The organism is Dactylosporangium maewongense, assembly GCF_039531485.1.
Classification (GTDB): domain Bacteria; phylum Actinomycetota; class Actinomycetes; order Mycobacteriales; family Micromonosporaceae; genus Dactylosporangium; species Dactylosporangium maewongense.
The window spans coordinates 1-115,343 of record NZ_BAAAQD010000022.1; the positions used below are offsets into that span (position 1 = coordinate 1).

The 115,343-nt window shown below is 72.7% G+C and carries 94 protein-coding genes (1 of these 94 running past the window's edge); 51 read left to right on the forward strand and 43 right to left on the reverse strand.

Features of this window, described 5'->3' with window-relative positions; genetic code table 11:
- Window positions 1–108 precede the first annotated feature (108 nt).
- On the reverse strand, window positions 109–1,068 hold the full coding sequence (locus tag ABD332_RS41880) for a hypothetical protein (protein ID WP_344509376.1): 960 nt from the start codon (window positions 1,066–1,068) through the stop codon (window positions 109–111).
- Window positions 1,069–1,429: 361 nt separating this feature from the next.
- Between ABD332_RS41880 and ABD332_RS41885 the strand changes: the two genes are divergently transcribed.
- Entirely contained in the window at window positions 1,430–1,993 is a 564-nt protein-coding gene (locus ABD332_RS41885; RefSeq protein ID WP_344509377.1) for a DUF4303 domain-containing protein, read from the forward strand.
- 40 nt (window positions 1,994–2,033) lie between these two features.
- Entirely contained in the window at window positions 2,034–2,738 is a 705-nt protein-coding gene (locus ABD332_RS41890) for a hypothetical protein (RefSeq protein WP_344509379.1), read from the forward strand.
- Window positions 2,739–2,784: 46 nt separating this feature from the next.
- On the opposite strand, the gene ABD332_RS41895 is transcribed toward ABD332_RS41890, so the two are convergent.
- The 4 genes from ABD332_RS41895 to ABD332_RS41910 all read right to left on the reverse strand — a co-directional run bounded on the left by ABD332_RS41895 (window position 2,785) and on the right by ABD332_RS41910 (window position 5,533).
- Window positions 2,785–3,249 carry a hypothetical protein gene (locus tag ABD332_RS41895; RefSeq protein ID WP_344509380.1) on the reverse strand — a complete coding sequence of 155 codons (465 nt, stop codon included), beginning with the start codon at window positions 3,247–3,249 and terminating at the stop codon, window positions 2,785–2,787.
- Window positions 3,246–3,716 (reverse strand): hypothetical protein, encoded by a 471-nt coding sequence (locus tag ABD332_RS41900; RefSeq protein WP_344509381.1) that lies wholly within the window; start codon window positions 3,714–3,716, stop codon window positions 3,246–3,248. Before ABD332_RS41900 ends, ABD332_RS41895 begins: the two co-directional genes overlap by 4 nt.
- Window positions 3,717–3,830: 114 nt before the next feature.
- On the reverse strand, window positions 3,831–4,829 hold the full coding sequence (locus ABD332_RS41905; RefSeq protein WP_344509382.1) for a glycerophosphodiester phosphodiesterase family protein: 999 nt from the start codon (window positions 4,827–4,829) through the stop codon (window positions 3,831–3,833).
- Window positions 4,830–4,900: 71 nt separating this feature from the next.
- Window positions 4,901–5,533 carry a response regulator gene (locus tag ABD332_RS41910; protein ID WP_344509383.1) on the reverse strand — a complete coding sequence of 211 codons (633 nt, stop codon included), beginning with the start codon at window positions 5,531–5,533 and terminating at the stop codon, window positions 4,901–4,903.
- Window positions 5,534–5,551: 18 nt separating this feature from the next.
- Here ABD332_RS41910 and ABD332_RS41915 point away from each other — a divergent pair, with 18 nt between their 5' ends.
- From ABD332_RS41915 to ABD332_RS41930, 4 genes are all read left to right on the forward strand, one after another.
- Entirely contained in the window at window positions 5,552–6,664 is a 1,113-nt protein-coding gene (locus ABD332_RS41915; protein WP_344509384.1) for a sensor histidine kinase, read from the forward strand.
- Window positions 6,665–6,686: 22 nt separating this feature from the next.
- The gene (locus ABD332_RS41920) at window positions 6,687–7,010 is read left to right on the forward strand and encodes a hypothetical protein (RefSeq protein ID WP_344509385.1); all 324 of its coding nucleotides are present in this window, start codon (window positions 6,687–6,689) and stop codon (window positions 7,008–7,010) included.
- Window positions 7,011–7,091: 81 nt separating this feature from the next.
- The gene (locus ABD332_RS41925; RefSeq protein WP_344509386.1) at window positions 7,092–7,724 is read left to right on the forward strand and encodes an acVLRF1 family peptidyl-tRNA hydrolase; all 633 of its coding nucleotides are present in this window, start codon (window positions 7,092–7,094) and stop codon (window positions 7,722–7,724) included.
- A gap of 54 nt (window positions 7,725–7,778) precedes the next feature.
- Window positions 7,779–9,017 (forward strand): condensation domain-containing protein, encoded by a 1,239-nt coding sequence (locus ABD332_RS41930; protein WP_344509387.1) that lies wholly within the window; start codon window positions 7,779–7,781, stop codon window positions 9,015–9,017.
- Here ABD332_RS41930 and ABD332_RS41935 read toward each other — a convergent pair whose 3' ends face one another.
- Both ABD332_RS41935 and ABD332_RS41940 read right to left on the reverse strand, forming a co-directional pair.
- On the reverse strand, window positions 9,018–9,380 hold the full coding sequence (locus ABD332_RS41935) for a hypothetical protein (RefSeq protein WP_344509389.1): 363 nt from the start codon (window positions 9,378–9,380) through the stop codon (window positions 9,018–9,020). It abuts the gene before it with no gap.
- The gene (locus ABD332_RS41940; protein ID WP_344509391.1) at window positions 9,377–9,898 is read right to left on the reverse strand and encodes a MarR family winged helix-turn-helix transcriptional regulator; all 522 of its coding nucleotides are present in this window, start codon (window positions 9,896–9,898) and stop codon (window positions 9,377–9,379) included. The genes ABD332_RS41935 and ABD332_RS41940 overlap by 4 nt, the downstream gene beginning before the upstream one ends.
- Before the next feature lie 141 nt (window positions 9,899–10,039).
- On the opposite strand from ABD332_RS41940, the gene ABD332_RS41945 reads away from it, so the two are divergent.
- Together ABD332_RS41945 and ABD332_RS41950 are read left to right on the forward strand one after the other, a co-directional pair.
- Window positions 10,040–11,185 carry a sensor histidine kinase gene (locus ABD332_RS41945; RefSeq protein WP_344509393.1) on the forward strand — a complete coding sequence of 382 codons (1,146 nt, stop codon included), beginning with the start codon at window positions 10,040–10,042 and terminating at the stop codon, window positions 11,183–11,185.
- A 79-nt stretch (window positions 11,186–11,264) separates the two neighbouring features.
- The gene (locus tag ABD332_RS41950) at window positions 11,265–11,930 is read left to right on the forward strand and encodes a response regulator transcription factor (RefSeq protein WP_344509395.1); all 666 of its coding nucleotides are present in this window, start codon (window positions 11,265–11,267) and stop codon (window positions 11,928–11,930) included.
- A gap of 5 nt (window positions 11,931–11,935) precedes the next feature.
- Here ABD332_RS41950 and ABD332_RS41955 read toward each other — a convergent pair whose 3' ends face one another.
- Both ABD332_RS41955 and ABD332_RS41960 read right to left on the reverse strand, forming a co-directional pair.
- A complete protein-coding gene (locus ABD332_RS41955) occupies window positions 11,936–12,658 on the reverse strand; it encodes an ABC transporter permease (RefSeq protein WP_344509397.1) in 723 nt (240 codons plus the stop codon).
- Window positions 12,655–13,383, reverse strand: a complete 729-nt coding sequence (locus tag ABD332_RS41960; protein ID WP_344509399.1) for an ABC transporter ATP-binding protein — start codon at window positions 13,381–13,383, stop codon at window positions 12,655–12,657. The genes ABD332_RS41955 and ABD332_RS41960 overlap by 4 nt, the downstream gene beginning before the upstream one ends.
- Before the next feature lie 202 nt (window positions 13,384–13,585).
- On the opposite strand from ABD332_RS41960, the gene ABD332_RS41965 reads away from it, so the two are divergent.
- The gene (locus ABD332_RS41965; protein WP_344509401.1) at window positions 13,586–14,272 is read left to right on the forward strand and encodes a hypothetical protein; all 687 of its coding nucleotides are present in this window, start codon (window positions 13,586–13,588) and stop codon (window positions 14,270–14,272) included.
- Window positions 14,273–14,870: 598 nt separating this feature from the next.
- Window positions 14,871–17,129, forward strand: a complete 2,259-nt coding sequence (locus ABD332_RS41970) for a DUF1593 domain-containing protein (RefSeq protein ID WP_344509402.1) — start codon at window positions 14,871–14,873, stop codon at window positions 17,127–17,129.
- 380 nt (window positions 17,130–17,509) lie between these two features.
- Here ABD332_RS41970 and ABD332_RS41975 read toward each other — a convergent pair whose 3' ends face one another.
- The 3 genes from ABD332_RS41975 to ABD332_RS41985 form a co-directional block, all read right to left on the reverse strand.
- Window positions 17,510–18,580 (reverse strand): hypothetical protein, encoded by a 1,071-nt coding sequence (locus tag ABD332_RS41975; protein WP_344509404.1) that lies wholly within the window; start codon window positions 18,578–18,580, stop codon window positions 17,510–17,512.
- A complete protein-coding gene (locus ABD332_RS41980; protein ID WP_344509406.1) occupies window positions 18,577–19,101 on the reverse strand; it encodes a SigE family RNA polymerase sigma factor in 525 nt (174 codons plus the stop codon). Before ABD332_RS41980 ends, ABD332_RS41975 begins: the two co-directional genes overlap by 4 nt.
- A 65-nt stretch (window positions 19,102–19,166) precedes the next feature.
- Complete coding sequence (locus ABD332_RS41985; protein ID WP_344509408.1) at window positions 19,167–20,345, reverse strand: MFS transporter; 1,179 nt, start codon at window positions 20,343–20,345, stop codon at window positions 19,167–19,169.
- 48 nt (window positions 20,346–20,393) lie between these two features.
- On the opposite strand from ABD332_RS41985, the gene ABD332_RS41990 reads away from it, so the two are divergent.
- Window positions 20,394–20,837 carry a GNAT family N-acetyltransferase gene (locus ABD332_RS41990; protein ID WP_344509410.1) on the forward strand — a complete coding sequence of 148 codons (444 nt, stop codon included), beginning with the start codon at window positions 20,394–20,396 and terminating at the stop codon, window positions 20,835–20,837.
- A 57-nt stretch (window positions 20,838–20,894) separates the two neighbouring features.
- Here ABD332_RS41990 and ABD332_RS41995 read toward each other — a convergent pair whose 3' ends face one another.
- Both ABD332_RS41995 and ABD332_RS42000 read right to left on the reverse strand, forming a co-directional pair.
- Window positions 20,895–21,326, reverse strand: a complete 432-nt coding sequence (locus tag ABD332_RS41995; RefSeq protein WP_344509748.1) for a Rieske (2Fe-2S) protein — start codon at window positions 21,324–21,326, stop codon at window positions 20,895–20,897.
- Window positions 21,327–21,479: 153 nt separating this feature from the next.
- Entirely contained in the window at window positions 21,480–25,025 is a 3,546-nt protein-coding gene (locus tag ABD332_RS42000) for a ThuA domain-containing protein (protein ID WP_344509412.1), read from the reverse strand.
- Between the two features lie 613 nt (window positions 25,026–25,638).
- Between ABD332_RS42000 and ABD332_RS42005 the strand changes: the two genes are divergently transcribed.
- Window positions 25,639–26,835 (forward strand): ABC transporter substrate-binding protein, encoded by a 1,197-nt coding sequence (locus ABD332_RS42005; RefSeq protein WP_344509413.1) that lies wholly within the window; start codon window positions 25,639–25,641, stop codon window positions 26,833–26,835.
- 19 nt (window positions 26,836–26,854) lie between these two features.
- Here ABD332_RS42005 and ABD332_RS42010 read toward each other — a convergent pair whose 3' ends face one another.
- Complete coding sequence (locus ABD332_RS42010; RefSeq protein ID WP_344509415.1) at window positions 26,855–28,519, reverse strand: sigma-70 family RNA polymerase sigma factor; 1,665 nt, start codon at window positions 28,517–28,519, stop codon at window positions 26,855–26,857.
- Between the two features lie 712 nt (window positions 28,520–29,231).
- On the opposite strand from ABD332_RS42010, the gene ABD332_RS42015 reads away from it, so the two are divergent.
- The 7 genes from ABD332_RS42015 to ABD332_RS42045 are packed head-to-tail and all read left to right on the forward strand — an operon-like array spanning window position 29,232 to window position 36,196.
- Window positions 29,232–30,743: a sugar ABC transporter ATP-binding protein gene (locus ABD332_RS42015; RefSeq protein ID WP_344509417.1), complete on the forward strand. Its 1,512-nt coding sequence runs from the start codon at window positions 29,232–29,234 to the stop codon at window positions 30,741–30,743.
- Window positions 30,740–31,765 (forward strand): ABC transporter permease, encoded by a 1,026-nt coding sequence (locus ABD332_RS42020; RefSeq protein ID WP_344509419.1) that lies wholly within the window; start codon window positions 30,740–30,742, stop codon window positions 31,763–31,765. The genes ABD332_RS42015 and ABD332_RS42020 overlap by 4 nt, the downstream gene beginning before the upstream one ends.
- Entirely contained in the window at window positions 31,762–32,733 is a 972-nt protein-coding gene (locus tag ABD332_RS42025; protein WP_344509421.1) for an ABC transporter permease, read from the forward strand. The genes ABD332_RS42020 and ABD332_RS42025 overlap by 4 nt, the downstream gene beginning before the upstream one ends.
- A gap of 35 nt (window positions 32,734–32,768) precedes the next feature.
- Window positions 32,769–33,965, forward strand: coding sequence for an ABC transporter substrate-binding protein (locus ABD332_RS42030; RefSeq protein ID WP_344509422.1), 1,197 nt, complete (start codon window positions 32,769–32,771; stop codon window positions 33,963–33,965).
- 12 nt (window positions 33,966–33,977) lie between these two features.
- A complete protein-coding gene (locus ABD332_RS42035) occupies window positions 33,978–34,835 on the forward strand; it encodes a sugar phosphate isomerase/epimerase family protein (protein ID WP_344509424.1) in 858 nt (285 codons plus the stop codon).
- Window positions 34,832–35,203, forward strand: a complete 372-nt coding sequence (locus ABD332_RS42040; RefSeq protein ID WP_344509426.1) for a MerR family transcriptional regulator — start codon at window positions 34,832–34,834, stop codon at window positions 35,201–35,203. The genes ABD332_RS42035 and ABD332_RS42040 overlap by 4 nt, the downstream gene beginning before the upstream one ends.
- An 18-nt stretch (window positions 35,204–35,221) precedes the next feature.
- A complete protein-coding gene (locus ABD332_RS42045) occupies window positions 35,222–36,196 on the forward strand; it encodes a zinc-binding dehydrogenase (protein ID WP_344509428.1) in 975 nt (324 codons plus the stop codon).
- Window positions 36,197–36,211: 15 nt separating this feature from the next.
- Here the strand turns inward: ABD332_RS42045 and ABD332_RS42050 are convergent, their stop codons facing one another.
- Both ABD332_RS42050 and ABD332_RS42055 read right to left on the reverse strand, forming a co-directional pair.
- Complete coding sequence (locus ABD332_RS42050) at window positions 36,212–36,778, reverse strand: hypothetical protein (RefSeq protein ID WP_344509430.1); 567 nt, start codon at window positions 36,776–36,778, stop codon at window positions 36,212–36,214.
- A 12-nt stretch (window positions 36,779–36,790) separates the two neighbouring features.
- Window positions 36,791–38,056: a hypothetical protein gene (locus tag ABD332_RS42055; protein ID WP_344509432.1), complete on the reverse strand. Its 1,266-nt coding sequence runs from the start codon at window positions 38,054–38,056 to the stop codon at window positions 36,791–36,793.
- A 135-nt stretch (window positions 38,057–38,191) separates the two neighbouring features.
- On the opposite strand from ABD332_RS42055, the gene ABD332_RS42060 reads away from it, so the two are divergent.
- Window positions 38,192–38,653, forward strand: a complete 462-nt coding sequence (locus tag ABD332_RS42060; RefSeq protein WP_344509434.1) for a peroxiredoxin — start codon at window positions 38,192–38,194, stop codon at window positions 38,651–38,653.
- Between the two features lie 9 nt (window positions 38,654–38,662).
- Here the strand turns inward: ABD332_RS42060 and ABD332_RS42065 are convergent, their stop codons facing one another.
- On the reverse strand, window positions 38,663–39,571 hold the full coding sequence (locus ABD332_RS42065; RefSeq protein ID WP_344509436.1) for an ankyrin repeat domain-containing protein: 909 nt from the start codon (window positions 39,569–39,571) through the stop codon (window positions 38,663–38,665).
- 195 nt (window positions 39,572–39,766) lie between these two features.
- Here ABD332_RS42065 and ABD332_RS42070 point away from each other — a divergent pair, with 195 nt between their 5' ends.
- Window positions 39,767–40,636, forward strand: coding sequence for a sigma-70 family RNA polymerase sigma factor (locus ABD332_RS42070; RefSeq protein WP_344509437.1), 870 nt, complete (start codon window positions 39,767–39,769; stop codon window positions 40,634–40,636).
- 138 nt (window positions 40,637–40,774) lie between these two features.
- Here the strand turns inward: ABD332_RS42070 and ABD332_RS42075 are convergent, their stop codons facing one another.
- The 3 genes from ABD332_RS42075 to ABD332_RS42085 all read right to left on the reverse strand — a co-directional run bounded on the left by ABD332_RS42075 (window position 40,775) and on the right by ABD332_RS42085 (window position 48,029).
- Entirely contained in the window at window positions 40,775–43,078 is a 2,304-nt protein-coding gene (locus ABD332_RS42075) for a transglutaminaseTgpA domain-containing protein (protein ID WP_344509439.1), read from the reverse strand.
- On the reverse strand, window positions 43,075–45,894 hold the full coding sequence (locus tag ABD332_RS42080) for an AfsR/SARP family transcriptional regulator (RefSeq protein WP_344509441.1): 2,820 nt from the start codon (window positions 45,892–45,894) through the stop codon (window positions 43,075–43,077). Before ABD332_RS42080 ends, ABD332_RS42075 begins: the two co-directional genes overlap by 4 nt.
- Window positions 45,895–46,217: 323 nt before the next feature.
- Window positions 46,218–48,029 carry an AfsR/SARP family transcriptional regulator gene (locus tag ABD332_RS42085; protein ID WP_344509443.1) on the reverse strand — a complete coding sequence of 604 codons (1,812 nt, stop codon included), beginning with the start codon at window positions 48,027–48,029 and terminating at the stop codon, window positions 46,218–46,220.
- A 243-nt stretch (window positions 48,030–48,272) separates the two neighbouring features.
- On the opposite strand from ABD332_RS42085, the gene chrA reads away from it, so the two are divergent.
- Genes chrA through ABD332_RS42100 form a run of 3 tightly spaced genes read left to right on the forward strand, consistent with a single transcriptional unit; the run spans window position 48,273 to window position 50,547 of the window.
- Complete coding sequence (gene chrA / locus ABD332_RS42090; protein WP_344509445.1) at window positions 48,273–49,400, forward strand: chromate efflux transporter; 1,128 nt, start codon at window positions 48,273–48,275, stop codon at window positions 49,398–49,400.
- Between the two features lie 14 nt (window positions 49,401–49,414).
- The gene (locus tag ABD332_RS42095; RefSeq protein WP_344509447.1) at window positions 49,415–50,158 is read left to right on the forward strand and encodes an arsenate reductase/protein-tyrosine-phosphatase family protein; all 744 of its coding nucleotides are present in this window, start codon (window positions 49,415–49,417) and stop codon (window positions 50,156–50,158) included.
- Window positions 50,158–50,547: a VOC family protein gene (locus ABD332_RS42100; protein ID WP_344509449.1), complete on the forward strand. Its 390-nt coding sequence runs from the start codon at window positions 50,158–50,160 to the stop codon at window positions 50,545–50,547. The genes ABD332_RS42095 and ABD332_RS42100 overlap by 1 nt, the downstream gene beginning before the upstream one ends.
- Before the next feature lie 126 nt (window positions 50,548–50,673).
- Here the strand turns inward: ABD332_RS42100 and ABD332_RS42105 are convergent, their stop codons facing one another.
- Entirely contained in the window at window positions 50,674–50,991 is a 318-nt protein-coding gene (locus ABD332_RS42105; RefSeq protein WP_344509451.1) for a TSCPD domain-containing protein, read from the reverse strand.
- Window positions 50,992–51,345: 354 nt separating this feature from the next.
- On the opposite strand from ABD332_RS42105, the gene rox reads away from it, so the two are divergent.
- Entirely contained in the window at window positions 51,346–52,812 is a 1,467-nt protein-coding gene (gene rox / locus ABD332_RS42110; RefSeq protein WP_344509453.1) for a rifampin monooxygenase, read from the forward strand.
- Window positions 52,813–52,898: 86 nt separating this feature from the next.
- Here rox and ABD332_RS42115 read toward each other — a convergent pair whose 3' ends face one another.
- The 3 genes from ABD332_RS42115 to ABD332_RS42125 are packed head-to-tail and all read right to left on the reverse strand — an operon-like array spanning window position 52,899 to window position 54,961.
- Complete coding sequence (locus ABD332_RS42115) at window positions 52,899–53,741, reverse strand: isocitrate lyase/PEP mutase family protein (RefSeq protein ID WP_344509455.1); 843 nt, start codon at window positions 53,739–53,741, stop codon at window positions 52,899–52,901.
- Window positions 53,742–53,761: 20 nt separating this feature from the next.
- Complete coding sequence (locus ABD332_RS42120; protein WP_344509457.1) at window positions 53,762–54,115, reverse strand: VOC family protein; 354 nt, start codon at window positions 54,113–54,115, stop codon at window positions 53,762–53,764.
- 27 nt (window positions 54,116–54,142) lie between these two features.
- Window positions 54,143–54,961, reverse strand: a complete 819-nt coding sequence (locus ABD332_RS42125; RefSeq protein ID WP_344509459.1) for a MerR family transcriptional regulator — start codon at window positions 54,959–54,961, stop codon at window positions 54,143–54,145.
- Window positions 54,962–55,045: 84 nt separating this feature from the next.
- On the opposite strand from ABD332_RS42125, the gene ABD332_RS42130 reads away from it, so the two are divergent.
- The 8 genes from ABD332_RS42130 to ABD332_RS42165 all read left to right on the forward strand — a co-directional run bounded on the left by ABD332_RS42130 (window position 55,046) and on the right by ABD332_RS42165 (window position 66,278).
- Complete coding sequence (locus ABD332_RS42130) at window positions 55,046–57,577, forward strand: winged helix-turn-helix domain-containing protein (RefSeq protein WP_344509461.1); 2,532 nt, start codon at window positions 55,046–55,048, stop codon at window positions 57,575–57,577.
- 74 nt (window positions 57,578–57,651) lie between these two features.
- Window positions 57,652–59,502, forward strand: a complete 1,851-nt coding sequence (locus ABD332_RS42135) for an ABC transporter ATP-binding protein (protein ID WP_344509750.1) — start codon at window positions 57,652–57,654, stop codon at window positions 59,500–59,502.
- Window positions 59,503–60,549: 1,047 nt separating this feature from the next.
- The gene (locus ABD332_RS42140; RefSeq protein WP_344509463.1) at window positions 60,550–61,527 is read left to right on the forward strand and encodes a glycoside hydrolase family 5 protein; all 978 of its coding nucleotides are present in this window, start codon (window positions 60,550–60,552) and stop codon (window positions 61,525–61,527) included.
- A gap of 63 nt (window positions 61,528–61,590) precedes the next feature.
- Window positions 61,591–62,871: an ABC transporter substrate-binding protein gene (locus tag ABD332_RS42145; RefSeq protein WP_344509752.1), complete on the forward strand. Its 1,281-nt coding sequence runs from the start codon at window positions 61,591–61,593 to the stop codon at window positions 62,869–62,871.
- A 62-nt stretch (window positions 62,872–62,933) separates the two neighbouring features.
- Window positions 62,934–63,797: a carbohydrate ABC transporter permease gene (locus ABD332_RS42150; RefSeq protein WP_344509465.1), complete on the forward strand. Its 864-nt coding sequence runs from the start codon at window positions 62,934–62,936 to the stop codon at window positions 63,795–63,797.
- The gene (locus ABD332_RS42155; protein ID WP_344509467.1) at window positions 63,794–64,609 is read left to right on the forward strand and encodes a carbohydrate ABC transporter permease; all 816 of its coding nucleotides are present in this window, start codon (window positions 63,794–63,796) and stop codon (window positions 64,607–64,609) included. Before ABD332_RS42150 ends, ABD332_RS42155 begins: the two co-directional genes overlap by 4 nt.
- Window positions 64,606–65,490, forward strand: a complete 885-nt coding sequence (locus ABD332_RS42160) for an ROK family protein (protein ID WP_344509469.1) — start codon at window positions 64,606–64,608, stop codon at window positions 65,488–65,490. The genes ABD332_RS42155 and ABD332_RS42160 overlap by 4 nt, the downstream gene beginning before the upstream one ends.
- Window positions 65,491–65,756: 266 nt before the next feature.
- Window positions 65,757–66,278 (forward strand): cellulase family glycosylhydrolase, encoded by a 522-nt coding sequence (locus ABD332_RS42165; RefSeq protein ID WP_344509471.1) that lies wholly within the window; start codon window positions 65,757–65,759, stop codon window positions 66,276–66,278.
- A gap of 32 nt (window positions 66,279–66,310) precedes the next feature.
- Here ABD332_RS42165 and ABD332_RS42170 read toward each other — a convergent pair whose 3' ends face one another.
- On the reverse strand, window positions 66,311–68,278 hold the full coding sequence (locus ABD332_RS42170) for a cellulase family glycosylhydrolase (protein WP_344509473.1): 1,968 nt from the start codon (window positions 68,276–68,278) through the stop codon (window positions 66,311–66,313).
- 110 nt (window positions 68,279–68,388) lie between these two features.
- Here ABD332_RS42170 and ABD332_RS42175 point away from each other — a divergent pair, with 110 nt between their 5' ends.
- The 5 genes from ABD332_RS42175 (at window position 68,389) to ABD332_RS42195 (ending at window position 74,654) form a co-directional block, all read left to right on the forward strand.
- Window positions 68,389–69,423 carry a LacI family DNA-binding transcriptional regulator gene (locus ABD332_RS42175; RefSeq protein ID WP_344509475.1) on the forward strand — a complete coding sequence of 345 codons (1,035 nt, stop codon included), beginning with the start codon at window positions 68,389–68,391 and terminating at the stop codon, window positions 69,421–69,423.
- A 58-nt stretch (window positions 69,424–69,481) separates the two neighbouring features.
- Window positions 69,482–70,423, forward strand: coding sequence for an NAD-dependent epimerase/dehydratase family protein (locus tag ABD332_RS42180; protein WP_344509477.1), 942 nt, complete (start codon window positions 69,482–69,484; stop codon window positions 70,421–70,423).
- Window positions 70,424–70,654: 231 nt separating this feature from the next.
- Window positions 70,655–71,821: a sensor histidine kinase gene (locus tag ABD332_RS42185; RefSeq protein WP_344509479.1), complete on the forward strand. Its 1,167-nt coding sequence runs from the start codon at window positions 70,655–70,657 to the stop codon at window positions 71,819–71,821.
- 1,526 nt (window positions 71,822–73,347) lie between these two features.
- Complete coding sequence (locus ABD332_RS42190; RefSeq protein ID WP_344509481.1) at window positions 73,348–74,019, forward strand: response regulator transcription factor; 672 nt, start codon at window positions 73,348–73,350, stop codon at window positions 74,017–74,019.
- Window positions 74,016–74,654: a hypothetical protein gene (locus ABD332_RS42195; protein ID WP_344509483.1), complete on the forward strand. Its 639-nt coding sequence runs from the start codon at window positions 74,016–74,018 to the stop codon at window positions 74,652–74,654. Before ABD332_RS42190 ends, ABD332_RS42195 begins: the two co-directional genes overlap by 4 nt.
- Here the strand turns inward: ABD332_RS42195 and ABD332_RS42200 are convergent.
- Window positions 74,634–76,109, reverse strand: coding sequence for a DUF4419 domain-containing protein (locus ABD332_RS42200; RefSeq protein ID WP_344509484.1), 1,476 nt, complete (start codon window positions 76,107–76,109; stop codon window positions 74,634–74,636). The two genes, ABD332_RS42195 and ABD332_RS42200, sit on opposite strands and share 21 nt — an antisense overlap.
- Window positions 76,110–76,154: 45 nt before the next feature.
- A complete protein-coding gene (locus tag ABD332_RS42205; protein ID WP_344509486.1) occupies window positions 76,155–76,520 on the reverse strand; it encodes a nuclear transport factor 2 family protein in 366 nt (121 codons plus the stop codon).
- A 57-nt stretch (window positions 76,521–76,577) separates the two neighbouring features.
- Here ABD332_RS42205 and ABD332_RS42210 point away from each other — a divergent pair, with 57 nt between their 5' ends.
- Window positions 76,578–77,243: a CGNR zinc finger domain-containing protein gene (locus ABD332_RS42210; protein WP_344509488.1), complete on the forward strand. Its 666-nt coding sequence runs from the start codon at window positions 76,578–76,580 to the stop codon at window positions 77,241–77,243.
- Here the strand turns inward: ABD332_RS42210 and ABD332_RS42215 are convergent.
- The 9 genes from ABD332_RS42215 to ABD332_RS42255 form a co-directional block, all read right to left on the reverse strand.
- Window positions 77,215–77,760 carry a CGNR zinc finger domain-containing protein gene (locus ABD332_RS42215; RefSeq protein WP_344509490.1) on the reverse strand — a complete coding sequence of 182 codons (546 nt, stop codon included), beginning with the start codon at window positions 77,758–77,760 and terminating at the stop codon, window positions 77,215–77,217. The genes ABD332_RS42210 and ABD332_RS42215 overlap by 29 nt on opposite strands.
- A 361-nt stretch (window positions 77,761–78,121) precedes the next feature.
- Window positions 78,122–81,661 carry an SDR family NAD(P)-dependent oxidoreductase gene (locus ABD332_RS42220; protein WP_344509492.1) on the reverse strand — a complete coding sequence of 1,180 codons (3,540 nt, stop codon included), beginning with the start codon at window positions 81,659–81,661 and terminating at the stop codon, window positions 78,122–78,124.
- Window positions 81,658–82,428 carry a thioesterase II family protein gene (locus ABD332_RS42225; protein ID WP_344509494.1) on the reverse strand — a complete coding sequence of 257 codons (771 nt, stop codon included), beginning with the start codon at window positions 82,426–82,428 and terminating at the stop codon, window positions 81,658–81,660. Before ABD332_RS42225 ends, ABD332_RS42220 begins: the two co-directional genes overlap by 4 nt.
- An 85-nt stretch (window positions 82,429–82,513) precedes the next feature.
- Entirely contained in the window at window positions 82,514–85,813 is a 3,300-nt protein-coding gene (locus tag ABD332_RS42230) for a non-ribosomal peptide synthetase (RefSeq protein ID WP_344509495.1), read from the reverse strand.
- A 134-nt stretch (window positions 85,814–85,947) separates the two neighbouring features.
- Window positions 85,948–86,685 carry a thioesterase II family protein gene (locus ABD332_RS42235; protein ID WP_344509497.1) on the reverse strand — a complete coding sequence of 246 codons (738 nt, stop codon included), beginning with the start codon at window positions 86,683–86,685 and terminating at the stop codon, window positions 85,948–85,950.
- On the reverse strand, window positions 86,685–87,704 hold the full coding sequence (locus tag ABD332_RS42240; protein ID WP_344509499.1) for a methyltransferase: 1,020 nt from the start codon (window positions 87,702–87,704) through the stop codon (window positions 86,685–86,687). The genes ABD332_RS42235 and ABD332_RS42240 overlap by 1 nt, the downstream gene beginning before the upstream one ends.
- Before the next feature lies 1 nt (window position 87,705).
- A complete protein-coding gene (locus ABD332_RS42245) occupies window positions 87,706–88,923 on the reverse strand; it encodes a cytochrome P450 (protein WP_344509501.1) in 1,218 nt (405 codons plus the stop codon).
- 117 nt (window positions 88,924–89,040) lie between these two features.
- On the reverse strand, window positions 89,041–90,966 hold the full coding sequence (locus ABD332_RS42250) for a non-ribosomal peptide synthetase (RefSeq protein WP_344509503.1): 1,926 nt from the start codon (window positions 90,964–90,966) through the stop codon (window positions 89,041–89,043).
- Between the two features lie 41 nt (window positions 90,967–91,007).
- Window positions 91,008–92,426, reverse strand: a complete 1,419-nt coding sequence (locus ABD332_RS42255; RefSeq protein ID WP_344509505.1) for an MFS transporter — start codon at window positions 92,424–92,426, stop codon at window positions 91,008–91,010.
- A gap of 214 nt (window positions 92,427–92,640) precedes the next feature.
- Between ABD332_RS42255 and ABD332_RS42260 the strand changes: the two genes are divergently transcribed.
- The 4 genes from ABD332_RS42260 to ABD332_RS42275 all read left to right on the forward strand — a co-directional run bounded on the left by ABD332_RS42260 (window position 92,641) and on the right by ABD332_RS42275 (window position 97,728).
- Complete coding sequence (locus tag ABD332_RS42260) at window positions 92,641–95,919, forward strand: condensation domain-containing protein (protein ID WP_344509507.1); 3,279 nt, start codon at window positions 92,641–92,643, stop codon at window positions 95,917–95,919.
- A 288-nt stretch (window positions 95,920–96,207) separates the two neighbouring features.
- Complete coding sequence (locus tag ABD332_RS42265) at window positions 96,208–96,630, forward strand: hypothetical protein (RefSeq protein ID WP_344509509.1); 423 nt, start codon at window positions 96,208–96,210, stop codon at window positions 96,628–96,630.
- Between the two features lie 44 nt (window positions 96,631–96,674).
- The gene (locus ABD332_RS42270; RefSeq protein ID WP_344509510.1) at window positions 96,675–97,079 is read left to right on the forward strand and encodes a PaaI family thioesterase; all 405 of its coding nucleotides are present in this window, start codon (window positions 96,675–96,677) and stop codon (window positions 97,077–97,079) included.
- A 121-nt stretch (window positions 97,080–97,200) separates the two neighbouring features.
- Window positions 97,201–97,728, forward strand: a complete 528-nt coding sequence (locus ABD332_RS42275; protein ID WP_344509511.1) for a DinB family protein — start codon at window positions 97,201–97,203, stop codon at window positions 97,726–97,728.
- Window positions 97,729–98,467: 739 nt separating this feature from the next.
- On the opposite strand, the gene ABD332_RS42280 is transcribed toward ABD332_RS42275, so the two are convergent.
- The 6 genes from ABD332_RS42280 to ABD332_RS42305 form a co-directional block, all read right to left on the reverse strand.
- A complete protein-coding gene (locus ABD332_RS42280; RefSeq protein ID WP_344509513.1) occupies window positions 98,468–99,583 on the reverse strand; it encodes a winged helix DNA-binding domain-containing protein in 1,116 nt (371 codons plus the stop codon).
- Window positions 99,584–99,688: 105 nt separating this feature from the next.
- On the reverse strand, window positions 99,689–100,957 hold the full coding sequence (locus tag ABD332_RS42285) for an acyltransferase family protein (RefSeq protein WP_344509515.1): 1,269 nt from the start codon (window positions 100,955–100,957) through the stop codon (window positions 99,689–99,691).
- Window positions 100,954–101,226, reverse strand: coding sequence for an acyl carrier protein (locus ABD332_RS42290; RefSeq protein ID WP_344509517.1), 273 nt, complete (start codon window positions 101,224–101,226; stop codon window positions 100,954–100,956). Before ABD332_RS42290 ends, ABD332_RS42285 begins: the two co-directional genes overlap by 4 nt.
- Window positions 101,227–101,231: 5 nt before the next feature.
- Complete coding sequence (locus ABD332_RS42295; protein ID WP_344509519.1) at window positions 101,232–102,224, reverse strand: transketolase family protein; 993 nt, start codon at window positions 102,222–102,224, stop codon at window positions 101,232–101,234.
- Entirely contained in the window at window positions 102,221–103,132 is a 912-nt protein-coding gene (locus ABD332_RS42300; RefSeq protein WP_344509521.1) for a transketolase, read from the reverse strand. The genes ABD332_RS42295 and ABD332_RS42300 overlap by 4 nt, the downstream gene beginning before the upstream one ends.
- A gap of 36 nt (window positions 103,133–103,168) precedes the next feature.
- Complete coding sequence (locus tag ABD332_RS42305) at window positions 103,169–104,509, reverse strand: DegT/DnrJ/EryC1/StrS family aminotransferase (protein WP_344509522.1); 1,341 nt, start codon at window positions 104,507–104,509, stop codon at window positions 103,169–103,171.
- A gap of 372 nt (window positions 104,510–104,881) precedes the next feature.
- Here ABD332_RS42305 and lysW point away from each other — a divergent pair, with 372 nt between their 5' ends.
- From lysW to ABD332_RS42345, 8 genes are all read left to right on the forward strand, one after another.
- On the forward strand, window positions 104,882–105,061 hold the full coding sequence (lysW, locus tag ABD332_RS42310; RefSeq protein ID WP_344509524.1) for a lysine biosynthesis protein LysW: 180 nt from the start codon (window positions 104,882–104,884) through the stop codon (window positions 105,059–105,061).
- Between the two features lie 98 nt (window positions 105,062–105,159).
- Window positions 105,160–106,140 carry an N-acetyl-gamma-glutamyl-phosphate reductase gene (gene argC / locus ABD332_RS42315; RefSeq protein ID WP_344509526.1) on the forward strand — a complete coding sequence of 327 codons (981 nt, stop codon included), beginning with the start codon at window positions 105,160–105,162 and terminating at the stop codon, window positions 106,138–106,140.
- A gap of 51 nt (window positions 106,141–106,191) precedes the next feature.
- Complete coding sequence (gene argB, locus ABD332_RS42320) at window positions 106,192–107,136, forward strand: acetylglutamate kinase (RefSeq protein WP_344509528.1); 945 nt, start codon at window positions 106,192–106,194, stop codon at window positions 107,134–107,136.
- The gene (locus ABD332_RS42325; RefSeq protein ID WP_344509530.1) at window positions 107,133–108,275 is read left to right on the forward strand and encodes a M20/M25/M40 family metallo-hydrolase; all 1,143 of its coding nucleotides are present in this window, start codon (window positions 107,133–107,135) and stop codon (window positions 108,273–108,275) included. The genes argB and ABD332_RS42325 overlap by 4 nt, the downstream gene beginning before the upstream one ends.
- Complete coding sequence (locus ABD332_RS42330) at window positions 108,272–109,096, forward strand: SDR family oxidoreductase (RefSeq protein WP_344509532.1); 825 nt, start codon at window positions 108,272–108,274, stop codon at window positions 109,094–109,096. The genes ABD332_RS42325 and ABD332_RS42330 overlap by 4 nt, the downstream gene beginning before the upstream one ends.
- Before the next feature lie 93 nt (window positions 109,097–109,189).
- On the forward strand, window positions 109,190–113,728 hold the full coding sequence (locus ABD332_RS42335) for a non-ribosomal peptide synthetase (protein WP_344509534.1): 4,539 nt from the start codon (window positions 109,190–109,192) through the stop codon (window positions 113,726–113,728).
- Window positions 113,729–113,832: 104 nt separating this feature from the next.
- Window positions 113,833–114,057, forward strand: a complete 225-nt coding sequence (locus ABD332_RS42340; RefSeq protein WP_344509536.1) for an MbtH family protein — start codon at window positions 113,833–113,835, stop codon at window positions 114,055–114,057.
- A 1-nt stretch (window position 114,058) separates the two neighbouring features.
- Window positions 114,059–115,343 carry the 5' portion of a type I polyketide synthase gene (locus ABD332_RS42345; protein ID WP_344509754.1) on the forward strand. Its footprint extends 4,151 nt past the window's final position, so only the first 1,285 of its 5,436 coding nucleotides appear in the window; it begins with the start codon at window positions 114,059–114,061; its stop codon lies off the right edge, out of view.

Below are 115,343 nucleotides of genomic sequence, written 5' to 3' on the forward strand. Positions count from 1 at the left end.
CGACCTCGGCTACCGCAGCCCCGACGAATACGAGACCGCCTGGCAGACCCACACCGGGCCAGACAACCTCACCCCTGCCCCGACCGGAGGCAGGTAACCACCGCTCCATCAAAGCGGGGGAAGCTCAAGCTTGATCACGGTTGGCTCAATTTCACCGTTCTCCACCGCGATCAGGTACGCGTTGTCGTGGCGGAAGCCGGGCGAGAAGAAGACTCCTTCAGCGAGACTTCTCGGTCTGGTGCAGTCCTGCGGCTGGCAGTACCAGAGGCCCGTCGTGTCGCCGTAACGGGCGCTGATCACCAGCGCGCCGTCGTCAGCGACTGCCAGGTCGTAAGGGCGGCGGAACGGGTGGGGCGATGCTGCGCTGTGCCCGGTGATCCGGTCGTGGACCACCACGAACCATTCGCGTTGCCACTCCTGTTCGGTGCCGGCGCATTGGTCGGGACACGGGTGCAGGAAAAAGGCGGTGTAGCGCTCGTTCGTGGACACGGCGGGAGCTCGGGCCAGGGTATGAGCAGTACAGTCGGTCGCGTCAGGCGGAGGCAGGGACGTCGTCAGCGGCACCGAGGTGGTCGGCAGGAGCACGGTCAGGTGCAGGGGGCGGATGACCCCGTCGGTGTCCACCTCTCCGACGCCAAGGCATCGGTCGTCGTTGCTGATGCGGTTGGTGCGGTACTGCACGACGCCGATGCCCGACCGTGGCAGCCAGACGCCGGAATCGATCCGCGGCGCAGTGGTCAACGGTGTGACCAGTCCCGTCGGCAAATCCAGGGCGACGAGCCGGAACTCCGGCGACTCGTGGCACCACACGGTGAGCCCGATGCGTTCGGCCGACATCGAGAAGATCGACAGGACCATGATCGGGCTGCAGTAGTCGAACGGCAGCGAGCGTGGGTCCTCACCTGGTTGCGCGGTCCAGAGACTGGCCGGCCGCTCATACCCTGCAGCTGCCACGAGGACCCGGCCGTCCGGCAGGTAACCGACAGCCGTCGTGCGGTCCTGTGACCCCATCGGGCCGCCGCAGGCGCTGCCAAGCGCGCACAGCACCATACAGACCAGCGCGATCAACGGGGTCCGGTTGGATGCTCGACCCCCACCCACTCGGTCGCCGACCGCTCCTGCCGTTGCGTGACCCACGACGTCAGCCTGCCAGCCCACGCCCAGATCACGCGACGGCCTGCCCAGTACCTTCACAAGGCCATCACCTGATCGAGCGCTGTCCACGCGCCTGGGGGCGAGCCGGGCTATCACCCGAAGCATTGGGCTCGTCCGGGTGACCGCTTCGATCGTGCCTGCCGCGAGCACGGCCGGATGGAGCGAGTTGTGGACCTGGTCGTCGTCGAGCTCACTGGGTCATACGCCGTTGTCGCCGGTGCCGGTGGTGATCAGCGATCGAAGCCCGGTGGTTGCGGCGCGGTAACGTGCGGTGGTGGTTTGGCAGGCTTTCGAGACGGCGTGGCACGACAGTGGATGCCAGGCCCTCGCCGGTCTGGCTGCGGCCTGTCCGGGCGAGCGGTTGTACGCCGCGGCGTTCCATCTCTTCTACGCCGACGGCACCGTGATCCTCCCGCCCGCGCTGGCCGCCAACACCGAGGCGGCGGTGCGCCACGACGACGGATACTCGACGCGGTTCACGCCGCCGGAGTGGCGGTGGGACGTCCTGGACGCCGCGAGTGATGCGATGCGGCCGTGGTATCAGCGCCTCACCGAGGAGTACCTGAACCCCGCCACCAACGATGCCGAACGTGACGCGGCGCTGGACTCGCTCTGGACGGCTCATGACGCCGCCATGGCCCGGGTCTGCAAGGCGATGACCACGACGGCGCGTCTGGGCGGCATCCACAGCTCGCTCCCGGCCACGTTCGTCGTCGTCATTCTTGAGGGCCAGCGGGGAGACGAGGAGGCGGACCTGATCCGCGCGAGCGTCGACCCCCTCGTGCTCACGACCGTTCCCGGACTCGCCGAGCACCTGCGAGCGACCGAAGAGGCGTGACCCTGCTGCCGGCTGGCGGTGGTGTGGCAGTGTCGCGGGGGTGAGCGACCGTATCCTCTTTCCGGGCAATCCCTGGCCGGCTGGGCATGCCGTCGAGGAGCTGGCGTGGCAGGGGCGGCTCGACCCTGCTGGCCGGCTCTGGTTCGACCTTCATGTCAAGAGCGCCGGGTATTACGCCGAGGACCCCACGTACTGGGACGACGACGGCGACAGTGGCTGCGACGACTGGAGCTCGAAGGTCGTGTGGGGTAACTACCACGCCTGCACTATCTCGTCGACGCGCTGGGGGCATCGGGGGTTCGTCGCGGCCACGGACGCCGAGCCGTTGGCATTGGACACCCTTGCGGGGCGGACGTTCCACGTCGACCGGGATCCGGACCGGCCGGACGGGGTGCCGGACGGCGTGGCCGACGAGGACATCGAAGACGAGGACGCCGCGTTCGGGATCTACCTGCTGGGGCATGACGCAGTGGGAGACCACCGGATCAGTTTCGGCGCGCGGCAGGGCCGCACGGTGTTCGCCCTCGACTGGCACGGGCGGATCGCCCTGCGCTATGCCAACAGCATGGCGCCGTTCCAGTACACCTTCCAGGCGACGATCGGCGCAGTCGCCCTGGACCACATCGCCGCGCCGTCCTCATTGGACGACGGTGCGGCCGAAGGCCTCCTGCGCCGCGTGCTCGTCGACGCCGCGATGTTCGAGCTGATCGGAGAAGGCGGCACCAGGCGGTTCGTGGCGCGCTGACACGCACGGCGGTGCGATGGACGGCGCGCCTCGATCCTGTGCGAATTCAGGGCAGGCGCTGGAACCAGTCGTGGGTGGTCGTCAGGATCAGGACGTGGTCGGGGGCGTCCGTCGGCGTCGCGGCGTTGAGGTGGACGTCGCCGCGCTGCTCGATCCGCGAGTTGTCGGCGTCGAGCAGTTCGTCGAAGTCGAGCACGGCGTCTCGGGACGTCTGCGGTGAGGACTGTGCCATGGTGCCGAGCCTCCAGTGGCCGTGGCCGTGGAACGGACCCAACCGGCCGCTGTCCTCGAAGAAGGTGCCCAGCTGGCTGACCGGCACACCGGTCGCCTCGAAGGTGCCGTCGGCGCGCAGGTCGTAGCGGGCGGAGCTCTCGTAGCCGGCCCACACACCCACCAGGTCGGCGGTGCTCACCTCGACCGGCTCCGTTGGGTAGTCGGCCAGCGCTTCACCGAGCCCGCAGGCCGCGGACAGCAGCAGCGCCGGCACGGCCAACACGAGGCGCCGCTTCACTTCTCGGTCATCCGGTCAGCGCCGAGCTCCAGCGTGAGCGGCTTCACCGGATCGTCCGGCGGGTCGCTGACCCACTGCGTCGCACTGAACGTGACGCTGCGCGGTTGCGCGTACGGCTGGCCGTCGCGCTCGTCGCGGATCGAGGTCACGTCGAGCACGAGCAGATGGCGGTCCTGTGCGATACGCCACGAGCCCTGGCAACGGTACGGCCCGATCGGTCCCCCGATGCGAAACGGCGTGTCATCGAAGGTCGCCGTCGGGACGCCGACCGCCTCGAACGTGCCGTCGGCAGCAAACGTATAGGTGGCGCCGCTGACGTGGCCGACCCAGACACCGACGACGATGTCGTCGGTGAGGTCGACACGCTGCTGCTCTGAGTAGCGCGAGCCCGGCGAGGGACTCCAGAAACATGCGGCACCGAGCATCACGACCGTGACCCACACCGCCGCCCGCAATCCCCGCCGCATGCGAGCAACATAGGCGCCCGTCGTCGTGCCCCGCCACACCCTGCGCCAAATCTTCACACGCGGCGAGCAGGGGGTTGCGGCGTGGGCGGGGGAGCCGAGGACGTTGCGAGACGGTCAGCGGGATGGCGTGACGAGTGGGGCGATGACGTCGGTGCGGTTGGTCCAGATGCCGCCGGACCAGTTGTCGGGGAGGTCGGTGAGGTCGGCCTGGGTGTCGAATCCGGCGGACCAGTCGCCCACCGAGCGGACCAGGACGACGCGCGTGTCGGCGGCGCGCATGCGGGCGACGAAGAGGTGGGGCCAGCCCCATAACCATTGGCCGTAGTGGGCGGGGAGGGGGAGCTCGCGGTGGTGGCAGCTGGACGGGACGCGGCCGGTCCAGCCGGTGGCGGCGTAGTCGAGCAGGCAGTCCTTGATGATGGCGCGGGAGGTGGCGCGCACCTGGGGCAGGCGGCGCACGACGGCGGCGACCGCGGTGTCGCCGCCGGTGACGGTGACCGTGGCGAGGCGGGCGGCGGGGAGCGTGGCCAGGAACGTGGCGAGCGCGTCGCCGTCGGCCGGGTCGTCGCGCTTCAGGTCGAGTTTGAACGCGCGGTCCGGCAGCGCGGCGAACACCTCGGGCACCGTGGGGAGCAGGCCGACTCCGGTGCCGCGTAGTGGGAACGTGGTGCCGTTGTCGGCGGTGTACCCGTACCCGACGTCCAACTTCCGGAGCTCGTCCTGCGTGTGCTCGCCGACGGGGCCGTGGCCGTCGGTGCGGCAGTCGAGGGTGGCGTCGTGGAACACCGCGAGCTGGCCGTCGCGCGTCACCTGCACGTCGATCTCGGCCTGGTCGGCGCCCGCCTCGAACGCGGCCCGCAGCGACGGCAGCGTGTTCTCCAGCAATGGCACCTGCGGCGGGTGGATGATCCGCGCCGTGCAGGTGTCGGCGGTGACGCCAGCGAGGTCGAAGGTCTGCGCGATCCCGCGGTGCGCGAGCAGGAACGGCCGCTCGCCCTTCGACGGGCCGGCGAGCGTCGAGCTGTTGCGCAGGTACAGGCCGCCGGTGACGACGAGCAGCACCGCGAGGGTGATGGTGATGCGGCGACGCCATCGGCGCGGAACGGTCAGCACCACTGCAGCCTCGCGCAGTCCGCCGCCGGCTGGAACGGGCAAAGGTACGTGGTCCGACCGCGACTTTGGTCCTACGACCCGCGCAGCCCCCGGGCCAGCAGCGCGGCCTGGGTGCGGCTCGCCACGTCGAGCTTCGCCAGGACGTTGCTGACGTGGGCCTTGACGGTCCGCTCGGCGAGGGAGAGGGCACCGGCGATCTCACGGTTGCCCAGGCCCTGGCCGAGCAGCTCCAGCACCTCCCGCTCGCGCGGTGTGAGCGAGCTGAGATCGGCGGCAGGAGACGAAGGGCGGGGCGGAGCGGCCCGAGGCCACAGCAGGTCGGCGGCCGACGCGCTCAACGGGCGCACCCCGGCGTGCGCGCCCCGCACCGCCGCGGCCAGCTCGGAGCCGGTGGCGTCCTTGAGCACGAACCCGTCGGCGCCGGCCGCCAGGGCACGCTGGATGTCCGCGGCGCTGCCGACGGTCGTCAGCATCAGCACCTTGACCGAGGGCCGCTCGGCCCGCAGCCGCAGCATCGTCGCGACCCCGTCGGCGCCCGGCAGGTACAGGTCCAGCAGGATGAGGTCGGCGGGGACGAAGTCGCGCAGCAGCGCCGCGCCGTCCGGGAACTCGGCGACCACCTCGATGCCGGGCTCCGCGCCGAGGATGAGGGCCAGCCCTTCGCGGACGAGCGCCTGGTCGTCGACGATGGCGAGCCGGATCACCCGGCCGATGATATGCCAGTGATCTGGAAGGGGGCGCCGATGAGCCGGCACTGGCGGATCGCGATCGACCTGACGCTGTACGCCACCCTCATCGTGCTCTACGCCCTGTCGGGCACGGTGGTCTCCGTGCCGCTCGCGGTGGCGCAGCTGGTGCCGCTCGTGTGGCGGAACCGGGCGCCCGGGACGGTGCTCGCGGTGATCAGCGTGGCGACGGCGGCGCACTCACTGCTCGGGATGGGGCGCGCCGTCGGGTACCTGCCGGTGTCCCTCGCCATGTACACGGCGGCGACGCAACGGTCACCGGTGGTCCGCTGGGGCGTCTGCGCCGCCGCAACAGTGCTCGTCACGGTCGCCGGCGCGGTCCGGCGCGGCCCGGTCGAGGGCGGCCTGCTCGCGGCCGTCGCGCTGACCGTCACCTGGCTGGCCGGCGTCGAGCGCGGCGAGCATCTACGGGAACGGGCCGAGCACCTACGCGAACGCGGCGAGCGGCGGCTCGCCGAGCAGGCGGCGGAGACGGCCCGCGCGCGGGAGCGGCTCGCCCGCCGGCTGCACGACAGCCTCGCCCACACGATGACGGTCATGCTGGTGCAGGGCGAGGCGCTGCGGGCGACCGCCGAGCTCGCACCCGCCGACCGGCGGCGCCTCGACACCGTGCTGCAGGCGGGCCGGGACGCCCTCGCCGAGGTGCGGCAGGCCCTGGCGGAGGAGGCTGGGGAGGCTGAGGGGGCGACGCTGACCGGGCGGCTCGACGCGCTGCGCGAGGCCGGCCTGTCGGTGCCGGGAGACCCGGCCGCCGGCCTGACCCGCCTGCCGGTCGCCGTCCGCGACGTGGCCGCCCGGCTGGTCGCGGAGGCCGCCACCAACGCGCTGCGCCACGACGGCCCGGGCACCACGCTGACCGTCACCGCCGACGAGGCGGCCGTGCGGGTCACGACCCGGCGCCCACCCGGAGCAGGTCCTTCCAGGGAAGCGGGCGGCGGTGGGTACGGCCTGCGCAGCCTCGACACCGACGTCCGCGCCGCCGGCGGGACGCTGACCTACGGCCCCACCGCGACCGGCTGGCGGGTGACGGCCGAGTTCACGCCGGCGGGTGAAGCACCTGCCCGCGTGGAGCGGCAGGACCTAGGCTGAGGACCGACACGAGGAGGTGGCGGTGCAGGGACGGTTGCGTGCCGTCGCGCAGCTCGCCGTCGCCGTGCTGGTCGCCGCGGTGACCGCCGTCGTCGTCAACCACATGCCGCCGCTGACTGGGGTCCGCCTGGCCGTCGTGGCGGTCGCGTCGCCGATCGCGCTGCTCGGCGGGCTCTGGCTGGAGATCTTCGCGGTCACCGGCGACGACCCCAGCCCACAGCCGCGCCGGGGCGGCCTGCGGCGGCGGATCCGGCGGTTCCTGCGCACCTGGCGCGGCGTGCTGTCCTCCGTCGCGATCGTCAGCGTCGTCGTGCTGGTCCCGCTGCTGTTCGTGCATGGCACCTGACAGCGCCGCCACCAGAGGCGCGGGACAGACCGGAGCGGCCCGCTGCTGTTCGTACATGCGACACAACGGCAAAATGGGAACATGGTGAAGGCAAGGCCCGCCGCCGGCGGGGGACGCTGGGTCGAGATCTCCCCCGAGCGGTTGAAGGGCTGGCTGGACGGGTTCTACGGCCGGCACGACGGTGCGACCGAGGACGCGCTCACCCTGACCGGCGCCAGCAACGGCGACACCGCGACGCTGCACCCGCCGCCGGGCCTGGACGGCGTCGCCGACATCGACGCGCTGCTGCAGGGGATCGCCCGGCCGCCGAGGATCGGGCTGCTGCTCGTGCGCAGGGGCGCCGCGGCCGTCGGGGTCGCCGAGGGCACGACCCTGGAGACGTCGAAGGTCGAGCGGTTCTACGTGCAGGGGCGCACCGCTGCCGGTGGGTGGTCGCAGCAGCGGTACGCCAGACGCCGCGGCAACCAGACGGACGCCGCCGTCGAGGAGACCGCGGACATCGCGGTGCGCGTCCTGTCCGGCGGTGAGGGCCTCGCCTCGGTCGTCTGCGGCGGCGACCGCGCGATGATCGACCACGTCCTGGAGGATCCGCGGCTGGCGCCCGTCGCCGCGCTGCGCCACCCCCACCTGCTGGAGGTCCCGGAGCCACGGCTCAACGTCCTGGAGGACGCGGTGGTCACCGCGAGAAAGATCCGCATCCATCTGGTGCCGTGAGCGCGGGGCGCTACGCTGTCTCTGGTCGCGAGCCGGACGAGAATGGATCCGTCGATGGTTGACGTGGTGGATCGGGTCGACGTCGCGTTCCGCGGCGAGGGCAGTGGCGTGGCCGAGCTGACCTGGGGCCAGCAGTCGATGCTGCTGACGATGGACCGCGAGCGGTCGTGGCTGCCGATGGGCGGGCACCAGCCGGTGGCGCCTGGCACGACCGTCGCGGACGTGCTCGACGAGCTGCGCTACTCGCTGGAGCGCTACCAGTCCTTCCGGACGCGGCTGCGCGCGGGCACCCTGCAGGAGGTGCACGCCGAGGGGATGCTGACCGTCGAGGTGTACGAGACGGTCGACCCCCTCGGGCTCGCCGCCGAGGTCGAGCACGGCTACCGGATCGCGGCGCCGGACCTGGCGGCGGACTGGCCGCTGCGCGCGGCGATCGTGTGCCGCGACGGTCGGCCGGAGCGGCTCGTCGCGATCATGCCGCACCTGGTGACCGACGCGATCGGCGCCGGGGTGATGGTGGCCGAGGCGAGCGCCCGCGTCGCCACGCCCGTCACCGGCCCGCAGCCGCTCGAACTGGCCGAGTGGCAGCGCTCGCCGTCCGGGGTCCGGCAGAGCGCCGCCGCGGTCCGCCACTGGGAGCGGCACCTGCCGTCGGTGACGGTGCTGCCGCCGGGACGGACGCCGGAGCCGGTGCGGTATCCGAAGGCGCGGTTCACCTCGCCGGCGATGGCGGGTGCGCTGCCGCTGGTCGCCGCGCGCACCGGGGTCGACCCGGCGACGATCCTGTCGACCGCGTTCATGATGGCCGTCGGCCGGGTCGCCGGCACCGACCAGGTCGCGGTGCGGCACCTGGTGGGCAACCGGTTCCGCTCGGGGCTGGCCGAGGTCGTCACGCCGCTGGCACAGCTGGGGCTGTGCGTCGCGGACGTGTCCGTGCCGTTCGACGAGGCCCTCGGCCGGGTCGCGCGGGCGTCGCTCGCCGCGCACAAGCACGCCTACTACGACCCGATGCGGCTCGCCGAGGTGCTCGCCGGCGCGGACACCGACGTCACCCGCACCGTCTGCTACAACGACCGCCGCATGCAGCGGGCCTCCACAGTGGAGGCGACGACCGCCGACGGTGTGCTGGAGTGGGTCGGCGCGTCGAGCGGGCCGACCGAGCCGCTGTTCCTGCACATCGACGACGAGCCGGGCGCGCTGGTGCTCACCGTCGACGTGGACACCGCGTTCCTGTCCCGCGCGGGCGCGGAGGCGATCGCCCGCACCATGGAGTCGGTCATCGTCGCGGGATGATCATCCCGCGACCGCCGCGTGCAGCGCCTGCCACGGGGTCGCGTCGAAGATCAGCCTGATCGACGTGATCCGGCCGCCGGTGAGGCGGAAGTGCTCGGCCGTGCGCTGCGTGCCGACCGGCGTCGCCGTGTGGACGTCGTAGACGAGGGTGGCCTCGTCCGCGCCGTACAGCTCGCTGAGCAGGTCGACACCGGTGACGATCCGCAGGAAGTCCGGAAGGCCGGCCAGGTGCGCCGCGGGGTCGTCGAACCGCAGCATCGGGCTCTCGAACCGGAACGGCGTGCCGGTCAGCGCCACGGCCGCCGGGACGTCCCCGCGGAACCGGGCCTCGTGATACGCCCGCACCACATCGACAGTGTTCATCGTGATCGCACCCTTCGAACGCCTTGGACGAGCCGGAGACACAGGTCGCGTAACTGATCGGCCTCGGCGGCGCTGAAGCCGGCGAACACGGCCTCCATCGCCATCCGCGTCGGCGCCCGGAACGTCGCCAGCCACGCCAGCCCGTCGTCGGTCGCGACGGCCCGCACCGAACGCCGGTCCGCCGGGTCCGGCACGCGCCGCAGCAGGCCCTTGTGCTCGAGGGTGTCGACGAGCCCGGTGACGTTGCGCGGGGTGACGCCGAGCGCCTGCGCCAGCTCGCCGAGCGGCAGGCCGGCCTCGCCGCTCAGGCTCAGCCGCACCAGCAGGTCGAACGCGCCGGCGCTGAGCCCGCGCCCCTCCGCGCCGGCCGAGCGGAGGTGCTCGATCGCTCCCGCCGCCGACCGCACCGCCGCGGCGGCCTCGAGCAGCGGCAGCGCCTCCTCGCCCGCGAACGCCGTGAGTGCGGCCCGGGTGCCCTCGTCGTACAGCAGGCCGTCGTCATCAGTTCCGTACTGCATAATGAAGTACTACACGAATCGGTCCTGGCATGCAATGCGACTTGAGTCGTAGCCGGGCGGCTTCTGGTACTCCTGGGGTCGTAGGTGACGAGCAGTCCCGAGGATGACGACCGGCACGGCGGGCGCCCCTAGCGTGGAGCTGTGGACGGGGGCGGGAGCAGCGCGGCGTGGGAGCGGTGGTGCCGGCGGCCGTGGATGCCCGTGCTGGTCGGGGCGCTGCAGATCGCCACGACCGTCGCGGCGGCACAACGGGTCACCGAGCGGCGGCCCGTCGACGCACTCGCGATCGCGCTGCTCGCGGTAGGGCCGGCGCTGCTGTGGCTGTGGCACCGCGCGCCGGTCCTCGTCCTCGCCGGCAACTTCGCGGCGACCGCCGCCTACTACACGCTCGGCTACCGCTTCGGGCCGGCCGCGCTGAGCCTCGCGGTCGCGATGGTCGTCGCCGTCGCGACCGGCCGGCGGCGCGCGGCGTGGGTGGTGACGGCGGCCGGGCTGCCCACATATCTGCTGGTGAGCGCCGCCGTCGGGCGGCAGGCGGCGCCGGGGCCGGTCGCGGTCGTGGCGATCGCCGCCGTGCTGGGGCTCGTGCTCGCCGTGGGCGAGGCAGTCCGGGTCGCGGGGGAGCGCCGCGCCGACGCCGAGCGGGCCAGGGTCGCCGAGCAGCGGCGGCGGGTCAGCGACGAGCGGCTGCGGGTGGCGCGGGACCTGCACGACGTCCTCGCCCACCACGTGTCGCTGGTCAACATGCAGGCCAACGTGGCGCTGCGGCTCTTCGACCGCGACCCCGAACAGGCGCGGGCGTCGGTCGCGGCGATCAAGGAGGTCAGCCGGGAGACCCTCGACGACCTGCGGGCCGCCCTCGCCGTCCTGCGCCGCGACACCGACGCGCCGCGGCGGCCGAGCGCCGGCCTCTCCCAGGTCGACGAGCTGCTGGCCCGCTCCGGCGAGGCGGGCCTGCGTGTCACGAAGACCGTCGAGGGCGAGCCGCGGCAGCTGGCGACGGCGGTGGACCTGGCGGCGTTCCGCATCGTTCAGGAGGCCGTGACCAACGTCCGCCGGCACAGCGCCGCCGGCGCCGCGACGCTGCGGATCGCGTTCACCGACGACGCCGTGATGGTCACCGTCCACGACCACGGCCCCGCCGCCACCCTGCCCAACCCCGACGGCGACGGCATCACCGGGATGCGCGAGCGCGCCGTGGGCCTCGCCGGCACGTTTGAGTCCGGCCCGACGCCTGGCGGTGGATTCCGCGTGTACGCCGAGCTGCCCTACCGGACACCGTCATGACCCGGGCCGGACGGCGAAGCGCTGTACATGGGCACGGCTCCCGTCCCGCCTTGAGAGGCCCGTCTGTTCGGGGGACCGCGTGATCAGACTGGTGCTCGCCGACGACCAGGCGTTGATGCGGGCCGGGCTCCGGGCGCTGCTGCAGGACGGCGGGGGCGTCGACGTCGTGGCGGAGGCCGGTGATGGCCGGGTCGCGGTCGAGAAGGCCACCGAGCTGGTGCCGCACGTCGTGCTCATGGACGTGCGCATGCCGGTGATGGACGGCATCGAGGCGACCCGCCGCATCGCCGCCGACCCCGGACTCGACGAGGTCAAGGTGCTCATCCTGACGACGTTCGAGCTGGACGAGTACGTGTTCGACGCGCTGCGGGCCGGGGCCAGCGGCTTCGTGCTCAAGGACAACGAGCCCGACGACCTGATCCGGGCGATCCAGGTCGTGGCCGCCGGCGACTCGATGCTCGCGCCGAGCGTCACCCGGCGGCTGGTGCGGGAGTTCGCGTCGCGGGCCAAGGAGGCCAGGCCCGCCGAGCGGCTCGCCGGGCTCACCGAACGCGAGCGGCAGGTGATGGTGCTGGCCGCGCAGGGCCTCACCAACGACGAGATCGCCGCGCGGTTGTTCGTCAGCCTGGCGACGGCGAAGACGCACATCAGCCGGGCGATGACCAAGCTGCACGTCAGGGATCGCGCGCAGCTGGTCATCATGGCGTACGAGACAGGCCTGATCCGACCCGGCTGGATGACGTGACCGGTTCAGGCGGTGACGTCCCGCCGGGCGAAGGTGATGAAGGCCGCGGTCAGCGCGAGCGCGCCGTACACCAGCACCCCGGCGAGACCGTGGCTGTAGGGGACGCTGCCCGGTGCGCCGGTGACCGCGCCCGCGAGGAGGCCGGGCAGCCAGTGGCCGGCGGCGGGGACCGTGTTGCGCGCGATGTTCTCCACCATGATGAACCAGAACAGCGCCACCCCGACCGCGATCGGCGTCGAGCGCAGCAGCACCCCGAGCGCCAGCCCGACGGTGCCGTACAGGATGGCGGCGAGCACCGTGTTCAGGTAGCCGGTCACGGCGTCCGCCGGCCACGGCTCGGTGGGCGTGCCGCGGATACCGGTGACGACCGCGGCCGCCGCGAGGCTCACCACCAGCGCGACGAGCAGCGCACCGGCCGTGCAGGCGGCGAGGGCGAGCAGCTTGCCGGCGAGGAGCCGGTCCCGCGACGGCTGGCGCAGCAGCAGCGTCCGCAGGGTGCCGAGGCCGTGCTCGGTGGTGACGCTGGTGAGGAACACGACGAGTACCACCACGCCGACGAGCCGCGACGCGTTCGTGAACCCCGCCGTCAGCCTGGCCGGCGGCACCGGCGCGGTCGCGAAGGTCAGCACCGTCACGAGGATCGTGAAGCCGAACAGGCCGCCGAGCGCCCCGTACAACACCCGCGGCCGACGCAGCTTCAGCAGCTCCGACCTGAACGCGCGCATCATGACGACCGCCCTTCCGTGGCAGTGAACGTGGCAGTGAACATGGACAGGTAGTGCTCCTCGAGGTCGCCGCCGCCGGCGAGCAGCTCGCTCGTCGGGCCCTGGAACAGCCGCCGGCCGTCGCCGATGACGATCAGCCAGTCGCAGACCTGCTGGACCTCGGACAGCAGGTGCGAGGAGACCAGCACCGTGCGCCCGTCGTCGTTGATGGACCGCACGATCCCGCGCATGTCCCGGATCCCGGCCGGGTCGAGGCCGTTGGCCGGCTCGTCGAGGATGACCAGCGCCGGGTCGCCGAGCAGCGCCGCCGCGATCCCGAGCCGCTGCTTCATGCCGAGCGAGTAGCGCTGGAACGGCTTGTCACCGGTCAGCCCCACCCGCGCGAGCAGCGCCGGGATCCCGGCCGGGTCGAGACCGCCGAGGGCCGCCTGGACGGCGAGGTTCCGCGCGCCCGACAGCCCCGGGTAGAACGCCGGGCCCTCGATCATCGCGCCGACCCACGGCAGGTACGCGGCCGGCCGGCCGAGCGGCGCGCCGTTCACGCTGCCGTCGCCGGCGTCCGGTCGTACCAGCCCCAGCAGCATCCGCAGCGTCGTGGTCTTGCCGGCGCCGTTGGGCCCGATGAGCCCCGCGACCACGCCCGCCGGGACGTCCAGATCGAGCCCGTCCACGACGGCCCGGCCGCCGTACCGTTTCGTCAGCCCGCGTGTCCTGATGGCATTCGTCATGCCCCGCATCGTGGCCCGCACGCCCCCGCGGGGTCGTCAGGCCTGGGGACCGTCCACCCGCTGCCACCACGGTCGCAGCCGCAACCAGCCGCGTCCACCGTGCGATTGAGTCGGCGGCGGCAGGTGTACGACCAGCGCACGACCGTCCGGTGTGGACCACGACACGACGCGCCCGACGGTCCCGGCCTCGAGCATGGGTCGCATGCATCGTCTCAACAACGGCCGCTGGGTCGGCCTGCTCGGCATCGGCTGGTTCGTCCTGTTCCTGCTCGGCGCCGCTGTCCTGCAGGGCGAGCCACCCCCGGCCGGCGCCCCGGTCGCCGAGGTCCGTGACTTCTTCCACGCCCACGGCACCCGCTACCTGGCTGGCGACTACGTCGCGGGCTGCGCCTTCATGCTGCTCCTCCTGCCCTTCGGCGCCCTCCTGCCCCGCGCCCTGCACCTGCCCGACCGTCCACTGTGCTCATACGTCACCACCGGCGCCGTCGCCGCCCTCGTGACGGTCGGCGGCACGGCCACCTCGTTCCTGGACGCGGTCGCGATGGCCCACGGCGACACCCGCCTCGACGACTCGACGGTCACCGCCCTCCTGTACGCCAACAGCGCCGGCATCGCCCTCATCGGCCTCGCCGCCGCGGTGTTCGCCGCCGCCGCCGCGACCCTCCTCCGCCACGCCCGCGCCCCGCTGGCCACCACCGCCCTCGGCTGGCTCGCCGCCGCCCTCCTGACCACCGGCGCCGCCTCCCCGCTCACCGGGAGCGCACATGGTCCACTGTGGACCGTCCGGTTCGTGAGCTTCCTGACCCTGGCCGCCTTCGTCCTGGCAACCTCGGCCCACCTCCTGACCCGCCAGCAGAACCGACAGCCGCACCGACTTCCAATCGATTAGCCGGGCGACAGCGATTGGTCGGCCACCGGCCGAGTGGGGTGGTCTCGCCGTCGCGTCGGGTCCGGCCCTGCTGTGGCGGTCATGGAGCACCGTCCACTGTGGAATTGTGACAAGCAGCGCGTCGAGGTCGTCGACCTCCGGCTAGACCTTGGTGTCGCGCGACGGACGCCGCCCTCGGGCGCCGGGTCGACACGTGGCAGGAGCCGGTTGGCAGCGGCAGCGGCGAGATGCGGACATGGGCTTTGTCGAAGCCGGCTGGGCGCCGGTTGGAGTTGACGGCGAGGCTGTGTCGTTCGTCGGCAGCGTCGACCCGGTCGACCGACAAGCGGGACGGCCGTCAGGTCGACAGTCTTGACTTTTGTGTCGTGCTGATTAACGCTATATATCAAGTCAGGCCTGAATAGATATTCAACCGTGCGTGGTGCGGAAGGCCGATGAGCGTCCCAGACAACCGCCCGGACCCCCCGGGCTGTCGAGGTGGCGGTTTCAAGCGTTCGACATCCGTCGCATCGACAACCATCGGCGTGTTCGAGGTGGTCACGCCGACACCTGCCTGTCGCCACGAGGAAGAAGAGAGGTCGGAGTGCCCAGAAGGCCGTTGAGGACGGGGCTGGCGCTGTTACTCGCGCTGGCAGTGCCTTTCGGTGCCGTGAGTGCCGATGCTTTCGGCGCCGTGAGTGCCAATGCAAACGCAAAACCGCGCCCGATCGACAAGCCGCGCGTGATCATCACGACGGACGGAGAAGGCGACGACATCGCCTCGATGCATCGCTTCCTGCTCTACGCGAACGACTTCGACGTCGAGGGCATCGTCACCTCGGCGTCTCGCTGGCACTGGGCCGGCGACCCCACCGCGACCCCGCCGATCACGGCCAACCGGTGGCATGGCACGAGCTGGATCCCCGCCATGATCGACGGTCTGTACCGCCAGGCCCACCCCAATCTCGTCAAGCACGACCCGCGCTATCCCACCCCGGAGCACCTGCTGAGCGTCGTCAAGGACGGCAACATCACAGCCGGTGGCGAGATGGCCAAGGACACGCCGGGGTCGGACCTGATCAAGAAGGTCCTCCTGGACAACGAGCCGGGCCCGGTCTACCTGCAAGCGTGGGGCGGAACCAACACCATCGCGGCCGCGCTTCGCTCGATCCGCGACGAGTACCAAGGAACCCGTCACTGGGACGAGATCTACCGGAAGGTCTCCGACAAGGCCTTCATCTACGTCATCCAGGACCAGGACCTCACCTACAAGGACTACATCGCCAAGGCGTGGCCCCAGGTCAGCATCCTGATGAACCGCGAGCAGTTCGAGGCGTTCGCCTACGGCTCCTGGCAGTACACGCCCCAGCCGCAGCTCAGCTACTTCCAGAAGGACTGGATCGCGGCGAACATTCAGAAGGGCCCGTACGCGGCGACGTACCCCGTGAACGGCGGCGTTGAAGGCAACAGCATCTGCCGTGGCGGCTGCGCGCCGGGCGATTGGTTCTCCGAGGGCGATTCGCCATCGTTCCTGCACACGATTCCGACCGGTTTGGGTCAGCTCGACGACCCGACCTACGGCGGTTGGGGCGGGCGTTTCGTCCACGTCAAGGATCGTGTGTGGGCGGATGACCCGGCGTACCTGGGCGGCACCCGCCCGAAGGCTACGGATCTGAGTCCATACCCCGTCCTGAACACAACGCTGGCCGCCGCCGCGCCGGCCGGGTCGACCAATGTGAAGGTCGCGCGGGTGAGGCAGCCAGGCGGTGGCATCCACAACCAGACGAACGACTTCCTCGCCGGGGACACCGTCACCATCGGCACCGGCTCAGACGCGGAGACGCGTACCGTGACGCTGGCCGGCGGCGGCGGCGCCGGCCCGACGACGCTCTTCGACGCCGCGCCAGCGGGTGCGACGAACATCAAGGTCACGACAGTTACCAACTACTTCACAGGCGATCCGCTGACGATCGGAACGGGCGACACGGCGCAGACGGTCACCGTCACCGACGTCGGAACCCAGCGCGTCGCCACGACGGCAGCCGCCGCGGCCGCACCGGGCGACACCGTCCTGAAGGTCGCCTCGACGGGCGCGTCCTGCAACGCCAACGCCGCCGCCTGCTTCACGGACCCGGTCATGCGGCCCGGCGACCAGCTCCGGATCGGAACCGGCACCAGCCAGTTCACGGTCACCATCAAGGCCGTCGGAACCCCGTTCGCCACCGGCAGCGGCGTGACGCTCCAGCAGCCGCTTCCCGCTGCGGTCTCAGCGGGCACGGCCGTGGCGGACCCGGGCTCGGGCATCACGTTCACGCCGGCGCTCAAGGCAGCACAGACCGCAGGGACGACCGCCTCCACGCTTGGCGGTGGCCTGACCCTGGACCGGCCGCTGACCCGTGACCACGTCCAAGGGGCAGCGGTTGCGGACTTCAACAGCCCGGGCTGGCCTCAGGCGCGCTGGACCGATGCGGTCCAGAACGACATGGCCGCGCGGATCGATTGGACATTCAAGGGCTTCGCGGACGCCAACCACCCGCCCGTCCCCACGGTGGCGTCGTGCGACCTGGTCGTGAAGCCGGGCCGGCCCGTTCAGCTCGTCGGCAAGGCGTCCGATCCGGACCGCGACAAGCTCACCTTCGCGTGGTACCAGTACGCCGAGGCTGGAACATACCCAGGCCGAATCGCACTCGAGGGCGCGTCGACGCGAACGCCATCGTTCGAAATGCCCGAAGACGCGCAGCCAGGACAAACCGTGCACGTGATCTTGGCGGTCACCGATTCAGGTGCAACGCCGCTCACGCGTTACCAGCGCGTGATCGTCACGGCCGCCGACAGCCGAGGCAAGTCCGCAGACACGTCGAAGCGTTCGGGGTGCTAGTTCGGGGTGCTAGAGCCGCGGTTTCATTGAGGCGATGAGCATCGCTCAACGCCGGAGGCCCTGCCGCCGTGCAACTGTCGCGCGTCGGCGGGGCCTCCACGTGCGGGAGTATCGTCGCTTCGATCCGGTAGCGAGCCGAACGGGGCAGAACTTCGGCAGCGAGTCGTCCGCTGACGCTCACTCCGCGAAGAACCGCCCCGTCTTGCATCCGGGCCGGAACCGCCCTCTTCTACTCCGAGCAGCCGACGCAGTTGCGCGACTGGGTCGAGGAGTTCGCCGGCTTCAATGAGTAGGCCGCCACCACGGGCGGCTACCGGGTCCATTGACGTCCGCCCCGTCCGCAACGGGCCGGCCCGCAGCGCGGGCCGGCCCTTCCGGCGTCAGAAACTGAGTTCGGCCGCCGCGCCGGTGAGGCCGGCCGACGGGCCGAGCTGCACGGCGGTCACGTCGGCGGAGCCGGGCAGGCGCACGCTGCGGCTGACCGTGCCGGTGGTGATGTCCAGCAGTTCGATGACGGCGTTGCGGTCCGCCCCGTGGCCGAGCACGGCGACGGTGGTCTCGTCGTACCAGCCGACGGGTGTCGAGCGGGGCGGCACGGTCGCGACGACCTTCCCGGACGTCGCGTCGTACACCGGCGACGCGTGGGGCTGCGCCGACATGATGGTCGAGGCGTCCGTCAGCACGTACCGGCGAGACGGCGAATAACACGTGGCGCCCTCGACCGACCCGCCTGTGCCGTCGAGGCGCGCGCCGGGGGTGCCGTCGGGCGACAGGTACTGCAGCGGGCCCGGCTCGACCGTGTTGTCGGTCTGCGTGCCGCGCACGAGGACCAGGTAGCGGCGCGAGTCGGCGGCCCAGCCGACCGTCGCGCCGAGGAGGTCCAGCGGGACCGGGGTGTTCGTGACGTGCCGGTCGGCCACGTCGACGCGGTGGGCGGTGAAGTGCACCGTGGGGTCCTTCTCGATCGAGGTCCACAGCACCGCGGTGCCGTCCGGCGACCACGAAGGGCCGTTGCCGGCGGGGACGTCGACCCATTCGACGGCATCGCGGCCGCGGTCCAGCAACGCGGCCCGGTCGGCGAGGCCCAGCCGGCCGTTGTCGTTCACCGCCGCGCGGGTCAGGTCGGGGGACAGGACCACGGTGAACGGCAGCTCGCGGTACTTGCCGAGGGCCGGGTCGAGGATGCTGGAGTGCTCCTCGCGGGTGTAGACGTGCGCCACCTGAGGGCCGCCGCCGGGCGCGGCGGGCGCGGGTGCGCCGGGGTCCATCGGCGTGCCCGGCCCGCGCAGCAGCAGCGCGGGGACCGCCAGGGCGGCGGTGACCGCGACGGCGGCCGCGATCGCCACGGTGCGGGTGCGTCGGCGCCGGCGGGCCGTGTGGAGGACGGTGTCCGCCAGGCCCGGCGGCGGCACGAGGTCGGCGGGGAACGGAACGTCTCGCAGGTGCATCATGGCGCGGTCCTCACCATCGGGGTGGTCGCGAGGTCGGGGTACGCGGCCCGCAGCTTCGCCAGGGCCTTGGACGCCTGGCTGCGCACGGTGCCGAGGGAGATGTCGAGCAGCTGGGCGACCTCGGCCTCGGAGCGGTCCTCGTAGTACCGCAGCACCACGACCGCCCGTTGCCGCGCCGGCAGCGTGCGCAGCGCGTCGAAGACGCCGTGCCGGACCACGGTCTCGGCGGCGTGGTCGTCGCCCGCGGCGCGGTCCGGCGTGGCCGGCACCAGCGTCTCGGGCCGCCGGGAGCGCAGCCGCCAGCGGTTGATCTGATGGCGGTACATCGCCGTGCGCACGTACGCCTCGGGATGCTCCCGCCGGCGGATCGCGGCCCACCGCCGGACGGTGCCCAGCAGGGCCGTCTGCAGCAGGTCTTGCGCGAGATGGGTGTCGCCGGTCAGCAGGTACGCCGTGCGCAGCAGCGCGGCCGACCGGGTGGCCACGAACTCGCGGAATTCCCGCTCGTCCTCCGGGCTCATCCAGGTTCCTCTCCGTCGTGGCGGTGCCTCACCCTTCCAGACACCGCGACGCCCGGGAGCAATGCCTACGCCGGCGGGCGCAGCGCCGCGACGGTGGCGGCGGCGGGCCGCAGCGCGGGCGCGGTGGCGGCGACGAACAGCGCCAGCAGCACCGGGATGGCGAGGGCGCCGGGTAGGCCGACGACGGTGCTGGCAGCGCCGATCAGCACCGGCCCCAGCAGGAAGCCCAGGTAGCCGAGCCCGACCACCCGGGCGAGGGCCCGCCCCGCCGCGTCCGGATTGCGGTCGCCTGCGGCGGAGTACACCTGTGGCGCGATGAGCGCCATCCCGGCGCCCAGGCAGGCGAAGCCGGCGACGCCCGCGACCGGCGCGCCGACGAGCAGGGCGGCACCGAGCCCGCCGGCGGCGAGCAGCCCGCTGGCGCGGACCACGACGACCGGCCCGAACCGGGTGGTGAGCCGGTCGCCGACGAGCCGGGTGATCGTCATGGCGACCGAGAACGCGGCGAACGCCGCCGCGGCGAACCCGGCCGAGCTGTCCAGCTCGTCGCGCAGGTAGACGGCGCTCCAGTCGGCGGCGGCGCCCTCACCGACGAGCGCGCAGCAGACGAGGACGCCGAGGAACAGCACGCCCCGGACCGGCCCGCGAGCCTCCGCCGGCGCCGTGCCGAGCGAGGGGCGGCCGGCGTCGGGCAGCGCCCACCACGCGGACCAGGCGGCGAGGGCCACCGTCACGCCCGCGACGGCGGTGAACGTCGTCCGCGGCCCGACGCCGGCGTGCGCGAAGAGCCCGCCGGCGCTCGCGCCGATGAAGCCGCCGATGCTGTACACGGCGTGGAACGAGGACATGATGGGTGCGCCCCAGGCCCGTTGCACGTCGATCGCGTTGGCGTTCATGGCGATGTTCAGGGTGCCGTGCACGGCCCCGAACACGAACAGTGCGGCGGCGAGCGTCACCAGCCCCGGCGCGTACGCGGGCGGGATGAGCACCAGGCCTTCGGCGAACGCGACCGGCAGCATCACCCGCCGGCTGCCGAACCGGTCGACCAGGCGCCCGGTGGCCTGCATGCCGGTGATCGCCCCGGCGGCGAACGCCAGCAACGCAACGGCGAGGGCACCGTCGTCCAGCGACAGATCCCGCTTGATCGCCGGGATGCGGGCGGTCCACACGCCGAGCGTGACGCCGAAGAGCAGGAACAGCAGCGCGGTCGCGACCCGCGCCCGCACGAGGACACCGGCTTGCACGCGCCGATTCTGCCGCATTACCGGCGGCGCGCTGAATACCATCGACTGATGGATTTCCGCGAAGCCGTCCACGACGACCTGCCCGCCATCGTCGCGCTGCTGGGCGACGACGTGTTGGGCAAGGACCGGGAGGCGGCGGTGGTCGACGAGGTGTACGAGCGGGCGTTCGCGGCCGTGGCCGAGGACCCGCGCAACGAGCTGGTCGTCGCCGACGATGGCGGCGAGATCGTGGCGGCGCTGCAGGTGACGTACATCCCGGGGCTGGGCAGGCACGGTGCTGAGCGGGCGCTCGTCGAGTCGGTCCGGGTCCGCGCCGACCGGCGGGGGCAGGGGCTCGGTGCGGAGCTCATGACGTGGGTCGTGACGCGGGCCGGCGAGCGTGGCTGCGCGCTGGTGCAGCTGACCACCGACAAGCGCCGCGCCGACGCGCGCCGGTTCTACGAGCGGCTCGGCTTCGTCGCCAGCCACGAGGGCATGAAGCGGGACCTGTAACTGCCGTGCTGGCCGGCGCCGACGACGACCAGAACGACATCACTGGGGTCCCGCCGGTCAGGCCTGGGTGATCCGGCCGGCGTCGACCTTGATGGCGATCTCCTTCAACCCCGTGGTCGCCGGCCCGCTCATCCGGGCTCCGTCGGCGATCGCGAACGTCGAGTTGTGCGCGGGGCAGGTGGCGACGCCGTCCTTCGGCGCCGTGACCTTCACGCCCTTGTGGGGGCAGGCCGCGTTGTACGCCTTGAACGTGCCGGCGACCGGCTGGACGATCAGGACGTCGCCGACGACCTCCCCGCCGCCGACCGGGATCTCGGCGGTGCTCGCCAGGCTGGCCGCGGGCGCGGGCGCCGTGCTCTCGGCGGGAGGGGCGGACGTCGCCGGGGCGGCCGCCGCCCCGGACGAAGCAGGCTCGGAGCCGCAGGCCGCGAGCAGGGCCGTGGCACCCGCCCCGGCGAGCAGCGCCCGGCGGCCCGCACACCATCGCATCGACACAGTTGAGCTCCTTCCGTGGGTTACCGATCCCGCACGGTACGCATCAACGGCATCGACCGCAATAAATTGCATGGTTCTTTCATGCCCCGTTAAGGCACGACGCCGGCCCCCGCGTCGTTACGGGGGCCGGCGCCGGGATCAGCGGGATCAGGCCAGGGTGAACCTCCACTGCTGGTTGGTGGCGCCGTGGCAGGTCCACTGGAGCAGGCGGGCGCCGTCGTCGACGGAGCTGCCGTTCACGTCAACACAGAGTCCACTTTGGACGTTCTTCACCGTGTACACGCCGGAGGTGCCGGTCGGGGTCACGATGAACTTCTGGTTGTTGCCGTTGTTGCAGGTGAACTGCTGCAGGAAGGCGCCCGCGGTGGTGGAGCCCCCGACCACGTCGAGGCACTTGCCGCTGTGCACCGCCTTGAGGTAGACGGCGCCGCCACCGGCGTCGACCGCCTGCCACTTCTGGTTGTTGCCGCCGGTCGGGGCCCACTGGATGATCTGGGCCTCGTCGGCGGTGGAGACGCCGTTGACGTCGACGTTCTTGCCGCTGTGCTGGGCCGTCATCGTCCACGTCTTCCCGGCCACGCCGCCGGTGCCGGGCGTGCCCACGCCGGCCCCGCCGAAGGTGAACGAGTCGAGGTCGAAGCCGTTGTTGGCGCTGTTCTTGAACACCATGTAGAGCGTGTGGGTGCCGGACAGCGCGGCGGTGTTGACCGTCGCGGTGTTCTGGTAGTTGTCCCACCCGGTGGTGTTCGGGATCGCCGTCGTCGCCAGGAGGGTGCCGGTCGGCGAGTCGGCGCGCAGCTCGATGGAGCCGCCGCCGGTCGGCGAGGAGACCCGGTAGGTGACGTTGGTGATGCCCTGCAGGCTCATCGGGTTGAACGAGATCCAGTCGTTGTTGGAAATGTCGCCGATGCGCTTCGTGCTCTCCGCGCCGGCCTGGTCGATGACCCGGATGCCGGACTGTGCGGTGAAGTACTCCGCCTGCTTGTGCTTCGGCTGCAGGATGGCCTGGCCGTAGCCGGTCAGCGGGGCCGCGCCGCCCGCGCCGCCGTTGTCGGTGTACTTGGCGATGAGGGCGTAGAAGAGGTTCGCGCCGTCGGGGTGCCCGCCGAGCAGGTCGGTGGAGATGGTCCCGGAGCAGCCGGGGTACTCCGTGGTCTCGTGCAGGTGGTCGTCGTGGCCCAGCGCCGGGTTGACGTACACCTTGGAGCAGTCGATCGCGGCGCCGCCGGGGTCGGTGACCGTGACGGTGTAGGCGACCTGGTCACCGAAGTTGAGCATGCCGCCGTTCACCGGGGTGCTGACCGTGACGGTCGGCGCGGTGTTGCCGACGGTGATCTGCACGTTGGCGAAGCCGGTCTTGCCGGTGTTGTCGGTGACCTTCAGCTGTGCGGTGAAGTTGCCGTTGCTGCTGTACGTCTTGGCGGGGTTCGCCGCCGTCGACGTGGTGCCGTCGCCGAACGTCCACAGGTAGCTGATCGTGTCGCCCGGGTCCGGGTCCATCGATCCAGCGCTGGAGAACTGCACGCTCAGCGGGGCGTTGCCGTTGGTCACGTTGGCCGAGGCCTTGGCGATCGGCGACCGTCCACCTTGGAGGTAGTCGATGCGGTAGAGGCCGGAGTCGTTGTTGCCGCCGCCGAAGTTGGAGCCCCATTCGAGCAGGTACAGCGAGCCGTCGGGGCCGAACTCCATGTCCATCGGCTTGTTGAAGTTGCCGCCGGGCAGGAACGTGTTGGTCCGGGTGACGGCGGTGTTGCCGTCGAAGTGGACCTCCTTGACGAAGTTGCGGGCCCACTCGTAGAAGAAGTGGACGCCGTCGTAGTACTGCGGGAACTTCGTCGAGGACGGGTTCGCCGCGTTGTACCGGTAGACCGGCCCGCCCATCGGCGCGGAGCCTCCGGCGCCGAGCTCCGGGAAGTTCGTCGAGGCCGGGTAGCCGTACCACATGTTCGGCGCGACGATCGGCTTCAGGTTGACCAGGCCGGTGTTGTTGGGGGAGTTGTTGACCGGCGCGGCGCAGTTGAACTTCGCGCCGACGACGCCGGTGTCGGGGTTGTACGGCGCGTAGGGCTGGTTGTCGCCGTGGCAGAAGGGCCAGCCGTAGTTGCCCGCCGTCTTGATGACGTTGAGCTCGACCAGGCCTTCCGGGCCGCGGTTGGTGGTCGGCGGGTTGCGGTCCGGGCCGTAGTCGGCCAGGTACACCCAGCCGTTGGCCGGGTCGATCGAGAAGCGGAACGGGTTACGGAAGCCCATCGCGTAGACCTCGGCCCGCGTCTGGGCGGTGCCCTGCGGGTACAGGTTGCCCGACGGGATCGTGTAGCCGCCGGAGGCTGCGGGCCGGATGCGCAGCAGCTTGCCGCGCAGGTCGTTGGTGTTGCCGGCGGTGCGGGCGGCGTCCAGGTTGGCCTTGCCGGACCGCCAGTCGAGGGGGGCGTAGCCCTGCCAGTTGGGGTCCAGGTTCGGTGGGGTGTCGTCGCCGGTACCGATGTACAGGTTGCCGTCCGGGCCGAAGGCGATGTAGCCACCGGTATGGCCGGGCTCGGGGAACGTGCGGTCGCGGTAGGCCGGGATGTCGATGATCGTGACGCCGCTGGACATGTTCAGCGTGTCGCCGCTCAGCGTGTACCGCGAGACCCGGTTGATGTCCGTCGTGCTGCTGGCCGGTGAGTGGTACAGGTACACGTAGCCGTTGCTGGCGAAGTTCGGGTCCAGCGCAAGGCCGGTGAGGCCGTCCTCGCCACCGGTGTAGACGCTCAGCGTCCCGGCGGTGACGGTGGAGTTGGTGCTCGGCTTGAAGATCTTCACCTGCCCGGCGCGCTGCACGTACAGGACGCGGCCGTCAGGCGCGACGGCGAGGGCCATCGGGTCGGCGGTGTTGTCGTCGAGGGTGCGCTTCTCGAAGTTGCCCCAGACGGTGCCGCCGCAGTCGCCCGCGAGGTTGCCCGCCGCCCACCGGATCCCGCCCAGGACGTGGTTGCGGAAGAACGTCTCGCTGTAGGACTCGATGGCGTGGCCCATGGCGGTGGTCCACACCCGGCCGCCGGAGGTGTTACGGCACCAGGAGATCGGGTGGTCGCTGCCCATCGCGCGGGAGCCGGGGTTGTACGTGCGCTCGTCGGCGGTCACGAGCACGTGCACGTCGCCGCGCGGGTTCTTGTCGAAGTTGTACCACTCCTCGCTGCGGTTCCACCGGTCCGGCAGGCCCACCGTGGACGGGTGGAACTTGTCGGCGACGATGGCCTGGCCGGCCAGGACGCCGGGGGAGTGCTCGGGCATGTGCGCGCCCGCGTTGACCGTCTGGTCCCACCACGGGTACTCGGTGTCGATGCCCATGTCGGTGGCGTTGTGGATGGCGACGATGCCCTTGCCGCTGGCCAGGTAGCCCTCGACGGCCGAGCGCTGGGCGGCGGTCGTGAACACCATGCCCGACGTCTGCAGCATGACGAGGACATCGTAGGTGGCGAGGTTGGCCGGCGTGAAGACGGCCGAGTCCTCGCTGAACACCGCCTCGAAGTTGTTGGCGGCGGCCTGCTGCTGGATCATCTGGATGCCGGCCGGGATCGAGTCGTGCCGATACCCGACGGTCTTGGTGAACACCAGCGCGCGGAAGGCGGGCGCCGCCTGCGCGGGCTGGACGAGCGCCATCGACAGCAACATGCCGACGATGGTGCCCAGGATCAACGTGCTTCTTCGCATGCCGTTTCCTCTCGGCGGGACAACGCGATGCGAGCCATGGGCGCACGACAGCACCCCCGTGGACAGGGTTGAGTGGCGCGTGAGTGATCCGGTCGATTCGACTGCCGTCCGCCGCGACGGACAGTGACATCGACTGGATGGAGACGCGCCAGCTGCCGTGACGAAGAGTCACATCGATGGGCTCTTCTGTCATGGCTCGCGGCGCCAAGCCTGCTCTGGCGAACCTTTTGAAGTCAATACGGACAACAAACAGGCAGCTCATAACGTTTTTTTGCAGCTCAGTTCTGCGCCTCGGAGAGCACGGTTTCGTAGCTGTTTCGTCTTGATCGGGTTACGTCATTGCCAGTCGACGCTCAGACCTTTAACGTAATGGACACGATCTTTTGTCTTATCCAGCAGAAGTACTGCACCGGTGACCGGAAGATCTAGCAACGTGAAGTTTGCTGCTTACGTTGAGTGCTGCATCGGGCTGTGAACGTCGACGCGGTCGCGCCGGAGGTGACACGGCGTTAGGGGAAACCGCCGTGGCATCGCATTCGTTGCTCACGCTCCGAAGTGTTTTCCAAGGTCATCCATGGCAAGAGCTCCTGACACCCCATCCATAGGAGAACACGTGAGACGATCCACGTCCGTCGCCGCGGCCATGACGGCCGCGTTGCTGATCCTGACCGGTTGTGCCACCGATGAGCCGACCACGACCGCTTCCGGTGCCGCGTCGTCGACCGCGGCGGCGGGGTCGGGGACTGGTGAGCAGTCGAAGTTCTTCGTGCAGGCCGATTACGACAACGAGTTGTCGTTGTTGCAGGCCACCGCGACCGGCCCGGCTGACAAGCCGTGGGAGCAGGTGCTCAACCCGAAGCTGGTGGATACGGCGAAGTTCAAGAAGGCCGGCCCGTACAAGGTGTGTTTCTCCAATGCCGCGTTGAACAATCCGTGGCGGCAGGTCGGGTTCAAGGTGATGCAGGCCGAGGTCGAGGCGCAGAAGTCGAAGATCAAGGAGTTTGTGCACGTTGACGCGGAGGGCAAGGACAGCAAGCAGATCGCTGATATCAACGACCTGCTGGGCAAGGGCTGTGACGCGCTCATCGTCTCCCCGAACACGACCGCGACGTTGACGCCCGCTGTGGAGGCGGCCTGCGCCAAGGGTTTGCCGGTCATCGTGTTCGACCGTGGCGTGGACACGAAGTGTCCGGTCACGTTCATCAACCCGATCGGCGGTTACGGGTTCGGGCACGTCGGTGCGTCGTTCTTGTCGGAGAAGGTCAAGTCCGGCGGTAAGGTCCTCGCGCTGCGGATCCTGCCCGGCGTCGACGTCCTGGAGACCCGCTGGTCGGCGGCGAAGGTTCAGTTCGACAAGGCGAAGGTCAACGTCGTCGGTGTCGAGTTCACCGATGGTGACCCGGCGAAGACGAAGAAGATCGTCAACGACTACATCCAGCGGTACGGCACGATCGACGGCATCTGGATGGACGCCGGTGCCACCGCTGTCGCCGCGGTCGAGGCGTTCCAGGACGCGGGCAAGCCGGTCCCGCCGATCAACGGCGAGGACCAGCTGGACTTCCTGAAGCTGTGGAAGGACAAGAAGCTCACCGCGATCGCGCCCACCTACCCGACCTACCAGTGGCGCACCCCGATCATCGCCGCCCTTCGCATTCTCAACGGCGAGCAGGTGTCCAGCCCGTGGAAGCTGCCCCAGCCGACGATCACCCAGGACAACCTCGACAAGTACGTCGACGCCAACATGCCGCCGCTGCACTACGCCATGTGCGGCTGCACCGACCTGCCCGGCTACCCCCAACGCTGGAAATAGGGTCGGGTCGGAATACCGGTCAGACCTGCGTGAATCGCCACTGCTGGTTGGTGGTGCCCTGGCAGGTCCATTGGACCAGCCGTGTGCCGTCGGTCGCCGCGTTGCCGAAGACGTCGACGCACAGTCCACTCAGGACGTTCCTGATGATGTAGACACCCGCGGTCGCCGTCGGGGTCGGTGCCGGCGTTGCGACAGGTACCGGTGTGATGGTGAACCTCTGGTTGTCGTCGTTGTTGCACCGGTACTGCTGCAGGTACGCCCCTGCGGTGGTGGAGCGGGCGTCGACGTCCAGGCACTTGCCGGAGTGGACGGCTTTGAGATTGACGGTGCCACCGCCGGCGTCGATGACCTGCCACCGCTGGTTGTCGGCGCCGGTCCCGGGCCATTGGACGACCGGGGCTCGATCGGTGCCGGACTGCGCCTCGACGTCCATGAGCTTGCCGCTGTGCTCCGCGGTCAGCGTCCACGTCCGCCCGGTGATCGGCGTGGTGCCCGAAGGGCTTGGTCCCGGTGTCGAAGATGCCGTTGGCCCGCGTGTGACCGGTGCCGGTCCGTTGGTTGTGGATCCGGCGGTGACCGGTGGTCGCGGCGGCGTCGGCGGTGGCGCCGCGACGCGGGTGGGCGCGGGTTCCGCCGGTGGCGTGGACACCGCGATCGGCGTGACGACGACACCGGCCACGATGACCGTGCCCGCGACGAGGGAGACGATGGGATGTGCCGCTACGGCAGCCGCGAGCTTGCTGGTCAGCGAGAAGTGCACGGTGCCGGTCGCCGCGGCGCCGGAGGCGGCGTGCGCGAACGAGCTCGCCGCGCCCGTGGCGGCCGCCGGAAGCAGGCCTTTGGCCATGAGGGCGGCGATGAGCGTGGCCGGGACGGGGAGCACGGCGAGGGCTGTGATGATCTTGTCGATCCTGATCAGGTCTGCCGTGGTCGCGGTGCAGACGGCGCAGTCGCGGATGTGCCGGGCGATCCGTTTGCGCCAGACGGTCGACGGCTGCCCGTCCCATTCGGACACGACGGTGTCCAGGCGGGCGCAGCGAGGCTCGGCGGACAGAGCGCTGACGATTCCCCGGCACCGCTCCAGCTGCTCGCGCATCCGCTGCAGACGGACACCGGCGTGCGCGACGTTCACCCCCATGGCTTCGGCCACCTCGGCGCGGCTCATGAGTTCCGCCGTTTCCTGCCACCACAACGACAGCAGTGTCCGGTCGTCCGGATCCAGCCATCGGCTCGCCTCGGCCAACCGGCGTCGCTGCTCGGCGAGCTGCATGTGCAGCACTGTCGTGCGCTCGATGTCCGCCGCGCTGTCCGCGACGTCGGCCGCCTCCTCGATCGCAGTGGTCCGCGCTGCCGCGGACTGCCAGCGGTCCCTGTGTCGGCCGATCTGATGCATCGCCACGGCGGCCAGCCACGGCCGGAAGCTCTCAGGACTGCGCAGGCCCGGCAGGTCTCGCAGCACCAGCAACAAGGTCTCCTGCACGACATCGTCCACGTCGGCGGGGCTGCTCACGGCCCGGCCGACGATGTTGTACAGCAGGGGCAGGCACGCCGAGATCAACTCGTCACGCGCGTCCCTGCTGCCGGCCTGCGCGGCGATGACCAGCGGCGCATAGTCACCCCGGAAGGTCAGGGGCGGAACAGATGGCGGCTTCCGCAGCCGGGGTGCCGGTCCGCCCTGGTTCACGGCGCGAGGAGTGGGCCAGCAGTCGGTTGCAACGCGGCGCACCCACCGTCTCGCTGTCTGTGCATATCAGGTCCCACAATCGCTGTCATGAATGCGCAGGTCGTGCATCGGCCCACCACAGTGGCGACGGAAGACGATGGTGTCAAGATCCCACCGAATGGCGGTCCATTGCGCGAATGGACATAACAATTTTTCCGGGAGCGATTCGGCGACGTCTCGAACGTTCCTCTCGGCGGGCCAACGGGATGCAGTCACGGGCGCACGACACATCGACCCTGCGGCTGCGCAGGGTTGCGCGAAGCATGAGATTCCGGCCCGATCGACTGTCGCTCGCCGCGACGGACAGTCACACTCAGGTTTCCCGGGCCGTGTCTGCGACGCCAAGCGTGCTAGAACCATCTCCAGAAGTCAATATATGAGCAGGTAGGCGGCGCTTTCCGGCCAGCTCGGCTGGTAGAGCGCTCTCACTGGCCTCGTCCGTTCGGCCGGTCGAACTCGGTCGATCAGTGGAGGTTGGGCAACGGCTTTGTTTCGGTGACGTTGCGCCGTTGCGGCCGAACATTGAAACATTTACTCTGCTCTTCGCGACCTTTAGTCGAAACTAGCAAAAGTTCCGGACTTCAACGGCGAAAGTCCCCACGCTACGTGCTCCACCGATGCTCGACCGCAATCATGGCCGTCTTCGATGGTTACGGTCAGTTAGGGGTTTGCAATGCCCGAAACTCCCCCGCTCCTCCGCCTGGGCGGGATCGGCAAGGCCTTCCTCGGCGTGCGCGTGCTGTCCGATGTGGACATCGACGTGCGCGCGGGCGAGGTGCACGCCGTCGTCGGCGAGAACGGCGCCGGCAAGTCGACCCTCATGAAGATCATCTCCGGGGTGTACACCCCCGACGGCGGCACGATCGAGCTCGACGGCCGCGCCGTGGGTTTCAAGGGGCCGCGCGACGCGCAGGCCGCCGGCATCGGGATCATCCACCAGGAGTTCAACCTCCTGCCCGAGCGCACCGTCGCCGAAAACGTGTTCCTCGGCCACGAGCCCGTCCGGCGCGGCCTGGTCGACCGCAAGGCCATGCACGCGCGGACCGCGGAGCTGCTCGCCGCCGCCGGCGAGACGTCCTTCGACCCGGGCGTGAAGGTCGGCCGGCTCGGCGTCGCCCAGCAGCAGGTCGTCGAGATCGTCAAGGCGCTCGCCCTCGACGCGCGCCTGCTCATCATGGACGAGCCGACCGCCGCGCTCGCCGACCACGAGGTCGAGCTGCTCTACGCCCTCGTCCGCCGGCTGCAGGAGCGCGGCATCGGGCTGCTCTACGTGTCGCACCGCCTCACCGAGGTCTTCGACCTGTCCGACCGGATCACCGTGCTCAAGGACGGCCGCCGGGTCACCACCCTCGCCACCCGCGACACGACCGGCGACCAGCTCGTCAAGCACATGGTCGGCCGGGACCTGGCCAGCTACTACCCGCCGCGGGCCGAGCCCGGCGACATCGGCGCGGTCCGCCTCGCCGTCCACAGTGGAGCGAACCACAAGCTGCGCGGCGTCGACGTCGAGCTGCGCGCGGGGGAGATCCTCGGCATCGGCGGGCTGCAGGGCTCCGGCCGGTCCGCGCTCGCCCGCGCGATCTTCGGCGCCGACCCGTTCACCGCCGGCACGGTCGAGCTCGACGGCACGCGGATCCAGCTGCGCTCGCCCCGCGCGGCGATCCGGGCCGGCATCGCGTACGTGACCGAGGACCGCAAGGGCGAAGGCATCGTCGCCGGCCAGTCGGTGCTCGACAACGCCCTGCTCGCCGGCCGCGCCGTCTTCCCCAGTTGGCGCGGCCGGACCGACCGCACCGTCAAGGTGCGCGACCTGCTCGCCGCCGTCGAGGTCCACGCCGCCGGCGAGGATCAGGAGATCCGCTTCCTGTCCGGCGGCAACCAGCAGAAGGTCGTCCTCGCCCGCTGGCTCGCGCTCGGCCCGAAGATCCTGCTCTTCGACGAGCCGACCCGGGGCATCGACGTCGGCGCCAAGTCCGCCATCCACGACCTCGTCCGCCAGCTCGCCCGCGACGGCGCCGCCGTGCTGATGATCTCCTCCGAGCTGCCCGAGCTGCTCGGCATGAGCGACCGGATCGTCGTCATGCGCGACGGGGCCATCGCCGGACAGCTGCCCGCCGGCGCCAGTGAAGAGGACGTCGTCGGGCTCGCCACCGGCGCGTTGACCGTTGAAGAGGTGACTGCGTGACCGTCGCTCCGCCGGTACCGGCGAAAGCCCCCACGATCAAACTCAAGGTGTCCGCCGCCGGGCCCGCCCGCGGCGTCTACATCGCCCTCGCGCTGACGCTCGTGATCGGCTGGATCGTCGTCGCGATCGACGGCGGGTCGCTGTTCAACCAGTCCACAGTGGTCAGTCTGCTGCACGTCGCGACCGGCCTCGGGCTCGTCGCCGTCGGCCAGACCATCGTCATCCTGGCCGGCTCGCTCGACCTGTCCGTCGCGTACGTGATCAGCATCAGCACCCTCGTCGCGGCCGAGACGATGGCGGGAAGCGACGGCAACATCCTGCCGGCGCTCGGCCTCGTGCTGCTCGTCGCCGCCGCCATCGGCCTGCTCAACGGGCTGCTGGTGACGAAGCTGCGGATCAACGCGTTCATCGCCACCGTCGGCGTCGGGCTGCTGCTCAAGGGGTACCTCGACAACGGCTACGACGGCCCGGCGGGCAAGACCGCGCCCGCGTTCGTGCAGAGCCTCGGCTACCAGCGGATCGGGCCCGTGCCGGTCGCGTTCCTGCTGCTGCTCGCCGTCGCCGCCGCGGCCTGGTTCGCGGTGCGCAACACCCGCTTCGGCCACCACCTCATCGCCGTCGGCGGCGACCCCGACGTGGCCCGGCTCTCCGGCGTCCGCAACGACCGCATCCTCATCGTCGCCCACGTGCTGTGCGCGCTGTGCTCCGGCCTCGCCGGGATCTACCTCGCCAGCCGGCTCGGCTCCGGCGCGCCCCGCGTCGGCGTCGAGGGCCTCTACGACCTGGAGTCGATCGCCGCCGTCGTGCTCGGCGGCACCGCCCTCGCCGGCGGCCGCGGCGGGGTCCTCGGCACCGTCGGCGGCGTGCTGCTGCTCGCCAGCATCGACAGCATCTTCAACCAGCTCGAGGTCGACGCGTTCTTCAAGCAGGTCATCCGCGGCGTGATCATCATCGCGGCGGTGGCCGTCTACGCCCGGCGGATGCACCGCCGCCGCACCACGTCCCGGAAGGCGGCAGCATGACGGCCACCGTGTTGGAGAAGCAGAAGGCCAACCTGCTGCGCCCCGGCGGGATCACGCCGATCATCGGGATCCTCACGATCCTGCTGGTGCTCGTCGCCATCCGGCAGCCCGACTTCTTCGCCCCGGCGTCGCTGCTGTCGTTCGTCGGCCGGTCCGCGCCCATCATCCTGCTCGCCGCCGGGCAGTACTTCGTCATCGTCTCCGGCGAGTTCGACCTGTCCGTCGGCTCGCTCGTCACCGCCCAGGTCGTCGTCGCGGCTCGGCTCATCGACAGCGACCCGTCCCGGACCTGGCCGGTGGTGCTCGTCGTGCTCGCCTTCGGCGTCGTGGTCGGGCTCGTCAACGGTCTCGTCACCACGCTGCTGAAGGTCCCGTCGTTCATCACGACCCTCGGCATGTACCTGATCCTCGTCGGCGCCGTCTACCTGTGGTCCGACGGCGCACCCAAGGGCGGCCTGTCCGAGGAGTTCCGCCGCTTCGGCCGGCGCGCGTTCGAGGACGTGCCGCTGCTCGGCCGGGTGCCCTACGCGCTGCTCATCCTCCTCGGCGTGGCCGCCGTCGCGGTCGCCGTCACCCGCTCCGACTTCGGCCGCACGCTCGTCGCCGTCGGCGGCAACCCGCGCACCGCCGAGCTCACCGGCGTCCGCGTGTGGCGCACCAAGACCATCGCGTTCGTGCTCAGCGGCGTCTTCGCCACCGTCGCCGCGATCCTGCTCGGCGGCTACAGCGGCGTGTCGTTCCAGGCAGGCGCCGGCCTCGAGTTCGGCGCGATCACCGCCGTCGTCCTCGGCGGGGTCGTCCTCGGCGGCGGCCGCGGGGCCGTCGCGGGCGCAATGCTCGGCGCCCTGACCCTCGAGACGCTCTTCGCCCTCCTCAACTTCTACGGCGTCTCCGGCGCCCTCAGGTCAACCGTCCAGGGCCTGATCATCCTCATCGCCGTCGCAGTCGGATCACTGCGCCGCCGCTGAGGCACACACCCCACACCCCATCCATAGGAGAACACGTGAGACGATCCACGTCCGTTGTCGCGGCGATGAGTGCTGCGTTGCTGATTCTGACCGGTTGTGCCACCGATGAGCCGACCACGACCGCCTCCGGTGCCGCGTCGTCGACCGCGGCGGCGGGGTCGGGGACTGGCGAGCAGTCGAAGTTCTTCGTGCAGGCCGATTACGACAATGAGCTGTCGTTGTTGCAGGCGACGGCGACTGGCCCGGCTGACAAGCCGTGGGAGCAGGTGCTCAACCCGAAGCTGGTGGATACGGCGAAGTTCAAGAAGGCCGGCCCGTACAAGGTGTGTTTCTCCAATGCCGCGTTGAACAATCCGTGGCGGCAGGTCGGGTTCAAGGTGATGCAGGCCGAGGTCGAGGCGCAGAAGTCGAAGATCAAGGAGTTTGTGCACGTTGACGCGGAGGGCAAGGACAGCAAGCAGATCGCTGATATCAACGACCTGCTGGGCAAGGGCTGTGACGCGCTCATCGTCTCCCCGAACACGACCGCGACGTTGACGCCCGCTGTGGAGGCGGCCTGCGCCAAGGGTTTGCCGGTCATCGTGTTCGACCGTGGCGTGGACACGAAGTGTCCGGTCACGTTCATCAACCCGATCGGCGGTTACGGGTTCGGGCACGTCGGTGCGTCGTTCTTGTCGGAGAAGGTCAAGTCCGGCGGTAAGGTCCTCGCGCTGCGGATCCTGCCCGGCGTCGACGTCCTGGAGACCCGCTGGTCGGCGGCGAAGGTTCAGTTCGACAAGGCGAAGGTCAACGTCGTCGGTGTCGAGTTCACCGATGGTGACCCGGCGAAGACGAAGAAGATCGTCAACGACTACATCCAGCGGTACGGCACGATCGACGGCATCTGGATGGACGCCGGTGCCACCGCTGTCGCCGCGGTCGAGGCGTTCCAGGACGCGGGCAAGCCGGTCCCGCCGATCAACGGCGAGGACCAGCTGGACTTCCTGAAGCTGTGGAAGGACAAGAAGCTCACCGCGATCGCGCCCACCTACCCGACCTACCAGTGGCGCACCCCGATCATCGCCGCCCTTCGCATTCTCAACGGCGAGCAGGTGTCCAGCCCGTGGAAGCTGCCCCAGCCGACGATCACCCAGGACAACCTCGACAAGTACGTCGACGCCAACATGCCGCCGCTGCACTACGCCATGTGCGGCTGCACCGACCTGCCCGGCTACCCCCAACGCTGGAAGTAGAAGGAGCCGCTCGTGCGCGCCATCGGTGCCAACCCCTGGATCTGGTCCTCGCCCGTCGACGACGCCGCCCTCGCTGCGCTCGTGCCACGCCTCGCCGAATGGGGCTTCGACGCGGTCGAGCTGCCGATCGAGCAGGTCGGTGACTGGGACCCGGCGCGCACGAGCGACCTTCTCGTCGCGCACGGCCTCCGCGCCGCCGGGGTCTGCGCGGTCACGCCGCCGGGCCGCGACCTGGTCTGCACCGACGACGCCACCGTCGCGTCGACCCGGGCCTATCTACGGGCCTGCGTCGACGCGGCGGCGGCCGTCGGCGCGCCCTGCGTCGGCGGGCCGGTCTACGCCGCCGTCGGCCGCACCTGGCGGATGACCCCGCCGGAGCGGCAGGCCTGCTACCGGGACTTCCGGGAAGGACTCGCGCCCGTCGCCGAGCACGCCGGGGAGCTCGGCGTCACCATCGGCGTCGAGGCCCTGAACCGCTACGAGACGAGCGTCGTCAACACGATGGAGCAGACCGTCGAGCTGATCGAAGGCCTGCCCGCCAACGTGGGGATCATGCTCGACACGTACCACATGAACATCGAAGAACGTGATCCCTATGCGGCCGTGGCGGTTGCCGGACCTTTCGTGAAGCACGTGCAGGTCAGCGGGACCGACCGCGGCGCACCGGGCAACGACCACCTGGACTGGCCCCGGTTCCTCGCGGCGCTGGACAAGGCCGGCTACACGGGCGCGCTGTGCATCGAGTCCTTCACGGCGGAGAACGAGACCATCGCCACCGCCGCGTCGATCTGGCGCCCGCTCGCCGAGACCCAGGACCGCCTCGCGCTGGACGGCCTCGCCTACCTGCGGAGCGTTATGTTCGAGGCATGAAGATCGGCGAGCTGTCGCGGCGGACGGGCGTCAGTGTCCGGGCGTTGCGGCACTACGAGGACGAGGGGCTGCTGCACCCCGGCCGGTGCAGCAACGGCTACCGGGACTTCGGTGAGGACGCCGTGGACGCGGTGGGGCAGATCCGGGCGCTGATCGACAGCGGCCTGCCGACCAGGATCATCCGCGACGTCCTGCCGTTCCTCGACGGCCCCTCGCAGGTGCTGCCCGCCACACCCTGCGCGTACTTCCTGGAGGAGGTCGCCCGGCAGGTGGAGCAGCTGCAGCGCCGCATCGCGTGCCTGACCCGCAACCGCGACGCCCTCGACGCCTACCTGCGGGCCGCGCGCTTGACCCTCACGCAACCGTGAAGGTTCTACGGTCGCGCCATGCGAGCGCTTCTCCAGACCTCCCTGCACGGCCCCGCCGGCCTCCGGCTCGTCACCGACGCCCCCGTGCCCGTCCCGGGCCCCGGCGAGGTCCTGATCCGCGTCGGCGCGGCGGGCGTCAACTACGCCGACGTCATGCGGTCCCACGGCACCTACGAGGGCGGCCCGGCGGCACCGTTCGTCGCCGGGCTCGAGGCGGCGGGTGAGGTCGTCGCGGCCGGACCGCACGTCACCGCCGTCCATGTCGGCGATCACGTCGCCGGTACGGGCGCCGGCGCCTTCGCCGAGTACATGCTGCTGAACGCGGCCGCGCTGACGCCCGTGCCGGCCGGCTGGACCGACGAACAGGCCCTCGGGCTCCTGCTCAACTGGGCCACCGCCCTCGCCGCGCTGCGCCCCCTCGGCCGCGTCACCGCGGGCGAGACCGTGCTGATCACGGCCGCCGCAGGCGCCGTCGGCCAGGCCGCGACGCGCCTCGCCGTCCACTACGGCGCGACGGTCATCGCCGCCGCCTCCGCCGGCAAGCACGACCTGGTGCGAGAGCTGGGCGCGGCGCACGTCCTCGACGCCCGGACCGCCGACGTCGCCGCCGGCACGCTGCGCCTCACCGCCGGCCGCGGCGCCGACCTGGTGCTGGAGTCGGCCGGCGGCGCGTCATTCCGCGCCGCCCTCGCCGCGGCCCGCCGGGTCACCGGCCGGGTCGTCGTCTACGGCGTGGCCGGCGGCGACGCCACGGTCAGCAACCGCGAGCTGAACTTCACCCACCCCGTCCACGTCATCGGCCTGCACCTCGGCATCCTCATCGACACCGCACCCGACCTTTACGCGGCGCTGCTCACCGAGCTCTCCGCACTCCGCGCGGCCGGCGTCCTGACCCCCGGCACCCCGGCCGTGCACCCGCTGGCCGACGGGCCGGAGGTCCTCGCCGCCCTCCAGTCCCGCACCACGACCGGCAAGCTCGCCCTGCGCCCCTGACAGGCCCCTGACCGACTACCCGGGCAGGTGGGCGACGACGAGCCGGGCGAGCTTCTCCGTGTCGGGCCGGCTTCTGCCGGCCTTCGGCGCGTCCTTGATGCCGGTGGAGATGACGAGCAGGGCGTCGCCGGCAGCCAGGACGAGGACCTGGCCGTTGGGGGTGTCCCAGTACGCGTCGCTGCCGACGCCCGCGACGGCGACGGCGTCGGCGGTGCGCTGCCGGGTGAACTGCGAGCGGTTGTCGGCGGCGCCGGCCGGCGTCAGGGCGCGACGGTAGCCGACGTTGGCGTAACGCTGGTCGTCGGCGGTCCAGTACACGCACGACGTGAACTTCGTGTCGGTCTTGCCGGGCTCGTTGTCGGTGAGCTTCGGCGCGGGCTTGAGCTCGGCGCCGAGCACGGCCTTCGCGTCGGCCGCCTGATAGAACTCGCAGCCGGCGACCGGTGACGCCGCCGCCGCTGCCGTCGCGCTGGAGGTGGCGGCGGCGGTCGTCCGCGGTGGGGCCGGTGCGGGGGTGGCGGTGCCTGAGCAGGCGGCGAGCGCGGTCACGGTGAGCAGGAGCGCGGGTGCGACGGATCGCATGGCGATGTCCCTTCAGTTCGCTGCGGCACGGACGGATGCGGTGGCGTCGGTGGACACGGTCTGCCAGGGGGTGCCGAACACCGACTGGGCGGCGGTGTCGACGGTGCGGCGCTTGCGGACGACCTCCGTGAAGAAGGCCAGCATCTTCGCCTCGCCGTAGCGCTGGGCGAGGTAGGTGACGGCGAGCAGGGCGATGCCGTAACGGGCGGCGGTCTCGTCGAACGTGGCGTCCGCCGGCGGGCGGGTGAGGACCAGCGAGCCGTCCCACTTGCCGGCCGCCAGGTGCCCGCGGACCGACGGCAGGTCGTTGCGCAGCTCACCGCCCTCGCCGTTGGCGATGTACGCGGCGACGCCCTCGGTCAGCCACCATGCGGGGCCGGGCGGGGCGATCCCGCCGAGGGTCACGACGTGGGCGAACTCGTGGGTGATCAGGGTGGGCAGCCACGAGTCGGTCATCGTCTTGTGGTCGACGACGACGTCGGCCGCGCCGGGCTGCAGCGGGATCGTGTAGGCACCGGCGTTGGCGGCGCCGCCCGCGTACCAGTCCTTCCACTGCTCCTCGCCCGCGACGTAGACGAAGTACCGCTTCGGCGGGCCGTCGAACGAGGCGGCGAAGCGGTCGTCGGTGACGGTGGCCGCCTCCGCCGCGCGCAGCACCCGGTCCAGCACCACCGGGTAACCCGCGGCGTCGCCGGCCGGTCCGGCCACGGTGACCCGGCTGCCCTCCTTGACTGCGAGGGTTGTCGCGTCCCAGGGGCGGTGGGTCTGCTCATACCCGGAGAGCCGCAGCCGGCCGTGCACCACCGACCACGTCGTGGCGACGCGCAGCCGCACGGGCGTGCAGTCGTCGTCGGCGAAGCAGTAGCCGACGTCGACCGGCACCCGCCACGTGTCGTCGTTGCGGGACGGCAGGTCGGCGGTCTCCATCGTCCAGCGCCGCACGCGCAGCGCCGTGAGCGAGTCGAACCGCCGGCCGGCCTGCTCCCGCAGCGGCGCGTCGTCGGCGGCGATCGCCTGCAGGTAGCCGTCGCGGTCGCCGCGCAGCAGCGCCGCCGACTGCTGGGCCAGGACCTCCTGGATCGCGAACAGCGGGTTCTCGTCGGGCCGGACGACCGGCCCGGTGAGGGCGATTCCGGCACCGTACGCAGTGGGCGCCGGCGGCACCAGTAACGTGATGAGCACAGCGAACGCGGTCACCGCGGCGACGGACAGGACGAACAGCGCGCCGTGGCGCGGGTCGGCCTGCCGTATCCGCTGCGTCCACTGGGATCGGGTCACGTCCGGACCGTAGCCGCGCGGCGCCCGCCCGCCGGCCCGCCGCCGCGGGTGTGGCACCTTTCCGGGAGCCGCCGGTTGCGCCCGCCCCGCGCGGCGAACAGGATGAGCGCGGATCTTGAATGAGGGGATGGTCGCATGAACGTCGGGGACGTCGTCGAGGACTTCGAGCTCGCGGACGAGCAGGGGGTGACCCGGTCACTCACCGGCCTGCTCGCGGACGGGCCGGTGGTCCTGTTCTTCTACCCGGCGGCGCTGACCGCCGGCTGCACCGCCGAGGCGTGCCACTTCCGCGACGTGTACACCGAGCTCAAGGCCGTCGGCGGGCATCCGGTCGGGATCAGCGGCGACGAGGTCGAGCGGCAGGCGGAGTTCGCGAAGAAGCACAGCCTCGGCTATCCGCTGCTGTCGGACCGCGACGGCGTCGTGCGGGCCCTGTTCGGCGTCGGGCGCGGCCCCCTCGGCCTCACCGCGACGAAGCGCATCACCTTCGTCATCGACACCGACCGCACGATCCTCGAGGTCATCAAGAGCGAGATCCGGATGGACGTGCACGCCGACAAGGCCGTCGCCGCGCTCCGCAAGCGGCAGGCCGCGTAAGGGCGACGCTCAGCCCGGGTCCTTCATGGAACGGTGCGGCACCGTGCCGCCGGACAGCTCACGGATGCGGGCGAGGAGCGCGACGACGAACCGGTCGGTCCCGAAGTCCCACGAGCCGCCGTCCCAGTAGTGCGACCGCTGCTGGAAGAACAGGCACGCGCGCAGCACGTCGAGGTCGCCGGGCAGGCCACCGGTGCGCTCCCATTCGCGGCGCGCCGGGGCGACGACCTCGGCCAGGCCTTCGGAGCCACCGTGCAGGTCATAGCCGTTGTACGTGTGGGCGAACGTCACCAGCTCCGCGAACCCGGCACCCTCCCCGGGCACCGCGACGAGCGGCGGGTCGGGCCGCTCCCGCACGCGCACCTCCCGCGCGGTGACCTCGTGCCGCTCGGCGAACACGTCGACGATCAACCTGGTGTCCGGCCCGGCCGGGTCGAGGCGGAGCTCGAACCGCCCGTGCATGCCCGGCACCTGGAACGACATCCGCGGCTCGGCCAGCTCCAGCAGCACCTCCAGCTCCGGCAGCCGCAGGGCGTGCTGGTCGACGAGGTGCTGCAAGCGGGCCCGGATCACCGCGTGGACGAACACCTGGATCCGGCGCAGCGTCCCGGCGGGCACGTCGAAGCGCCGCGGCGGCTCGAGCGCCGCGGCGAGGTGCGCGTGGTTCGCGCGCCGGGCGAGGTCGGCGGGGCGGTCCCCGGCGGCGGTCCGCAGCCCGCGCCAGGCGCCGAGCGCGACGAGCCGCTCCACGACCTCGACGGGCGCGCCGCCGTGCGCCGCCTGGTGCAGCGGCGCGAACCAGGACGCGCCGCCGGGGCGGGCCGAGTTCACCAGTCCGGGCTCTTCCGCCAGTACCGCGAAGACACCGGCCCAGTCGTAGCGCTTCGCGCAGTCGGCGAGCCGCTGCCGCCGCGCCATGTCAGCTTTGTTGGTGCCTGCTTTGGTTGTGCCGTCCCATGCCTGCTCGCCCACGGAGAGATCCTGCCGCACGTACCCCCGGTGCCGTCGTCGTGGTGGAAGAAGCTGTTATCCGGCGGGACCGGTTCCGGTCTGTTGTGCGCGAAGGGGCGTCCGCGGGCGCCCGCGGCATCATGCGACAGACCGGAGCAGGCAGTGGACACATTGGAGCGACTGGACGACGAACTCGCGGCGGCGGCCCGTGACGGGGACCGGGCGGCGATGCGGGAGCTGGCCGCGCGGTTTCTTCCGCTGGTGTACAGCGTGGTGGGCCGGGCCGCGGACCGGGACCTGGACGTCGACGACATCGTCCGGGACGCGATGACCGGCCTGGCGGCGGGGCCGGTGGTGGCGCGCGAGCCGGCCCGGCTGCGCGCCTGGGTGGTCACGGTCGCGCTGCGGCACCTGACCGACGCCCGCGCCGCCGCGCGCCGGCGCCGGCTGGCCCGCGAGAGCCGGTTCGGGGGCCTCGCCGAACGGCCCGACCCGGCGTCGGACTTCATCGGCCTCGTCATGCTGCGGCAGGCGCTGACCCACGAGCAGCGGGACGTCGCCGACGCGACGCGCTGGCTGGACCCGTCCTACCGGGACCTGCTGTCGCTGTGGTGGCTCGAGGTCGGCGGGCACCTGAGCCGGGCCGACGTGGCGGCGGCGGTGGCCCTGCCGGTCGCGCACGTGGCGGTGCGGGTGCAGCGCATGCGCGAACAGCTCGACACCGCCCGGCGGGTCGTGGCTGCGCTGCGCGCCCGGCCGGGGTGCCCGGCGCTGACCGACCTGACGGCGTCCTGGGACGGCCGCCCGGATCCGTTGTGGCGCAAGCGGATCGCCCGCCACCTGCCGCCGTGCGACGCGTGCGCGGCCCACGGCGGCGGCCGGCTGACCCCGCCCGAGCGCCTGCTGGCGCCGCTGCCGCTGCTCGTGCCGCCACCGCGCCTCACACCCGCTGCCGCGACGGCTCCGTCGGCCGGCGTCGCTGCCGGGGTGGTCATCGGTCGCGGGGCGTCGTCGGGTGTCCGTCGCCGGTGAGGGCCGGCAGCCTGCGTTCCGCGTGGCGCTTCGAGACCGCGCGGTTGAAGCAGCCACAGCTCCCTGGGCAGCGACCGCATCAGCGGTTGGTGCCGTTGCTGTCGCGGGCCGAGACGCGTGATCGACCGGGTGCGGCGGTCAGCGTGGCGGCGGACGACGGTGCGAGGTTGCGTGTGCTGGCGTCCGGGGCGACGACCGTGCGGTTGCGGCGCTGGTCGGGCGGCGGCGGAGCAGGGACGGTGGCAACAGGACCGCCCGCACCCGGATCGCGGCGGTGGCGTGCCCGGCCAGGTCGGCGCGGACCGCACCCAGCGCGGCCCGCAGCTCGGGGGTGGGCAGGGGGCGGCGGGCGTACCGGGCGTGCTCCTCGACCTCGTTGAGCAGCCGCACACCGTCGCGGGTCTCGACGCGGAGCCGGCCGTCGACGACGAGGCGGGCGACGGTGGCGCGCGGGGACTCGCCGTCGTGGACGGGCACCCGGTAGTCGAGCATCGTGTCGATCAGCTCGTCCCAGGCGTGGTGGGCGCGCGCCCTCGCGGCCTCCTCGCCCGGCGTCGCGGCCGACGCGCGGGCCAGCCGCGCCCGCCGGACCCGCCCGCGCAGCGCCGCCGGGACGAGCAGGAGCAGCACGGCGATCGCGCCGCCGAGCACCCACAGGACGACCGCCGTCGCCGGGCCGGAAGCCTTCGGGGCGGGCGCCGGCGGCTCCGCAGCGGCGGTCGGAGCGGGCGCCGCGGACGCGGACGGGCGTGCCACGGCGCCGCCCGGCCGCCCGTCGGTGGCAGCGGCGGTGGGGGCGGCGGTGGCGTCCGGGCCGGGCAGGTACGCGGTGGACGCCGAGCCGGCGATCGCCCCCGCCGGGGTCGCGTCGAACGGCAGCCAGCCGAAGCCGGGGAAGTACGCCTCGGTCCAGGCGTGCAGGTCGCGGTTGGTCATCGTGGTCGTGCCGCCGCTGCGGGTGCCGCGGGCGAAGCCGATCACGACCCGCGACGGGATCCCCGCGGCGCGCAGCAGCCAGCCGAACGCGGCGGCGTACTGGACGCAGAACCCGCGCCTGGTCCGCAGGAACCCGGCCAGGTCGAGGTCCGCGTCCACCTGCGTGTCGTAGGTGAACGGCGCGAAGAACGCGTGGATCGCGTCGAGCCGGTCGTACGGCGTCGCCCGGCCCTGGACCAGCCGCTCCACGATGGACCGGACGGCCGGGTCGTCGGGCACGGCGAGGGTGTCGTTGAACGCCGGGTCGCCGGGGTCGACCGGGGCGGCCCCGCGCAGGTCGCCGGGCGTGACGTCGGGCCGCACGTAGCCGACCGTGTACCGCAGCCCGGGGGCGGCCCGCCGCTCGGCGTGCACGACGCCGGTCCGCCCGTCGAAGCGCCAGCCGGCGCCCGCGCCGGTGATGCTCGTCGGCCAGGCGTACACCGGCAGCAGACCATCGCCGAGACCGCTGACGATCTCGATGTCGGCCCGGTAGGCGGTGCTGCGGACCGACGCGCCCCAGTCGGGTCCGGTGAGCCGGCCGGTGTCGCCGGGCGGGCGGGCGGTGAAGCCCTGACGGGTCAGCTGCTCCAGGACGCCGAGGCGCAGGTAGTACGGGTCGGGGTCGGTCGCGCCGGTCACCCGCACCATGTCGGATGTGGGGCCCTGCCGCAGCCGCGCGGCGAACGCGGCGACCATGCTGACCTCGTCGCCTCCGGGGTCACCGGCGCCACCGAGACGGTCGAGGCCGATGCCGGGCAGCGCGAAGGGGACCAGCGGCACGAGGACGGCGAGGCCCACCCCGGCGGCACCGAGCCGCCGCCCGGCCGCGGCCAGCGGCGACGGCGTCCGCGGGCCGGCGCCGCCGAGCCGGCGGCCGAACCGGTGGATCCGGTCGACGCTGTCGGTGCCGAGCAGCCACAGGAAGCCCGCGGCGCCGAGGACGAACGGCAGCCAGCTGGTGCTCGCGCTGCTCGCGGTGACCGGCACGGCGTAGACGGCCAGCATCGGCAGCCCGGCGAGGGCGGGTTGGCGCTGCACGACCGCGAGCTGGTCGACGAGGAGCGCGACGGCGGCGACGCCGAGGACCGCCAGGAACATGAGGCCTTCGCGGTCGGTGACCGGCGGCGCGAACCTGGCCAGGTCGGCGGCGGCGGTCCGCAGCAGGTCGCGGAAGTGGGCGAAGGTGCCCGGTGAGGGGAGGATCCCCGCGTACTCGTGGCCGCTGCGGAACGACCAGGTCAGGACGAGCAGGCCGGCGAGCGCCATGGCCGGGGTCGGCGCCCAGGACGGCGCGCGGACGCTGCGCACGAGCAGGCCGGTGGCGCACATCGCGGCCACGACGAGGGCGGCGTGCAGCGCCCAGGTGGCGTTGTTGAAGAGCGTGCCGACCGGCAGCGCGGCCAGCAGCGTCGAGACGGCCGCGACCAGGGTGAGCCGCCGCGGCGCGCGGTGGTGCGTCGTCATCCGGTCACCCCCTGGGGCAGCCGCGCGGCCAGCTTGGCGCGGATCTTGTCGGCCGCCGGGTGGGTCAGCTCGTCGTAGATCTTCATCGCCTTGCGCCACTCGGCCTGCGCGGCCGGCAGGTCGCCCGAGTCGAAGAGGGCGTCGCCGAGCCGGTCGCCGATGCCCGCCTCGTTGGGGCTGTCGGCGAGGGCGTGGGTGAGGGCGACGGCGCGGCGGTAGCAGGCGATCGCGTCCGCGAACACGCCCATGCGGTGGTGGGCGTAGGCGAGCGTGTCCAGGGTCGCGGCCTGCCCGTGCCGGTCGTCGATCTTCTGCTGCAGGGCGAGCGCCTGCCGGCAGTGCCCGACCGCCTGGCCCGGGTCGCCGAGCTCGATGTGGTACCAGGCGGACGCGTTCAACGCGTAGGCGAGGCTGGAGGGCCGGTCGGTCGTGCGGTACAGCGCGAGGGCCTGCTCGGCGTGGTCGAGCGCCGCCGCGTTGTCGCCCTGCGCCTCGTGCACCTCGCCGAGGTTCAGGTGGGTCGCGGCCCGGCCGACGGGGTCGTCGAGACCGCGGAACAGCTCCAGCGACGCGGTGAGGGCGGCGTGCGCGTCGTCGTAGTTGGCCAGGGCGAGGTGGCCGCGGCCCAGAACCCGTTGCAGGTGCGCCTCGCCGTGCCGGTCGCCGCAGCGGTGCGCCGCCGCGAGCGCGACCCGCTGGGTGGCGATCCAGTCGTGGTGGCGGCCCTGCCGCTGGAAGAAGTTCGTGAGCGTCCAGGCGATCTGCCAGGCGAGCGAGTCGAACCCGGTCGTGGCGGCCGCGTGGACGGCGGCGGTGAGCACCGGATACTCGGCGGCGAACCACCGGCTCGCGGCCGCCTGGTCGGCGAGCGCGGGCGGCACGACACCGGCGGACGGCGGCGCCGGGTCGGGGACGCGCACCTGGAACGGGTGCTGGAGCGTGGTCGCGGCGAACGCGGTGTGCAGGTAGTACTCCAGCAGCCGCCGCGTCGCCGCGGTGCGCTCGCCGGCCGGGTCCTTGGCCGCCAGCTCGGCCGCGTACCGGCGCAGCAGGTCGTGCGCGGCGAACCGGCCGGCGGCCGGCTCGGTGAGCAGGTGCGCCCGGACGAGGTCGGCGAGCAGCGTCCTCGCCTCCTTCACCGGCACGCCGAGCAGGCTCGCCGCGGCCGGCGCACTGATGTCCGGGCCGGGGTGCAGGCCGATCAGCCGGAACAGGCGGGCCGCCGCGTCGCTCAGGGTGCGGTACGACGAGGAGAACACGGCCCGCACGTCGCCGCGGGTGTCGCCGACGTCGAACTGGTCGAGGTCGTCGCGCAGCTCGGCGGCGAGGTCGGCGAGCGGCTGGTGCGGGCGCAGCGCGGCGCGCGCGGCGACGATCGCCAGGGCGAGCGGCAGGCCGGCGCAGGCGGCCACGATCTCGTCGACGGCGGACGGCTCGGCGTCGAGGCGGGCGCGGCCGAGCCGCCGGGCGAGCAGGCGGGTCGCCTCCCCGTGGGTCAGCAGGTCGAGGGGGACCGGTTGGGCGCCCTCGGCGGCGATGAGCCCCGCGAGGTTGGTCCGGCTGGTGACGACGACGAGGCAGCCGGGGCCGCCGGGCAGCAGCGGCCGGGCGTGGTCGGCGTCGCGGGCGTTGTCGAGCACGATGAGGATGCGCCGGCCCGAGGTCAGGCTGCGGAACAGCGCGGTCTGCGCGGCCAGGTCGGCCGGGACGCGCCGCGGCGGCACGCCCAGCGCGTCGAGGAACCCGCGGACCGCCTGGGCGGGCGTGACGACGGTGTCGGCGCCGCCGAAGCCGTTGAGGTCGGCGTAGAGCTGCCCGTCGGGGAAGCGGCCGGCGACGCGGTGCGCCCAGTGGACGGTGAGGCTGGTCTTGCCGACGCCCGCGGTGCCGGTGACCGTGGCGAGGACGACGGCCTCCTCGAGGATCGCGTCGAGACGGTCGAGCTCGGCCGTGCGGCCCGTGAAACTGTGCAGGTCGAGGGGGAGCTGCGCGGCGGCCGGGACCGGTGCGGCGGGCTGCGGCGCCGGGGTTTCCGGGGCGCCGGCCTGCCGCAGCAGCCGGGCGTGCAGGTCGCGCAGCTCCGCGCCCGGCTCGGTGCCGAGGTCGTCGACGAGTTTGCGGCGGATTCTGGTGTACCGGTCGAGCGCCTCCGCCTGGTGCCCGCTCTCGTGCAGCGCCTCGATGAGGGCCGCGGCCAGGGACTCGGCGTAGGGGTGCTCCGCGGCCAGCTCGGTCAGCGGGCCGATGAGCGGCTCCACCGCGCCCGCGCCCGCGCCCCCGCCTCCACCTGCGCCGTCACCTCCGCCTTGGCCGAGTCGCAGCGCCGCCTGCGCCCAGGCGACCGCGGCGTCGAGGCGCTGCTGGCGCCAGCTCTCGCGCATGCGCTCGGCCCACGGGCCGGCCACGTCGGCGAGCGGTGCGCCCCGCCACAGGTCCAGGGCCTGCCGCAGCGCCGCGACCCGGGCGGTGTCGGAGGTTCGCGGGTCGCGGGCTTGCTCGGTGAGGGCCCGGAACCGGTGCAGGTCCACGGCCTCCGGGTCGACGTCGAGGACGTAGCCGCCGGAGCGGCGGACCAGCGGCGACGCGCCGCCGTCCTGCAGGGCGCCGCGGAGCCGGGCGACGTACACGTACAGCGCGTGCCTGGCCCGGTCGGGCGCGTCGCCGGCCCAGACCCGGTCGATGATGGTCTCGATCGGCACGAGCCGGCCGGCGTCGGCGGCCACCGCCGCGAGCACCAGGCGCTGGCGCGGCGGCCCGGCGTCCAGCCGCCGGGTGGCGGTCCACGCCTCGATCGGTCCGAGCAGCCGGAACTCCATGGACCTCCCCGTCCCCCGTTGTATCGACGATGCCGGTCCGGCGTATCGACGCATCCTACGGCAGCTGCCATCGGCGCGGAGACCTCCGGCGCGGCATCGGGGGAGGTGGACGGCTGTGCGTGCGGCCGCCGGCAGGATCGGCGAGCGGCCGCCCGGGCTCGCAGGCGAAGCACCGCCTCGCCGGGCGGGACGACGGCACTGTGCGTCTCGGGCGGCCACGACACCCACCGCCTGACCGGCCAGGGCTGGATGTCCGGCGGCCGGTTCCGGCGGGGGCTTACGGACGGAGCGGGTCCAGGGCGGATACAACGTCCCCGGCACCGCTATACATCGGCCGGGGCCATCTGCGCGGCGAACAGGCGGACGAGGTCTCCGGCACGGTGGCCGCCGGTGCCGTCGGCGGTGACGAGCCGCGCGTCGACCAGCTCGTCGAGCGCGTCGCCGGCCCGGTCGGGGCTCAGCGTGGACGCGGCGGCGAGGTCGTGCGTCGTCACCGGCTGCGGCAGGCCGGCGAGGGTCCGCAGCGCGTCCATCGCGGCGGCGCTGACCGTGGCGCAGCGGGCGGCGAGGCTCTCCCGGATCGACAGGTCGTGCGCGCGCAACTCGTCGAGGCGGCGCTCCGGCGCCCGCAGCCGCCGGGCGCACGCGGCCGCGGACCGGTCCGGGCGGCCCAGCAACCGCGCCACGACGATGCGCAGCGCCGCCGGCAGGCCCTCGCAGTGGGCGGCGACCTCGTCGAGCGCCACCGGATCCTGCGCGGGGCCGAGCGAGCCGAGCAGCAGCGCGACGGCGTCGGACCGGGACAGGGGGTCCAGCGGCACCAGCGCGACACCGTCGATCGTCGGCAGCGGCCGGCTGGCGGCGATCACCGCGAGGCACCCCGGGGCGGCCGGCAGCAGCGGCCGGACCTGCGCGACGTCGTCGACGCCGTCGACGAGCAGCAGCACCCGGCGGCTCGCGAGCGCGGTCCGCAGGCGGGCGGTGCGGGCGGCGAGCCCGCGCGGGACCGTCTCGTCGGCGACGCCGAGCGAGTGCAGCAGGTGCGCTGCCGCCGCGGCCGGGTCGGCGGTGCCCAGCCGCACGAAGAGCTGCCCGTCCGGGTACCTGTCGGCGAGCAGGTGCGCGGCGTGCACGGCGAACGCGGACGCGCCGACGCCCGGCGGCCCGGAGACGCAGACGGCCCGGGCGCCGGTGGCGACCGCCGAGAGGACGGCGTCCACCGCCGGCTCGCGCCCGACCAGCACCGCGGGGCCGGGCGGCAGCTGCCGCGGCGGTTCCGGCCGCGGCCGGTGCGCGGGGACCGGGAGCGCCGCGAAGGCGGGCGCCCCGGGATGCGCCGCGAACGGCTGGCACGGCGCGGTCTCGTCGAGCGCCGGGTCGCGGGCCAGCATCGCCGCGTGCAGGCGCCGCAGCTCCGGGCCCGGGTCGACGCCCATCCGCTCGCGCAGCGCGGCGCGCGCCTCCAGGAAGCAGCGCAGCGCGCCGGAGACGTCGCCGGCGCGGTACAGGGCGCGCATCAGCTGCCCCCAGGTGCGTTCGCGCAGCGGGTGCTCCACGACGGTGCGCCGCAGCTCGCCGATGAGGACCTCGTGGTGTTGCAGGGTGAGCCGCGCGTCGACGAGGTCCTCGACGGTGCGCAGCCGCTCGTCGTCGACCGCGGCGAGGCGCTGCCCGAGCCCGCCGGGGCGGGGCAGGCCGACGCCCGCGTGGTCGTCGCGCCAGCACGCGAGGGCGGCGATGAGCCGCTCGACCGCCCGCGACGGGTCGCCGGCCCGCAGCGCCGCGCGGCCCTGCGCGGCGAGCTCCGTGAACTCGGTCAGGTCGAGCTCGCCGGGCTGGACGGCGATCCGGTAGGCCCGCTCCTGGCCGAGCAGCCGCGAGCCGGCGACGGTGTCCGGGTCGGCGAGCAGCTTCCGGACGCGGACCGCGTACGTGCGGACGTTCGCCACCGCCGAGCGGGGCGGCGCCTCGTCCCACAGCGCGTCGACGAGCCGGTCGACCGGGACGAGGCGGTTGGCGTTGAGCAGCAGCGCGGCGAGCAGTGCCTGCGGCTTGCCGGCGGGCAGCTCGACCGGGACCGCACCGGAACGCACCGTGAGCTGCCCGAGAATCTGGAACGAGAACGACATCGGCATCCCCGTGGTCGTAACGCGCGCCGGCCGGGACCGGCGCGCGTTCCCCCGATGACCCACTGGGACCAGTGGTCACCGGCGATGTTGCCGCGAGGACCCTGCCGAAACCCTGCGGGAACCTCAACGCCCTGGTCAGCCCGTTCTTTCGGGGCCTGACGACCTCGCCGCCGTGGGTGGCCGGCCGACCGCGGCCGGCGGCCGTCGGGGCACAAGTGCATCAAACTGGACTGGTGTAAGGTGCTCGTCGTGGACCCTCAGGTCGGACTGCTCACCGTGCTCAAGGAGTGGGGGCGGATCGGCTGCGTCGGCTTCGGCGGCCCGCCCTCGCACATCGCGCTGCTGCGGCAGCTGTGCGTGGACCGCCGCCGGTGGCTGGACGCGACCGAGTTCGAGGACGCGGTCGCGGCCTGCAACCTGCTGCCCGGCCCGGCCTCGACCCAGCTCGCCATCTTCTGTGCGTGGCGGGTCCGCGGGCGGGTCGGCGCGCTCGTCGGCGGGGCCGCGTTCATCGTGCCGGGCCTCGTCCTGATCCTCGCCCTGTCCGTGCTGTTCCTGGCCGGGTCGCCGCCCGCATGGGTGCGCGGTGCCGGGGCCGGCGCCGGCGCGGCCGTCGCGGCGGTCGCGGTCCAGGCCGGCTGGAGCCTCCTCCCGGCGAGCCGGCAGCGGGCCTGGCAGTCGGGCAGCAAGGTGCGCTGGGTGCTGTACGTCGCCGTCGGGATCGTGGCCGCGGCGACCCTCGGCCCGTGGCTCGTCCTCGTCCTGCTCGCCTGCGGCGTGCTGGAGGCCGCGCTCACCGTCGCCGGCACCCGGCGCGCTCCCGGCCTGCCGCTGCTCGCCGCGGCCGGCGCGGGCGGGGGAGTGCTGCTGTCGATCGCCTGGGTGGCGCTGAAGGTCGGCGCGCTGTCGTACGGTGGCGGCTTCGTCATCATCCCGCTGATGCGGGCCGACGCCGTCGATCGCTTCCACTGGATGACCGACGCGCAGTTCCTCAACGCGGTCGCGCTCGGGCAGATCACGCCGGGCCCCGTCGTGCACACCGTCGCGGTGGTCGGCTACGCCGCGGCGGGCATCGGCGGCGGCGTGCTCGCCTCGGTCGTGGCGTTCAGCCCGTCGTTCGCGTTCATCCTGCTCGGCGCGCACCGCTTCGACCGCCTGCGGGGCGACGCGCGGGTCCGGGCGTTCCTCGACGGCGCCGGCCCCGCCGCCATCGGTGCGATCCTCGGCTCCGCGATCCTGCTCACCGCCGCGCTGCGCGAGCCGTGGCAGTTCGCCGTCCTCGCCGGCGCCGCGGTCCTGCTGCTGCCGCTGCGCCGGGGCGTGGTTCCCACCCTCCTCATCGCCGCTGCGATCGGCGTAACCATCAGTTTGATTTGATGTATTCTGAGTTCATGGAGGATTCACCACCGGGCGTGCTGCGCCTGGCCGGGCATCCCGTGCGGTGGCAGCTGCTGCGGGAGCTGTCGCGCAGCGACCGGCAGGTCGGCGAGCTGGCGGCGCTGGTCGGCCAGCGGCAGAGCCTGACCTCCTACCACCTCGCCCAGCTGCGCTCCGGTGGCCTGGTCCGGACCCGGCGCAGCTCCGCCGACAAGCGCGACACGTATTACAGCCTCGACCTGGTCGAGTACCGCGCGCAGCTCGCCTCGGCCGGTCTCGCGTTGCACCCCGGCGTGCGCCTCGCCCCCGCGGAGCCGCCGCCGTCCTTCCCCCGCACCCCCGTCCGCGTGTTGTTCCTGTGCACGGGCAACAGCTCCCGCTCCCAGATGGCCGAGGCGCTGCTGGAGCGGCTGGGCGGCGGCAGGGTCCGGGCCGCCAGCGCCGGCAGCGACCCCAAGCCCGTGCACCCCGAGGCGGTCCGCGTCATGCGCGCCGCCGGCATCGACATCGCCGGCCGCCACCCGAAGCACCTGAGCGTCTTCGCCGACGAGCCCTTCGACCACGTGATCAGCCTGTGCGACCGCGTCCGCGAGCTGCGCCCCGCGTTCGCCGGCGCGCCCGCCCTCGCCCACTGGAGCCTGCCCGACCCGGCGACCTCGACCGAGCCGTCGCCGTTCGCCCGCACCGCCGAAGACCTGACGACCCGCATCACGTTCCTGCTGCACGCCATCGACAGCACCCTCGAAAGGTCGCAGTGATGAGCCTCGAACTGAAGGATCTGGTCCACGTCCGGTACATGGTCGGCGACGTCCCGGCCGCCGTCGCGTTCTACACCACCCACCTGGGCTTCACGGTCAGGACCGACGCCGCGCCGGCCTTCGCCGACGTGGTCCGTGGCCGGCTCCGCCTCCTGCTGAGCGGCCCCGCCAGCTCCGCCGGCCGCCCCATGCCCGACGGCGCGGTGCCCGGACCCGGCGGCTGGAACCGGATCCATCTCCTCGTCGACGACCTCCCCGCCGAGGTCGCCCGCCTGCGCGCCGCCGGCCTCACCTTCCGCAACGACATCGTGAGCGGCCCCGGCGGCCACCAGATCCTCCTGCAGGACCCGTCCGGCAACGCGATCGAGCTGTTCCAGCCCGCCGCCTGACCGGCCGGGCGGCCGGCACGCTCCTGCGCCACGACCGGGGCATCGTCACCACCGGCTCGGCCAGCGCGGGTCGCGTCGCGAGGGGTTCCGCGTCGGTACCCCTCGCGACGCCATCTGACGTGCCGTCTACTCGGGTGCGGACCCCAGCGCCTCGACGAGCGGGTTGCCGTCCTCGATCGGCGCGTCCAGCTCGAGCCGCCGCAGCACGTCGATGTACGCGGCCGGCGGCGCTCCGTGCTGCAGCCCGAGCGTGATCGCCGTGGCGAGCGCGTCGGCCAGCCCGGCCAGCTCGGACCCGTGCACCCCCGCCCGCAGGTCCACCCGCCGCAGCGTGCCGTCCATCCCGTGCCCGGTCGTCATCGCCCCGGGCACCCCGCCGATCGTGAACTCCACCGTGCACCCGTCCGCCCGCCGCTCCCGCGGCCCCGGCACCACACCTGCCATGGCTCCACCCCGTCCGGATTCCGTGCCGGCCCCCGACGACCGGCGACGCCCCGAACCGTAGGACACCGCCCGCCCAGACGACAGCACCGACACGACCCGACTTCGAACACCAGATCGACACGCCGCGCGACACGCGGACGGCCCGCGGTCGGTCCGGGTGTCGCGGCCGGAATGGACTGGACGGGATGAGGATCGGGCTTGTACCTTGCTGCTGTCCGTGACACCGCCCGAGGAGGTGAGACCCATGAACGCTGTATCGAAGTGGGTGCTCCCTCTTGCCGTCACGGCCGGGCGATTGACGTAGGTGTCGCCGGGAGCGCCCCGCCAACCAGGCACTCCCGAAAGGCAACACCTATGAACGCTGCACAGTTCCCCGACTCCACCCCCGGCCGCCCGCCGCTCACGTTCGACGTGATCATCGCCGGGTGCGGCCCGGCCGGCGCGATGCTCGCCGCCGAGCTGCGGCTGCACGACGTGCGGGTGCTCGTCCTGGAGAAGGAGACCGAGCCCACGTCGTTCGTCCGCATCGTCGGCCTGCATGTCCGCAGCATCGAGCTGATGGCGATGCGCGGGCTGCTGGAGCGCATCGCCGAACGCGCACGGCGGCGGCCGGCGGCCGGCTTCTTCGCCGCCATCGACAAGCCCGCGCCCGTGGACCTGGACACCGCGCACGCCTACCTGCTGGGCATCCCGCAGCCGGTCATCGTGCACCTGCTCGAAGCACACGCGGTCGATCTGGGCGCGCAGGTCCGGCGCGGCTGCGCGGTGACCGGCCTCGAACAGGACGGCGAGGGCGTGACCGTCGAGCTGGCCGGCGGGGAACGGCTGCGGTCGCGCTATCTCGTCGGCTGCGACGGCGCCCGCAGCACCGTGCGCAGGCTGCTCGGCGTCGGCTTCCCCGGCGAACCCTCGCGGACCGACACGCTGATGGGCGAGATGGAGGCGGCCGCGCCGCCGGAGGAGATCGCCGCCAAGGTGGCCGAGGTCCGCAAGACCGATCAGCGGTTCACCTTCGGACCCTTCGGCGAGGTCTATCGCGTCGTGATCCCCGGCGCGGGAGTCAGCGACCGCGCGGAGCCGCCCACCATCGAGGACTTCCAGCGCCAGCTGCACGCCATCGCCGGCACCGACTTCGGCGTGCACTCCCCGCGCTGGTTGTCCCGCTTCGGCGACGCCACCCGACTCGCCGAACGGTACCGGGTCGGGCGGGTGCTGCTGTCCGGCGACGCGGCACACATCCATCCACCCATCGGCGGGCAGGGCCTCAACCTGGGCGTTCAGGACGCCTTCAACCTCGGCTGGAAGCTGGCCGCGCAGATCCGCGGCTGGGCGCCCGACACGCTGCTGGACACCTACGAGACCGAGCGGCATCCGGTCGCCGCGGACGTGCTGGACAACACCCGCGCCCAGATGGAGCTGTTCTCCACCGAGCCGGGCCCCCAGGCACTGCGCAGGCTGCTCACCGAGCTGATGGACTTCGACGAGGTGAACCGCCACCTGATCGAGAAGATCACCGCGATCGGCGTCCGCTACGACTTCGGCCCGGGCCCCGACCTGCTCGGCCGCCGCCTGCCCGACCTCGACGTGCAACAGGGCCGCCTGTACGACCTGCTGCACCGCGGCCGCGGCCTGCTGCTGGACCGCACCGGACGCCTGACCGCCGGCGGCTGGTCGGACCGGGTCGACCACGTCGGGGACCCCACCGCGGCGCTGGACGCCCCGGGCGTCCTGCTCCGACCCGACGGCCACGTCGCCTGGGTCGGCGACGACCAGCAGGACCTGGACGACCACCTCGCCCGCTGGTTCGGCAAACCCGCCTGACCGCCCTGATCTGAATGCGGCGCGTTGCCGCGGCCCGTGCCTGCGGCGCTGCCGCGGGCGCGTCGCGGCGGCACGCCCGCGGTGGCCTACGGACGGCGGAAGAGGTCGTTCAGATCGGACTGGGAGAGCTGGGTGTCGGCATACGTGAAGGTGCCGTGCTCGGCCAGCTCGCGGGCGGCCCGGCGCAGGTGGTGATACATGGCGCGGGCGATGCTGCCGCCGACGGTGACGCGGCGGACGCCGAGGTCGCGCAGGGCGGCCAGGGACAGGGTGCCGCCGGTCAGGCCCATGACGACGTTGAGCGGGCCGGTGAGCTCGCGGACCAGCGTGCCGATCGTGGCCGGGTCGGCGGCGCCCGGCACGAACGCGCAGTCCGCGCCGGCCGCCAGGTAGGCATTGGCCCGGTCGACGGCGTCGGTGAGGGTGCCGCCGACGATGAGCGCGTCGGTGCGGCCGACGAGGACGAACGGCTCGCCGGAGGAGGAGACCGCGGCACGGGCGGCCCGGATCCGCTCCACGGCGAGCGCCTGGTCGTGCAGGGGCCGGGCCCGCGAGCCGGTGAAGTCCTCGATGTTGCCGCCCGCGGCGCCGGCGGCGACTGCCATCGAGATGGTGGCCGCGACGTCCTCCGGGGAGGTGCCGAAGCCTTCCTCGAGGTCGGCGCTCACCGGCACGTCGACCGCGGCGACGATCTCGCGGACCCGGTCGAGCATCGTGGTGCGGTCGAGGCGGGCCTGCGGACCGTGGTCGGCGAAGAAGTCGTGGTCGGGGCGACCGAGGGAGAACGCGATCCCGGCGCTGGTGGTCGCGATGGCGGGGAAGCCGGCGGACTCGAGGACCCGGGCGCTGCCCGCGTCCCACGCGTTGGGCAGCAGGAAGCAGCCCTCCCGGTGCAGGTCCACGAACTGCTGCCGCCGGTCCCCGTCCATCGCGAACCCCCTGAAGACGATCAGCTGGCGCCGATGTCGAAGAGGTTACCCTCGGGGTCCGACAACGTCGTCCAGACGGCGCCGTACTCGTTGAAGTCGCCGACCTGCTTCGCGCCGAGACCGACGGCGCGGGCGACGGCGCCGGGCAGGTCGGCGGTGTGCAGGTCGAGGTGGATGCTGTTCTTGCCCGGGGTCTTGTCGGGGACCTGGATGAACATGAGGACGGGCTGGGCGCCGGTCGAGCGGCCCACGGTCGCGAAGAACGGGGTCGCCTCCGGGTCGACGGCGCGGTCCAGCAGCGCGGCGTAGAAGCCGGCGAGGGCGGCCGCGTCGGCGCAGTCGATGGTGACGTGGGCGATGGCGAGGTCGGTCATGTGCTCTCTCTCCTGAGGAAACGAAGGTCAGGCGGAAATCGGCCAGCAGATCTCGGTGCGGAACTCAGCCGGGTCGGTGGTCTCGTCGGGTCCGACCAGGTAGACCTCGACGATCGGGTCGGGCAGGGCGGTGTCGTGGGACGCGACGTGCAGGCCGAGCCGGCCATACGTGATGTCGCAGTCGGCGAACGGGCCGCTGTGCACGGCGACGGCGTAGCGGGCGGGCGGCAGGGTCGCGAACCGGTCGTCGCCCGCCCGCACCACGTCCGCCGAAACAGGCACGAAGGCGACGACCTCCCCGATCTCGCCCTCGAAGAACTCCGCGGAGTAGGTCGCGCCGGCCGGGCCGGCCGGATCGGTGCCGAGCGCGGCGAGCGTCGCGTACAGCTCGGGGAAGACCCGCCCGCACCAGTCCGTCACCTCGGTGCGGGTGATCCGCGCCGACACCCGGAGCACGGGCGAACCCGCCGACAGCCGGTGCCGGACCGGCAGCTCGGGCTCGGGCCCCAGCAGGCGGCGCAGCGACAGGACCACGTCGCGGGTACGGCTGAGCTCGGCCTCCATCCGGTCCAGGTGCCGGGCCAGGGCCTCCTGCCGCGCGGACGGGTCGGGCTCGGCGAGCACCCCGCGGATCTGCGCGATCGGCATGTCGAGGTCCCGCAGCCGCCGGATGAGGTGCGCGTCGTCGACCTGCCCGGGCGCGTACCGCCGGTAGCCGGTGTCCTCGTCGATGCCGTCCGGCACCAGCAGCTCGATATCGTGGTAGTACCGCAGCGTCTTCGCGCTGAGATGGCACAGCCGCGAGAACTCGCCGATGGTGACGCCCGGTGTCATGCCCCGTGTCATGCCATTGAGTGAACCTGTTCCAGTAGGTGGAAGGTCAAGCTTCTCCGCATATGCTGTCGGGTATCGATACAGATGGAGGCCTCCATGGAGGGAGCGCCACTGCTGTCCGCGAAGCTCACCAGGCCCGAGCCGGTGGACCGGGCGCTGCCGCGTGAGCAGCTCATCGACTTGTTGTGGAGCCTGACCGACCTGCCGGTCACCGTGGTCACGGGGCCGGCCGGATCCGGCAAGAGCCGCCTGGTCGCCGCGTGGGCCGACGACAGCCCGGGCTGGGACTCGATCGCGTGGCTCACCGTCGACCAGGACGACCGGGCCCGGCCGGCGCGCCTGTGGCAGCACCTGCTGGCGGCCCTGCGCGGCGCCGGGGTGCTGCTGCCCGCGGCGCTGCTGGACCTGACCACCGCGCCCGACCACGCGGCGGTCACCGAGCTGGCGGCCGTCCTCTCCCACCAGCAGCACTCGATCGTGCTCGTCCTCGACGACGCCTGCTGGCTCGACGCGGAGCAGCTGGGCGAGATCGAGTTCCTGCTGCGGCACGCGCAGAGCCACCTCCGGCTGGTGCTCGTCGGCCGGCACCGGCCACGGTTCCCGCTGCACCGCTACCGGCTGACCGACCAGCTCAGCGAGCTGCGCTGGTCCGAGCTGGCGCTGGATGCCGGCGAGGTGCGGGCGCTGTTCGCGCTGCACGGCGTCGACCTGACCCCGGCCGCGCTCGCCGACGTGATGGAACAGACCGGGGGCTGGCTCGCCGGGGTGCGCCTGTGCGCGCTGGCGATGGCGGACGGCTCCGGGGTGCCGGCGCTGGCCGGGCACGACTACGTCGTCGACTACTTCACCGGGGAGATCCTGGACCGGTGCACCCCGCGACGGCGGCGCCTGCTGGCCGGGGTGGCCCGCCTGGACACGTTCACGGCCGAGCTCGCCGCGATCGTGGGTGGCGTCGAGGAGGGCGACGTCATCGCCGACCTGGAGGAGGCCGGCGCGTTCCTGGAGACGGTGAGCGAGGCGCAGGGCACCTACCGCCTCCACCCGCTGTTCGGTGCCGTGCTGCGCGACCGGCTCCCGCTGCCACCCGCCGCGGCCAGGACCGCCGGGCTCGTCGCGGCCCGCTGGTCCGCCCGGCACGGTGACCTCGCCGGCGCCGTCGGACACGCGGCGGCCGTCGGCGCGTGGGAGGACGCGGCCCGGTTCGTCGTCGACGACCTGGCGGTCGGCGAGGTCATCGTGGACGGGCCGGCGGGTCGGCTCACGGGGCTGCTCGCCGGGATGCCGGCCGAGCCCGCGTCGCCGGAGGGCGTGATCGTCGCCGCCGCCCACGCGCTCTCCCACAGCGACCACCCGCGGGCCGAGCGGCTTCTCACCGGCAACGCCTGGCTCCCCGGCCCCGACGCGCCGCTGCCGGTCCGGCTCGCCGCGTGCATGGTTCAGCAGTCCGTCGCCTACGAGACCGGCGACGCGGAGCGGCTCGACGCGGTCACCGGCGCCGCGGCGCGGCTGCTGCCGCAGGTCGACCCGGGCAGGATCGCCGTGCGGCCGGAGCTGTGGGTGTTCGTCCTGTCCGGCGTCGCGACGGCGCACCTGCGGGCCGGCAGGCTCGACGAGGCCGCCGGGAGTTTCGCCGCGGCGATCCGGGCGGCCCGCAGCGAACGGTGCGGCGGCCTTCTCGCGTACTGCACGCAGCATCTCGCCTTCACCGAGGCGCTGCTGGGGAGGCTGCGGTCGGCGTACGACACGGCCCATCGCGCATCCGACGTGGTCGCGCGCACCGAGGCGCTGAACCGGGGCCCGCGGCACATCGCCGACCTCGCGCTCGCATGGGTGGCCGCCGAACGCTACGACACCACCGCCGCCTGGCGTCACCTGCGTACCGCCGAGGAGGGGCTGGCCACCGACATCATGCCGCGGGAGAGCGCCTACGCGGCCACCCTGACCATCGTGCGGTCCAGGCTCCTGCGCGCCCGCGGCGAGCTGCCCGCGGCGCTGTCGGTCCTGCGCGGCGCGCCGCCGGAGACCTCGGCCCGCCTCTGGGTGCGGCACGAGCTGGATCTCGCCGAGTCGCGGGTCCTGGTCGCGATGGGCCGCCACGAGGAGGCCCGCACCGCCCTGGCCCGCCTCGACCAGGAGCGGCCGGAGGCGACCCTGGCCCGCGGCTCGGCGCTGCTCGCGGCCGGCGACCCGCAGCGCGCCGTCGAGTGCGCCCACCAGGTGCTGTGCCTGCTGGGCCTGCCGGTCGGCGTGCTCGTCGAGGCGTGGCTGCTGCTCGCGGCCGGCACCGCCCGGCAGGGCGACCACGAGCGCGCCGTCGAGGCGCTGCGGACCGCCGTCGGGTTCACCGTCGACGACGGCGGCACCCGCGCCGTCCACGAGGCCGACGGCGCCCTGCACCAGCTGCTGCGCCGGCACGCGACGGCGGCGGATCCCGTGCCCGGTTTCAGCCTCCGGCAGGCGGAGGTGCTGCGGCACCTCGCGGCGCTGACCCCGACCGAGGAGATCGCCGAGCTCATGGACGTGTCGGTGAAGACCGTGCGCACCCACATCCGGGAGGTGCTGCGCAAGGTCGACGCGTCCAGCCGTGCGGAGGCGGTCCGCCGCGCCCGCGACCTCGGCCTGTTGTAAACCGATTGGACCTGAACCCCACTCCAGGTCGTACGGTGGCGGACGTGAGCATGGAAGTCACCGCCTGGAACCAGATGTACCAAGCCATCCACGCGACCCAGGACCGGCGGCCGTTCTCGGTCGCCACGCTGCGCCGGATCGCCGCGTTCGCGCGCCCGCACAAGGCCCGGCTCGCCGGTTTCCTGTCGCTGAGCGTCGTGACGGCTCTTCTCGCGGTCGCCACGCCGGTGCTCGCCGGCCGGGTCGTCGACGCGATCGTCGGCGGCGGCTCCCGCGACACCGTCGTCACCCTCGCGGTGCTGATCGCGGCCATCGCGCTCGTCGAGGCCGGCGTCGGGCTGCTCGCCCGGCTGCTGTCGGCGCAGATCGGCGAGGGGCTGATCCTCGACCTGCGCACCACCGTCTTCGACCACGTGCAGCGCATGCCGGTCGCGTTCTTCACCCGCACCCGCACCGGCGCGCTCGTCAGCCGGCTCAACAACGACGTCATCGGCGCGCAGCGCGCGTTCAGCGGCACCCTGTCCGGCGTCGTCAGCAACGTCGTCACGCTGTCGCTGACGTTCGCGGTGATGGTGAGCCTGTCGTGGAAGATCACGCTGCTCGCGCTGCTGCTCCTGCCGGTGTTCGTGCTGCCGGCCCGCCGGATGGGCACCCGGCTCGCCCGCCTGCAGCGCGAGGCCGCCACGCACAACTCGGCGATGAGCACCCAGATGACGGAGCGCTTCTCCGCACCCGGCGCCACCCTCATCAAGCTCTTCGGCCGGCCCTCCGACGAGTCGGTGGAGTTCGCCGCCCGGGCCGGCCGGGTCCGCGACATCGGCGTCCGCACCGCCATGAACCAGACCGTGTTCATCACCGCGCTGACCGTCGTGTCCTCGCTCGCCTTGGCCCTCGTCTACGGCATCGGCGGCGTCGCGGCCCTCGCCGGCCAGCTCGACGCGGGCGCGGTCGTGGCGCTCGCGCTGCTGCTGACCCGGCTGTACGCGCCGCTGACCGCCCTCGCGAGCGCCCGGGTCGAGGTGATGAGCGCCCTGGTCAGCTTCGAACGGGTCTTCGAGATCCTCGACCTGCGCCCGCTCGTCGCGGAGAAGCCCGACGCCCGCGAGGTCCCGCCCGGCCCGGTGTCCGTCGAGTTCTCCTCAGTCCGCTTCGGCTACCCCGCCGCCGACAAGGTGTCCCTCGCCTCCCTGGAGGAGGTCGCCTCCCTGGACACCCGCGGCGGCGTGGAGGTCCTGCACGACGTCTCGTTCAAGGCCGAGCCGGGCCAGATGATCGCCCTGGTCGGCTCGTCCGGCGCCGGGAAGTCGACCATCGCGCAGCTCCTGCCGCGCCTGTACGACGTGGACAGCGGCACCGTCCGCCTCGGCGGAATCGACGTCCGGGACCTGTCCTTCGACGCGATCCGCGCCACCCTCGGCATGGTCACCCAGGACGGGCACCTCTTCCACGAGTCGGTGCGGGCCAACCTGCTGCTGGCCCGGCCGTCGGCGACCGAGGACGAGCTCTGGACGGTCCTGCGCCGGGCCCGCCTCGACGACCTGGTCGCCTCCCTGCCCGACGGCCTCGACACCGTCGTCGGCGAGCGCGGCTACCGCCTCTCCGGCGGCGAGCGGCAGCGCCTCACCATCGCCCGCCTGCTCCTGGCCGGCCAGCAGGTCGTCGTCCTCGACGAGGCGACCGCGCACCTCGACTCGACGTCGGAGGCCGCGGTACAGGCCGCGCTCGCCGAGGCCCTCAGCGGCCGGACGGCGGTCGTCATCGCGCACCGCCTGTCCACCGTCCGCGCCGCCGACCTCATCCTCGTCGTCGAGGCCGGCCAGATCGTCGAACGCGGCACCCACACATCCCTGCTCGCCGCCGGCGGCCGTTACGCCGAGCTCTACTCCACCCAGTTCGCCGACACCGACGACCAGGTCCGCGTCTGACCCGACCCCCTGACGCCGGCCAGCACCTCGGCCCGCCCCGCCGCTGCGCCTTCCATCGCCTGGGAGCCGCAGCGGCGGCGCCCTACCCGAGACACACCCGGCACCGCGACCTGACCCGCCTCCATCCGCCGCGCCGCCGCGGGCTTTGCTGGATGCGTAGTTGGCCGGGCTCGCCGTGGCACCCGACGGCCGCTGACGCCGCCCGCGCGGCCGGCGCTGGCCGGGCTCGCCGGGGGTGGTTGTCGGCTGCTGACGATGCGCCGCCCGCCCGGTATCGAGGCGGGCGGCGCGCCATGCCCCGGCGGCCGATGAGGCCCTCACTCCTGCGGCTCCCATCCCGCGGGCGGCGTCCGTCGCCGCTGGCGACGCACGCTCGACTGATCCCACGGCCAGAAGCAGTCCAGGGAATGGACGTTCGATGCCCGGCATCGCCGCTTGACAGGCAACCCGTCCCCCCTGACCGACGGTGATCAATGCCCGCGTTTGCACCCTTTGTTCCATCGAGGTTGCGCGATCAACCCGCAAGTTGATCTCTGATTTGTGGGTGGATCGCGCAATGTCTATCCCGAAAAGGGGCGTTTCAGGGCATTGACCAACGTCTGGATGGAGGGCCTGGTCGGTCCGCACGGCAGGTGTGCTCCATCCGTGCGGGGTCCGGGTTGGGCAGGGGACCGGGTGTGGCGGTGCGTTGACGGAGCTGCCGGCCTCCTCGCGATGCACCGACCACCCCGAAGCGATCGACACCCCGGCATTGCCGCGATACGCGACTCGCGATGCATTGGCCGATCCGGAACGGCTTCGGGGTGTGAACGTCGCGGCGCGTGCTGGGTTGAAGGGGATCGACGGGGGAGGTGGCGGCGGGGTGTGGCGCGGTGTCGGTGCTGGCTCGCGGGGTTATGCGCTTCAGTCTTGGCGTGCTGCGGCGGAGTGGGATTGACAGCTTCAATGTGCGGGCCTAGGTTGATGGAACTTATCCGGTTCAGTGAGCGCGCGCCCCCACCCCAGGCGCGCGGCCGGGGCCGGCACCGCCTGAAGGGTCGATCCGCGATGCCCCACCACGGGTTCAACGTCCAGTGGATGTTCAACGCGCACGCCGGCGCGGCAGGGCCCGACGAGCGGGTCCTGGACGCCGTCGCGGCGTGGGGATTCAACTTCATCCGGCTGCCGACGGACTACCGGCTCTGGAGCGTCGGCGGCGACCCGCACCAGGCCGACGAGTCGGTGCTCGCACGCGTCGACAAGATCCTCGACGCGTGCCGGCAGCGCGGCTTGCATCTTTCACTGAACCTGCACCGCGCGCCCGGCTACATCATCACCGGGTGGGAGACCGAGCCGTACAACCTGTGGACGGACCGCCCGGCCCGCGACGCGTTCGTCGCCACGTGGGAGCGGTTCGCCCAGCGGTACAGCGGCATCCCGGCGGAAGAGCTCAGCTTCGATCTCGTCAACGAACCCCCTGCGTTGGGGCTGCGCGGCTTCACCCGCGACGCCCATGAGGCCGTCATCCGGCACGCGGCCGCCGCGGTGCGGGCGATCTCGCCGGACCGGCCGCTGGTCATCGACGGCCTCGACGGCGGCAACCTCGCCATGCCCGAGCTGGCCGACCTCGGCGCCACGCAGAGCGTCCGCGGATACCAGCCGATGAGCGTCTCGCACTACCGGGCGCCCTGGTGGCCCGGGCATCACGGGCTTCCGGCGCCCGCCTACCCGTGCGACTACGACGGGCGCTGGTGGGACGGCGCCGGGCTGCGCGACTTCTACGCGCCGTGGCGCGAGCTCGAAGCGGCGGGCGTCCCCGTGCACGTGGGGGAGTTCGGCTGCTACGAGCACACCCCCGACGAGGTCGCGCGGGCCTGGTTCGCCGACCTGTTCGACGTCTTCGGCCAGTTCGGCTGGGGCTACGCCCTGTGGGAGTTCGAAGGCCCGTTCGGCATCGTCGGGCACCACCGGCCCGGCGCCCGGTTCGAGCGGCGCGACGGCTTCGACGTCGACGTCCGCCTGCTCGACCTCATGCGCTCGTTCTGACCCTGGCACCTGTGCGGCACAACCGATAACACCCCCTCTGATCGGAAGGTGGTACCCGTGCATATGAAGAAGCACCTCGTCGCCTTGCTCGCAGCGACCTCCCTCGTCCTCACCGCCTGCGGGGACGACGCGGGCAGCGGCTCGGACGGCAAGATCGCCGGCGACATCACGGTACTGACGCAGCGGACCGACCTCGTCGACACCGTGCTGCCGGAGTACAAGAAGAAGTTCGAGGCGAAGTATCCCGGCACGAACGTCAAGTTCGAGGCGATCACCGACTACGAGGGTGAGGTGCGCGTCCGGATGAACACGAAGAACTACGGCGACGTGCTGCCGATCCCGAACTCCGTCACCGCCGACCAGCTGCCGCTGTTCTTCGAGCCGCTGGGCACCGTGGACGCGCTGAAGGACAAGTACCGGTTCGTGCGCTCCGAGCAGACGTTCGGCGGCAAGGTCTACGGCCTCGCCATCACCGGCAACGCCCAGGGCTACGTGTTCAACAAGAAGGTGTGGGCGCAGGCCGGCGTCACCGAGCCGCCGAAGACGCCCGAGGAGTTCCTGGCGGCGCTGAAGGCCATCAAGGACAAGACCGGCGTGATCCCGCTGTACACCAACTACAAGGACGGCTGGCCGCTCGGCCAGTGGGAGGGCGTGCGCGGCGCCGTCAGCGGCGACCCGGAGGCGGCCACCAAGCTCGCCAAAGACGACGCGCCGTGGAGCCCCGGCAAGGAGCAGTACATCATCGACTCGCTGCTCTTCGACGCGGTCAAGGGCGGCTACACCGAGCCGGACCCGACGACGACCAACTGGGAGCAGTCCAAGGGCATGCTCGGCACCGGCAAGATCGCCACGATGATGCTCGGCTCCTGGTCCGTGGTGCAGATGCAGGCGGCCGCCGCCAGCAAGGACGACATCGGCTACTGGCCGTTCCCCAACCAGGTCAACGGCAAGTTCCACACCGTCGTCGGCGGCGACTACAAGAACGGCATCAACGTCAACTCGAAGAACAAGGCGACCGCGCGGGCATGGGTCGACTGGTTCGCCAACGAGTCGAACTACGCCACCGACCAGGGCGGCGTCTCGGTGGTGACGAGCGCGCAGCTGCCGGCGTCCCTCGCCGACCTGCAGACGGCCAAGACGGAGTTCATCGAGCTGAACCCGGCGCCGAAGGGCGAGGAGGGGCTCGCCGACAAGATCGGCAACACCGCCGAGATCGCGCTGTTCGACGGCAAGTACCGCCAGCGGATCGTCGACGCGGCCCGCGGCGCGAAGAAGGAGACGAAGGAACAGATCTTCGCCGACCTGAACAAGAAGTGGGCCGACACCCGGGCGAAGCTCAAGTAGGTGTGCTGCTTGGCGTGCGGCCCTTCGCCGGGCCGCACGCCTCTGTCTTCGAAAGGTGAGACGTGGGCCGGAAGCTGACACCCTACGTGTTTCTCGTTGCGCCGCTGACGTTCCTGATCGTGTTCACCTACATCCCGGTGGTGAACATGTTCGGCTACAGCGTCACGTCCTGGGACGGGCTGAGCCCGAGCCGGGAGTTCGTCGGGATCGACAACTACGTCGAGATCGCCACCCGGCCGGAGCTCTTCGGCGTGCTCAAGGTCAGCCTGTACTACATCGGCGCGTCCGTGGTGCAAATCCTGCTCGCGTTGTATTTCGCCACGATCCTGAGCTTCAACACGCGCTTCCGGAACCTGTTCAAGGGCGTGCTGTTCTTCCCGTACCTCATCAACGGCGTCGCCATCGGCATGATCTTCCTGTTCTTCTTCCAGCCCGGCGGCACCCTCGACTCGGCGATGTCGGCGGTCGGCCTCGGCGGCGCGACCCAGCAGTGGCTCGGCGACCCCGAGGTGGTCAACTACTCGCTCGCCGGCACCTCGATCTGGCGCTACCTGGGCCTCAACTTCGTGCTGTTCCTCGGCGCCATCCAGTCGATCCCCGCGCACCTGTACGAGGCCGCCGAGCTGGACGGCGCGAACCGCTGGGACCAGTTCCTGCACATCATCCTGCCGGGCATCCGGCCGATCGTCGGGCTGTCGTTCATCCTCGCGATCTCCGGCTCGCTGTCGGTGTTCGAGATCCCGTTCATCATGACCGGCGGCGCCAACGACAGCGAGACCTTCGTCATCCAGACCGTGAACATGGCCTTCAAGTACTACAAGCTCGGCCTCGCCTCGGCGATGGCGGTCGTCCTGCTGCTGATCATCCTGCTGGTGACGTGGTTGCAGCGCCGCATCGCACCCGACGAGAAGGTGGACCTCTCGTGATCGCCCGTGTGCTGAAGTACCTGTCGCTGACCGGCGCGTGCCTGGTGGTGCTGCTGCCGCCCGTCGTGCTGGTGATGGCGTCGCTGAAAACCAACACCGAATATCTCAACAGCGGCCCCTTCGACCCGCCCGGCGACTGGTTCAACCTCGACAACTACGTCACGGCCTTCACCAAGGGGCACATGCTCCGCGGCTTCGTGAACACGTCCATCATCATGGCGGTCTCGCTGGCCGGCACGGTCCTCATCGGGTCGATGGCGGCCTACGCCATCGACCGCTTCCGGTTCCGCCTCCGCGGGGTGGTCGTCGCGCTCTTCCTGCTCGCGACCCTCGTGCCCGGCGTGACCACCCAGGTCGCCACGTTCAAGGTCGTCGACGCCCTCGACCTCTACGACAGCCGCTGGTCGGCGATCGTGCTCTTCCTCGGCACCGACATCATCTCCATCTACATCTTCCAGCAGTTCCTGCGCGGCGTGCCGCGCGAGCTCGACGAGGCCGCCGCGATGGAGGGCGCCTCCGCGTTCGGCATCTACTGGAAGATCATCCTGCCGCTGCTGAAACCCGCGATCGCCACGGTCGTCATCATCAAGGGCATCGCCATGTACAACGAGTTCTACATCCCGTTCCTGTACATGCCGTCGCAGGAGCTCGGGGTCATCTCCACGTCGCTGTACCGCTTCAAGGGGCCGTTCGGGGCGCAGTGGGAGGTCATCTCCGCCGGCGTCATCCTCGTCATCATTCCAACGCTCGTTGCATTTCTCGCCCTGCAGCGCTTCATCTACAACGGCTTCACCGCGGGGGCCGGCAAGTGAGCGTGCTGTTCGGTGGTGTCGAGGCCGGCGGCACGAAGGTGGTGTGCGCGGTGGGGGTCGGCCCCGACGCGGTCGTGGACCGCACCACCATCCCGACGACCTCGCCGGGGGAGACCCTCGACCGGGTCATCGCCTACTTCCGCGCCCAGCGCGCCGCCGGCCGCGACATCGCCGCGCTGGGCGTCGCCTCGTTCGGCCCGCTCGACCTCGCCTCGGGTCGGATCACCACCACCCCGAAGCCCGGCTGGGGCGGCACCGACCTCGTGGGCGCGCTGCGGCGCGGGCTCGGCGTCCCGGTGGCGCTGGACACCGACGTCAACGGCGCCGCCTACGGCGAACACCGCTGGGGCGCGGGCCGCGGCCAGGGCACGGTCGTCTACGTGACCGTCGGCACGGGCATCGGCGGTGGCGCCGTCGTCGACGGCCGCCCGCTGCACGGCCTGCTGCACCCCGAGATGGGTCACCTGCACGTCCAGCGCCACCCCGGCGACGACTTCGCCGGCACCTGCCCGTTTCACGGCGACTGCGTCGAAGGCCTCGCCAGCGGCCCCGCCATCGCCCGCCGGGCCGGCCGCCCCGCCCACGACCTCGGCCCGCTGCTGTCCCGGACGGTGGCGCTCGAGGCGCACTACCTCTCGCAGCTCATGACGTCCATCCTGTACCTGTTGATGCCGCACCGCATCGTCGTCGGCGGCGGCGTCCTGAACATCCCCGGGCTCCTGGACGCCGTCCGCGCCGCCACGGCCGAGCGGCTCGGCAAGGCCCTCGACGCCGTCCCCGCCACCGCCGACCTGTCCACCTACATCGTCCCGCCGGGCCTGGGTGGCCTCTCCGGCGTGCTCGGCGCGCTCGGTCTCGCCGAGCGAATGGTTGAAACTTAATCCGTTAAGTGCTCCACTGGGATGGCAACACCCGCCAGCGCTGCCATTCTCCGTCCCGACTGGCTCAGTGCTGCCTGCCGTTGCTTCATCGGTTCAGGACAGATTGGAGCTGTCATGGCACGACGGACACTGGCCGCAGTCGCCGCGGGGATGCTCGCCGCCGCCGGACTCGTCGTCGCGGGACCGGCGGCGCCGGCCGCCGCGGCGACCGGGTTCCGGGTCTCCGGCACCAGGCTGCTCGACGCGCGCGGGGCAACCAGTTCATCATGCGCGGCGCCAACCACGGCCACGCCTGGTACACCAGCCAGACCCAGGTGTGGGCGGACATGAAGAACTCCGGCGCCAACACCATCCGGGTCGTGCTCACCGGCGGCCGCTACGGCTACAGCAGCCCCGCGGACGTCTCCGCCGTCATCTCCCGCTGCAAGGCCTACAAGCTCGTCTGCGTCCTGGAGAACCACGACACGACGGGCTACGGCGACCAGGGCGGTGCCGTCACCCTCGACGCCGCCGCCGACTACTGGCTCGCCGTGAAGAGCGCGCTGCAGGGCCAGGAGGCGTACGCGATCATCAACATCGGCAACGAGCCGCTCGGCAACAACAGCGCCTCCCAGTGGGCGGGCGCGACGCGCGCCGCGGTGCAGAAGCTGCGCAACGGCGGCGGCGTGGAGTACCTGGACATGGTGTACGGCTTCAACGTCAACAACCGCTCCTGGTGGGGCGACCGCATCATCTGGGGCACCAACGGCTGGAAGCAGACCTCGAGGCAGGCCACCGTCTACAACTGACGGTGGCCTGCCCCCTGGTTGTCGGGCGCCGCCTACTGGGCGCGGAGGTGGTCGATGTCGTGCGTGCCGTTGCCGTCGAACCAGACGTAGACGGCCCGCACGTCCGCCAGCGCCGCGGCGTCGCAGGACATGGCGGTGGCCAGGTCCACCTCGACGGTCGTGGTGCTGCCCGCGCTCGCGTAGCCCCAGGTCGACTGGCACCAGGTGTAGGCGTCGCCGGTCTGCACGGCGATGCTGTAGGAGGTGCCGGTGGTGGTGTGCAGCTCGTACCGCAGGGCGGACTTGCCGGACAGGTCGACACCCGTCAGGCCGCCGACGCCGAACCAGCCGCCATCGGCGGTGGTGACCCGCAGGCCGGCGGCGCCCTCGGGATGGAACTCGGTCGTCTGCGCCACCGTGCCGGCGTTGGACTGCCAGCTCGCCGCGGCCCATCCCTCGGTGCCCGCCTCGAAGGACGCCAGGATCAGGGCGTCGCCGGGCCGGTTCTTCACCGTGACGCGCAGCTCCGCGACGTTGGAGGTGCGGCCCGCCTCGTCGCGGATGGTGTACGGCGCGGCGACCCGCCCCACGAAACCGGCGGCGGGCGTGAACGTGACGACGCCGGTCTTCGCGTTCAGGCCGAACGAGCCGCCGGGCAGGGTCACCGTGGTCTGCTGGCCGGCGGCGGCCGGGTCCAGGTCGATGGTGGCGGCCTTGACCCTGGTGCGGTAGGCGATGTCGTTCGCGGCCGGGGTGAGCGTCACCGGGTCGTCGCGCAGTGTCTGCGCGGTGTCGTGGTCGGCGACCGGCGGGCGGGAGCGCCGGCCGTGCCGCAGCTCGTCGCCGGCGTTGGCGACGGTGGTGCACACGGGGCTGGGGCAGTAGACGGTGAAGCCGTCGTAGTCGGGGTAGTCGGTGCCGTCGTCCTGCACGCCGGAGAGGATCCAGTACAGGAAACCGTCGAGGCGGGCGCTGACCGCGGCGTCGGTCCACTGCTTGTAGACGACGTTGCGGGACGCCTTGTCCAGCAGGCCGAACTCACCGAGCATCACCGGCTTGCGCAGCCGGTCGGCGAGGCGGGCGTGGGTGGTGATCCAGCCGCTGCCCCACGACGGGTCCTTCTTCCAGTGGTCCGGGTACAGGTGGAAGGACATGAAGTCGACCGCCGGCAGCGCCGCGAGGGCCACCGAGTCGACGCCGTCGGCGCAGTTGACGGTGAAGTCGGCGCTGGCCCTGTCGGTACACAGGAAACCCTCGTCACCGGAGCTGATGAGGTGCTTGCGGTCGACGCTGTCGAGGTGGGCGCTGATGTCGGCGGCCCATGCGGTGACCGTCGCGTCGGTGCACGCCGCCGAGCGCGGGTAGACGCCGGAGCCGACGCAGCGGGGCTCGTTGGCGAGCTCCCACGCCATGATGGTGGGATCGTCCTTGTACTTGACGCCGGTGAGGCTGTTGGTGCGGTTCAGCACGTGGCTGATCCAGTCCTTGTACCAGCCGCGGATGACCGCGTCGGTGTAGAAGTCGTCGTGGTGGGTGCCGCCGCGCCAGCGCACGTACTGGTCCATGCCGCCGAAGGCGCTCCAGTTGTTGGTCAGCGGGATGACCAGCCGGATGCCCTTGTCCCGGGCCGACTTCACCACCTGGTCGAGGTGCTGGAGGCCGTCGGGGCCGTCGTTGTAGGCGGGTCGCGTGCCGTCCCAGTACTGGAAGTAGACGCCGTTCTCCTTGTGGTGCACGGATCCCGTGTCGTCCTGGGCGCCGATGTCCAGGAAGCCCCAGGTGCGCAGCACGGTGAAGCCGGCGGCCTTCGCGTCGGCGAAGACGTCGTCGACCATCGCCGGTGAGCGGTACATCAGGTAGTAGTTGTTGGAGCCGGCGAACCGGAACTCCTTGCCGTTGAGGGTGAGGTCGTCGCCATGGCGGGTGACGAAGCCGGTGTCGCCGTGCGTGGTCGCGCTTGCTGGGCCTGCGGCCAGCACGAGGGCGAGTCCGGCGCATGCGGCGAGAAGGGGTCTGATCATCGGCTGCCTTCCGTAGACTTAACCGAATCAGTCCGGAGACTAGAGTTGGCGCCGCTGGCGTGTCAATGATGACGTTGACATGGCGCATTGATCGTCTTACGGTCTGCCTTATGCGCTTCAGTCGCCGGGTCACGATCCGTCAGGTCGCCACCCGCGCGGGCGTCTCCGAGGCGGCGGTGTCGTATGCGCTCAACGGGCGGTCGGGCGTCTCCGAGATGACCCGGGCGAAGGTCCTGGCCGCCGCCCGCGAGCTCGGCTGGGCGCCCAACCTCGCGGCACGCTCCCTCGGGCTGTCCCGCGCCAACGCGATCGGCCTCGTGCTGGTGCGCCCGCCGCGGGTGCTGATCGTCGACTCCTACCTGACGCAGATGCTCAGCGGCGTCGAGGCGGAGCTCAACCGCAACGGCATGAGCCTGCTGCTGCACCTGGTCGACGAGGTCGACGACACCGTGGACGTGTACCGCCGGTGGTTCGCCGGCCGGCACGTCGACGGCGTCATCGTGACCGACGTCCGCCCGCAGGATCCGCGCATCGACGCGCTCGTCGAGCTGGGCCTGCCCGCCGCCGTCATCGGCGGGCACACCGGACCGGACACCATCAGCAGCGTCGACGCCGACGCCGCCGGCACGGCCGCGCGCGTCGCCGACTACCTGCGGGCGCTGGGGCACCGCTCGTTCGCCCGCGTCGCCGGGGTCGCGGAGCTGCTGCACACCCGGCAGCGCGACGCGGCGTTCGCCGCCGCCGTGGACCGGGCCGGCCTGGACCGGCATCGCGTGCTGCACACCAACTACAGCGCGGTGGACGGCATGCGGGCGATGCTGGACCTGATGAGCGGCGCCGACCCGCCGACCGCGGTCGTCTTCGACAACGACGTCATGGCCGCCGCCGCCCTCAAGGTCGTGCACGACCTGGGCCGCTCCGTGCCGGGGGACGTGTCGGTGATCGCCTGGGACGACTCCGACCTGTGCCAGATCACGGTCCCGGCGATCACCGCCGTCGAGCAGACCCCCGCGCACCAGGCGGAGCTGACCGCCCGGGCCCTGCTGCGGACGCTGCACACCGGCGACGTCAGCCACATCACCCTGCCGCCGGGCACCCTGCACGTGCGGGAGTCGACCCGCCCGCTGCGGCCGCGACATCCGTGATCGATGTATTCGAAACGATCCCTTGACACGGGGGTGGGCACCGCGTGCATGATCCGGCGTGCGGATTCTTGTGGTGGGTGGCAGCGGGCTGATCGGGGCGCACGTCGTGGACGTGCTCCGCGAGCGGGGGCACGAGGTGACGACCGTGGCGCGCAGCGCGCAGCCGGGGGTCGACCACCTGCTCGACATGGAGGTCGCGTCGGCCGACGAGCTGCGCAAGATGCTCATCGGGCACGACGGGGTGGTGTACGCGGCCCGTACCGACGAACAACGCGCACTACGCAAGCCGATCCATCCGCAGTTCCGCCGCGACATCGTCGAGCCGGTGGTGCGGCTGTTCGCGGCGGCCCGGGAGGAAGGCCTGACCCGCGGCGTCGTCATGGGGTCGTACTACACGTACTGGGACCGGCTGCACCCTGAGCTGCGGCTGACCGAGCGGCACACGTACATCCGCTGCAGGGTCGAACAGGCTCTGGAGGCACGCGAGGCCGCCGGGCCGGGGCTGCCGGTCGCCGTGCTGGAGCTGCCGTTCGTGTTCGGGCGGGCCGGGGACCGGCTGCCGAACTGGGCGCCGGCGCTGGACGGGTGGGCCCGCTCCCGGTCGCCGCTGCTCGCCCCCACCGGCGGGACGGCCGTGACCTCGGCGCGCGCCGTGGCCGAGGTCGCCGCCGACGCCCTCGAACAGGGCAGCGGCGAGGACATTCCCGTCGCCGACGAGAACCTCCGCTGGGGCGAGATGCTGGAGCGCATCGCGACGGCGGCCGGGCGCCCCCGCAAGGCCCGCCGGCTGCCCGCCGCCGTGGTCCGCACCGCCCTGAAGCTCGGGGGCGGGCTGCAGGCCCTGGGGCGCAAGGAGTCCGGCGTCAACCCGTCCCACCTCGCGGACGTGCTGCTCGCCGACCTGTTCATCGAGCCGGCGTCCGGAAGGCCTCTCGACGCGGCGATCCGGGAGACGTTCGAGGAGCGCCCGGCCTCCGCGGCGACCAGTTCGCCCGGCTGAGCAGGCGCATGACCGCGGGCAGGCTCATCACCGCGTCGCCGCCGAAGGCCCCCGACAGTCCGACGGCGGCGACGAGGAACGGGGTGCACGCCGACGATCGTCGCTGTGCCGCCCGCCCGGCGTCCTCGGGCGGGCGGCGGCCACCGGTACGCAGATCTGCGTAGGCGGTGCGGTGCCGGTCGCGCCTCTCGTCGTAGGTTTTCTGTCGTACCGGGCAACTAAGCTGCGGGTATGAGACGACCAGGGGCGCTGGTGCAGGATCTCCTGCTCGGCTGCTTCGTGGCGGTCATGCAGGTGCAGGGGACCCTCGCGAAGCCGCAGGACGTGGGGTCGCGCCCGCTGACCGACCTGGGCCACCTCGGCATCGCCCTGCTGGTCGCGAGCGGGCTGATCCTGGCCGTGCGGCGGCGCTGGCCGGTCGCGGTGTTCGTCGCGTCGGCGCTGATCAGCCTGGCGTATTTCGTCGCCGGGTTCTCCGACGGGCCGGGGTGGATCGGGCTGTTCGTCGCGCTGTACACGCTGACCGCCTATGGCGACGGCCGCCGCTCGCTGCTGATCGCGGGCGTCGGCATCGCCGTGCTGGCCACCGGCTGGCTGATCGTGGGCGCCGACGTGGAGCCGCGCGCGGCGATCGGGTGGGTGTTCTTCCGGATCGCGGCGTCCGTCATGGCGGCGGCCCTGGGCGAGTCGGTCCGGTCGCGGCGGGTCGCGGTGGCGGAGGCCCTGGAGCGGGCGGCGCAGGCCGAGCGGACCCGGGAGGAGGAGGCCCGGTCGCGCGTGGACGCGGAGCGGCTCCGGATCGCCCGGGAGGTGCACGACACGGTCGCGCACGCGATCGCCATCATCAACGTGCAGGCGGGCGTCACGGCGTACATGCTGGACCAGCGCCCAGACCGGGCCCGCGAGGCGCTGGTGACGATCGAGCAGACGAGCGCCCAGGCGCTGCAGGAGATGCGGACCGTCCTCGGCGTGCTCCGCAACGACGACGACGGCCGGGTGCCGCACCCGGGGCTGGGGCAGGTGCACGAGCTCGCCGTGGTCGCCCGCGACGCGGGCCTCGACCTGACCCTCGACGCGGACACGGCGGGCGAGGTGCCGAGCTCCGTCGGCACCACCGCGTACCGGATCGTGCAAGAGGCGCTCACCAACGTGATCCGCCACGTCGGCCCCACCCGGGTGACGGTCGCGCTCAGCCGGCGCGCCGACGTCCTGGAGGTCCTGGTCACGAACACAGGCCCGAAGGCCGCCGCCGCCACACGGCCAGGCCGCGGCATCACGGGCATGATCGAGCGCTGCGAACTCCTCGGCGGCGACCTCACCGCCGCCCCGTTACCCGCCGGCGGCTTCGAGGTCCGCGCCAGACTCCCGCTCGTCACCAACGCAGCGGTGCCCGCATGACCACCCCTGTCGCGCAACGAAGTCCTGCCGACCATGCACTGCAACTCAGACAGGCGCCGAAGCGCAGCGAAGGTGAAGGCATGAGCACCCTGCCGCGCAGTGGAGGCCCGCGGGCTGTGGGCTGGTGCTCAGACGGGCGCCGGATTGCGACGGAGGTGAGGGCATGGGCGCCCTGCTGCGTAGTGGAGGCCCGCGGGCTATCAGATCTGCGCCGGATTGCGACGGAGGTGACGGCATGGGCACCCTGCCGCGCAGCAGAGGCCCGCGGACCAGGGGCACAGGGTTCAGCTCACGCGGACGTCAAAGAAGCGCAGTGGACGTGACGGACATGTGTGCACCCGAATACAGCGGGCGCCCGCGAAATACGGGCTGCGACTCAGGCGGGTGCCGGAGCGCAGCGGGCGTGATGACATGAGCGTCCCCGAGCGCGGTAAAGGCCGCAGAATTGGGCGCACCGCCCAGCTCACGCCGAAGCGCAGCGAAGGTGACGGCATGAGCGCCTTGTCGCGCAGCGGCCGCCCGCGAACCATGGGCACACGGTTGAGCCCAGGCCACCGTCGGAGCGCTGCGGGCGTGACCGCATGACCGCCCCGATCGCAGCGAAGGACGCGAACCATGGGCACAGGGTTCAGTTCACGCCGACGTCAGAACGCAGTGGACGTGACGGACATGAACGCCCGAACACAGCGGATGCCCGCGAACATGGGCTGGAACTCAGGCGGGTGCCGGAGCGCAGCGGGCGTGATGACATGAGCGTCCCCGAGCGCGGCGAAGGCCCGCAGATTTGGGTGCACCGTTCAGCTCACGCCGGAGCGCAGCGAAGGTGACGGCATGAGCGCCCCGTCGTGCAGCGGAGGGCCGCGAACCATGGGCTGGAACGCGCGCTGGCACCGGAACCGAAGCCGACGTGACGGCATGAGCGTCTCCGAACGCAACGGAGGCCCGCGAACCATGGGCACACGGTTGAGCCCAGGCCAGCGTCGGAGCGCTGCGGGCGTGACGGCATGAGCGCCCTGAAGGCTGCGAAGGGGACTCGAACCGTGAGCACGGGGTTCAGCTCACGCCGACGTCAGAAACGCAGCGGATGTGACGGACATGAACGCCCGAACACAGCGGATGCCCGCGAACATGGGCTGGAACTCAGGCGGGTGCCGGAGCGCGGCGGGCGTGACGGCGGGAGCGCCCCGAGCACAGCGGAAGGCCGCGAAGCATGGGCTGGAATTCACGCCGACGCCGGAGCACGGCGGGCGGTCGCCTAACATGAGCACCCCGAAGGGGCGGAGGGCCGCGAACCGCATGGGGTACACGGGTGAGCTCCGGCCGGCGCTGGAACGCAGCGAAGGTGACGGCATGAGCGGCCCCGGGCACGGCGGAGGCCCACGAAACATAGGCTGGAACTCACGCCGCGGTACCGGAGCACAGCGGGCGCGACGGTGCGAGCGCGCATCCGGGCACAGCGGAGGGACGCGAAGCATAGGTGCGCGGCTCGGCTCAGGGCGGCGTCGGGGCGCGGTGGAGGTGATGGTGTGAGCGATGGTCCGGTGAAGGTGCTGCTTGCCGACGATCAGGCGTTGGTGCGGTCTGGTTTCAAGATGCTGCTCGACGCTGAGGACGACATCGTCGTGGTCGGGGAGGCGGCCGATGGTGCGGAGGCGGTGGAGCGGGCCCGGGCCACCCGGCCGGACGTCGTTCTGATGGACATCCGCATGCCCGAGCTCGACGGTATCCAGGCGACCGGGCGGATCACGGGCATGCGCGGGCTTGAGCACGTGCGGGTGCTGATCCTGACCACGTACGACACCGACGCCTACGTCTTCGAGGCGCTCCAGGCGGGGGCGAGCGGCTTCCTGCTCAAGGACGCGGGGCCGGCGGAGCTGCTGCACGCCGTGCGGGTGATCGCCGCTGGTGAGGCGTTGCTCGCCCCGAGGATCACCCGGCGGCTCATCGCGCAGTTCACCGCGGGGCGAGCAGCCGTGCGGGTGGCCGAGGACAGGCTCGCCGTGCTGACCCAGCGGGAGAGGGAGGTCCTCACGCTCGTGGGGCAGGGTATGAGCAACGACGAGATCGGCGCGGCGCTGTTCCTCAGTCCGGCGACGGCGCGTACGCACGTCAGCCACGCGATGGTGAAGCTCGGCGCGCGGGACCGTGCGCAGCTCGTCGTCATCGCGTACCAGACCGGTCTGGTCACCGCCCGGTGAGCGCGTACGAGTGGGTGGCCCGGGTCGGCGGCGAGGGCGGGCCGCTGCTGGTCTGCGCCGAGGCGTCGTTCGCCGCGTGGGGCGGTGCGGTCCTGGACGACGACTACGAGCTGGACCCGGCGTGCGACTACGCCCGTGCCCACGCCGTCCTGTACCCGTCGGACGACGACGAGTTCGAGGCGGGCCTGGTCCGGTTCGGCGCGGACCAGGTGGGGCTGGTGTGGGAGATGGACGGGCCGGGCGGGGCGGACGTCGCTGTCGGCGGTGACGGCCTGCTCGTCGTGCGGTCATGGGTGCGCAACAGTGACGCCCCGCGCCGGTACGCCGCCGGGCCCGCCGCGCGCGAGCGGGAGCGGCCGGTCGCCGAGCTGGAGCTGAGCGGCGGGCAGGCCGCGGTGGTGTGGGCGCCGGTCGATGCCGGCGAGGCGACGCGCACCGACAACCGGCTCAACCTGGAGCACATGCTCGGCGTCGGCGCCGTCGTCCCGCTGGCGCCCGGCCGGTACCGGGCGAGCTGCGGCTGGCTGGAGGGCCGGCGAGGGCGGTACGCGCCGGCCGAGGAGCAGCACGGCCCGCCGGTCGAGGGCAACGACGACGACTGGAGCTGCCGCTGGCTACGCCTGACCCAGCTGTGAGAGGCGGCCGGTCTCCAGGTGCGCGACGTCGCCGCCGGAGTCCAGGGCGGCGGAGAGCAGGATCGCGAGGGACGTGCCGAGCACCGGCACGTCCGTGGGGTCGTCGGCGAGCCACGGCAAGAGGTCGGGATCCTGTGGCTGCTCGATCCGGCACAGCACCCAGGACGCCGTCAGCGTCTCGGCCTGCACGACCATGGCGATGCTGCGTCCGTCCGCGAGTTCGAAGAGCGTGCTGGCCCACAGGCGCTCGTAGCTGGTCAGGAACGAGCGCCGCTCGCGCGCCGGTGGCAGCCGCCAGGCGCCGTCGAACAGGGTCGCGGTGCCGACCCGGTGGTAGAGCGCCACGACCTCCTCCGGCGCGTCGTCCGCCCCTTCGTCCGCGGGGGTGGTGTCGTGCTCGCGCACCAGCCGGTCGATCACGTCGTCGATCTCGAGCGCCGCGGTTGCCAGGTGCCAGCCGGCGACCGGTCGCAGGGCGCCGTCCGGGTCCTGGGCGACCGCGACGAGCCCGGCGTGCAGTGCCACCACCCCGTTGTCGCCGCCGATCTGGTCGTTGACGTGCACGACCACCCGCGACAGTGTTGCCGGCACCGATGAGCTGCGGATGCCGGGCCCCTGGTTCCTGGGGACGTCCCGCGGTTCGCCGACGGGCAGGTCCAGCATCGGGTTCGGGCGGTCGACGGCCGAGCCGGCCAGGTAGGGGTAGAAGCGGGTGACCCAGCCGGTGATGACCTCGCCGCCGTACGCGTCGACGGGGCTGTAGATCCGCTGCCAGAAGGCGACGTCCGGCGCGCCCGAAGCGGCACCGACGAACTCGTCGAGGATCGGCGCGAGCGACCGGCACCAGGAGTCCAACCCGAAGCGCGGGAGCGCGTCGACCCGTCCGCGGATGCGCCGCCAGTCCTCGACGGTGCCGGTCAGGGTCACCGATGGGATGCCGCAGACCGCGACCAGCCACAGCGCGAAGTACGGCGAGTACGCGTCCAGCAGCACCACCCGCCCGGCGGTCCGCTCGACCGGCGTACTGGTGGAGAAGTCGCACTCGAACAGCTCGGCGTCCTCGATCTCCTTCGCGAGCAGGCCGGCGAACTCGTCGGTCAGCGTCGCCCATGAAGCGGCGTCCTGCGGCACGGGACCGTCGATGGAGACGGCGAGCTTCTTGCGGCCGGCGTGCCGGACCAGCAGCGGCCGCAGCTCCTCGGCGTGCAGGCGGATGTGCTGGGCGACGCCCTGCGCGATGGTGAGCCACACCGCGTCGGGCGACAGGACGAGCGGCCGGTGGTCGGCGAACGCCCGCGCGACGGCGCTCAGCAGCGGATGCACCCCGTCGGGTTCGAGCACCGTCAGCCCGAGGTCGCCGCCGACGGCCAGCGTGTCCGGGAACAGCCCGCCCAGCGGGCGGGTCGGCAGCGGCGCGGCGGCGGGCGTGACGTCATCGACTCCGAACGTGACCACCCGCCGACTGTAAGGCCCCGGTCAATGGACCGGGGCCGACCCTGCTCAGACCTCGGTCTGCTGGTGGAACACCGAGCGCCATTCGTCGTCCTCGCGGGCGTACACGCTGGTCGCGAGGACCTGGAACTTCTGCTGCTCGTCGTCGATCAGCGCGGTCACCGTCGCCTTGTACGTCACCAGGGCGCTGTCCTCGCTGATCTGCACGACCTTCAGGTGGCTTAGGTCGGTCTTGAGGAACGGGTTCTCGTTCTTGGTGACGTTCGGGACGATGTCCGCCTTACCGGCGACGCCATGTTTACTGACGGTGAGAGCGTCCTCGCGTACGACCCGTTCGTAGAAGTCGCCGTCGCCCTCGCGGTTGGCCCGCCACATTTCCTTCTCGAGGTCCTTCAGCTCCGTTGCGATGGTCATGTCGACCCCCCTTCCGCACGTTGGATACCCGGGGTCCGCACCGGTTAAACTGGTTACATGCACCCTGGCATCCACGTGCTGACCAGTGCGTATGGGCAACAGTTCTCGTTCGATCCCGGCAGTCTCGGCGTCGAGTTGCTCGCCACGGGCGGGCCCGGCGCGGGTCGCCGCTGGGAGATCCTGCACCGGCCCGCCGACCTCGCGGACTGGCTGACCCGCACCCGGCTCGCCGCGCCCGCGCCGCTCACTGTGAGTGACCTCCGGATCGGGGTGGCGGACCTGGAGCGGGTCCGGCACCTGCGGGACACGTTCTGGTTGATCGCGCCCGCCATCGCCCACGGCCGTCCGGTCGACGCGGCGGCCGTGGAGGTCCTCAACGGCTACGCGGACGCCCCGCCCCGCTTCCGCGTCGACGCCGCCGACCTGGTCCGGCGGTGGGTCACCCCGGTCACCGGGCGGCAGGTGCTCGCCGCGTTCGCCCGCGACGCGCTCACCGTGATCGGCACCCCCGCGCTGCGCGACCGGCTCCGCGAGTGCGCCGGCGACCCGTGCCAGCTGATCTTCCTCGACACGTCCCGCCCCGGGAACCGCCGCTGGTGCTCGATGGAGCGGTGCGGCAACCGCAACAAGGCCCGCAGCCACCGCAACCGACGCGCCACGCCGACCGCCGCCGCGAACCCTGACCCCGGCCGCGCTACGCCGACCGTGACCGCGACACCCTGACCCGGGCCGCGCAGCGCCGTGGCGAGCACCCGCCCGGCGTCGGCTCGACGTACAGCAGCCCGCAGCCACCACACATCCGGACGTGTGCCGCGAGCGGCCCGCCGAACAGCTCGATCGCGTCCCGGGCGAGCAGCGACAACACCTCCGGCACCCGCACCACGCCCCGCACGGCGGCGGCGCCGTCGGCTCGCAGCTCCGGCACGGGAGGGGTTATCGCCGCGGCCGCGTTGAGCGCGAGCCGGTCCACGACACTTGTCGCCGTTTTCGCCATGGTACGAGCGGCGGCGCGACGCACCGCATGCCGCAGCGCGTGCACGGGATCGATGTCGACCCCGGTCGCCATGATCGGGTCGAGCCCGGTCACCACCCCGAGCCAGCGGGCCAGCTCGTCCGGCCCGCTCAGCAGCTCCACCCGCCCGTGCTCGCGGTCGCCGGCCGTGTGCACCAGATCGAGCGCCATGCGCCCGGTACGGAACCGCCGCGCCTCACCCGCGCCCAACCCGTCCAGCCGCGCCATCCGCCCACCCTAGCCCGCCCGGCCCGCCCAACGAGAAGCCTCTTCTTCGGGCCGGCACGGTGTGAGACGAAACCTTCCGCCATTCAGACGTTCGTCAATGCCCCGAGATGCCCCTTTTCTGGATCGACGTTGCGCGATCCACCTACTAAATCACTGATCGACATGGGGGTGGATCGCGCAACATCTATGGCGCAAACGCCGCATACCGGGGCATTGATCAACGTCTGTGGTGGGTGCCGCCCGACTGGCCTGCCTCGGCGTTCGGGCTGCCCGGCCGGCGCTCCTCCCTGCTGTGCCAGGCAGCGATGAGTGCGGCGCGAGAGGACCCGGCGCGGGGTGCGCCGGGTCCCGGGTGGTGCGGTCAGGCGGCGATGGTTGCCGCCAGGGCACGCACCGTCGGCGACTCGTAGAGCGAGCCGACCGTCACCGGCGCGCCGAGGCGGTCGCTGAGGGCCTGGGCGAGCTGCAGCGCGCGGACCGAGTCGCAGCCCAGGCTGAAGAACGAGTCCTCCCGGCCGATGCGGGGGACGGCCAGGACGTCGGCGGCGGCGTCCGCGACGAGCTGCTCCAGCCGGCCCTCGGGGGCCGTGTAGCCGGCGCCGCCGGTGCCGATCGCGGCGAGGATCGCGGCCGGGTCGGGGGCGCCGCTGCGGTCGCGTTCGATACGGGTCGTCACGCCGACGCGGGCGAAGATGCCCTCGCGCGCGAGGCGGGTGGCGACGGCGGAGCGGACGCGCTCCGGGTCCTCGCCGGGGGAGGGCACCACGGCGACCGCGATCGTGCCGCCGCGCAGCTGGTCCGCGGCCAGGAACGGCTTGATCTGCTCGTTCTCCGGGTCGGCGCCGATAAGCAGGTGCACGGCGCCGGTGTGCAGGGCGCCGAGAAGTGCCACGGTGCCGTGGGCGGGGTCGATCAGGGACAGGCCGCGGTGCCGGGCGGCGGCGACCAGGGGGCTGCCGTCGTTCATGCCGGGGCCGTCCCACATGCTCCAGCCGATGCTCTGCGCCCGGCGGCCGGTCGCCGCCCAGCGGTGCGCCCAGCCGTCCAGGACGGCGTTGGCGGCGGCGTACGCGCCGAAGCCGGTGCCGCCGAAGAGGCCGTTGACGGACGAGAAGAGCACGACGGCGGTGCCGGGGCGGGTCGCCAGGAGCCGGTCGATCGCGGCGCAGCCGCCGGCCTTTGGGCGCAGCATGCCGGCGAGCCAGCCGGGGGACTCGGCCCGCAGCTCGTGCCGCGACAGCTGCTCCCACTGCGGCGCGACCGGGGCGCCGGCGAGGTGCAGCACCAGGTCCAGGCCGCGACCCCAGGACGTCTCGGCGTCGGCGACCGCGGCCGACAGGGCGGTGGCGTCGGCGACGTCGGCGGCACGGTACATGACCTCGCCGATCGACGTGAGGATCTCCAGGGCCTCGCGGGAGCCGTCGTCGAGCCGCGCCGCGGGGGTCCGGCCGACGATGAGCAGCCGCGCCCCGTGCCCGGCGACGAGGTGCTCGGCGACGGTGCGGCCCAGCCCGCCGAGGCCGCCGGTGATGAGGCAGGTGCCGCCGCGCGGCAGGACGTCGGCGGGGACGTCGAACGCCTTGGGCAGCGTCGTGGTGCGCAGCCGCTGCACGAGCGGCCGGCCGTCGCGCACGGCGACCACGGTCTCGTCGTGCCGCATGCCCGCCAGGGCGGCGAGGTCGTCGTCGCTGGCGTCGGCGGGCGCGTCGATGAGCGTGATCCTCGCGGCGAGGCGCTCCGAGGCGGCGGTACGGACCAGCGCCGTCAACCCGGCACGGTCCGGCTGGACCAGGTCGCCCTCGACGGCGTGGACGGCGCCGCGGGTGAGGACGGTGAGCTCGTCGTCAGGCCCGAGACCCCGGGCGACCTCGAGGAAGTCGGCGAGCACGGTGTCGCCGCCGGAGGTGGCGTCGAAGAGCACGCGGGCGGTGGCACCGGGCTCCAGCGGCGTTCCGGCGGGCTCCCAGACGACGGACAGCGCCGTGGTGCCGGTTGCCTCGGAAGAATCCAACAGCGGACTGGATTCCGCGTAGCAGCGGTCGTCGAAGTCTCCGGCGCGCCAGCCGGACAGGAGCCGCTCCCGCTGCACCTTCCCGCCGTTCTGCCGGGGGAACTCCTGCTCCGTCACCGGCACCAGGTACGTGGGGCGCAGCGCCAGGTCCCGCGACAGGGCGGTACGGATGTCGTCGACGAGCGCCGGCACGTCGTCGGTGTCCGGGACGAAGAAGACGACCAGGGCGTCGGTGCCGGTGTCCTCGTCGGGCACGCCCGCGACGGCCGAGCACGCGGGTCGTACACCGGCGACCTGCTCCACGACGGCCTCGATCTCGTGCGCGGGGAAGTTGGCCCCGTTGACGATGACCATGTTCTTCTGGCGTCCGGTGAGGAACAGCCGGCCGTCGCGCAGGAAGCCGAGGTCGCCGGTGTCGAACCAGCCGTCGGCGGTGAAGCTCTCCGCGTTGGCCTTGTCGTTGTGGGCGTAGCCGTTCTGGACGGTCGTGCCGGAGATGTGCAGGCGGCCGACGCGCCCCTCGGGGAGCACCGCACCGTCCGGGCCGACGATCCGCAGCGCCACGCCGGGGATCGGCGCGCCGACCTCGGTGACGACGACCGCGCCGGGGGTGCCGGCGGGCAGCTCGCGCAGCGCGCCGTCCAGGGACGCGGGCACCAGCGCGATCGTGCCGGCGGCCGGGTCGTCGCGGTGCATGCGCGAGTACGTGACGCCGGACGACGTCTCCGACATGCCCCAGCAGGGCACCATGGCGTCGGCGGGCAGGCCGTGCGGGGCGAGCAGCTCCACGAACCGGCGGGCGGTGCGGGCGACGACGGCCTCGCCCGCGTTGCAGATGTTGGTGAGCGTGCCGAGCTTCCAGGAGCCGGCGGCGATCTCGTCGGCGCGCTGCGTGACGAGCGAGAACGCGAAGTTGGGCGCCCACGTGCAGGTGGCGCCGAAGCGGTCGACGCAGTCGAGCCACAGCAGCGGACGGCGGATGACGGACTCGGTGCGGACGTTGACGTGCTCGCAGGTGAGGAACACGTCCCGCAGGTTGAACATGATCATGCCGCCGACGTGGTCGAGCGGCATCCAGTTCAGCGAGACCTCGTCCTGCGTGAAGCCGTTCGCGGCGATGGTCGCGTACGTGCGGGCGACGATCGTGCGGTGGCGGTGCTGCACGCACTTCGGGGTGCCGGTGCTGCCGGAGGTGAGCAGGTTGACGATGAGCGCCTCGGGGTCCGGCACGTCCCAGGAAGCCGGCTCCTCCGAAGGCAGCGTGTCCGCGGCGAGGACGCGCAGCGCGGGCAGCCGGTCGGCGAGGGATCGCACGCCGGACAGCAGCGCGGCGTCGGCGATGACCGGCGGCTTGCCGAGCAGCTCCCACGCGGAGGCGAGCTTGCGCACGGCGGCGTTGTCGGTGTTGTACTCCGGAGCCGGCGCGACCGCGGTCGGCATGAACCCGCCCAGCACGCACGCCCACCAGGCGGTGACGAAGGTGCGGCTGTCGGCGCACTGCAGCAGCACGGCGTCGCCGGGTGTCAGGTCGTGCCGGCGCAGGCCGCTCAGGACGCGGCGGGCCTCGTCGAAGAGCTCGGCGTAGGTCTGCCGGTCGGTGCTGCCGTCGGGGAGCACGTACGTGGTGCCGCGGCCGGGCGCGACGCGGGCGGCGCGTTCGAGGGCCTCGGGCAGCGTCGCCACCGCGTCGGGCGGCAGCACCGGCGTGGGGCCGTGCACGAGGGCGGGGCGGTCGGCGGGGATCTCCGCACCGGAGGGGAGGCCAGTGGTGGCCTGCCCTCCGGAGACGCGGGACGCGGCGGCGCGGAGCTTGCGGTCGTGCACGGCGGCGGCGTCCCGCACACCGGCGGCTCCGGCGGCGATCCGGGCGATGGTGTCGGTGGTGCTCACGGGGGTGTCCTTCCGTCCAGGGCGGCGGCGATCCCCCCGGCGGCCGCCGCGGTCAGTCCGACGATGAAGTAGTGGCCGCCCTCGACGGTCACGCCGGTGCGCCCGGCGGTGGTCTGCTCGGCCCAGCCGGCCAGGGCGGTCTCGTCGACCGAGCCGGTCGTGCCGCGGACCGTGGTGATCGGGACCGGCAGCGGCGGGCGGGGGCGGTGCCGGTAGTTCTCCCAGAGCGCGAAGTCGTGACGCAGCACGGGAAGCAGGAACTCCAGCAGCTGCGCGTTGCCGGCGACGGCCTCGGGCAGCCCGCCACGGTCGCGGATGGACGCCAGGAGGTCCTCGTCGGACCGCAGGTGCAGCGGCGCCGGGGGCGGCGGGGCCTGCGGTGCCGGCTGCTCGGCGGCGATCAGCCGCTGCGGCCAGGTTCCGAAGCGCCGGCCCATCTCGTGCGCGACCTCGTGGGCCAGGAGGGCGCCGGCGCAGTGGCCGTACAGGGCGTAGGGCATCGTCGTGTACGGCCGCAGCGCGATCGCGCACGCCGTGACGAGCCCCGGGATGCTGGCCGGCAGCGGCTCGCGGGACCGGTCCTCGTGCCCGGGCGGCTGCACCGCCAGGACCTCGATCCAGGACGGCAGCAGTGCCGCCATGCCCTGGTAGACCGACGCGCCGCCGCCGGCGAACGGCAGGCAGACCAGCCGGAGCCGGGCGCCCTCCCGGGGCACCCGGCGCACCCACTGCGAGTCCGCCGTGAAGGTCACGGTCGCCGTGGTCATGCCGCCACCTCCGCTGCGCTCCGGCGTCGGCCTGACCCGTCCCTGCGATGCTGATTCGCGGCTCCTCCGCTTCGCTCCGGCCCGCTCATCGGGCGTCCAGTTCGGCGGCCAGCTCGGCGAGCTCCTCGTCGCTGCGCCCCTCGACCGCCGCCAGGGCCTCGGCGAGGGCGTCGCGCTGCGAGCCCTGCGTGGCACCGGCGGCGTCGACGAGCGCGGACAGGCCGGACACGGTCGGGTTGGCGAAGAACTCTGCGATCGGCACCGCAACCCCGAACACCGAGCTGACCCGCGACGACAGCTGGATCGCCTGGAGGCTGGTGCCGCCGGCGGCGAAGAAGTTCACGTCGTTGCCGATGCGGGCGCCCAGCAGCGGGGCGAAGACGTCCTCGCGCATGGTGCGCTCGGTGGGCGTGCTGTTCTCCTCGTCGGCCTCGGTGAGCTCCTCGACCGCGGCGAACTCGACCGCGGGCAGCCGGCGCCGGTCGATCTTGCCGCTCGGGGTGAGCGGCACCGCCTCCAGGGGCACCAGCACGGAGGGCACCATCGCCGACGGCAGCCGGCCGGCCACGGCGGAGCGGACGGTGTCCAGTTGCAGCTCCCCAGCCCGCTCCGGCACCACGTACGCCATGAGCAGCGCACCGGTGCGAGGGTCGTTGGCGACCTCGGCGACCGCCTGGGCGACGCCGTCGACGGCCTGCAGCGCGGCCTCGACCTCGCCGAGCTCGATCCGCACGCCGCGGACCTTCACCTGCCGGTCGGCGCGGCCGACGAACTCCAGCTCGCCGTCGTCGTTCCACACGGCGAGGTCGCCGGTGAGGTAGCGGCGGGAGCCGGGCGGGCCGTCGGGGTCGGGGCGGAACCGGTCGGCGGTCAGGTCGGGCCGGCCGAGGTAGCCGCGGGCGACGCCGAGGCCGGCGACGGCCAGCTCGCCGATCGCGCCGGCCGGCAGGACACCGGCGCCGGCGGCGTCGACCACGTAGGCGCGGTGGTTGGCCATCGCCCGGCCGATCGGCGGCGACGACGTCCACTCGCCCTCGCACTGCTTGGCGACGACGGTCACGGTGGTCTCGGTCGGGCCGTAGCCGTTCCAGAAGCCGCGGCCGCGGGCCCACCGGGTGGTCAGCTCGCCGGTGAACGCCTCGCCGCCGACGAACGCGATCCGCAGGTCCGGGTAGTTCTCGGGGGCGAGCAGCTCCATGATGGCGGGCGGCAGGTCGACCACAGTGATCTTTTCGGACCGCAGCACCTGGTCCAGCGAGGAGACGTCGCGGCGCTGGTCCTCGTCCATGACGTACAGCTCGGCGCCGTTGAGCAGCGAGCCGAAGATCTCGAACACGGACACGTCGAAGCCGGGCGAGGCGAAGTGCAGCACCCGGTCTTCGGGGGTGAGGTCGAACATGCCCCGCACGGTCCGCACGAAGTTCGCGGCGTTGCGGTGCTCGACGATGACGCCCTTGGGGCGGCCGGTGGAGCCGGACGTGTAGATGACGTACGCGGCGGACGCGGGCGGCACGACCGCCGGTGCGCACCGGTGGCACGCCTCCTCGTCATCCGGCACGCTCGCCGGGTCGGTGCCGACGACGATCCGCAGCGGCTCCGGGACCCGGCCGGCGGTGCCGGCGGAGACGACGACGGTGGCCGCGCCGGTGTCCTCCAGGATCATGGCGAGACGCTCGTCGGGCTGGCTGGTGTCGATCGGGACGTAGGCGGCGCCGGCGCGCATGATGCCGAGGACGGCGGCGATCAGCGCCGGGCCGCGCTCCATGACGACGGGCACCAGGTCGCCGAGGCCGACGCCGGCGGCGACGAGCTGGTCGGCGATCCGGCACGACCAGCTGTCGAGCGTGCGGTACGTGACGCTGCCGTCCTTCCACCGCAGCGCGGTCCGCGCGGGGCCGGCCGCGACGACGTCGGCGAAGAGCTCGTGCAGCGTCGTGTCGGCGGGCTCGCCGATCGGGGCGTTCCAACGGTCCAGGACGTCCGCGCGCTCCTCGGCGGTGCCGAGCCGGGCGTCGCCGAGGGGGCGGTCCGGCTGGGCGGACAGCACGTCCAGGGTCTGCAGGAAGCGGTCCAGGAGACGGGTGGCGGTGTCGCGGCTGTACAGGGAGGTCGCGTAACGGACGGCCGCGGTGGGCCGCTCGCCGCCGGCGACCTCCAGGGCGAGCTCGAACGTGCCGGCGCCGGCGTCGACCTGCTCGCAGCCGATGCGCACCCCGTCGGCCTCGACCGGGACGGCGGGCTCGCCGGCGTCGGCGAAGCCGATCTGGACGAGGGGCAGGCGCCCGGCGTCGGGCTCGACGCCGAGCGCGTCGAGGACCAGCTTGAAGGGCAGCGCCGCGTGCTCGGCGCCGGCCTCGCGGGCGGCGCGGACCTCGGCGACGACGGCGGCGAAGTTGTCGGCCTCGTCGAGCTCGACCCGCAGCGGCACCAGGTTGCCGCAGTCGCCGACGAGCAGGTCGGGGTCGAACGGGCCGGGGACGTCGGTGGGCACGCCGATGGTGAGGTCGCCGCGAGCGGTGTGCCGGGCGACCACGATGAGGAACGCGGCGAGCAACGCGTCCCGGCCGGCGTCGCCGAGCGGCGCGGGGATCGGCGCCCGGACCACGTCGCTGGAGAGGTCCAGCAGGCGCGGGCGGGGGTGGTCGGTGGGCAGCTCGGTGCCTTCCCAGCCGGCGAGGGCGCCGCGCCAGTGGTCGCTCGCGTCGCGGACGCCGTCCTGCCGGCACCAGTCGCGCTGCCAGCTCGCGTAGGCGCCGAAGTCGGCCGCCGGCTCCTTCCACTGCGGTGCGGCGCCGGCGACCCGGGCCTCGTAGGCGACGCCGAGGTCGCGCTGCAGCACGCGGGCGGAGCGGGGGTCGAGCACGATGTAGTGGCTGGTGAGCACCAGCAGGTGCCGCTCGTCGCCGGCGCGCAGCAGCTTGAACCGGACCATCGGGCCGGAGTTGAGGTCCAGGCCGCGGCGCAGCTCGTCCTTCACGACCTCGTCGGCGCGGGCGCGCAGCGGGTCGCCGGCGCCGTCAGTGACGACGTCAACGTCTTCGACGTCGAGCCGGACGTCCTGCGACGCCGGCTGCACGTGCTGGGTGCCCTGCTTGTCGTCGTCGGGGAACGTCGAGCGCAGCACCGTGTGCCGCTGCTGCAGGTCCGCCAGGGCCGCGCGCAGCGCCTCGGGCTTCAGCGGGCCCTCGATCGGGAAGGCGAAGCCGAGACCGTAGGCCCGGCTGCTGGGGGCGAACCGGTCGAACAGCCACAGCTGCTCCTGCCGGAACGACAGCGGGGCCGATCGGATCCCCGAGGAGACGCCCTCCAGGCGGGCCAGCAGCTCGTCCCGGCGGTCCCCGGGGAGCTGGCGCAGTCGACGAAGCAGTTCGCTCTGTTGAGGCATGCCACGGTCCTCCCAGTCGATTCATTACAGACTATACAGACTTCGCCGACTCTGCCATTCAGGCTGCATAGTCGGCAGACGACGGGACCCCGGCACCGGGGGGCGTGCCGGGGTCCCGTCCTGCGGGAATCTGCTCAGCCGGCCGTGAGCCGGTCCGCCAGCACCTGGAGAAGCGACGGCGGAGCCTCCAGGAAGCTGTAGTGCGTCCCGGACAGCAGCACCTTCTCGTACGGCGCCCACTGCGGCCACCCGGTCATCAGGCCGTGCGGCACCTCGACGTCGGCGTCCCAGCCGATGCCCGTGATCGGGCACTGCACGGTGCCGGCCGGGCGCCAGTACACCCGGTTCGCCGCGACGTCGGCCTCCATGGTGTCGATGAACAGGTCGACGAGCTCCTCGGCCTGCGCGGCGCCGGCGCCCATCGCGGCCAGCAGCCCGGCGATCTCGGCGCGCAGCCCGTCCTCGTCGAGGCCGAGGAACCGGCCCCACGGGCCGTCCTGCGGCGCGACCTGGCTCGACATGAAGCACTGGTGCGGCGGCGGCAGGCCGCGCTCGCCGGCCTGGACGACCGTCTCGAACGCCGGCAGCGCGCCGCCGCAGTGCCCGAACACGGCCCACGGGCGCGCGGTGACGAGGTCACCGATGTCGTCGAGCATCGCCTTCGTGACGTCCTGGTAGGTGCCGAAGTGCGGCTCCCGCATCCGGTTCTCCCGGAAGGGGTGCTGGATCGGCACCACCTCGGCGTCGCCGACGGTCAGGGGCCACGCCTTGTACATCGAGGCGCCGCAGCCGGAGTACGGCATGGCGAGCAGGAGCATCTTCGCGTCGGGGGAGGGCTCCCGCAGGAACCAGCGTCGCTGTTGCGCGTCCATCACACCTTCTCCCCGATCACCACGCCGTTCGCGCCGGGCGAGTCGAAGCGGACGGTCCGCACGTCGGCGCACCCCGCGTCGCGCAGCCAGCCGCTGTACTCGGCGGCGGTGTAGTTGCGGCCCCAGCAGCCGACCAGCATGTTCATGCTCATGAGGGCCGCGTCGGCGGGGCCGGTCTTGTCGTCGTCGACGAGCAGCTCGCTGATGAGCAGCGTGCCGCCGGACGGCAGCGCGTCCAGGCACGCGGCGATGATCTTCCGGTTCTGCGCCTCGTCCCAGTCGTGCAGGATCATCGACAGCAGCACCGCGTCGTGCCCGCCCGGCAGCGCGTCGTTGAAGAAGTCCGCCGCCGCGGTGCCGACCCGCCGCGACATGCCGGCCGCGTCGATGCGCCGCTGAGCGAGGCCGCACACGTGCGCCAGGTCCAGCACGGTGCCGTGCAGGTGCTGGTACTGGCGGCACAGCTCCAGCAGGGTGGCCCCGGCCCCGCCGCCGACGTCCAGCAGGCGCCGCACCCCGGACAGGTCCACGGCCCGGGCGAGGTGCCGCGCGGTGAGGGTGGAGAAGGCGAAGAGCCCGTCCCAGAAGGAGTCCGGCCGGTTGCCCTCCTCGAACATGTTGCGGTCGGGGTCCGGCACCGGCTTGGTCGGCGCGTCGGTGCGCACCGCCTCGGTCGCCTTGAGCCAGCCGGGCGCGGTGTACTTGGCGACCATCTGCACGTAGTCGGCGAAGTAGTCGGGGCGGCCCGGCACCAGGTACGTGTCCGCGACGGCGCTGTTGTGGTAGCGGCCGTCGCGCTGCTCCAGCAGCCCCAGCGCGGTGCACGCGGTCAGCAGGATCTCCGCCGGGCGGCCGGCGATGCCGGCGCGGCTCGCGAACTCGGCCGCGGTGGCGCCGCCGCCGGCGAGGATCTCGAACGTGCCGATCTCGATCGCCGCCGTCAGCGTCTGGGACCGCCACAGGCCGGTCGCCAGGTCGATCAGCAGGGTCGGCGGCGGTGCGGTGGTCACGTCGGTCATGTCAGCGCTCCTCCTCGGCACGGAACCGCACCGGCAGCCGGTCGTACATGATGTGCCGGCCGTTCTCGAAGTGCAGCTCGCTCGGGCCGGCGAGGTCGAAGACGGGTAGCTCGGCGAGCTCGTCCAGTACAGCGGCGAACTCCGCCCTGGCGAGATGCACACCCATGCAGTGATGGATGCCGTGGCCGAAGCTCAGATGGTGGTGGGAGTTGCCGCGGTCGGGGTCGAACGCGTCGGGGTCCGGGAACTTCTCCGGGTCCCGGTTGGCCGCGTCGAAGAGCAGCACCACGCGGGCGCCGGCCGGGATGACGGTGTCGGCGACCGTGACCTCGCGGGTCGTGACCCGGGTGAACCGGTCGGTGGGGCACCAGCGCCGCAGCGCCTCCTCGGCGACGGCCGCGCGCAGCTCCGGCTCGCGGCGCAGCCGCAGCTGCAGCCCCGGGTCCTGGCCGAGGGTGTGCACCAGGCGGGTGATCGAGTTCATCGTGTTGTCGTGCCCGGCGACGCAGAAGCTGACGATGATGGAGTACAGCTCCTCGTCCGGCAGCGGCTTCCCGTCGCGCTCCATCGCGGCCAGCTTCGCGATGTAGCCGCCGTCGGGCTCGCGCCGCACCCGCTCGATCTCCTCGGCGAGGATGTCGTGGAAGGCGGGCCAGAACTTGCTCGCGTCCTTGTCGGTGGAGATGTAGGTCCACATCGTCTTCGTCGCCGCCCGTACGCGGCTGCGGCAGGCGTCGGACAGCCCGAACGCCACGCTCAGCACCTCGATCGCGAACGGCTCGGCGAGCTCGGCCATCAGGTCGCCGTGCCCGCGCCCGGCCACCGGCGCCAGGAGCCGGTGCGCCATCTCGCGCAGCCGCGGCTCCAGGTCGGCGATCGTCTCGCGGGTCACCGGGGCGGCCATCCGGTCGCGGATCTCCCGCTGCTGCGGCGGGTCGAAGTCGATGGGGGAGAACATCGGCATGCCCTCGGCGCGCGGGAAGTGCACCCCGCGGGCCGAGCTGTAGGTCTGCCAATCGGTGAGGGCGGCGCGGACGTCCGCGTAGCGGGACAGGATCCACACGCCGCCGTAGGCGGGGGAGTAGGTGACACCGCGGTCGCGGATCTCGCTGTTGACGCGCTGCGCGGTGTACGGGGTGTATCCGGGGTCGTGATGGTCGAACGCGGTCACCAGCCTGTCGGTGGCGACATCCGCTTCCATGGTCGTGCCGGCATCCATGCCTGCCTCCAAGCCGGGTCGGTGGGCCCATGGGGGTTCCCATGGGCCCTTTGACGTTCTTGGGGTCTCGTGTACTGGGCAGCGCCGCGCTGGGCGCGCTACTGGGTCGATCGGCGTCTATCGGCGGCGCGGGGTGATCGGGGGAAGCGCGGGGGTCGCCGCGGCCTCGGGTGCGGCGCCGATCAGCCGCGCCAGGCCGCTGACGGTCGGGTCGGTCACCAGGTCGTTCATCTCGACGCGGGTGCCGAGGTCCTGCTCGATGAGGCCCTGCAGGCGGGCCAGCAGCAGCGAGTCGCCGCCGAGCTCCAGGAAGTGATCGTCGGCACCGACCTTCTCGACGTGCAGCAGGTCGGCGAACAGCCGCGCCAGCTCGGTCTCCGTGCCGGGGGCGGGCGCCCGCCAGGAGCGCGCGGGTCGGCCGCGGGCCCAGTCCGCCGGGGGGAGCCGGCGGCGGTCGATCTTGTTCGACGTGTTCAAGGGCAGCTCGTCGAGCTGGACGAAGGCGACCGGGATCATGAAGTCAGGCAGCCGCTCCAGGGCGTAGTCGCGCAGCTCGAGGGGCGCGACGTCGGTCTCGCCGGCTTCGGCCGTGAAGCACGCGACGAGCCGGCGCTGGTCGCCGTCCATCGTCGCGACGACGGCGACCTGGCGGACGGCGGGGTGCCGGCCGAGGACCCATTCGACGTCACCGAGCTCGACGCGGTGCCCGCGGATCTTCACGATGTCGTCGATGCGGCCGTGGTGCTCCAGGATGCCGTCGGGGCGGAACCGGCCCGCGTCGCCGGAGCGGTAGATCCTGGTGCCCGGCGCGCCGAACGGGTTGGGGCGGAAGCGGTCCGCGGTCTGCGCCGGGTCTCCGAGGTAGCCGAGGCTCAGGCAGTCGGAGTCGATCCACACCTCGCCGATGCCGTCACCGACCGGGGTCAGGCCGTCCTCCTCCAGCAGGTGCACGGTGACGCCCTCGATCGGGCGGCCGACCGGCGGCGCGGACCGGCGGTCGGCGGCCGTCGCCGTGGACGGCGTGCACCGCAGCGGCCACGGGTGGACGGAGTTGGCGACCTGGAAGGCCTCGAGGCTGCCGTACGAGACGGCGACCTCGAACGGCAGGTCCGGCGGACCCCACTTGTTGAGCCGGTCGCCGCCGAGCGTGAGCAGCCGCAGCGGGGTCTGGTGCGGCCACGGCAGGTTCTGCAGCACCTCGCCGACCGGCGTGATGACGAAGCTGAGCGTGATCTCCTCCTGCAGGAGCCAGTCGCGCAGCGCGGGCGGCGACGCGATCACGTCGTGCTCGCCGATGACGATCTGCGCGCCCTGCCAGAGCAGGCCGCCGACCTCGTGGATCGCGATGCCGGCCCCGGCCGCGCCCAGCCACGAGCCGCGGTCGGCGGCGGTGGTGCCGTTGATGGTGGCGCTGCGGGCGGCGCTGAGCGCCAGCCACGAGTGCTGCGCGAGGACGATCTTCGCGGCTCCGGTGGAGCCCGAGGTGAACATGGCGTAGGCGAGCTCGTCCCGCCGCGCCGCCGGGCCGGGGTCCGGCAGGTGCTCGCGGGCCGGCACGCCGGCGTCGATGGTGACCACGGGCAGCCCGCCCGGGACCGGCGGCGTGGGGTTGCCGCCGCCCGGGCAGGGCACCACGGGCACCCCGACCGGGACGGGCGGCACCTCGGCCGCGTCGGGGCAGTGCGCGGCCGCCACCACGGCGGCGGGGCGCCCCGCCGCGATGGCCCGGTTGAAGCGCTCGACCGGCACCGAAGGGTCCAGCGGCATGCAGACGCCGCCGGCCTTCAGGCAGCCGAGCATGCCGACCACCCACTCGATCGAGCGGCCCAGGTACATGGCGACCATGTCACCGCGCCGCACACCCAGGACCGACAGCTCGTGGGCGAGCTGGTTGGCCTGCTGGTTGAGCTCGCCGTAGGTCAGCTCCCGGTCGCCGTGCCGGACGGCCGGCGAGTCCGGGGCGCTGCGGGCGAACCCCTCGATCCGGGAGACCAGGGTCGTCGTGCTCGCTCCGACGACCGGGGCTTCCTGCTGGGTGATCATGTCTGCGCTTCCTCCCCTGCTTGTCAGGCGGCCCCTGCTTGTCAGGCGGCCGGGACGACCACTCGGTCCTGCTCCGGGACGTCGTCGACGAGCCTGTTCACCCGGCCCGCGAGGACCCAGAACACGGCGACCACGGCCAGCGCGGCGGCCAGGTAGAAGGCCGTCACGTTGGTGAACGCGACGGCGATCGCGCTGCCCAGCAGCGGACCGGCGGCGTTGGCGCCCCAGACGAACGGCAGGGCGACGCCACCGACGCGGCCCATCGCCTGCGGCGGCGTGGCCTTCTGGATCAGCGTCATCACACCGACGTTGCCGACCGGCGTGGTGAACGACGAGATGCCCTGCGAGATGATCAGGATCGTCACGGCCGTCGCGGTGTTGCCGAACTGGGCGAACGGCAGCAGCAGGAACGCGGCCACCAGCATCGAGTGGGTCAGCAGCAGCGTGCGGCCCATGCCGAGACGCTCGTTGATCCGGCGGGACAGGATCGCGCCGAGGATGACCGGCGTGCCGCCGACACCGAGCACGAGACCGATCTGCGCGGCGCTGAGGTGCAGGTCCTGGTAGCCGAACACGATGATCATCGCGAGGACCATGGACACGGCCGTGTTGCCGAAGGTGGCCATCAGCGTCAGGTAGCGCAGCAGCCGGTTGCCGAAGGTCATCGACACGCCGCCGCGCAGGTCTTTCAGGGTCGCCTGCACGCCGCCGGGGCGGGGCTGCGGGGCAGGCTCCTTGAACTTCACGAGCATCAGCGAGAGCCCGGCGAACAGATAGGTGATGGCGTCGGCGGTGATCGCCCGCGCCGCGCCGAGCGCGCCGACCAGCGCACCACCGGCGCTGCGGCCGAAGATGAGCGCGACGGACCGGCTCAGCTGGGTCTTGGCGTTGCCGTCGACCAGGTCCTCCCGCGGCAGCAGCTGCGGCAGGTACGCCTGGTAGGCGAGCTGGAAGACCACGTCGAAGATGCCCTTGAGCACCGCCGCCACGTACAGGTGGGTGATGGTCAACCCGTCGAGGGCCCACAGCAACGGCAGCGAGCCGAGGATGAGGAACCGGGCCAGGTTGGAGATCTGCATCATCATCCGCCGGTTCAGGCGGTCGGTGAGCACCCCCATCGCCGGGGCGAGCAGCACGAACGGGATCCACTGCAGCGCGATCAGCAGACCGACGCCGAGCGCGCCCTCACCGAACACCAGCACGGCGAGGGACGGCAGCGCGATGACGCTGATCTCGCTGCCCAGCAGGCTGATCGACTCACCGCCCCAAACGAGGGCGAAGTCGCGGTTGCGCAACACCGAGGGGCGGCGACCGCCGGGGGCGGGCGGCTTCCCGCCACCGGGGGCGGCGGGCGGCGCGGCGCCGGCCGGACCTTGCGGCGTCCTGGGGGCGCCTTCCGGGCGTGCTCCGGCCCGCTCCGTCGGTGCGGGTGTCCTGTTTTGCGCGTTGGTTGAGGTCATGCCCCATGACTCCTCTGCGGGAATTCGTGCGAGACGCTCGTATTCCGGTGCGCGGGTCTGCGCGGCTGTCGGCACGAGTCTTCACCCACACACCACAACTGCCGACGGCCCTCACCGTAACTCGACTCTGCAGACAGCGCATCTTGCGGGGCCAGAAGCCACCCGAACCGGTCACTTCGCGCGCGATTCTCACGCAGTGAGTTATCGTATCTTCATGAGAGACTGTGAAGACTTCATGCCCCTCGCGGTCATCCAGGAGCACTTCTGGTCCTCCGACGCGTCGGCGGCGGAGCAGGCCCCGCTGACCGAGTGCGTGGCGCTCGCCGTGCCCGGCCGCCTGGACCCGGACGCGTTGCGCGTCGCGGTCGGCGCGCTGCTGGCGCGGCACGAGGTCCTGCGCACCGCGCTGCGGCTGCACGACGGCGAGCCGGGCCAGGTCGTGCTCCCGGTGCCGGACCCGCTGCCCGTCACCGTGCTCGACGACCACACCTCGGGCGACGACGCGCTCGTCCGGTTCGCCGCCACCGGGATCGACCCCTCGTCCGGCTGCGGGATCGCGTTCCTGCTGCTGCCCGGCGGCGGTCCCGACGGGGAGGACGTGCTCGCGCTCGCGGTGCACCACATCGTCGCCGACGCCACGGCCGTCCGGTTGCTGCTGGCGGAGCTCGCCGCGGACTACACCGCCGCGCTCGCCGGGCGCCCCTCGACGGTGCCGGAGCCCGAGCTGCAGTACGGCGACTTCGTCCTCTGGGAGCGCGAGGCGCTGCTGCCGGCCACCCAGGACGCCGACACCGCGTGGTGGAGCGAGACCCTCCGCGACGCGCCCACCAGCCTCGACGTGCGCCCCGACCGGCCGCGCCGGCGGATCCGCCGCGGCGTCGGCAGCCGCGTCGAGCTGGTCCTGCCGGGCGTCGGCGGCCCCGCGCTGCGCGCCGCCGCCCGGGACCTGCACAGCTCGCCCTACGCGCTGTGCCTCGCCGGCTGGGCCGCCACGATCGCCCGCTCCACCGGCCGCGACGACCTGATCCTCGGCGTGCTCGCGGCCAACCGCGGCGCGCCGCAGCTGGAGACGCTGGTCGGGCAGCTGTCCAACACCGTCCCGCTGCGCCTGGACCTCGGCGGCGCCCCCGACCTGCCCGAGACGGTGGCCCGCTGCACGAAGCGGGTCGCGGCGGCGATCGAGCACGTGCGGCTGCCGTTCAACCGGATCGTGCGGGCCGCCGCCGCGCCGCGGCCGACCGACCGGACGCCGCTGATCCAGCACCTGTTCCTGCCGCGCGTGGACGCGGTCGGCGACCTGCGCTTCGGCGGGCTGCCGGTGCGGGTCCTGGACGTCGAGCGCGGCCGGGGCCGGTTCGACACGGTCGTGGAGATCGAGTTCTCCGACGAGCGGGTCCGGCTGTGGCTGGAGTACGACGGCGACCTCTACACCTCCGAAGGCGTCCGGGCGCTCGTCGACGACTACGCCCGGGTGCTGCGGCAGTGGCTCGCGCGGCCGGAGCTGCGGCTGCCGGACCTCGACCTGCACGCGCCGGAGCCGGCGCCCCTGGATGGTTACGGCGACGGGGACGGCGACGAGCGGGTGCGCCTGGATCTGCCGGACGGCACGCCGGTGACGCTGACCCTCGACCGCTCCCGCGGCGCACAGGACTGGCCGGTCCTGACCGGCGTCGACGCCGGCCAGGAGCTGCGGCTGGCCGACGGGCTGTCGCCGCACCAGCCCGCGGCGCTGCTGCTCGGCGGAGCGCCCACCGGGCTCACGGCCCGCCGGGACGTCGTCGGCCGCCTCGAGATCGTCGACGGCCTGCCCGCGGCTGCTTCAGGCGAATCCGGTCCGGCCCGCCCCGACGGCCCGGACCGGCTGCTCGACCTGATCGTCGAGATCTGGGCGCAGGCCCTGGAGAAGCCGGGCCTCGCGACGGACGCGGACTTCTTCGAGAGCGGCGGGCACTCGCTGCTCGCCACCCGGCTCGTCGCCGACATCCAGGAGGCGCTCGGCGTGCGGGTGCGGGTGCGCACCCTGTTCGAGAACCCCACCCCGGTGGAGCTGACCGGCGCGCTGCGCGCCGCGAACCCTGAGCTGGACGGCATGCTGGAGCTGGTCGCCGACCTGCCCGCGGACCTGGACGAGGCTCCCGACTCATCGGACTCCTCCTTGGAGGATGACGTGGCCGTCGACGTGCCGTTGCTGTCCGGGCAGCGGCAGCTGTGGCTGGCCGAGCAGGCCGACCCGGGCTCGCTCACCCACACGATCCCCCTCGTGCTCGACCTCACCGGACCGATGCGCCCCGAGGCGTTCGCGGCCGCGGTCAACGACGTGGTCGCGTACCAGCCGGGGCTGCGGGGCATGTTCGTCGAGGTCGGCGGCCAGCCCGTACAGCGGATCCAGCCGCACACCGGGATCGACGTGCCGGTCCACGACCTGACCGGCCTCGACGACGCCGCGCGGGAGGCCGAGCGCGGACAGCTCGAGCACGACATCGCCTACACCGGCTTCGACATCACCCGCGGGCCGCTGCTGCGCGCGCGGATCATCCGCCTCGAACCCGAGCGGCACCAGGTGCAGCTGCTGTTCCACCACCTGGTCACCGACGAGGTGTCGATGACGCTGATCATGCGGGACCTCGGCATCGCGTACGAGGCGCGGGCCGCCGGTCGCGCGCCGGCCCTGCCGCGCCACGAGGTCGGCTTCGCCGCCCTCGCCCGGGCCGAGCAGGAGCTGCTCGACGGCCCCGAGGGCGAGCGGCTGCGCCGGTTCTGGGCCCGCGAGCTCGCCGGCGCCCCGCCGCTGCGGCTGGACACCGACCGCCCGCGCGGCGACAAGGCGAGGTTCCGGGGCGAGTTCCTGGAGCGGCCCGTCTCCGCCGACGCGGCGCGGACGCTGCGGGACGTGGCCGCCGCCGCGCGCACCACGCCGTTCACGGTGTTCTGTGCGGCCGTCGGCGTGCTGCTGCACCGGCTCAGCGGCCAGGACGACATCGTCATCGGCATCCCCACGGCGAACCGGATCCAGCGTGGCGCCGACCAGCTCGTCGGCTGCTTCCTCAACGTGGTCCCGGTCCGGCTCGACCTGTCGGGCAACCCGCGCTTCGACGAGCTGGTGCGGCGGGTCGGCGCGGCGGTGCTGCGAGCCTACGAGCACCAGCAGGCGCCGTTCGCCGACATCGTGCAGACCGTGCAGCCCCGGCGGGTCACCGGCGTGCATCCGATCTACCAGGTCACGTGCGAGCTGCAGCTGGAGTCGTGGATGCCGGCCGACCTTGCCGGGCTGGGCTGCGAATACCGGTTCATCTCCCACGGCACGGCCCGCTACGACATGGCCTTCCACGGGCTGCTGCGCCCAGCCGGGCTGTCGGCGATGCTCGAGCTCAACACGGACCTGTGGGACCACGCGTCCGGCTATCAGCGCATCGACCAGGTGCTGGAGCTGCTGGCCGCCGTCGCCGAGTCACCCGCGGCTCCGATCGGGGAGCTCGGTGGGGTGCGCCGGTGATGGCGTCACCCTATGGTGTATGTCCGTTGCAGAGAGTCAACAGGCTGTGGCGACTGCGAGCCGCCGACCTGTCGAAGGCTTTACCAGGTCAGGCGAGGGTTTGAGCCCCCGGAGGGTGTCGCCTTTGGCGGGCTCTCAAGATTCGACCGCAGTATAGTATCGACAGGATCGCTGTGCCACTCGACATGCACCATTCCCTCGGCTCGCCCCGAGGTATTGCAAAGAATAAGGCGGACCACCATGGAATCCGATCAGGAGTACGTTGAAACGCACTACACAGTCAAGATCGTGGCCGAGAGCCCGGACGGCGACAAGCAGCCCGCCACCATCACGGCGCGGGTCCGGATCAACCAGAATCTCGAGGCGCAGGTCGTCGAGCTGTCGGTGATGGCGCCCGAAGGTGGGGCACTGCCGGTCAACGCCGCCCGTTCGATCGACTTCGACATGCTCGCCCGCTCGCTCAGCAGTGCCGTCGCCGCGACCGTGCTCAACGGCGCGACGCCGCCCGAGCCGGAGGAGCGGCAGGCCCGCCGCGCCAAGCCCGACCGGCCGTACCGGCGCATGCCCGACGCCGAGCTGGTCGCCGCGGAGCTGCGCCGCACCGGCAGCGTGGGGCAGCTCGCCCGGCACTTCGACGTCCCCCGCTACACGGCCCAGGCCTGGGTGGACCGGCTGCGGCGCAACGGGCAGCTCGAGTTCTTCGACAGCTGACTGTCGACTCTGCAGACTCCGGCGGACACTGGGATACTCGAGTCATGACCGTGGACAAGCTTTCGCTTTCGCAGCGACTCGGACCCTATGTCGAGCACCTCGGCCTGCAGTTCGAGGAGGTCGGCCCCGACCAGGTGGTCGCCGCCTGGTCGGCCCGCGGCGACCTGCTGCAGCCGCACGGCATCCTGCACGGCGGGGTGCACTGCGCGGTGGTCGAGTCCGTCGCGAGCGTGGCCGCCGACCGGTGGCTCGGCGACAAGGGCACCGTGGTCGGGGTCAGCAACACCACCGACTTCTTCGCGCCGGTCACCGCGGCCAACGGCCGGCTCACCTCGACGGCGGTGCCCATCCACCGCGGCGCCACGCAGCAGGTCTGGGCGGTGGAGACGGTCGACGCGGCCGGCGGGCTCGTCGCCCGGGGGCAGGTCAGGCTGCAGAATCTGCGCTGATCGGCAGGCCTTTCGGCGGGCTTCTCCCGAATGAGGGAACCCGCGCGGAACCCGGTCCGGCGGTCGTAGCGGCGGTCCTACGGTGCAGGCATCACCGCAACGACCGACGGGAGTCCGCCGCATGGACTGGCGCGCAGAGGTGCTCGACCAGCTCGACCTCTACTGGGAGCACAACCTGACGCCCGCGCTGACCGGCCTCACCGACGACGAGTACTTCTGGGAGCCGGTCAAGGACTGCTGGTCCGTCCGGACCGCGGCCGACGGCCGAGCCACGCTCGACGGCGGGCACGAGACCCCGGACCCGCCGCCGGTGACGACGATCGCCTGGCGGATGACGCACGTCTCGCTGCATGTACTGGGGCTCCGCACCAGCGCGCACTTCGGCGACGGCTCGCTGACGATGGCGACCGCGGAGCTGCCGGTGACCGCGGACGCTGCCGTCGCCGCACTGGAGGGGCACTACCGTGACTGGCGCGACGCGGTGAGCGCGCTGGACGAGGCGGCCCTGGAGCGCCCGATCGGCGCGGCAGAGGGCCCGTGGGCCGACCGCCCGATGGCGACGCTGATGCTGCACGTCAACCGCGAGGTCATGCACCACGGCGCGGAGATCGCACTGCTGCGCGACCTCTACCGCACCCACTTCGCCTGACCCGTCCTCCGACCACCACCCCGGCACGGCGACCAGCAGTCCTCACCGCCACCTGACGACCGGACCGTGCCCCGGATTCTCCACGTGCGCCACCGCCCGTGCACATGAGAGCCGCCGGCCCGCTGCGACCCCTCCACTCCCGTGTGATCGAAGTACGCTCCGGGCCGCCCGGACGGCCAGCTCCGTCCTTGGATCACACGCGGCGGAGCGCCGAGCGCCGGGCGCGGACAGGAGATGCCTGGTGGCGGTGCCGGTCGGCGGCCGGTGCCTGGGGAGTGACCGCTGTTTCGTGGGTGGCGCGGAGCCCGGGCTTCGGACCGCTGCGACTGCTGCGGTGCTCGACTGTCCGTGATCGAAGGACGTTCCGGGCCGTTCGGATGGCCAGTTCTGTCCTTGGATCACGGGTGGTGGGGCGGCGGGCTCGGATAGGCGTTGCCGGGTGCCGGTCCGGTGCCGGTGTCGGGCGGTGACGCCGGGCGGTGGCCGGTGCCGGGTGCCGATGCCGGGCGGTGGCTGGTGCCTGGGGAGCGGGTCGCTGTTCCGTGGGCGCGCAGGGGCGGGGTTCGGGTCGCTGTGACTGCTGTGGTGCTCGACTGCTCGTGATCGAAGGACGTTCCGGGCCGCCCGGACAACCAGATCCGTCCTTCGATCACCCGCGGCCGATCACCCTCGGCGGAGCGCGGAGCGCGGAGCGCGGAGCGCCGAGCGCCGAGTGCGGGCGGCGGTGGCGGTCCGGGGGTCAGACGACGCGGACTGTCAGGCCGCTGACGCCGTTGGCCTTGCCCACGTGGGTGGCCTCCTTCTGGAGGTCCTTCTCGGGCAGGACGGCGCCGTCGAACGGGGTCACCACGAGGTCCTTGCCCTCGATCTCCCAGACTGCCTCGATCCGGCCGTCGACGACGACGATGGGGGAGATCCAGCCGGCGGTGCGGCTCACCTTGCTGCGGTGCTTGGCGTCCAGCAGCACGTCGTCCTTGGTGCCGGGGCCGAGGATGTACTGGTCGAAGTGGCCGAGCAGCTTGACGCCCTGGCAGTCGGCCGAGCCGGCGAGGTCGTCGGCGTGCTCGGTCAGGATCATCGCCTTGCGGCCCTCGACGTCGACCTCGGTGAGCTTGTCGCCCATGTCGGCGAACCACTTGCGCAGCTTCGGCTTGCTGGTGCTGTTGAGCGTCAGCCATCGGTCGAACGTGTCGGGGCTGGCCGGGCCGTACGCGCCGAGATACGCCTCGATCGCGATCGGGGCCGCCTCGTCGGGCTCGGGGACGCCCTTCCAGTCCTTGCCGAACTTCTTCGCCGGCGACGTGAACGTGATCTTGTTGCCCTGGTTGGGGCCGTGGCAGAGGGCGCCGCGCCAGGCGAGGGGCTTGAGCACCGAGCCCCACCCGGAGCGCAGCCGCTCCTCCATGCTCGCGAAGCGCTTGTCGGCGATGAGCTTCGTGACCAGCTGGTCGCGGGTGAGCTCCGCGCCGCCCTCGAGGATCTGCGACACCTCGTCGGTCAGCTCGTCCACCTGCTTGGGGCTGACGCCGGACGCCTTCGTCCAGGACGGCTTGAGCCAGCTGCCCGCGGCGGCCATGAGCGACAGGAAGGCGCCGGCGTCCTGCGGGCGCAGCAGGTGCAGCGTGCCGCGCATCGCCCAGGTCTTCAGCAGCGTCAGGTCGGCGACGTCCCGGTCGACGGCGTCGCCGTCGGGTGTCGTCTGCCGCAAGGCGACGGCCAGCTCGGCGGCGCTCCACACCTGCGCCTGCACACCACACAGCCTGCCGACGATCTCGCTCGCGCTGGCCTTCGTGCGCGGGTGCACGAACTGCCGCTTCATCCGCCAGGTCGCGACCTGTTTCCAGGTGACGTTCACGGTGCCCCCTCTGCAGTCAGAAATCACCCTACCCCGGGCAGAAAGACACTGCACGAAAGGCGACAAGGCTCCCACCCGCCCGGTGGGAGCCTTGTCCGAGGAATCTCAGCCCCGGTCCGCCTGTGCGGCCTCCAGGGTGTCGCGTTTCGCCTTCGGCCGGCTCCAGCGCCGCATGATCGGGCGTTCGACGAGTGTGTAGAGCAGCCACGCGAGCACGAGGCTCGTGACGATCGTCAGCCCCGAGTAGGTCAGCACGGTGCCCCACGTGGTGGGTGCGTCGGCCGGGTTCGCGCCCCACGTGGGGGAGTGCCTGCCGATCCAGCCGTAGACGACCACCAGCCAGTGCACCAGGTACAGGGCGAAGGAGATCTCCCCCAGGAACACCATGGCGCGGCTGCCGAACGAGCTGCCGCGGCCGTCGATGTCGCGGGTGGCGACGGCGCCGACGAGGAACGCGAGCGGCAGCGCGGAGACGGCGACGAAGCCCAGGATCGGCGGCGTGGCCCCACCGGCGGCGATGAGCCCGATCGTCGCCACGATGACGGCGACCGGCAGCGGCCAGCGCTTGAGCCAGCGGCCGTTGATGACGATCAGCGCGGTGAAGATGCCCAGCACGAACTCCAGCATCCGCACCGGCGGGAAGAACGTCATGAACCACATGTGCAGCCAGGGCAGCCCGGTGCCGCGGTGGGTCCCGCCGGCGGGCAGCAGCAGCGCCACGAACGGCACGGCGCAGATCGCGGCGAACGTGATCCAGAAGCCGCGCCACAGCCGCTCGGGGCGGACCTTGCGCAGCAGGCTCAGCACGAACGGGAAGGCGAGGTAGAACAGCAGCTCGCAGGACAGCGACCAGGTCGGCGTGTTGGACCACAGGTTGAACAGCAGCTGCTGGTCGGGGATCCAGGCGTGCACCAGGAACAGCGTGGCCAGGGTGTCGCGGGTCGACAGCGCGTGCGCGGCGGTGGCCGCGAGCAGGACCGCCGCGACCAGCGTCACCAGGTGGTTCGGGTAGATCTTGAAGAACCGGCGGCGCCAGAACTGCGGCACGGTGTCGATGTCGCGGGCGACCCACGTCAGCACGAACCCGCTGAGGATGAAGAAGAACGACACCCCGACGGAGCCGAAGCCGTAGAACACGTGGATCACGAAGACCTGGTCCTTGGCGACGAACGGCAGCAGGTTGATGCCGACGTGGCACAGCACGACCAGGAACGCGGCGATGAACCGCAGGCCCGTCAGCGAGTGCAGTTTCGCGCTCGACCGGCCGGGCGCGGGCCGGTCGGCGGCGGGGGACACGGACCGTGGCCCGCCACCTCCGGCGAGGTCCACCTCGGTGCTCGCCTCGGTGGCGAGTCCCGCTCTCGGTCGAATCATCGGGCACCTCCGTCTGAGTCGGTGGCGGGCGTCAGCTCGCCGGCGAGTTCGCGGACCACGGTCGCCTGGTAGAAGTTGCGCACCGGCAGGCGGCGGCCCTGTTCGGCCTCGATCAGGTCGATCACTTCCATTGCCGTCAGCGAGGTGCCGCCGAGGGCGAAGAACTCGTCGTCGGGCGTCACCCCCTTGTCGACCTTCAGCACGCGCTGGAACACGCTCTGCACGTAGCGGATCCGGTCCTCGTCGTGGATCAGGGCCGTCCCGGCCATCGTCATCACCTCGTCTTCCGGTCGGTGTTCTGGGTGTGGTCGAGCAGCCGGCCGGCGGCCTCCACGACCGCGTCGGCGCTCACTCCGTGCGCTTCGAGGGCGTCGCGCTGGCCGGCGACCCGCGCGCCGGGCCGGCCGCGCACGGCGACCCGGCGGATGGGCACGGCGAGCTCGGCGGACACCACCTCGGCGACCGCGTCGCCCGCGCCGCCCTGCGGCCGGTGCTCCTCGACGGTCACCACCCCCGCCCGGCCTCGGCAGCCGGCGAGCAGCCCGTCGCGGTCCAGCGGGTGCAGGGTGTGCAGCTCGAGCACCTCCGCATCGATCCCGTCGCCGGCGAGGCGCGAGGCCGCCTCCAGCGCGAACAGCAACGGCATCGCCCCGGTCGCCACGATCGTCACGTCGGTGCCCTCGCGCAGCGTCCGGGCCCGGCCGAGCCGGAAGTCGGGCGCACTGCCCTGTGGCATCGGCGGCGCCGGTGTCGCCGAACGCCCGAGCCGCAGGTACGCGGGGCCGGGCAGCTCGTGCAGCTGCCGGGTGGCGGCGCCGATCTGCCGGCCGTCGCCGGGGACGACGACGGCGAGGTCCGCGAGCGCCCGGGCGACCGCGAGGTCCTCCAAGGCGAAGTGGGTGGTGCCGAAGTGCGCGGCGGACAGCCCGCCGTGCGTGGCGATCACCCGCACGGGCAGCCGGTTGCCGACCACGTCGACCTTGAGGAACTCGGCGGCCCGCATGGTGGCGAACGTGGCCATCGTGTGCACGTAGGGGATGAAGCCGCGGCGGGCGAGCCCGGCGGCGACGGTCATCAGGTTCGCCTCGGCGATCCCGACGTTGATGTAGCGGTCGGGGAACCGCTCCGCGAAGGTGTCCTCCAGGCCGCCGGTGTCGGAGTCCAGGCAGATGACCCGCGGGTCCTCGGCGGCGAGGTCGATCAGCGTGTCGCGGTACGCCGCGCGGGGATCCGGGCCGAGCTCCACCTCGGCGATCGTCTGCGTCACGACGGCTCCCCCTTCGCCGCCCGGGCGAGGGCCGCGAGGGCGCGCTGCACCAGGGCGGGCTTGAGCTTGGCGTAGTGCCCGGCGACCTTGCGCTCCAGGAACGGCACGCCGCGGCCCTTCACGGTCGTGGCGATCACCATGACCGGGCCGTCCGGCGACGGTTGCAGCGCCTCGTGCAGCGCCGCCAGGTCGTGCCCGTCGACGGTGCGCACCTGCCAGCCGAACGCGGCGAACTTCGCGTCGAGCGGCTCGAGCGCGACGCAGCCCTCGGTGCCGCCGGTGATCTGCAGCCCGTTGCGGTCCACGGCCGCGACCAGGTTGGGCAGCTTGCGGTGGCCGGCCAGCAGCGCGGCCTCCCAGACGCTGCCCTCCTGCAGCTCGCCGTCGCCGAGGACGGTGTAGACCCGCCGGTCGCCGCCGCGCAGCAGCTCGGCGAGCGCGAGGCCGATCGACAGGCCGAGCCCGTGGCCGAGCGAGCCGGTGGCGAACTCGACGCCGGGCAGGTCGTGCGCGGGGTGGCCGAAGAGCCTGCTGCCGGGCTGGGCGTAGCTGTCGAGCTCGTCGGCGGGGAGCCGGCCGAGCTGGACCAGTGCGCTGTAGAGCGCCGGCGCGGCGTGGCCCTTGCTGAGCACGAACGCGTCGCCGGGGCGCAGCAGCCGCGCGTGCAGCACGGCCATCAGGTCGGCGCAGGACAGGCTGCCGCCGGCGTGCGCGCCCTCGGGCCCGCCCGCCATCCGGATGACGTCCTGCCGGATCTGGTGTGCCATCGCCGCGACGGGCGCCTCGTCAAAAGCCCCGTCAAGGGCGCAGTCAAAAGCCCCGTCAACAGCGCCGTCAGAAGCGCCGTCAGAAGCGCCGTCCTGAACGGCGGGGGAGTGCGGCGGGCCGGTCGTGGTCGGCGCGGCCATGTCTGGCTCCCTTCGGTGGGTGTGAATGTGTGTGGGTCAGCCTTTGCGGAGCGCGTCGCGCCAGCCGGGCGCGGGGCGCGAGCGGGCCATCTGGCGGATCAGGTCGAGGTGCCGCCACACCTTCTCGAAGGCGTCGGCGTAGCCGGCCAGCAGCGGCCCGGCCGCCGGATCGAGGTGGCGGCGTTGCAGGCACAGGGATCCGTCCACGACCGCGGTGGTCACGGGGAAGCGCTCGGCCACCCAGTCGAGGGCGTCGGCCTCGGTCATGTCGGCGGGCCGGAACGCGGGGTGCGCGGGCAGCGGCGCGACCTGGTACTGGGAGACCGGCACGCCCTCGGCGCGCAGCGCCCGGTGCAGGGCGGCGCGCAGCCCGGTGCGGTGCTCCGGCCCGAGGCCGAGCGCCTCCGGCTGCGGCATCAGGCGCAGGATGTGCCAGGCGTGCGTGCGGCCGGCGGGAATCCGCGGCACGCCCAGCCCCGGAAGCTGGGCCAGCCGGTCCAGGAACGCGCGGATGCCCGGCTCGCGCCGGCGGGCGTAGTCGTCGAAGCGGGCCAGTTGCGAGTGGGTGAATGCCGCCGCCACGGGTGCCATCCGGGCATTGAAGGCGGCGTGGTGGCTGATGTACGTGCGAGCCCCGACCGGCGCCCGCTCGCCGAAGTTGCGCAGGCTGACGAGCCGCTCGTGCAGCTCGTCGTCGTCGGTGGTGATGAGCCCGCCCTCGCCGCACGTCGGCAGGTTCTTGTGCGGGTGCAGGCTGAAGCAGCCGGCCGTGCCGAGCGCGCCGGCCCGGCGGCCCTCCAGCCGCGCGCCGTGGGCCTGCGCGGCGTCCTCGACGACCGGCACGTCCAGCCGCTCGGCGAGGCGGCGCAGCGCCGGCATGTCCGCGGGCAGCCCGTGCAGGTGGACGGGCAGCAGCGCCGCGGTGCGGGGACCGGTGGCCGCGGCGGCCGAGCGGGGGTCCAGGTTGTAGGTGCCGGGCTCGATGTCGCCGAACACGGCGGTGCCGCCGGCCGCGTGCACGGCGTGGGCGGTCGCGTTCATCGTCAGGGCCGGCACGACCACCTCGTCGCCGGGGCCGATCCCGCAGCCGCGCAGCGCGAGGTGCAGCGCGACGGTGCCGGAGGCGACGGCGACGCAGTGCCGCGTGCCGGTGGCCTCGGCCCACGCCGCCTCGAGCCGGCCGATCTCGGGCTCGCCGGGCGACGCGGCGTTCAGCGGACCGTCGCGCAGCACCCGCAGGACGGCCCGCTCGTCGTCCGCGGTGACGACCGGCCAGGTGCCGCCGTCGCTGTCCTTCGGCACGGTGCGGTCCCCGCCGAGCAGGGCCAGCTCCGCGGTTCGCAAGGTGCGGGTGGCGGTGTGGGTGGTCTCGGCCATGAACAGGCACCTCCGGACGGTGTGCTCGTCGGGTCGCCGCTCGGGAGGACACGCACGGAGCAGCCTTTGTTGCAGACTATTCGTCGTCTCATCATGCAGAGTCTGCAACAGTGTCGAGGGCCAGCATCACCCTGCACGCCGCGATCCGCAACTCGATCATCGGCGCCTGTCCGAAGTCCTGTTTGGCAAAACCCGATGTGGGAAAGGGTCAAAGAGTCGTCGGCGTGGATACTCGAGCGATTTGCCGTGACCTGCGGGATGTCGCCTCGATGTTGCTTCCAAGTCGTCTCTCGGGATGTGCGACCGTGAAGCATGTGTTAGCTTCTGCAGTGTTGGCCAAACAGTAGTCATACAATCTGCAGGAGGCAACTAATGACTGTTGCAACGACCGTGCAGTGCCCGCAGTGCGGTGGCGCGGTGGACGTCTCCGACGAACTCATGGTTGCCGAGATCGTGATCTGCCAGCACTGCTCCAGCGAGCTCGAGGTGGTCACGACCGACCCGGTCGTGCTGGCGCTCGCGCCCGAGGTGGAAGAGGACTGGGGCGAGTAGCCGCCCGCTCGCCGGAGTGGTGGGTGCCTGAGGCGGGTCCCACCCCACGGCGGGCACCGTACACGCGACAAAGACTGCAGACGGAAAGGGGCGGCAGGGTGAAGGTGAGCGTCGTCGGCGCGGCCGGCTACACGGGTGGGGAGCTGCTCCGGCTGGTGCACGCGCACCCGGAACTGGACCTGGTGCAGGCCGTCTCCCGCCGGCACGCCGGCCGGCCGGTCGCGGAGGTGCACCCCAACCTGCACCATCTCGGCCTGACGTTCCACCCGCCGCAGGAGCTGGCCCCGGTCGACACCGCCTTCCTGGCGCTGCCCTCGGGAGCCTCGGCGGAGCTGGAGGCCGGCGTCGCCGAGCTGGCCGGCACGATCGTCGACCTGAGCCCGGACTTCCGGGCCGGCGCCAGCTCCGCGTCCGGCGACGTCTACCGGACCGGGCTGCCCGAGCTGTACGCCGACGAGCTGCCCGGCGCCGAGCGGATCAGCGTGCCCGGCTGCATGGCGACCGCCGCGATCCTCGCCCTGGCCCCGCTGAGCAAGGCGGGACTGGTCGCCGGTGACGTGGTGGTCGACGCGCGGACCGGCTCGTCCGGCTCCGGCGCCGAACCGGGCCCGTCGTCGCATCACGCGGAGCGCGGCAACGCGTTCAGAGTCTACAAACCCGCCGGGCACCGGCACGAGAAGGAGATCGCGGCGCACGCCAAGGTTCGGGCCCGCATGACCGTGACGGCCGTGCCGTCGGTCCGCGGCGCCCAGGTCGTCTGCCACGTCACGCCGCCGGAGCCGGTCGAGCGCCGGGACGTGCTGCGGGTGCTGCAGCGGGAGTACCGCGACCGCCCGTTCGTCCGGGTGGTGGCCCGCAGCCGCGGGGTGCACCGGCTGCCGGACCCGCAGTTCCTGTCCGGCACCAACTTCGTCGACGTCGGCTGCGCGGTCGACGAGGACGGCGGCCGGATCGTCGTGGTCGCCGCCCTGGACAACCTGGTCAAGGGCGCCGCCGGCGGCGGCGTGCAGAGCCTGAACGTGGCGCGCGGCCTGCCGGAGGACGCCGGCCTGGAGTTCCCGGGCCTGCACCCGGCCTGATCCGGCACGGCACACGAAGCGCAGGGCAAGCACAGAGGAGGTGAGCGGGGCATGGCACAGGATGCCGGACACACCCCCGGCGGGGTCATCGTGGTCAAGATCGGCGGCGGCTCCGACCCGGGACCGTTGCTCGACGAGGTCGCGGAGCTGGCCGCGGCCGGCACGCCCACCGTGCTGGTGCACGGCGGCGGCGCCGTCGCCGACCAGCTCGCCGACGAGCTCGGCATCGAACGCGAGGTCATCAGGTCACCCGACGGCACCCAGAGCCGGCGCACCGACCGCACCATGCTCTCGATCATCACCATGGCGCTGCTCGGGCGGGTCAAGCCCGAGCTGGTCAGCGGGCTGCGGGCACGCGGCGCGCGGGCGGTGGGCCTGAGCGGGGCGGACGGCGGGCTGGCGACCGCGTCCCGCAAGCCGGCCATCCGGTCGATCAAGGCCGGAAAGACCGTGCTGATCCGCGACGACCAGTCGGGGCGGATCGAGCACGTCGACCCCGCACCCGTGCGCGCGGTGCTGGAGCGCGGCGACGTCCCCGTGGTGTCCCCGCCGGCCAGCGACGCCGACGGCAATCTGCTCAACGTCGACGCCGACGAGATGGCGGCCCGGCTCGCGGTGGCGCTCGACGCCGATGCGCTGGTCCTGCTCACCGACGTCTCCGGGGTGTACGCCGACCCGGAAGACCCGGGCAGCAGGATCGCCGAGGTCGGCCCGCAGCACCTCGACGGCGACACCGTCTGCGGGCGGATGCGGCACAAGGTGCGGGCCGGGCTGCGCGCCAGCCTGACCGTCGCGCGCGTCGTCATCGGCGCCGCCGGGCAGCACCGGCCGATCCGCCAGGCCCTCGCCGGCGGCGGCAGCTCCCTGCGCGAAGCCGGCGGCGGCAGCTCCCTGCGCGAAGCCGGCGGCGGCAGCTCCCTGCGCGAAGCCGGCGGCGGCAGCTCCCTGCGCGAAGCCGGCAGCGGCAACGTCCTGCGCGAAGGCAGCGCCGCATGACCGCCGGCTGGGCCGTGCGCCGCACCCGCCCCGGAGTCCTGCGCGAGGACTACCCGGCGTGGCTGCTGCGCGCCGCGCTGAGCATCCCGTCGGTGTCCGGGCAGGAGCTGCCGCTCGCGGGCTTCCTGGCGGAGCAGATGGACACGCTCGGCTTCGACGCGCACGTCGACGAGGTCGGCAACGTCCACGGCGTCATCGGCCCCGCCGACGCCCCGACCGTGATGCTGCTCGGGCACATCGACACCGTCCCCGGGCAGGTCCCGGTCTGTCAGGTCGGCGACCTGCTGTACGGGCGCGGCTCGGTGGACGCCAAGGGCGCCTTCGTCACGATGATCTGCGCCGCCGCGCGCAGCCGGGACGTGCGGGTGCACGCCGTCGGCGCGGTCGGCGAGGAGGTCGCCGGCTCGCGGGGGGCGCGGCACGTGATGGAGACCGTCCCGCGCCCGGACGCCGTGGTCATCGGCGAGCCGAGCGGCTGGGACGGGGTCTGCCTGGGCTACAAGGGGCGCATCGGCCTCGGGTACGAGATGCACCAGCCGCCGCTGCACACCAGCAGCCCGGAGCCGACCGCGGTGGAGCGCGCCGCCCGCTGGGCCGGCGACGTGCAGGACTACCTGCGCGGGCTGTCGCCGGACCCCGATCCGGACCCGGTCGCGTTCGGCGTCGCCGCCGGCACGCTCATCCGCCTGTGCGGTGACCTCGCCGACGCCGAGGCGTTCCTGACCTGCCGCGTGCCGCCGGGCTTCGACTTCGCCGCCCTGGAGCGCTTCGCCCGCGGCCGCACGCACAGCCGGATCTGGGTCGACGAGCGGGTGCCCGGGGTGACCCGCACCCGGTCCGACCCGGTGGTGAGCCAGCTGCGCGCCGCGATCGCCGCGCAGGGCGCCCGGCCGACGTTCAAGCGCAAGGCCGGCACCTCCGACATGAACACCCTCGACCCGTGGGGCGTGCCGATGGCGGCCTACGGCCCCGGCGACGCCCACCTGGACCACACCACCGACGAACACATCCCGATCAGCGAGCTGTACCGCGCGATCGACGTCCTGACCGTCGCTCTGCCCCGGCTCGGGCGCCACCTGGCCGCGGCCCCGCCGGACACCGCACGCGCCCTCGCCGGTTCCCAACTTCTGGAGGCATGATGTTGCTGGACGGGAACGTCGCCATGATCACCGGCGCGGCCCGTGCGCTGGGCCGCTCCCACGCGCTGACCTTCGCCCGTGAGGGCGCCGACCTGATCCTCGTCGACCACTGCGACCCGCAGGCCGGGCCCTACCCGATGTCGGGCCGGCGCGACCTGGAGGAGACCGCCGACAAGTGCCGGCGCTTCGGCAGCCGGGTGCTGACCGGCGTCGCCGACGTGCGCGACCAGGCCGGCGTCGACAAGGTCGTCGACGAGGGCATGGAGGAGTTCGGCCAGATCGACGTGCTGCTCAACAACGCCGGCGTGCTCGGCCCCGGCGGCGTACGGGCGCACGAGCTGACCGAGGAGCAGTGGCAGCTGGCCCTGGACGTGAACCTCAGCGGCACGTGGCGCTGCTGCCGGGCGGTGCTGCCGCACATGGTCGAGCACGGCGGCGGCCGGATCGTGAACACCGCGTCCACCGGCGGGCGGGTCGCGTTCGAGATGTACTCCAACTACGTCGCCTCCAAGCACGGCGTGGTCGGGCTGACCAAGTCGATCGCGCTCGAGTACGGCCGGCACAACATCCGCGCGAACGCGGTCAGCCCCAGCACCGTCGCCGACGACGCGGAGCTCGGCACCCGCAGCACCCGCGCGGTCGCCGAGTCGATGGGCTCCGGCCTGGACGACTACGAGCGCCAGTCCGCGTCGCTGCACGCGATCGGCCGCCTCGTGAGCGCGGCGGAGGTGTCGGCGGCCTGCCTGTGGCTGGCCAGCCCCAACTCCGGCGGCGTCACCGGCACCGAGCTGGTGGTGGACGGCGGCTTCACCGCCCGCTGACCGAGAAACCCGACCCCGGACCCAGACGGAGCGGCTTCACCGCCCGCTGACCGAGGACCGGACCCCCACCCAGACGGATAGGAGTTGTCTGCCATGGACCAGTCCACCGACCTGCAGACCCGGCCCGACGCCGGCCTGGACGCCGCGCCCGCCGACGGCGCCGCCCCGTCCGACCTCGCCGCGCTGCGGTCCAGGCTGGCCGCGCTGCCCGCGCAGCAGCGCCGGCTGGTGGAGCGGATGCTGGCCCGTCAGGGTGCGGACCTCGGGATCACCCGCCGCGCCGCCGGCAGCGACGAGGCGCCGTGCTCCTTCGAGCAGGAGCGGCTGTGGTTCATGTACGAGCTGCTCACCCGCCGCGAGATCTTCCACGTCCCGGTCGCGCTGCGCATCGACGGCGACCTGCACGCCGAGTCGCTGCGCCGAGCGCTGCAGCAGCTCGCGCTGCGGCACGAGTCGCTGCGCACGGTCTTCCGGCAGCGCGACGGCAAGCCCTACCAGCTGGTCCTGGACCGGATGACGCTGCCGCTCGACGAGGTCGACTGCGGCGCCGAGGAGGACCCGGCCGGCACCGCGCGGCGGCTCGCCTCCGGCCTGGTCGTCGAGGACTTCGACCTCGCCGAGGGGCCGCTGGTGCGCTGCACCCTGTTCCGCATCGACGACACCACGCACCTGCTCGCGCTGGTCCAGCACCACATCGTGTCCGACAACTGGTCGCTGGGGATCCTGCTGGACGACCTCGGCCGGCTCTACGCCCGGGAGCGCGGCGTGCCGGTGGAGCTGGCCCCGCTCGACGTGCACTACCCGGACTTCGCCGAGTGGCAGCGGGCCACGGTGGACGGCGCGTCGATGCAACGGCTGCTGGAGCACTGGCGCGAGCGGCTCGACGGCGCCCCCGACGCCCTCGACCTGCCCACCGACCGGCCCCGTCCCGCGATCCGCGGCAGCCAGGGACAGTTCCAGCACGTCCGGTTCGGCGCCGACCTCGTCCAGGGGCTGCGCGACCTCGCCAAGCGGCACGACACCACGCTGCTCGGCGCGTTCCTCGCCGGCTACATCGCCTTCCTGTCCCGGCTGGTGCGCTCGGAGTCGCTGGTGGTGGGGGTACCGGTGGCCGGCCGCCCCCGCGCGGAGACGCAGCGGATGATCGGCTACTTCCTGAACTGGCTGCCGATCCACGTCCGGGTCGGGGACCGGCCGGACCTGAACACCCTGGTCCGCCGCACCGGCGCGGCGCTCGGCGAGGCCCTCGGCCACCAGGAGATCCCGTTCGACATGCTCGTCCGGGAGCTGCAGACGTCGCGCCGCCCCGGCGTGACCCCGATCTTCCAGACCTCGTTCTCGCTACGCGACGGCGCGCCGACCCCGCCGAGGATGCCCGGCGTCGAGGTGTCCTTCGCCGAGCTCGACGGCGGCGCGACGCACTACGACCTGATGGCCGAGCTGTGGTGCGAGGGCGACGAGGTCGTCGGCTACCTGCCCTTCGACGACGAGCTGCTCGACGCGTCCACGGTCGCGCGCTGGGCCCGCTGGCTGGAGACGCTGCTGCGGGCCGGCCTGGCGAACCCGGACGTCCCGGTCGCCGACCTGGAGATCCTCGCCGACGGCGAGCCGGCGGTCATCCCGGCGAAGGGGCTCACCGCCGCTCCGGCGGCGGCCACGCTGCACGGAGCGTTCGCCGCGCAGGCCGTCCAGCGGCCCGAGGCGGTCGCGGTCTCCGACGACGGGGAAAAGCTCACCTACGCGGAGCTTGCCGCCCGGGCCAACCGGATCGCGACCGCCCTGCGCGAGCGGGGTGAGGGGCCGGGCAGCATCGTCGGCCTCGTCCTGGAGCGCACCGTGGACCTGCCCGCCGCCGTCCTCGGCGTGCTGCAGGCAGGCGCCGCCTACCTGCCGATCGACCCGGAGAACCCGGCCGAGCGCACCGCCGACCAGTTCGCCGAATGCCGGGTGAGCACGGTGATCGTGACACCCGCGACCGAGAAGGCCATCGAGGGGGCGCGGCCGCTCGTGCTGGACTGGGCCGAGCTGCCCGAGGCGCCCGAACCGGTCACCGTCGACGTGCCCGCGAGCGCGCCCGCGTACGTGATCTACACGTCCGGCTCCACCGGCAAGCCCAAGGGCGTCCTCGTCGCGCACGAGCACGTGCTGCGGCTGCTGTCCGCCTGCGACGAGCACATGCGCTTCGGACCGGACGACGTGTGGACGCTGTTCCACTCCTACGCGTTCGACTTCTCCGTCTGGGAGCTGTGGGGTGCGCTGCTGCACGGCGGCCGGCTGCTCGTCGTGCCGCAGTGGGCGACCCGCGCGCCGGACGTGTTCGCCGAGCTGGTGCAGACCGAACGCGTCACCGTGCTGAGCCAGACGCCGTCCGCGTTCGGTCAAGTGAGCGCCGCGTTGCTGGAGCGCGGCGGTGAAACCGCCCTGCGGTACGTCGTGTTCGGCGGCGAGGCGCTCAACCACGCCGCGCTGCGCCCCTGGGTCGCCGCGCACGGCGACGCCCAGCCCGAGCTCATCAACATGTACGGCATCACCGAGACCACCGTGCACGTCACCTACCGTCGGGTGCGGGAGGCGGACCTGGCCGAGACCGCGTCGCTGATCGGCCCGCCGCTGCCGGACCTGTCGCTGTACCTCCTGGACGGCTCGCTGCGCCCGGTCGGCCCCGGCGTCCCCGGCGAGATCTTCGTCGGCGGCGACGGCGTCACCCACGGCTACGTCGCCAACCCGGCGCTGACCGCGCAGCGCATGCTGCCCGACCCGTTCAGCGGGCGGTCCGGCGCCCGGATGTACCGCAGCGGCGACCTCGCCGTGCACCGCGACGACGGCGAGCTGCTGTACCTCGGCCGCGGCGACGACCAGGTGAAGGTGCGCGGCCACCGGATCGAGCTCGGCGAGGTGCAGGCCGCCCTGGCCGCCCTCGACGACGTCGCCCGGGCCGCAGTCGTCCTCGAACGCGACCGGGTCGGCGCCGCCACCCTCGCCGGGTACGTCGTGCCCGCCGGCGAGGCGAGCCCGAGCGGCTCCGCGATCCGCCGCGCGCTGCTGCGGACTCTGCCGGAGTGGATGGTGCCGGCGACGGTCACCGTGCTGGACGAGCTGCCGCTGACCCGCAACGGCAAGCTCGACCGGCAGGCGCTCGCCGGCCGCCGCGACCAGGGCACGAGCACCGGCCCGCGCGGCGAGACGCCGGCGGACGGGACCGCGAAGGAGCTCGCCGCGATCTGGCAGGACCTGCTCGGCGTGCCCGCGGTGGGCACCGAGGACAATTTCTTCGAGCTCGGCGGCCACTCGCTGATGGTGATGCACATGGTCGCCCGGATCCGCACGTCGCTCGGCGTGGACATGCCGATGGAGACCCTGTTCCGCACGCCGCAGCTGCAGCCGCTCGCCGAGGCAGTCGACGAGGTCCGCGCCGGCACCACCGTGGCCCCCGCCGCCGGTTTCGGCGACGACATCGCGACGATGCGCGCCGAGATCGCCGGGCGGGTCGCCGGGATCCCGCGGCCGGGGGAGCGCCCCGCCGCCGACCGCAGTGTCGTGCTGCTCACCGGCGCGACCGGGTTCGTCGGCCGGTTCGTCCTCGCCCGGCTGCTCGACGGCGGCGACTGCGCGCGGGTCGTCTGCCTGGTGCGCGGCGGGGAACGCCGCCGCGACGACCTGGTCGACGGGATGACCGCCCTCGGGCTGTGGCGCCCGGAGCACGCCGCCCGGGTGGAGCTCGTCGACGGCGACATCGCCGCGTCGCGGCTCGGGCTGTCCCGCGCCGACCACGACCGGCTCGCCGGCGAGGCGGGGCGCATCGTGCACACCGCCGCGTGGGTCAACCACGTCTACCCGTACGAGCAGCTGGCCGCCGCCAACACGCACAGCTTGGCCGGCCTGCTCGAGCTGGCCGCCGCCGGCCGCCGCGCCGCGCTGACCGTGGTGTCGACCAGCTCGGTGTTCGACTCCGCCGGCTATCCGGCCGGCGGGACCGTGCCGCCCGGCCCGCTGCACACGCTGCCGTCGACAGCGAACGGCTACGTGCGGTCCAAGGCGGTCGCCGAGCTGTACCTCGAGCACGCCGCCGAGCTGGACGTGCCCGCCGCGGTGGTGCGGATCCCGAGCGTCTTCGGCGACCAGGAGCGCTTCCAGATCAACGCGGCCGACGCCGTGTGGAGCTGGTCGCGGGCGATGATCGAGACCGGTCAGCACCCGGAGAGCTTCGCCCTGGAGGGCAACGAGCTCTTCCAGGCGCTGCCCGCCGACGCCGCCGCGGAGGCGGTGCTGCTGGCCGGCGACGGCCACGTCACGGCGGGCGCCCGCTATGTCGACGCCGTCCCCGCGACCGTCGGCAGCACCCGAGACCTGGTGGACGCGATCCGCGCCGCCGGACACGAGCTGCGGTCCTGCCCGGACCGCGAATGGTACGAGCGGGTGGCGGGCCTGGACCCCGAGCGGGTCTGGGTGGCCGGCATCGCCGGCCCGGTCGCCGCCCAGCTGGCGGCGGACCCGTCCGCCGCCGCACCCCGGACGCTGCGCCGCTGCACCGCCCCTTCCGGTGCGGGCGAGCTGAGCGAGCTGCTGCGGACCCGGGCGCTGCACACCCCGGCGCACCTGGCCGGGTACATCCGGACGCTTGACGCGTCCTGAACTGCCGGCCGGGACCTGTGTCCCGGAACCGGAACACGCAGGAACGGACCGGGAGGATGCCCAGCCCCTGCACGGCCGAAACGGACGAGACCGAAACGATGGGAGTGACAGTGAGCACGGACGAGCGCACGTATCTCGTGGTGCGCAACCACGAGGACCAGTACTCGATCTGGCCCGCCGGGCAGGACGTCCCGGACGGCTGGGCCACCGAGGGCTTCGACGGCCCGAAGGACGACTGCCTCGCGCACATCGCCGAGGTATGGACCGACCTGCGCCCGCTGAGCCTGCGCCGCGCGGTCGTCGCCGAAGGAGGTGTTCACGTTGGCTGAGATGGTGCACACGCCGGAGACCACGAACCCCGAAAACACCGAAGAGCCGCTCGCGGTGATCGGCATGAGCTGCCGCTTCGCCCCCGACCTCGACACACCCGGACAGCTGTGGGAGTTCCTGCGGGCCGGGCGCAGCGCCGTCGGCGAGATGCCCGCCCGGCGGTGGGACCCCTACGAGGCCGACCCGAAGAGCCGCGCGATCCTGCGCCAGACGACCCGCAAGGGCTCGTTCATGCAGGACATCGAGGGCTTCGACGCGGAGTTCTTCCAGATCACCCCGCGCGAGGCGGAGTACATCGACCCGCAGCAGCGGATCATGCTGGAGATGGCCTGGGAGGCGCTGTGCGACGCCGGGCTGCCGCCGACCTCGCTCGCCGGCACCGACGCCGGTGTCTACGTGGCCGCGAACACCAACGACTACGGCCGCCGGCTCCTGGAGGACCTGGACCGCACCGGCGCCTGGGCCGTGAACGGCACCACCTTCTACGGCATCGCCAACCGGATCTCGTACTTCCTCGACGCGCACGGTCCGAGCATGGCGGTCGACACCGCGTGCGCCGGGTCGCTGACCGCGCTGCACGTCGCGTGCCAGGCCCTGCGCACCGGCGAGACCAGCGTCGCGATCGTCGGCGGCATCAACATCATGTCGTCGCCGGCGCTCGTGGTGGCGCTCGACGCGGCGTCCGCGACGTCGCCGGACGGGCGCAGCAAGGCGTTCGACAAGGCCGCCGACGGCTACGGCCGCGGTGAGGGCGGCGGCGTCGTCGTCCTCAAGCGCCTGTCCGACGCCGTCCGCGACGACGACCCGATCTACGGGCTCGTCATGGGCAGCGGTGTGTTCCAGGACGGCCGCTCCGACGGCATGATGGCCCCCAACAGCGAGGCCCAGCAGCGGATGCTGCAGGAGACCTACGAGCGGGCCGGCATCGACCCCAACACGGTGCAGTACGTCGAGGCGCACGGCACCGGCACCCAGCTGGGCGACACGGCCGAGGCGAAGGCCATCGGCAGCGTCTTCGGCCCCAGCCGGGACAGCGACGACCCGCTGCTGATCGGCACCCTCAAGCCCAACGTCGGGCACGTCGAGGCCGCCTCCGGCATCGCCGGCGTCATCAAGGTGCTGCTCGGCATGCAGCACGGTGAGCTGCCGCCCAGCCCGCACGAGGAGGTCAACCCCGAGCTGGGCCTGGACGACAACCGGATGCGCCTGGTCGGCGAGCCGACCCCGTGGCGCGCCGGTGCGCACGGCCGCCGCGCCGGTGTCTCCAGCTACGGCGTGGGCGGCT

Coding starts and splice junctions, on each gene's coding strand:
- ABD332_RS42305 (WP_344509522.1), bottom strand. CDS start 104,509: ATGGCCGAGACCACCCACACCGCCACCCGCACCTTGCGAACCGCGGAG.
- ABD332_RS42300 (WP_344509521.1), bottom strand. CDS start 103,132: ATGGCCGCGCCGACCACGACCGGCCCGCCGCACTCCCCCGCCGTTCAG.
- ABD332_RS41980 (WP_344509406.1), bottom strand. CDS start 19,101: ATGAGCCCGGAGGACGAGCGGGAATTCCGCGAGTTCGTGGCCACCCGG.
- ABD332_RS42205 (WP_344509486.1), bottom strand. CDS start 76,520: ATGACCATCGCAACGGAGCTGAAGGACCTCGAGAAGGAAATGTGGCGG.
- ABD332_RS41900 (WP_344509381.1), bottom strand. CDS start 3,716: ATGCGGCGGGGATTGCGGGCGGCGGTGTGGGTCACGGTCGTGATGCTC.
- ABD332_RS41940 (WP_344509391.1), bottom strand. CDS start 9,898: ATGCAGTACGGAACTGATGACGACGGCCTGCTGTACGACGAGGGCACC.
- ABD332_RS42325 (WP_344509530.1), top strand. CDS start 107,133: ATGACCGCCGGCTGGGCCGTGCGCCGCACCCGCCCCGGAGTCCTGCGC.
- ABD332_RS42075 (WP_344509439.1), bottom strand. CDS start 43,078: ATGACGACGCACCACCGCGCGCCGCGGCGGCTCACCCTGGTCGCGGCC.
- argB (WP_344509528.1), top strand. CDS start 106,192: ATGGCACAGGATGCCGGACACACCCCCGGCGGGGTCATCGTGGTCAAG.
- ABD332_RS42040 (WP_344509426.1), top strand. CDS start 34,832: ATGAAGATCGGCGAGCTGTCGCGGCGGACGGGCGTCAGTGTCCGGGCG.
- ABD332_RS42290 (WP_344509517.1), bottom strand. CDS start 101,226: ATGGCCGGGACGGCCCTGATCCACGACGAGGACCGGATCCGCTACGTG.
- ABD332_RS42235 (WP_344509497.1), bottom strand. CDS start 86,685: ATGGACGCGCAACAGCGACGCTGGTTCCTGCGGGAGCCCTCCCCCGAC.
- ABD332_RS42285 (WP_344509515.1), bottom strand. CDS start 100,957: ATGATTCGACCGAGAGCGGGACTCGCCACCGAGGCGAGCACCGAGGTG.
- ABD332_RS42215 (WP_344509490.1), bottom strand. CDS start 77,760: ATGGCGCGGCTGGACGGGTTGGGCGCGGGTGAGGCGCGGCGGTTCCGT.
- ABD332_RS42050 (WP_344509430.1), bottom strand. CDS start 36,778: ATGCGATCCGTCGCACCCGCGCTCCTGCTCACCGTGACCGCGCTCGCC.
- ABD332_RS42165 (WP_344509471.1), top strand. CDS start 65,757: ATGCGCGGCGCCAACCACGGCCACGCCTGGTACACCAGCCAGACCCAG.
- ABD332_RS42085 (WP_344509443.1), bottom strand. CDS start 48,029: ATGCCGATGTCGTTCTCGTTCCAGATTCTCGGGCAGCTCACGGTGCGT.
- ABD332_RS42335 (WP_344509534.1), top strand. CDS start 109,190: ATGGACCAGTCCACCGACCTGCAGACCCGGCCCGACGCCGGCCTGGAC.
- rox (WP_344509453.1), top strand. CDS start 51,346: ATGAACGCTGCACAGTTCCCCGACTCCACCCCCGGCCGCCCGCCGCTC.
- ABD332_RS42015 (WP_344509417.1), top strand. CDS start 29,232: ATGCCCGAAACTCCCCCGCTCCTCCGCCTGGGCGGGATCGGCAAGGCC.
- ABD332_RS41995 (WP_344509748.1), bottom strand. CDS start 21,326: ATGCGATGGTGTGCGGGCCGCCGGGCGCTGCTCGCCGGGGCGGGTGCC.
- ABD332_RS42125 (WP_344509459.1), bottom strand. CDS start 54,961: ATGACACGGGGCATGACACCGGGCGTCACCATCGGCGAGTTCTCGCGG.
- ABD332_RS42210 (WP_344509488.1), top strand. CDS start 76,578: ATGCACCCTGGCATCCACGTGCTGACCAGTGCGTATGGGCAACAGTTC.
- ABD332_RS42240 (WP_344509499.1), bottom strand. CDS start 87,704: ATGACCGACGTGACCACCGCACCGCCGCCGACCCTGCTGATCGACCTG.
- ABD332_RS42115 (WP_344509455.1), bottom strand. CDS start 53,741: ATGGACGGGGACCGGCGGCAGCAGTTCGTGGACCTGCACCGGGAGGGC.
- ABD332_RS42120 (WP_344509457.1), bottom strand. CDS start 54,115: ATGACCGACCTCGCCATCGCCCACGTCACCATCGACTGCGCCGACGCG.
- ABD332_RS41965 (WP_344509401.1), top strand. CDS start 13,586: ATGCATCGTCTCAACAACGGCCGCTGGGTCGGCCTGCTCGGCATCGGC.
- ABD332_RS42095 (WP_344509447.1), top strand. CDS start 49,415: ATGGAGGATTCACCACCGGGCGTGCTGCGCCTGGCCGGGCATCCCGTG.
- ABD332_RS42080 (WP_344509441.1), bottom strand. CDS start 45,894: ATGGAGTTCCGGCTGCTCGGACCGATCGAGGCGTGGACCGCCACCCGG.
- ABD332_RS41930 (WP_344509387.1), top strand. CDS start 7,779: ATGGTTGACGTGGTGGATCGGGTCGACGTCGCGTTCCGCGGCGAGGGC.
- ABD332_RS42045 (WP_344509428.1), top strand. CDS start 35,222: ATGCGAGCGCTTCTCCAGACCTCCCTGCACGGCCCCGCCGGCCTCCGG.
- ABD332_RS41935 (WP_344509389.1), bottom strand. CDS start 9,380: ATGAACACTGTCGATGTGGTGCGGGCGTATCACGAGGCCCGGTTCCGC.
- ABD332_RS42135 (WP_344509750.1), top strand. CDS start 57,652: ATGTACCAAGCCATCCACGCGACCCAGGACCGGCGGCCGTTCTCGGTC.
- ABD332_RS42175 (WP_344509475.1), top strand. CDS start 68,389: ATGCGCTTCAGTCGCCGGGTCACGATCCGTCAGGTCGCCACCCGCGCG.
- ABD332_RS42000 (WP_344509412.1), bottom strand. CDS start 25,025: ATGCGAAGAAGCACGTTGATCCTGGGCACCATCGTCGGCATGTTGCTG.
- ABD332_RS42185 (WP_344509479.1), top strand. CDS start 70,655: ATGAGACGACCAGGGGCGCTGGTGCAGGATCTCCTGCTCGGCTGCTTC.
- ABD332_RS41975 (WP_344509404.1), bottom strand. CDS start 18,580: ATGATGCACCTGCGAGACGTTCCGTTCCCCGCCGACCTCGTGCCGCCG.
- ABD332_RS41955 (WP_344509397.1), bottom strand. CDS start 12,658: ATGATGCGCGCGTTCAGGTCGGAGCTGCTGAAGCTGCGTCGGCCGCGG.
- ABD332_RS42140 (WP_344509463.1), top strand. CDS start 60,550: ATGCCCCACCACGGGTTCAACGTCCAGTGGATGTTCAACGCGCACGCC.
- ABD332_RS42255 (WP_344509505.1), bottom strand. CDS start 92,426: ATGACCTCAACCAACGCGCAAAACAGGACACCCGCACCGACGGAGCGG.
- ABD332_RS42270 (WP_344509510.1), top strand. CDS start 96,675: ATGACCGTGGACAAGCTTTCGCTTTCGCAGCGACTCGGACCCTATGTC.
- ABD332_RS42250 (WP_344509503.1), bottom strand. CDS start 90,966: ATGATCACCCAGCAGGAAGCCCCGGTCGTCGGAGCGAGCACGACGACC.
- ABD332_RS42145 (WP_344509752.1), top strand. CDS start 61,591: ATGAAGAAGCACCTCGTCGCCTTGCTCGCAGCGACCTCCCTCGTCCTC.
- ABD332_RS42100 (WP_344509449.1), top strand. CDS start 50,158: ATGAGCCTCGAACTGAAGGATCTGGTCCACGTCCGGTACATGGTCGGC.
- ABD332_RS41960 (WP_344509399.1), bottom strand. CDS start 13,383: ATGACGAATGCCATCAGGACACGCGGGCTGACGAAACGGTACGGCGGC.
- ABD332_RS41925 (WP_344509386.1), top strand. CDS start 7,092: ATGGTGAAGGCAAGGCCCGCCGCCGGCGGGGGACGCTGGGTCGAGATC.
- ABD332_RS42330 (WP_344509532.1), top strand. CDS start 108,272: ATGATGTTGCTGGACGGGAACGTCGCCATGATCACCGGCGCGGCCCGT.
- ABD332_RS41990 (WP_344509410.1), top strand. CDS start 20,394: ATGGATTTCCGCGAAGCCGTCCACGACGACCTGCCCGCCATCGTCGCG.
- ABD332_RS42230 (WP_344509495.1), bottom strand. CDS start 85,813: ATGCCTCAACAGAGCGAACTGCTTCGTCGACTGCGCCAGCTCCCCGGG.
- ABD332_RS42275 (WP_344509511.1), top strand. CDS start 97,201: ATGGACTGGCGCGCAGAGGTGCTCGACCAGCTCGACCTCTACTGGGAG.
- ABD332_RS42225 (WP_344509494.1), bottom strand. CDS start 82,428: ATGACCACGGCGACCGTGACCTTCACGGCGGACTCGCAGTGGGTGCGC.
- ABD332_RS42170 (WP_344509473.1), bottom strand. CDS start 68,278: ATGATCAGACCCCTTCTCGCCGCATGCGCCGGACTCGCCCTCGTGCTG.
- ABD332_RS42105 (WP_344509451.1), bottom strand. CDS start 50,991: ATGGCAGGTGTGGTGCCGGGGCCGCGGGAGCGGCGGGCGGACGGGTGC.
- ABD332_RS42130 (WP_344509461.1), top strand. CDS start 55,046: ATGGAGGGAGCGCCACTGCTGTCCGCGAAGCTCACCAGGCCCGAGCCG.
- lysW (WP_344509524.1), top strand. CDS start 104,882: ATGACTGTTGCAACGACCGTGCAGTGCCCGCAGTGCGGTGGCGCGGTG.
- ABD332_RS42060 (WP_344509434.1), top strand. CDS start 38,192: ATGAACGTCGGGGACGTCGTCGAGGACTTCGAGCTCGCGGACGAGCAG.
- ABD332_RS42025 (WP_344509421.1), top strand. CDS start 31,762: ATGACGGCCACCGTGTTGGAGAAGCAGAAGGCCAACCTGCTGCGCCCC.
- ABD332_RS42245 (WP_344509501.1), bottom strand. CDS start 88,923: ATGGATGCCGGCACGACCATGGAAGCGGATGTCGCCACCGACAGGCTG.
- ABD332_RS42260 (WP_344509507.1), top strand. CDS start 92,641: ATGAGAGACTGTGAAGACTTCATGCCCCTCGCGGTCATCCAGGAGCAC.
- ABD332_RS42065 (WP_344509436.1), bottom strand. CDS start 39,571: ATGGCGCGGCGGCAGCGGCTCGCCGACTGCGCGAAGCGCTACGACTGG.